The organism is Colwellia maritima, from assembly GCF_022669015.1.
GTDB lineage: Bacteria > Pseudomonadota > Gammaproteobacteria > Enterobacterales > Alteromonadaceae > Colwellia > Colwellia maritima.
Window position 1 is genome coordinate 980,416 of the sequence record NZ_JAKKSL010000002.1, and the last position, 115,343, is coordinate 1,095,758.

Annotated in this window: 102 protein-coding genes and 24 pseudogenes (2 of these 126 only partly in view); 51 read left to right on the forward strand and 75 right to left on the reverse strand. The window is 36.2% G+C overall.

The genetic code is table 11. The features are described 5' to 3' along the window. The 12 genes and pseudogenes from L3081_RS14875 to yceD form a co-directional block, all read right to left on the reverse strand. On the reverse strand, positions 1-354 hold the beginning of the coding sequence (locus tag L3081_RS14875) for a DNA polymerase III subunit delta' (RefSeq protein WP_242286867.1). 615 nt of this gene lie to the left of the window's left edge; the window shows 354 of its 969 coding nt (coding positions 1-354); its start codon is at positions 352-354; the stop codon falls past the left edge of the window. Position 355: 1 nt separating this feature from the next. Continuing rightward, positions 356-1,021 carry a dTMP kinase gene (gene tmk / locus L3081_RS14880; RefSeq protein WP_242286868.1) on the reverse strand — a complete coding sequence of 222 codons (666 nt, stop codon included), beginning with the start codon at positions 1,019-1,021 and terminating at the stop codon, positions 356-358. Positions 1,022-1,231: 210 nt separating this feature from the next. Further along, positions 1,232-1,627 (reverse strand): dienelactone hydrolase family protein, encoded by a 396-nt coding sequence (locus L3081_RS14885; protein WP_242286869.1) that lies wholly within the window; start codon positions 1,625-1,627, stop codon positions 1,232-1,234. Further along, the gene (gene mltG, locus L3081_RS14890; RefSeq protein WP_242286870.1) at positions 1,593-2,786 is read right to left on the reverse strand and encodes an endolytic transglycosylase MltG; all 1,194 of its coding nucleotides are present in this window, start codon (positions 2,784-2,786) and stop codon (positions 1,593-1,595) included. The genes L3081_RS14885 and mltG overlap by 35 nt, the downstream gene beginning before the upstream one ends. 10 nt (positions 2,787-2,796) lie before the next feature. Continuing rightward, a complete protein-coding gene (gene pabC, locus L3081_RS14895) occupies positions 2,797-3,600 on the reverse strand; it encodes an aminodeoxychorismate lyase (protein WP_242286871.1) in 804 nt (267 codons plus the stop codon). A gap of 252 nt (positions 3,601-3,852) precedes the next feature. After that, positions 3,853-5,088, reverse strand: a complete 1,236-nt coding sequence (gene fabF / locus L3081_RS14900; RefSeq protein ID WP_242286872.1) for a beta-ketoacyl-ACP synthase II — start codon at positions 5,086-5,088, stop codon at positions 3,853-3,855. Positions 5,089-5,224: 136 nt separating this feature from the next. Continuing rightward, positions 5,225-5,458 carry an acyl carrier protein gene (gene acpP / locus L3081_RS14905; RefSeq protein WP_159820781.1) on the reverse strand — a complete coding sequence of 78 codons (234 nt, stop codon included), beginning with the start codon at positions 5,456-5,458 and terminating at the stop codon, positions 5,225-5,227. Positions 5,459-5,622: 164 nt separating this feature from the next. Continuing rightward, positions 5,623-6,357, reverse strand: a complete 735-nt coding sequence (fabG, locus tag L3081_RS14910; protein ID WP_242286873.1) for a 3-oxoacyl-ACP reductase FabG — start codon at positions 6,355-6,357, stop codon at positions 5,623-5,625. Between the two features lie 53 nt (positions 6,358-6,410). Beyond that, positions 6,411-7,368: pseudogene (gene fabD / locus L3081_RS14915) on the reverse strand (ACP S-malonyltransferase). A 109-nt stretch (positions 7,369-7,477) separates the two neighbouring features. Continuing rightward, a pseudogene (plsX, locus tag L3081_RS14920) lies at positions 7,478-8,487 on the reverse strand (phosphate acyltransferase PlsX). Positions 8,488-8,577: 90 nt separating this feature from the next. Beyond that, positions 8,578-8,748 carry a 50S ribosomal protein L32 gene (rpmF, locus tag L3081_RS14925; RefSeq protein ID WP_116000475.1) on the reverse strand — a complete coding sequence of 57 codons (171 nt, stop codon included), beginning with the start codon at positions 8,746-8,748 and terminating at the stop codon, positions 8,578-8,580. A gap of 48 nt (positions 8,749-8,796) precedes the next feature. Beyond that, positions 8,797-9,309: a 23S rRNA accumulation protein YceD gene (gene yceD, locus L3081_RS14930; protein WP_242286874.1), complete on the reverse strand. Its 513-nt coding sequence runs from the start codon at positions 9,307-9,309 to the stop codon at positions 8,797-8,799. Positions 9,310-9,478: 169 nt separating this feature from the next. Between yceD and L3081_RS14935 the strand changes: the two genes are divergently transcribed. Together L3081_RS14935 and L3081_RS14940 are read left to right on the forward strand one after the other, a co-directional pair. Beyond that, positions 9,479-10,078, forward strand: a complete 600-nt coding sequence (locus tag L3081_RS14935; RefSeq protein ID WP_242286875.1) for a Maf family protein — start codon at positions 9,479-9,481, stop codon at positions 10,076-10,078. A 157-nt stretch (positions 10,079-10,235) separates the two neighbouring features. Further along, on the forward strand, positions 10,236-10,814 hold the full coding sequence (locus L3081_RS14940) for a YceI family protein (RefSeq protein ID WP_242286876.1): 579 nt from the start codon (positions 10,236-10,238) through the stop codon (positions 10,812-10,814). A 132-nt stretch (positions 10,815-10,946) separates the two neighbouring features. Here the strand turns inward: L3081_RS14940 and L3081_RS28385 are convergent, their stop codons facing one another. The 20 genes from L3081_RS28385 to L3081_RS15040 form a co-directional block, all read right to left on the reverse strand. Further along, on the reverse strand, positions 10,947-11,951 hold the full coding sequence (locus tag L3081_RS28385; protein ID WP_242286877.1) for an AgmX/PglI C-terminal domain-containing protein: 1,005 nt from the start codon (positions 11,949-11,951) through the stop codon (positions 10,947-10,949). Next, positions 11,951-12,259, reverse strand: coding sequence for an ExbD/TolR family protein (locus tag L3081_RS14950; RefSeq protein WP_242286878.1), 309 nt, complete (start codon positions 12,257-12,259; stop codon positions 11,951-11,953). The genes L3081_RS28385 and L3081_RS14950 overlap by 1 nt, the downstream gene beginning before the upstream one ends. Beyond that, on the reverse strand, positions 12,240-12,491 hold the full coding sequence (locus L3081_RS14955; protein WP_242286879.1) for a biopolymer transporter ExbD: 252 nt from the start codon (positions 12,489-12,491) through the stop codon (positions 12,240-12,242). The genes L3081_RS14950 and L3081_RS14955 overlap by 20 nt, the downstream gene beginning before the upstream one ends. Further along, complete coding sequence (locus tag L3081_RS14960) at positions 12,488-13,051, reverse strand: biopolymer transporter ExbD (RefSeq protein WP_242286880.1); 564 nt, start codon at positions 13,049-13,051, stop codon at positions 12,488-12,490. The genes L3081_RS14955 and L3081_RS14960 overlap by 4 nt, the downstream gene beginning before the upstream one ends. Before the next feature lies 1 nt (position 13,052). Continuing rightward, on the reverse strand, positions 13,053-13,706 hold the full coding sequence (locus L3081_RS14965) for a MotA/TolQ/ExbB proton channel family protein (RefSeq protein WP_242286881.1): 654 nt from the start codon (positions 13,704-13,706) through the stop codon (positions 13,053-13,055). A gap of 43 nt (positions 13,707-13,749) precedes the next feature. Then, positions 13,750-14,136 (reverse strand): hypothetical protein, encoded by a 387-nt coding sequence (locus L3081_RS14970; protein ID WP_242286882.1) that lies wholly within the window; start codon positions 14,134-14,136, stop codon positions 13,750-13,752. 1 nt (position 14,137) lies between these two features. After that, complete coding sequence (locus tag L3081_RS14975; RefSeq protein WP_242286883.1) at positions 14,138-14,995, reverse strand: tetratricopeptide repeat protein; 858 nt, start codon at positions 14,993-14,995, stop codon at positions 14,138-14,140. Next, a complete protein-coding gene (locus L3081_RS14980) occupies positions 14,973-18,230 on the reverse strand; it encodes a tetratricopeptide repeat protein (RefSeq protein WP_242286884.1) in 3,258 nt (1,085 codons plus the stop codon). The genes L3081_RS14975 and L3081_RS14980 overlap by 23 nt, the downstream gene beginning before the upstream one ends. Continuing rightward, positions 18,227-18,652 (reverse strand): hypothetical protein, encoded by a 426-nt coding sequence (locus tag L3081_RS14985; RefSeq protein ID WP_242286885.1) that lies wholly within the window; start codon positions 18,650-18,652, stop codon positions 18,227-18,229. Before L3081_RS14985 ends, L3081_RS14980 begins: the two co-directional genes overlap by 4 nt. Before the next feature lie 152 nt (positions 18,653-18,804). Continuing rightward, on the reverse strand, positions 18,805-20,316 hold the full coding sequence (locus L3081_RS14990; protein ID WP_242286886.1) for an outer membrane protein assembly factor BamD: 1,512 nt from the start codon (positions 20,314-20,316) through the stop codon (positions 18,805-18,807). A gap of 92 nt (positions 20,317-20,408) precedes the next feature. After that, positions 20,409-20,684, reverse strand: coding sequence for a hypothetical protein (locus L3081_RS14995; RefSeq protein WP_242286887.1), 276 nt, complete (start codon positions 20,682-20,684; stop codon positions 20,409-20,411). A 39-nt stretch (positions 20,685-20,723) separates the two neighbouring features. Then, positions 20,724-20,972, reverse strand: a complete 249-nt coding sequence (locus L3081_RS15000) for a hypothetical protein (protein WP_242286888.1) — start codon at positions 20,970-20,972, stop codon at positions 20,724-20,726. An 81-nt stretch (positions 20,973-21,053) separates the two neighbouring features. After that, positions 21,054-22,196, reverse strand: a complete 1,143-nt coding sequence (locus L3081_RS15005) for a DUF3570 domain-containing protein (RefSeq protein WP_242286889.1) — start codon at positions 22,194-22,196, stop codon at positions 21,054-21,056. Continuing rightward, complete coding sequence (locus tag L3081_RS15010; RefSeq protein WP_242286890.1) at positions 22,183-22,431, reverse strand: DUF4266 domain-containing protein; 249 nt, start codon at positions 22,429-22,431, stop codon at positions 22,183-22,185. Before L3081_RS15010 ends, L3081_RS15005 begins: the two co-directional genes overlap by 14 nt. A 42-nt stretch (positions 22,432-22,473) precedes the next feature. Continuing rightward, on the reverse strand, positions 22,474-22,998 hold the full coding sequence (locus L3081_RS15015) for a TlpA family protein disulfide reductase (RefSeq protein WP_242286891.1): 525 nt from the start codon (positions 22,996-22,998) through the stop codon (positions 22,474-22,476). Positions 22,999-23,052: 54 nt separating this feature from the next. After that, a complete protein-coding gene (locus L3081_RS15020; RefSeq protein ID WP_242286892.1) occupies positions 23,053-23,697 on the reverse strand; it encodes an outer membrane beta-barrel domain-containing protein in 645 nt (214 codons plus the stop codon). Further along, positions 23,667-24,410, reverse strand: a complete 744-nt coding sequence (locus L3081_RS15025; RefSeq protein ID WP_242286893.1) for an outer membrane beta-barrel protein — start codon at positions 24,408-24,410, stop codon at positions 23,667-23,669. The genes L3081_RS15020 and L3081_RS15025 overlap by 31 nt, the downstream gene beginning before the upstream one ends. Beyond that, positions 24,410-24,748, reverse strand: a complete 339-nt coding sequence (locus L3081_RS15030; protein WP_242286894.1) for a hypothetical protein — start codon at positions 24,746-24,748, stop codon at positions 24,410-24,412. The genes L3081_RS15025 and L3081_RS15030 overlap by 1 nt, the downstream gene beginning before the upstream one ends. Positions 24,749-24,762: 14 nt before the next feature. Next, complete coding sequence (locus tag L3081_RS15035; RefSeq protein WP_242286895.1) at positions 24,763-26,046, reverse strand: HzsA-related protein; 1,284 nt, start codon at positions 26,044-26,046, stop codon at positions 24,763-24,765. 89 nt (positions 26,047-26,135) lie between these two features. Continuing rightward, positions 26,136-27,074 (reverse strand): TolB family protein, encoded by a 939-nt coding sequence (locus L3081_RS15040; RefSeq protein ID WP_242286896.1) that lies wholly within the window; start codon positions 27,072-27,074, stop codon positions 26,136-26,138. Between the two features lie 530 nt (positions 27,075-27,604). Between L3081_RS15040 and L3081_RS15045 the strand changes: the two genes are divergently transcribed. The 8 genes from L3081_RS15045 to L3081_RS15080 all read left to right on the forward strand — a co-directional run bounded on the left by L3081_RS15045 (position 27,605) and on the right by L3081_RS15080 (position 33,029). Then, positions 27,605-28,714, forward strand: coding sequence for a hypothetical protein (locus L3081_RS15045; protein ID WP_242286897.1), 1,110 nt, complete (start codon positions 27,605-27,607; stop codon positions 28,712-28,714). Next, positions 28,678-28,863: a hypothetical protein gene (locus L3081_RS15050; RefSeq protein ID WP_242286898.1), complete on the forward strand. Its 186-nt coding sequence runs from the start codon at positions 28,678-28,680 to the stop codon at positions 28,861-28,863. The genes L3081_RS15045 and L3081_RS15050 overlap by 37 nt, the downstream gene beginning before the upstream one ends. A gap of 132 nt (positions 28,864-28,995) precedes the next feature. Further along, on the forward strand, positions 28,996-29,259 hold the full coding sequence (locus L3081_RS15055; protein WP_242286899.1) for a hypothetical protein: 264 nt from the start codon (positions 28,996-28,998) through the stop codon (positions 29,257-29,259). Positions 29,260-29,285: 26 nt separating this feature from the next. Beyond that, positions 29,286-29,864: a hypothetical protein gene (locus tag L3081_RS15060; protein ID WP_242286900.1), complete on the forward strand. Its 579-nt coding sequence runs from the start codon at positions 29,286-29,288 to the stop codon at positions 29,862-29,864. Then, a complete protein-coding gene (locus tag L3081_RS15065; RefSeq protein ID WP_242286901.1) occupies positions 29,830-30,156 on the forward strand; it encodes a hypothetical protein in 327 nt (108 codons plus the stop codon). The genes L3081_RS15060 and L3081_RS15065 overlap by 35 nt, the downstream gene beginning before the upstream one ends. Continuing rightward, complete coding sequence (locus L3081_RS15070) at positions 30,092-30,643, forward strand: LamG domain-containing protein (protein ID WP_242286902.1); 552 nt, start codon at positions 30,092-30,094, stop codon at positions 30,641-30,643. Before L3081_RS15065 ends, L3081_RS15070 begins: the two co-directional genes overlap by 65 nt. Next, positions 30,609-31,337, forward strand: coding sequence for a hypothetical protein (locus L3081_RS15075; protein WP_242286903.1), 729 nt, complete (start codon positions 30,609-30,611; stop codon positions 31,335-31,337). The genes L3081_RS15070 and L3081_RS15075 overlap by 35 nt, the downstream gene beginning before the upstream one ends. Before the next feature lie 15 nt (positions 31,338-31,352). Next, positions 31,353-33,029 carry a general secretion pathway protein GspF gene (locus tag L3081_RS15080; RefSeq protein ID WP_242286904.1) on the forward strand — a complete coding sequence of 559 codons (1,677 nt, stop codon included), beginning with the start codon at positions 31,353-31,355 and terminating at the stop codon, positions 33,027-33,029. Here the strand turns inward: L3081_RS15080 and L3081_RS15085 are convergent. From L3081_RS15085 to rluC, 3 genes are read right to left on the reverse strand one after another with little or no spacing between them, the layout of a single operon-like run. Continuing rightward, positions 32,980-33,999, reverse strand: a complete 1,020-nt coding sequence (locus tag L3081_RS15085; RefSeq protein ID WP_242286905.1) for an FAD:protein FMN transferase — start codon at positions 33,997-33,999, stop codon at positions 32,980-32,982. The two genes, L3081_RS15080 and L3081_RS15085, sit on opposite strands and share 50 nt — an antisense overlap. A 47-nt stretch (positions 34,000-34,046) precedes the next feature. Continuing rightward, positions 34,047-34,694, reverse strand: a complete 648-nt coding sequence (locus L3081_RS15090) for an HAD-IA family hydrolase (RefSeq protein WP_242286906.1) — start codon at positions 34,692-34,694, stop codon at positions 34,047-34,049. A gap of 47 nt (positions 34,695-34,741) precedes the next feature. After that, positions 34,742-35,752: a 23S rRNA pseudouridine(955/2504/2580) synthase RluC gene (gene rluC, locus L3081_RS15095; RefSeq protein ID WP_242286907.1), complete on the reverse strand. Its 1,011-nt coding sequence runs from the start codon at positions 35,750-35,752 to the stop codon at positions 34,742-34,744. A gap of 763 nt (positions 35,753-36,515) precedes the next feature. Here rluC and rne point away from each other — a divergent pair. Beyond that, a pseudogene (gene rne / locus L3081_RS15100) lies at positions 36,516-38,586 on the forward strand (ribonuclease E); the annotation flags it as partial. 1,573 nt (positions 38,587-40,159) lie between these two features. Here rne and L3081_RS27070 read toward each other — a convergent pair. Both L3081_RS27070 and L3081_RS27075 read right to left on the reverse strand, forming a co-directional pair. Continuing rightward, positions 40,160-40,759, reverse strand: coding sequence for an aminotransferase class I/II-fold pyridoxal phosphate-dependent enzyme (locus tag L3081_RS27070; protein ID WP_274620553.1), 600 nt, complete (start codon positions 40,757-40,759; stop codon positions 40,160-40,162). Further along, the gene (locus L3081_RS27075) at positions 40,743-41,306 is read right to left on the reverse strand and encodes an aminotransferase class I/II-fold pyridoxal phosphate-dependent enzyme (RefSeq protein ID WP_274620554.1); all 564 of its coding nucleotides are present in this window, start codon (positions 41,304-41,306) and stop codon (positions 40,743-40,745) included. Before L3081_RS27075 ends, L3081_RS27070 begins: the two co-directional genes overlap by 17 nt. A 111-nt stretch (positions 41,307-41,417) precedes the next feature. Between L3081_RS27075 and L3081_RS15115 the strand changes: the two genes are divergently transcribed. Both L3081_RS15115 and L3081_RS15120 read left to right on the forward strand, forming a co-directional pair. Continuing rightward, positions 41,418-42,008, forward strand: coding sequence for a helix-turn-helix domain-containing protein (locus L3081_RS15115; protein WP_242286909.1), 591 nt, complete (start codon positions 41,418-41,420; stop codon positions 42,006-42,008). Next, positions 41,950-42,339, forward strand: a complete 390-nt coding sequence (locus L3081_RS15120; RefSeq protein WP_242286910.1) for an AraC family transcriptional regulator — start codon at positions 41,950-41,952, stop codon at positions 42,337-42,339. Before L3081_RS15115 ends, L3081_RS15120 begins: the two co-directional genes overlap by 59 nt. A gap of 27 nt (positions 42,340-42,366) precedes the next feature. Here L3081_RS15120 and L3081_RS15125 read toward each other — a convergent pair whose 3' ends face one another. Beyond that, the gene (locus L3081_RS15125) at positions 42,367-42,990 is read right to left on the reverse strand and encodes a LysE family translocator (protein ID WP_242286911.1); all 624 of its coding nucleotides are present in this window, start codon (positions 42,988-42,990) and stop codon (positions 42,367-42,369) included. A gap of 265 nt (positions 42,991-43,255) precedes the next feature. Between L3081_RS15125 and L3081_RS15130 the strand changes: the two genes are divergently transcribed. Further along, a complete protein-coding gene (locus tag L3081_RS15130; protein ID WP_242286912.1) occupies positions 43,256-44,962 on the forward strand; it encodes a proline--tRNA ligase in 1,707 nt (568 codons plus the stop codon). 236 nt (positions 44,963-45,198) lie between these two features. After that, a pseudogene (locus L3081_RS15135) lies at positions 45,199-46,418 on the forward strand (pyridoxal phosphate-dependent aminotransferase). A gap of 100 nt (positions 46,419-46,518) precedes the next feature. Here L3081_RS15135 and yfbR read toward each other — a convergent pair. Both yfbR and L3081_RS15150 read right to left on the reverse strand, forming a co-directional pair. Next, positions 46,519-47,132 (reverse strand): annotated as a pseudogene (yfbR, locus tag L3081_RS29155) (5'-deoxynucleotidase). Positions 47,133-47,150: 18 nt separating this feature from the next. Further along, on the reverse strand, positions 47,151-47,723 hold the full coding sequence (locus L3081_RS15150) for a DUF4136 domain-containing protein (RefSeq protein WP_242286915.1): 573 nt from the start codon (positions 47,721-47,723) through the stop codon (positions 47,151-47,153). Positions 47,724-48,236: 513 nt separating this feature from the next. Here L3081_RS15150 and L3081_RS15155 point away from each other — a divergent pair. The 4 genes and pseudogenes from L3081_RS15155 to L3081_RS15170 all read left to right on the forward strand — a co-directional run bounded on the left by L3081_RS15155 (position 48,237) and on the right by L3081_RS15170 (position 51,337). Beyond that, positions 48,237-49,965 (forward strand): annotated as a pseudogene (locus tag L3081_RS15155) (acetolactate synthase 3 large subunit). A gap of 100 nt (positions 49,966-50,065) precedes the next feature. Beyond that, a complete protein-coding gene (ilvN, locus tag L3081_RS15160; RefSeq protein ID WP_242286916.1) occupies positions 50,066-50,563 on the forward strand; it encodes an acetolactate synthase small subunit in 498 nt (165 codons plus the stop codon). Positions 50,564-50,692: 129 nt separating this feature from the next. Continuing rightward, positions 50,693-50,950, forward strand: coding sequence for a hypothetical protein (locus tag L3081_RS15165; RefSeq protein WP_242286917.1), 258 nt, complete (start codon positions 50,693-50,695; stop codon positions 50,948-50,950). A 177-nt stretch (positions 50,951-51,127) separates the two neighbouring features. Further along, the gene (locus L3081_RS15170; RefSeq protein WP_242286918.1) at positions 51,128-51,337 is read left to right on the forward strand and encodes a DUF1653 domain-containing protein; all 210 of its coding nucleotides are present in this window, start codon (positions 51,128-51,130) and stop codon (positions 51,335-51,337) included. A gap of 50 nt (positions 51,338-51,387) precedes the next feature. Here the strand turns inward: L3081_RS15170 and L3081_RS15175 are convergent, their stop codons facing one another. From L3081_RS15175 to L3081_RS15190, 4 genes and pseudogenes are all read right to left on the reverse strand, one after another. Continuing rightward, positions 51,388-51,657, reverse strand: a complete 270-nt coding sequence (locus tag L3081_RS15175) for an acylphosphatase (protein WP_242286919.1) — start codon at positions 51,655-51,657, stop codon at positions 51,388-51,390. Positions 51,658-51,777: 120 nt separating this feature from the next. Beyond that, the gene (locus L3081_RS15180; RefSeq protein WP_242286920.1) at positions 51,778-52,617 is read right to left on the reverse strand and encodes a LytR/AlgR family response regulator transcription factor; all 840 of its coding nucleotides are present in this window, start codon (positions 52,615-52,617) and stop codon (positions 51,778-51,780) included. Positions 52,618-52,660: 43 nt separating this feature from the next. Next, a pseudogene (locus L3081_RS15185) lies at positions 52,661-53,726 on the reverse strand (sensor histidine kinase). A 126-nt stretch (positions 53,727-53,852) separates the two neighbouring features. Next, a complete protein-coding gene (locus L3081_RS15190) occupies positions 53,853-54,203 on the reverse strand; it encodes an HIT domain-containing protein (RefSeq protein WP_242286921.1) in 351 nt (116 codons plus the stop codon). 234 nt (positions 54,204-54,437) lie between these two features. Between L3081_RS15190 and L3081_RS15195 the strand changes: the two genes are divergently transcribed. Beyond that, on the forward strand, positions 54,438-55,520 hold the full coding sequence (locus L3081_RS15195) for a M14 family metallopeptidase (protein WP_242286922.1): 1,083 nt from the start codon (positions 54,438-54,440) through the stop codon (positions 55,518-55,520). 100 nt (positions 55,521-55,620) lie between these two features. Here L3081_RS15195 and deoA read toward each other — a convergent pair whose 3' ends face one another. The 4 genes from deoA to L3081_RS15215 all read right to left on the reverse strand — a co-directional run bounded on the left by deoA (position 55,621) and on the right by L3081_RS15215 (position 60,776). Then, positions 55,621-56,925, reverse strand: a complete 1,305-nt coding sequence (deoA, locus tag L3081_RS15200) for a thymidine phosphorylase (protein ID WP_242286923.1) — start codon at positions 56,923-56,925, stop codon at positions 55,621-55,623. Positions 56,926-56,952: 27 nt separating this feature from the next. Next, positions 56,953-57,426, reverse strand: coding sequence for a cytidine deaminase (locus L3081_RS15205; RefSeq protein WP_242286924.1), 474 nt, complete (start codon positions 57,424-57,426; stop codon positions 56,953-56,955). 162 nt (positions 57,427-57,588) lie between these two features. Then, positions 57,589-59,997 (reverse strand): outer membrane beta-barrel protein, encoded by a 2,409-nt coding sequence (locus tag L3081_RS15210; RefSeq protein WP_274620586.1) that lies wholly within the window; start codon positions 59,995-59,997, stop codon positions 57,589-57,591. After that, entirely contained in the window at positions 59,955-60,776 is an 822-nt protein-coding gene (locus L3081_RS15215; RefSeq protein WP_242286925.1) for a TonB-dependent receptor, read from the reverse strand. Before L3081_RS15215 ends, L3081_RS15210 begins: the two co-directional genes overlap by 43 nt. A 455-nt stretch (positions 60,777-61,231) precedes the next feature. On the opposite strand from L3081_RS15215, the gene L3081_RS27080 reads away from it, so the two are divergent. The 4 genes and pseudogenes from L3081_RS27080 to L3081_RS15235 all read left to right on the forward strand — a co-directional run bounded on the left by L3081_RS27080 (position 61,232) and on the right by L3081_RS15235 (position 64,561). Continuing rightward, complete coding sequence (locus L3081_RS27080; RefSeq protein WP_274620555.1) at positions 61,232-61,666, forward strand: TetR family transcriptional regulator C-terminal domain-containing protein; 435 nt, start codon at positions 61,232-61,234, stop codon at positions 61,664-61,666. 19 nt (positions 61,667-61,685) lie between these two features. Next, positions 61,686-61,856, forward strand: coding sequence for a TetR family transcriptional regulator C-terminal domain-containing protein (locus L3081_RS27085; RefSeq protein ID WP_338027343.1), 171 nt, complete (start codon positions 61,686-61,688; stop codon positions 61,854-61,856). A gap of 65 nt (positions 61,857-61,921) precedes the next feature. Next, a pseudogene (locus tag L3081_RS29160) lies at positions 61,922-63,089 on the forward strand (endonuclease/exonuclease/phosphatase family protein). A 24-nt stretch (positions 63,090-63,113) separates the two neighbouring features. Beyond that, positions 63,114-64,561: pseudogene (locus tag L3081_RS15235) on the forward strand (alkaline phosphatase). Between the two features lie 109 nt (positions 64,562-64,670). On the opposite strand, the pseudogene L3081_RS15240 reads toward L3081_RS15235, so the two are convergent. After that, a pseudogene (locus L3081_RS15240) lies at positions 64,671-65,851 on the reverse strand (cystathionine beta-lyase). Between the two features lie 522 nt (positions 65,852-66,373). On the opposite strand from L3081_RS15240, the pseudogene L3081_RS15245 reads away from it, so the two are divergent. After that, positions 66,374-67,355 (forward strand): annotated as a pseudogene (locus tag L3081_RS15245) (transposase). Between the two features lie 462 nt (positions 67,356-67,817). Here the strand turns inward: L3081_RS15245 and L3081_RS15250 are convergent. Together L3081_RS15250 and L3081_RS15255 are read right to left on the reverse strand one after the other, a co-directional pair. Then, complete coding sequence (locus tag L3081_RS15250; RefSeq protein ID WP_242286928.1) at positions 67,818-68,330, reverse strand: helix-turn-helix domain-containing protein; 513 nt, start codon at positions 68,328-68,330, stop codon at positions 67,818-67,820. 80 nt (positions 68,331-68,410) lie between these two features. Next, positions 68,411-68,767 (reverse strand): hypothetical protein, encoded by a 357-nt coding sequence (locus tag L3081_RS15255; RefSeq protein ID WP_242286929.1) that lies wholly within the window; start codon positions 68,765-68,767, stop codon positions 68,411-68,413. Positions 68,768-68,977: 210 nt separating this feature from the next. Here L3081_RS15255 and L3081_RS15260 point away from each other — a divergent pair. Next, positions 68,978-69,285, forward strand: a pseudogene (locus L3081_RS15260) (nuclear transport factor 2 family protein); the annotation flags it as partial. A 441-nt stretch (positions 69,286-69,726) separates the two neighbouring features. Here the strand turns inward: L3081_RS15260 and L3081_RS15265 are convergent. After that, positions 69,727-72,156 carry a DNA polymerase II gene (locus L3081_RS15265; RefSeq protein ID WP_242286930.1) on the reverse strand — a complete coding sequence of 810 codons (2,430 nt, stop codon included), beginning with the start codon at positions 72,154-72,156 and terminating at the stop codon, positions 69,727-69,729. Positions 72,157-72,268: 112 nt separating this feature from the next. Between L3081_RS15265 and dinG the strand changes: the two are divergent. Then, positions 72,269-74,394: pseudogene (gene dinG, locus L3081_RS15270) on the forward strand (ATP-dependent DNA helicase DinG). A 119-nt stretch (positions 74,395-74,513) separates the two neighbouring features. On the opposite strand, the pseudogene L3081_RS15280 reads toward dinG, so the two are convergent. From L3081_RS15280 to L3081_RS15300, 5 genes and pseudogenes are all read right to left on the reverse strand, one after another. Continuing rightward, positions 74,514-75,614: pseudogene (locus tag L3081_RS15280) on the reverse strand (YbfB/YjiJ family MFS transporter); the annotation flags it as partial. 113 nt (positions 75,615-75,727) lie between these two features. Beyond that, entirely contained in the window at positions 75,728-75,895 is a 168-nt protein-coding gene (locus L3081_RS15285; protein ID WP_242286933.1) for a GGDEF domain-containing protein, read from the reverse strand. 73 nt (positions 75,896-75,968) lie between these two features. Further along, positions 75,969-77,180 (reverse strand): sensor domain-containing diguanylate cyclase, encoded by a 1,212-nt coding sequence (locus tag L3081_RS15290; protein ID WP_242286934.1) that lies wholly within the window; start codon positions 77,178-77,180, stop codon positions 75,969-75,971. 602 nt (positions 77,181-77,782) lie between these two features. Continuing rightward, positions 77,783-78,382 (reverse strand): sortase-associated OmpA-like protein PdsO, encoded by a 600-nt coding sequence (gene pdsO, locus L3081_RS15295; protein WP_242286935.1) that lies wholly within the window; start codon positions 78,380-78,382, stop codon positions 77,783-77,785. A gap of 5 nt (positions 78,383-78,387) precedes the next feature. Then, positions 78,388-78,627, reverse strand: a complete 240-nt coding sequence (locus L3081_RS15300; protein ID WP_242286936.1) for a hypothetical protein — start codon at positions 78,625-78,627, stop codon at positions 78,388-78,390. A 284-nt stretch (positions 78,628-78,911) separates the two neighbouring features. Between L3081_RS15300 and pdsR the strand changes: the two genes are divergently transcribed. From pdsR to L3081_RS27090, 8 genes and pseudogenes are all read left to right on the forward strand, one after another. Then, on the forward strand, positions 78,912-79,628 hold the full coding sequence (gene pdsR, locus L3081_RS15305; protein ID WP_242286937.1) for a proteobacterial dedicated sortase system response regulator: 717 nt from the start codon (positions 78,912-78,914) through the stop codon (positions 79,626-79,628). Next, positions 79,621-81,840, forward strand: a pseudogene (gene pdsS / locus L3081_RS15310) (proteobacterial dedicated sortase system histidine kinase). Before pdsR ends, pdsS begins: the two are co-directional and overlap by 8 nt. A gap of 322 nt (positions 81,841-82,162) precedes the next feature. Continuing rightward, positions 82,163-83,046, forward strand: a pseudogene (locus tag L3081_RS15315) (IS982 family transposase). 43 nt (positions 83,047-83,089) lie between these two features. Beyond that, positions 83,090-84,607 carry a hypothetical protein gene (locus L3081_RS15320; protein WP_242286938.1) on the forward strand — a complete coding sequence of 506 codons (1,518 nt, stop codon included), beginning with the start codon at positions 83,090-83,092 and terminating at the stop codon, positions 84,605-84,607. A gap of 522 nt (positions 84,608-85,129) precedes the next feature. Further along, positions 85,130-85,321 (forward strand): hypothetical protein, encoded by a 192-nt coding sequence (locus tag L3081_RS15325; RefSeq protein ID WP_242286939.1) that lies wholly within the window; start codon positions 85,130-85,132, stop codon positions 85,319-85,321. Further along, positions 85,321-85,908 (forward strand): hypothetical protein, encoded by a 588-nt coding sequence (locus L3081_RS15330; RefSeq protein ID WP_242286940.1) that lies wholly within the window; start codon positions 85,321-85,323, stop codon positions 85,906-85,908. Before L3081_RS15325 ends, L3081_RS15330 begins: the two co-directional genes overlap by 1 nt. 59 nt (positions 85,909-85,967) lie before the next feature. Then, positions 85,968-86,924 (forward strand): methyl-accepting chemotaxis protein, encoded by a 957-nt coding sequence (locus L3081_RS15335; protein WP_242286941.1) that lies wholly within the window; start codon positions 85,968-85,970, stop codon positions 86,922-86,924. A 310-nt stretch (positions 86,925-87,234) separates the two neighbouring features. After that, positions 87,235-87,357, forward strand: a pseudogene (locus L3081_RS27090) (IS256 family transposase); the annotation flags it as partial. A gap of 159 nt (positions 87,358-87,516) precedes the next feature. Here the strand turns inward: L3081_RS27090 and L3081_RS15340 are convergent. The 6 genes and pseudogenes from L3081_RS15340 to L3081_RS15365 all read right to left on the reverse strand — a co-directional run. Continuing rightward, positions 87,517-87,615 (reverse strand): annotated as a pseudogene (locus L3081_RS15340) (phenazine biosynthesis protein PhzF); the annotation flags it as partial. Between the two features lie 124 nt (positions 87,616-87,739). Further along, positions 87,740-87,913, reverse strand: a complete 174-nt coding sequence (locus L3081_RS15345; protein WP_242286942.1) for a DUF6622 family protein — start codon at positions 87,911-87,913, stop codon at positions 87,740-87,742. Continuing rightward, on the reverse strand, positions 87,910-88,230 hold the full coding sequence (locus L3081_RS15350) for a DUF6622 family protein (RefSeq protein WP_242286943.1): 321 nt from the start codon (positions 88,228-88,230) through the stop codon (positions 87,910-87,912). Before L3081_RS15350 ends, L3081_RS15345 begins: the two co-directional genes overlap by 4 nt. Positions 88,231-88,389: 159 nt before the next feature. Then, complete coding sequence (locus L3081_RS15355; RefSeq protein ID WP_242286944.1) at positions 88,390-89,148, reverse strand: Nif3-like dinuclear metal center hexameric protein; 759 nt, start codon at positions 89,146-89,148, stop codon at positions 88,390-88,392. A 46-nt stretch (positions 89,149-89,194) separates the two neighbouring features. Continuing rightward, positions 89,195-89,467, reverse strand: coding sequence for a hypothetical protein (locus L3081_RS15360; RefSeq protein ID WP_242286945.1), 273 nt, complete (start codon positions 89,465-89,467; stop codon positions 89,195-89,197). Beyond that, a complete protein-coding gene (locus L3081_RS15365; protein ID WP_242286946.1) occupies positions 89,467-89,982 on the reverse strand; it encodes a class I SAM-dependent methyltransferase in 516 nt (171 codons plus the stop codon). Before L3081_RS15365 ends, L3081_RS15360 begins: the two co-directional genes overlap by 1 nt. An 80-nt stretch (positions 89,983-90,062) precedes the next feature. Here L3081_RS15365 and gloB point away from each other — a divergent pair, with 80 nt between their 5' ends. Both gloB and L3081_RS15375 read left to right on the forward strand, forming a co-directional pair. Then, positions 90,063-90,896 carry a hydroxyacylglutathione hydrolase gene (gloB, locus tag L3081_RS15370; RefSeq protein WP_242286947.1) on the forward strand — a complete coding sequence of 278 codons (834 nt, stop codon included), beginning with the start codon at positions 90,063-90,065 and terminating at the stop codon, positions 90,894-90,896. 92 nt (positions 90,897-90,988) lie between these two features. Further along, positions 90,989-92,635, forward strand: a complete 1,647-nt coding sequence (locus tag L3081_RS15375; protein ID WP_242286948.1) for a lytic transglycosylase — start codon at positions 90,989-90,991, stop codon at positions 92,633-92,635. Between the two features lie 88 nt (positions 92,636-92,723). On the opposite strand, the gene L3081_RS15380 is transcribed toward L3081_RS15375, so the two are convergent. Then, positions 92,724-93,158 carry a hypothetical protein gene (locus tag L3081_RS15380; RefSeq protein ID WP_242286949.1) on the reverse strand — a complete coding sequence of 145 codons (435 nt, stop codon included), beginning with the start codon at positions 93,156-93,158 and terminating at the stop codon, positions 92,724-92,726. Between the two features lie 224 nt (positions 93,159-93,382). Here L3081_RS15380 and L3081_RS15385 point away from each other — a divergent pair, with 224 nt between their 5' ends. From L3081_RS15385 to ttcA, 14 genes and pseudogenes are all read left to right on the forward strand, one after another. Then, positions 93,383-94,105 carry a Crp/Fnr family transcriptional regulator gene (locus tag L3081_RS15385; protein WP_242286950.1) on the forward strand — a complete coding sequence of 241 codons (723 nt, stop codon included), beginning with the start codon at positions 93,383-93,385 and terminating at the stop codon, positions 94,103-94,105. A gap of 404 nt (positions 94,106-94,509) precedes the next feature. Next, positions 94,510-95,934: a cytochrome-c oxidase, cbb3-type subunit I gene (ccoN, locus tag L3081_RS15390; RefSeq protein ID WP_242286951.1), complete on the forward strand. Its 1,425-nt coding sequence runs from the start codon at positions 94,510-94,512 to the stop codon at positions 95,932-95,934. A gap of 11 nt (positions 95,935-95,945) precedes the next feature. Then, positions 95,946-96,590 carry a cytochrome-c oxidase, cbb3-type subunit II gene (ccoO, locus tag L3081_RS15395; protein WP_242286952.1) on the forward strand — a complete coding sequence of 215 codons (645 nt, stop codon included), beginning with the start codon at positions 95,946-95,948 and terminating at the stop codon, positions 96,588-96,590. Positions 96,591-96,600: 10 nt separating this feature from the next. Next, positions 96,601-96,822: a cbb3-type cytochrome oxidase subunit 3 gene (locus L3081_RS15400; protein ID WP_242286953.1), complete on the forward strand. Its 222-nt coding sequence runs from the start codon at positions 96,601-96,603 to the stop codon at positions 96,820-96,822. Next, a pseudogene (ccoP, locus tag L3081_RS15405) lies at positions 96,815-97,782 on the forward strand (cytochrome-c oxidase, cbb3-type subunit III). The gene L3081_RS15400 and the pseudogene ccoP overlap by 8 nt, the downstream one beginning before the upstream one ends. 177 nt (positions 97,783-97,959) lie before the next feature. Next, entirely contained in the window at positions 97,960-98,454 is a 495-nt protein-coding gene (locus L3081_RS15410; RefSeq protein WP_242286954.1) for a FixH family protein, read from the forward strand. 3 nt (positions 98,455-98,457) lie between these two features. Continuing rightward, complete coding sequence (locus L3081_RS15415; RefSeq protein WP_242286955.1) at positions 98,458-98,655, forward strand: heavy metal translocating P-type ATPase metal-binding domain-containing protein; 198 nt, start codon at positions 98,458-98,460, stop codon at positions 98,653-98,655. Positions 98,656-98,690: 35 nt separating this feature from the next. Continuing rightward, complete coding sequence (locus tag L3081_RS15420; protein ID WP_242286956.1) at positions 98,691-99,122, forward strand: cation transporter; 432 nt, start codon at positions 98,691-98,693, stop codon at positions 99,120-99,122. 175 nt (positions 99,123-99,297) lie between these two features. Continuing rightward, positions 99,298-100,920, forward strand: a pseudogene (locus L3081_RS15425) (heavy metal translocating P-type ATPase); the annotation flags it as partial. A gap of 4 nt (positions 100,921-100,924) precedes the next feature. After that, positions 100,925-101,137 carry a cbb3-type cytochrome oxidase assembly protein CcoS gene (gene ccoS / locus L3081_RS15430; protein ID WP_242286958.1) on the forward strand — a complete coding sequence of 71 codons (213 nt, stop codon included), beginning with the start codon at positions 100,925-100,927 and terminating at the stop codon, positions 101,135-101,137. Further along, positions 101,134-101,868, forward strand: coding sequence for a sulfite exporter TauE/SafE family protein (locus tag L3081_RS15435; RefSeq protein WP_242286959.1), 735 nt, complete (start codon positions 101,134-101,136; stop codon positions 101,866-101,868). Before ccoS ends, L3081_RS15435 begins: the two co-directional genes overlap by 4 nt. A gap of 93 nt (positions 101,869-101,961) precedes the next feature. Next, a pseudogene (gene fnr, locus L3081_RS15440) lies at positions 101,962-102,679 on the forward strand (fumarate/nitrate reduction transcriptional regulator Fnr). Between the two features lie 136 nt (positions 102,680-102,815). Then, positions 102,816-103,754 (forward strand): universal stress protein UspE, encoded by a 939-nt coding sequence (uspE, locus tag L3081_RS15445; RefSeq protein ID WP_242286960.1) that lies wholly within the window; start codon positions 102,816-102,818, stop codon positions 103,752-103,754. Positions 103,755-104,032: 278 nt separating this feature from the next. Then, positions 104,033-104,944: a tRNA 2-thiocytidine(32) synthetase TtcA gene (gene ttcA / locus L3081_RS15450; protein WP_242286961.1), complete on the forward strand. Its 912-nt coding sequence runs from the start codon at positions 104,033-104,035 to the stop codon at positions 104,942-104,944. A gap of 35 nt (positions 104,945-104,979) precedes the next feature. Here ttcA and L3081_RS15455 read toward each other — a convergent pair whose 3' ends face one another. The 11 genes and pseudogenes from L3081_RS15455 to ydiJ form a co-directional block, all read right to left on the reverse strand. Then, entirely contained in the window at positions 104,980-105,840 is an 861-nt protein-coding gene (locus L3081_RS15455; protein WP_242286962.1) for a glucosaminidase domain-containing protein, read from the reverse strand. A gap of 23 nt (positions 105,841-105,863) precedes the next feature. Continuing rightward, the gene (locus L3081_RS15460; protein ID WP_242286963.1) at positions 105,864-106,529 is read right to left on the reverse strand and encodes a hypothetical protein; all 666 of its coding nucleotides are present in this window, start codon (positions 106,527-106,529) and stop codon (positions 105,864-105,866) included. Then, positions 106,510-106,698 carry a hypothetical protein gene (locus tag L3081_RS15465; RefSeq protein ID WP_242286964.1) on the reverse strand — a complete coding sequence of 63 codons (189 nt, stop codon included), beginning with the start codon at positions 106,696-106,698 and terminating at the stop codon, positions 106,510-106,512. Before L3081_RS15465 ends, L3081_RS15460 begins: the two co-directional genes overlap by 20 nt. Before the next feature lie 115 nt (positions 106,699-106,813). Next, the gene (locus tag L3081_RS15470; protein ID WP_242286965.1) at positions 106,814-107,503 is read right to left on the reverse strand and encodes a LysE family translocator; all 690 of its coding nucleotides are present in this window, start codon (positions 107,501-107,503) and stop codon (positions 106,814-106,816) included. Between the two features lie 17 nt (positions 107,504-107,520). Further along, positions 107,521-108,108: a DUF1415 domain-containing protein gene (locus L3081_RS15475; protein ID WP_242286966.1), complete on the reverse strand. Its 588-nt coding sequence runs from the start codon at positions 108,106-108,108 to the stop codon at positions 107,521-107,523. A 39-nt stretch (positions 108,109-108,147) separates the two neighbouring features. Then, a pseudogene (locus tag L3081_RS15480) lies at positions 108,148-109,936 on the reverse strand (ABCB family ABC transporter ATP-binding protein/permease). Between the two features lie 146 nt (positions 109,937-110,082). After that, positions 110,083-110,376 (reverse strand): integration host factor subunit alpha, encoded by a 294-nt coding sequence (locus L3081_RS15485; RefSeq protein WP_242286967.1) that lies wholly within the window; start codon positions 110,374-110,376, stop codon positions 110,083-110,085. A gap of 3 nt (positions 110,377-110,379) precedes the next feature. Continuing rightward, positions 110,380-112,819: pseudogene (gene pheT, locus L3081_RS15490) on the reverse strand (phenylalanine--tRNA ligase subunit beta). A gap of 10 nt (positions 112,820-112,829) precedes the next feature. Further along, positions 112,830-113,825, reverse strand: a complete 996-nt coding sequence (gene pheS / locus L3081_RS15495) for a phenylalanine--tRNA ligase subunit alpha (RefSeq protein WP_242286968.1) — start codon at positions 113,823-113,825, stop codon at positions 112,830-112,832. 197 nt (positions 113,826-114,022) lie between these two features. Next, positions 114,023-114,271, reverse strand: a complete 249-nt coding sequence (locus L3081_RS15500) for a hypothetical protein (protein WP_242286969.1) — start codon at positions 114,269-114,271, stop codon at positions 114,023-114,025. A gap of 132 nt (positions 114,272-114,403) precedes the next feature. Continuing rightward, positions 114,404-115,343 (reverse strand): annotated as a pseudogene (ydiJ, locus tag L3081_RS15505) (D-2-hydroxyglutarate dehydrogenase YdiJ) (it continues 2,158 nt past the right edge of the window).

The window sequence follows — 115,343 nt, forward strand, 5'->3', positions numbered from 1 at the left end:
GATCAATACCGTTTTGAATTTACCTAGATGTGCTTTTTTTTGTAAAAAAAGTGTAGCATAACGAATGTCATCGACGCCCAAACTATTCTTTTCTGCTACTAAGTTAAGATGATCGGGATAGGTATTACTATTAATTAATAGACACGTTTTACAGCATCCACAACGTTGCAAATAGGTGACTTGATTATTAACGGCTTGCTGAGGCTGTTGGCAACTGAGTAAATGTAATAACCACTGAGAGAATGCAAGTTTCCCCGAGCCTGTTTCGCCATTAACTAGAATAGCATGAGGTAAAACATCACGGCTAAACTGACTGCTGAATTGCTGTTGGTATGGAAGTAACCAAGGTTGCATATTAACAACCTACATCTGTTGGTGACTGTTCATATTGATGCTCTTCAAGTAAACCATCTATAATTTTTACTACTTCAGCGAGCACTTTTTCTTTAGATTGAGCCGCATCCACTACAGTAAAGTCGTTTGGTGATTGCACAGCTTGTGTTAAGTATCCATTTCTTGCTTTAATTAAAAAGTCGGCCTTTTCATCCTCTAACCGATCAAGCCCTTCACCACGACTTTGTACACGCTTCAATCCTTCTGACGGATCTAAATCTAGAATAATATTCATACGGGGACTGAAGCCATTGAGTGCTAGATTGTTTATTTTTTTTATAGTATCTAGATCGATACCTCTAGCAAAGTGTTGAAAACTAAAGGTAGCAGCGTCAAATCTATCAGAGATTACAATTTTTCCTTTTTCTAATGCAGGTATTATTTTTTCTTGGATATGTTGAGCACGTCCTGCACCAAATAGCATTAATTCAGTCATAAATGTCATTTCTGGTGTTGAGGGATCTAAAATTACTTCTCTAATTTTCTCACCAATAGGCGTTCCACCCGGTTCTCGGGTAAGAACAACATCAAACCCTTTTGAAATAAGGTAATGTTCAACACTTTTAATAACAGTTGTTTTGCCGGCACCATTACTACCATCAAACACAACCATAAAACCTTTTTTCATAATATTCTCATTTAAGTAACATCGGTTTACAAGCATATAATATATAGCTTTATAACGAACAACAACGCTAGGTCAGGAAATAATACCAGTTTCATTAATTAAGTGATCTATTTTCTACATAGAAAAAATTGCCAAATACAAAGCATTTATTTCAATAGCAAATAGAAATGATCAAATAGTTAGTGAGGTGGGTATAACTTCATCCACTAGCTATAAGTTTAGATCTTGACGTAAAAACGCCATATGCGTCTCAAAGCCAATATGATCATAATTATTCGAGTGAGTGTTCATAAAGCCATGTCGATAATTAACTTGCATTGAGGTTACCTTATCCTTCATTTTTATAATATTGTGCAAGATTGACACATCGAAATGAAGTTCACTTCTAGGAAATATACATTTTATCGTAAACTTAGGGGATACGTCTGTGTAATACCTAATTTGAGCGCCATAATAACACACAGCATACTTAATCCGATTAGATAACTCTGTAGGCATATTTCCCGATAACATCCAAATAATAGAAGCCCCAACACTAAAGCCAACTAACGAATATTCATCAGCATAGTTGTTAAGTATTGATTGTAATTTTTTTATAATTATCAATACCAATATTTTCAGTAAAAAAACTATACGCTTGAGCTTCACTGGTAAAATTCATATTTTTACCATCGTAAGGATCAACAATGACATCTGCGTTAATTACGTTAGCGATACTCATTAACGCGGGTGTCTTACCAAAAATATCCGTGACACAAATCTTAATCATTACTTTTTGAGCTTTTAAATAGTCCCTAACTGCTGCGTTATGCTCTTGTAATGTTTGACTAAAAACATGTTTACCATTACCTTCACTAACAAAGTAGTAATAGTCAGTTGTGTCGGGATTTAGAGCAGCTTTTATCGCTGACAAACCAGATAATGCGATTGGCGTTGGCGGTAAACCATTTATTCTATAGGTGTTATAGGCTGTTTTTTCTTTTAGATGAACGCGCTTTATATCTCCCTGATAACGATCCCCTAAACCATAAATTACTGTAGGATCCGTTTGTAATCGCATATTCTTCGCTAAACGATTAATAAACACTGACGCTATCACTGGCTGCTCAGGTATATGACTTGTTTCCTTCTCAATAATTGAAGCCATAATCAACGCTTGATAAGGTGTTTCATAAGGTAAACCAATAGCCCTATTCTGCCATTGATCCATCAACGTGGTTTTCATCTTGTTATAAGCTCTTTTTAAAATAGCAATGTCAACAGTGCCGTTCGTAAATGCATAGGTTTCAGGGAAAAACCATCCTTCAGGATTCGATTGCTCAATACCTAAGCGTTTTGATATTTGTTCAACACTTAACTTTGCTAACGTATGAGTTAACTGTGGTTGATTTTGCAATTGGGTGATTAATTGATTAAATGTTGTTCCTTCAATTATAGTAAGGCTAAATTGATATTCTTTCCCGCTTGTTACTAACGTAAGTAAGTTTTGTAAAGTTATCGAGGGGTTAATTTGATAAGTTCCGGCTTTAATGATGGTTTTATCGGGATGTATACGTGCATAAGCTCTCAACCAAAAACGATTATCTAACCATTTTTTCTCCACTAAAGCCCTAGAAAAAGAGGCAACAGAGGTTCCTTGTTTAACTGTCAGTAATTGCTGTTCGGCAATCAATAATGGCTGATTTACCTTTTTTTCTAATAAAAGAAAAAATATAAGTGATAAAGCCAGTATGCTACTGATACAAAGCAAAAGAAATTTTTTCATTAATAATCCATTATTCTAGATTGTTGTGTATTTCATTACGAATAGCTAAAGGTAAATCTATTGATAATGAGCGTCCATTAATGTTTGCCACTGGTATCACCCCCATAACGCTATTACAAAGAAACATTGCCTGAGCCGTAGCAATATCATTTAATGAAATCGTACGTACAATAGTGGTTGGATATTGTTTCAATATGGCTTGACGCATAATACCATTAACACCACTTTGCGTTAGATCTGGAGTATACATTGCTTCATCTATAATAATAAAAATATTGGCACTTATCGCTTCTATCACTTCATCGTTAATATTTATCACTAACAAATCATCTTCATTTCTTGTTTCAAGCTCTTGCCTTATAAGTACTTGTTCAAGACGATTTAAATGCTTCAATCCTGCTAACATTGGATTTAAGCCAACTTTTTGTTTGCTAATACCTACCGTGATACCCGACAACGCTAAATCTTCATAATGATTAGGATAGTCGTGCACCATGATGATTAAATCATAATGATTAGAGGCCGAACGGGCATAACCACGACCACCAGATGTAGCAGAAATAATAACCTTAAGAACAGCTAAAGAATAGCTTTTTGCGACAGTAGTAAGTTGCTGTGTTAATTGCTCAATTGGCGGGTAATTAATACCAAGCTTTTGACAACCTGAAATTAAACGATCAACGTGTTGTGTTAAATATTGAATATTGCCATCAATAATTTTTGCTGTTGTAAATAACCCATCACCATAAGCTAGACCTCTATTTTCGACATCTATCTCATTTTGTTGTATTCCATTAACTTGACAAATTTTCATAAAGTTATCTCTTTAGCATTTAAAATAAAAAAGTCTGACACCTTTGCAAAAAATGCTAAGTGTTCAGACTTAATTAAGTGATTTAAAATGACTTTATACCAATCTCACTAACTGTTTGATCATTTCTTCTTGCCAAAATCACCAACTACTTCGTTATTTAATAATTAGAACAACTCGTTATTGAAATAAATGCCTTGTATTTTGTAATTTTTTCTACGTATAAAATGGATCTCTTAATTAATGAAACTGGTATTATATCTTTTTAAATATCAATGAACCATTTGTGCCACCAAAACCAAATGAATTACACAACACATAATCTAAATTAATATCACGAGCTGTGTCTTTGATATAATCTAAATCACACCCTTCACCTGGGTTATCTAAATTAATCGTAGGTGGAACAATATTATTTTTCAAGGCTTGTATACTGAAAATGCTCTCTACAGCGCCGGCAGCACCAAGTAAATGCCCGGTCATTGATTTTGTAGACCCCATCAGTACCTTATACGCATCGGCACCAAAAACAGATTTCACAGCATTGGTTTCTGCGATATCACCTGCGGGCGTTGATGTACCATGCGCATTAATATAACCAATTTGATTGGCATTAAGCTTAGCATCATTCAGTGCATTATGCATTGCACGCGCAGCACCAAGACCATCCTCTGGCGGTGACGTCATATGATAAGCATCACCACTCATACCAAATCCAACGAGTTCAGCATACATTTTTGCACCGCGGGCTTTTGCATGTTCATATTCTTCAACAACAACAACCCCAAGACCATCACCTAAAACAAAACCATCTCGGTCTTTATCCCAAGGACGTGAAGCTGCTTGTGGATTATCATTACGTTTAGATAATGCTCTAGCAGCACCAAAACCGCCCATACCAAGTGTCGTAGAGGCTTTCTCAGCACCACCGGCAACCATAACATCAGCATCACCATAAGCTATCATTCGTGCTGCATGACCAATATTATGCACACCACTTGTACAAGCCGTTGTGATTGATATGTTAGGTCCTTGCAAACCAAACATGATGGATAAATGACCTGAGATCATATTTATGATGGTAGAAGGCACAAAAAATGGTGATAGTTTTTTAGGACTGCCAGTTTTAACCATTTTTTCATGGTTTTGTTCAATTAACCCTAAACCGCCTATACCAGAGCCAACAGCAACACCAATTCGTGGGGCATTTTCTTCTGTAATTTCAATCCCTGAATCTTTGATGGCTTGTACGCCTGCAGCGACACCATATTGAATGAAAAGATCCATTTTTCTGGCATCTTTCTTTTCCATGTAGTGTTCTGCGTCAAATCCGTTCACTAAGCCTGCAAATTTAGTGCTAAATTCCGTGGTGTCAAAATGTTCAATATTACGAATACCGCTTTTACCAAGCAGTAAATTTTCCCAAGTAGCCTCAGGTGTATTACCTAATGGGCTAAGCATACCAAATCCGGTAACAACAACACGTCTCATTGTGTTCTACCTCATAAATTTTAAATAGGAGATATAAAAAAAGCGGTCACTTAAATGATAAGTATACCGCTCTTTTTCAATTACATTTTTAAAGTTATGCTTACTATCAACATAACTAATCGTTACTTACCAACAATTATTGATTAGCGTTAACGTAATCGATTGCTGCTTGAACTGTAGTAATTTTTTCAGCTTCTTCGTCAGGAATTTCAGTATCAAATTCTTCTTCTAACGCCATTACTAACTCTACTGTGTCTAATGAATCAGCACCTAAATCATCAACGAAAGATGAATCAGTTTTAACTTCTGCTTCACTAACACCTAGTTGTTCAATAGTGATTTTTTTTACGCGTTCTTCGATAGTACTCATTTTTTTTCCTTTACTTACTGAAAGTATATTTTTTCAAATTGCGTGTAGTGTATTCGCCAAAAGCTTGCCATGCAAGCCTAAGCGTTTATTTTTTTAAGTGGTCTAACCAGTATAGAGCCCTTAAAAAAGTCATATATAACAATGAACCCCTTAATTATAAAGGGTTACACCATATACATACCACCGTTAACATGAATTGTTTCACCCGTGATATATGCAGCTGCATCCGAGGCTAAAAACGCGACAGTGCTCGCTATTTCTTCAGGTTTACCCAAACGATTAGCCGGAACTTGGGAGAAAATACCCTCTTTTTGTTCATCAGTTAATGTTTTTGTCATGTCTGTATCAATAAAACCAGGGGCAATAGTATTAACGGTAATGCCACGAGAAGCTATTTCGCGCGCCGCCGACTTAGTAAAACCTAATAAGCCGACTTTAGCTGTAGCATAATTTACTTGCCCTGCATTCCCCATAGAACCAACCACAGAACCTATATTAATGATTCGACCATTGCGCTTTTTCATCATAGGACGAATTGCAGCTTTACTCACTTTAAAAACAGAAGTGAGATTGGTATCCATTATATCTTGCCATTCATCATCTTTCATACGCATAAACAAGTTATCACGTGTAATACCGGCGTTATTAACTAAAATATCTACGCCCCCATGAGCCTCTTTGATATCAGAAAACATCTGAGCAATAGAGTCATCGCTTGTGACATTTAAAACCAGACCATTACCTGCTCCTAAATATTCAGCAATTTTGTTAGCTCCCTGTGCTGACGTAGCCGTTCCAACAACCGTAGCACCTAATGCCTTTAGTTGTGTTGCAATCGCTTTACCAATGCCACGACTAGCGCCTGTTACAAGGGCTACTTTTCCTGTTAATGAAAACATACTATTTCCTATTGATTTTATTTCTTCGTTATTTACAAATAAACGGATGATTACTAACTTGCTTGTGTTAACTCTTTAGCTTGTTCTAGGGAATCAAGCGTATTAAAAGACACACAGCTAATAGATTTATTAATACGTTTTGCTAACCCCTGTAATACTTTTCCTGGTCCTACTTCAACCATTTGCGTGATACCTTGCTCACCCAATTGGCTTATGGTTTCACTCCAACGTACAGGGCTATATAATTGTTTTACTAAAGCTGTTTTAATTGCCTCACCACTCGTTTCAATGGCAACATCAACATTGTTAACAACATTAATTGTTGGAGTGTTAAAGGTAATGCTTTCCAAATCAGTCGCTAATTTGTCAGCAGCATCACTCATTAAAGCACAATGAGAAGGAACACTAACAGGCAAAGGTAATACTCGTTTTGCTCCTGCCGCTTTACATAATTCACCTGCTCGTTCAACAGCCGCTTTATGACCCGCAATCACGACTTGACCTGGCGAATTAAAATTAACTGCTGATACCACTTCATCGGCTTGCGCTTGAGCACAGGCATCAATAATGGCTTGATCGTCTAAACCTATAACAGCTGCCATCGCACCAACACCTGCAGGAACACATGTTTGCATGTACTTTCCACGTTTTTCTACTAATTTAACACCATCAGTTAGTGATAACACTCCAAAGACAAACCAGTGCAGAATACTCGCCTAGACTGTGACCGCCTAATATAGAAGGAATTACTTCAGATTCAGCTTGCCAAACGCGCCATAACGCCACGCTTGCTGTAAGCAATGCCGGTTGTGTAATATGTGTTTGATTAAGCTGCTCTGCAGGACCCTGAGCAATAAGTTGCCATAGGTCATAACCTAGCGCATCAGATGCTTCTTTAAAAGTTTTTTGAACAATGGTGTTATCACTAAAATCACTTAACATCGCCACAGCTTGAGAGCCTTGACCAGGAAATACGAAGGCTAATTTACCTTGTAAGGATATATTTTGCATTTTTGTTGTTACTCTTTTTATTTATTCAGCTTTTATTAATTACGCTTTAGTTATAAAATAATTTTTTACCAATCAAAATAGACGTCAATATAAACAGCATAGTGAGCTATTATTGAGGTGATAAACCTTGCTCTAGAGAGTTCTTTATTTTTTCAGGTACTTGCCGATCGACTTCTTTAACTGCTTCCATAATAGCAGAGAAAAAGCACTCGAATTTGCATTCCCGTGGCTCTTTACTACAATACCGCGCAATCCTATCAAACTTGCACCATTATACTGGTCGGGGTTCATGGATTTAAACAACTTTTTTAAACTCGGTTTGACAATAAAGGTTAACATTTTCACTAAAAAATTTTGTTTGAATAGCGTTTTAGATTTCTCGAACACCAAACGAGCGACACCCTCACAAGTTTTTAGTGCTACATTTCCCACAAAACCATCACACACAATCACATCAGCTTTATTAGAAAAAATATCACCACCTTCAATAAAACCTATATAGTTGATATCACTATTTTCCGACAACTCAAGCGCTGCCTGTTTGATATGGTCACTGCCCTTAATGGCTTCCTCCCCCATATTTAGTAACGCGATACGTGGACGATCAATACCATCAACTTGTTGTGCCATGACCGACCCCATAACCCCAAATTGATACAGCACATGAGAATCACAAAATACGTTAGCGCCTAAGTCCAACATGAATACATGTTTATCATCGTCATGTGTGGGTAAAGAAGAAATTAAAGCCGGCCTTTCAACACCTGGTAAGGTTTTTAAAACAAAATGCGCCATAGAAAATAAAGCCCCCGTATTACCAAGACTGACACATGCTTGGGCTTGACCTTCTTGAACAAGATCTAATGCTTTACGCATAGATGAATTTTTTTTAGTACGCAGAGCATAAGCGGGCTTTTCATCCATTTCAACAACTTCAGTAGTTGGAAAAATAGAGAGTTGCTTATGTTGATTTAATGTTTGTGGAGAAATATTTAATAATGCAAGCTCTGTCGTAATGATTTTTTCATCACCACAAAGAATCAGGTGCAAATTAGGCAGCTCATTAATTGCCATAATTGCAGAGGGAATTGTTATAGAGGGGCCTTTATCGCCCCCCATAACATCTAACGCTAAGGTTAGTATTTTTTGACTATTCAAGCTTAACTGTAGTAGCTATGAGCTTTAAATAGGGAGTTAAAGTATAATCGCTTATTTAGCGATTACTTTAACGCCTTTGTAAAAGCCATCGGCTGTTACGTGGTGACGACGATGCGTTTCACCAGATACTGGATCTACTGATAAGTTTTCTGCTGTTAAAGCATCATGTGAACGGCGCATGCCACGTCTTGAACGAGACTTCTTGCTTTTTTGAACTGCCATGAGTTACTCCTAAATCGGGTTATTAGTTAAATTGCTCAATGCGTTTAACTATTTAAGTTGTTTTAATACGTCAAATGGGTTCGGCTTCTCAAGCTCTTCTGGCAATTCACCCCAAACACTATCAGCATCAGCTGAACAGTCTTCGATTTCATGCCTTGGAATTAATGGAATTGCGAGTAATAACTCTTCTTCCACTAGCTCTCGCAAGTTTACTTCACCATCTTCATTTAATTCTATTACATCATAATATGATGGAATATTCATCGCGGCTTCTTCATTTTTTGCCGGACTGAAAATAAAATCTACTTTCAATTCAGTATCAAAAAGTTCATTACACCGCTGACAAGTTAATGCAACTAATGCCGATGCCGTACCTGACATTACTGTCAAACCACGTTCATCCACATCAAACTTAACACTAACTTGAACATGCTCGCTTCTCATTTCGCTGACAGCAAGCAGTCGAGTCATTTCCGACACGTTATAAATACCTTCACACACAAGTCTACGTTGTGCACTTCGGGTTGGGCTAATTGTTATCGGAAGCTTAAGATTCTGCATAAGGCGCGCATAATAAAGCCCCTAGAGGCAAGTGTCAAAAGAAAAATAGCATATTTCATTTAAAAACGATAGATTGACCCAATAATAGCAGGTATATAATCATTTTTGTTATGTTTTGTATCAAAAGTGAGCAATTGATTCACTTCTATAATTTATTTTAAGGATCTTCATGAAAACCTTAGTTTTAGGCTCTACCTCTCCTTTTCGTAAAAGTATTTTACAAAAACTTAACCTACCTTTTCAATGTGCGAAACCTAATATTGATGAAAGTTCGTTAGCGGATGAAACTCCACAAGCTTTAGTGGAACGTTTAGCTATTGAAAAATCCCAGGCTGTCGCCAATGAGTTTCCGAATGCTCTTATTATAGGTTCAGACCAAGTAGCCGTTTGTGACGGTGAAATTTTAGGAAAGCCTCACAATTTTGAAAATGGTGTAAAACAACTCACAAAATTCAGTAATAAAAACGTTATTTTTTATACGGGATTATGTGTATTAGACACGTCCAATAATAAAGTACTATCCTTGGTAGAACCCTTTAATGTTCATTTTAATACCTTGTCGCAAGCAGATATTGAAAATTATTTAAAAGCAGAGCAACCTTATAATTGTCTTGGCAGCTTTAAAAGTGAAGGTTTAGGTATTTGTTTATTTGAAAAGCTTGAGGGTGATGATCCCAACACCTTAATTGGCTTACCGCTAATCAAACTAGTCGCTTTGCTTAAACAGCATGGTTTAGACACTTTAAAAGAGCAACACGCTATCACGTAACATCACGTAACATAAAAGAGTTTACACTCACGTAATGCTCTTTTACTCTTATGATCTAAATTATCATTTGTGCGGGTACTTATCATTTATACGGGTATTAAAGCAATTTTCATTTAAACTAATTCGAATCAAATACATTTTAACTTAAGGAAAAATAATGTTTAAAAAATATATATTTATACTTTCAACGCTGCTTATCTCTTCAAACGCTCTAGCGCAGTGGACTCTCGTTAATGATGAATCAACGGTTAATTATATTTCTATAAAATCATCAAAAGTGAGTGAGTTAAATCACTTTAATACGCTTAGCGGAACTTTAAACGATAATGGTTCACTATCTGTAGATATCGACTTAGCAAGTGTTGAAACCAATATTCCAATTCGCAATGAACGTGTTAAAACAATACTTTTTGAAACTAGCTCTTTTACCAAAGCAAATATTCTTGCCAATTTAGACCTTAATAAACTTAATGCACTTAACATTGGTGATACCTACACGACCCCAATTAAATTCAAATTATCTTTGCATGGTGTATCAAAAGAAATCACTGCCGACATACGCGTTGTAAAACTAACAAATGATAAATTACTAGCATTCTCATCAACCCCGATCATTATCGATGCTGAACAATATAATTTAGCTGAAGGTATTAACAAATTACGTGATATTGCGAAGTTACCATCAATAAGTACAACAGTGCCTGTATCATTTAGCTTAATCTTTGATAAAAAATAAACTGAGTTGTAATTGTATTAATTGTATTAATTGTTTTCTTTGAATCAACAAGTGCTTTAGTGGCTTAGCGCAAAAAGTACTTGTTGAATATGCACACCAAATCTAATGCCTAAATGACAAAGCAAAAGCACGCTAACTTGGTAAAAAATCTATAGCCCAAATAGTTTTCACAATACCAACATTTTCAGCGGGAAACGTGATAGAGCGTAGAATTACTAACAACTGCCGCTCTAATTTCGGGTTATTTAATTTGCTCGATTTAATATCAATGTGACTTATTTTACCATTAGCTTGTATTTCAATTTCAAATACCACCTTACCCTGTAAAAAAGGATCTTTTCTTAGTGCGCTATTATAGCGCGCATAAAGACGAGCCTTATGAGACTCTAATGTACGTCGTAATGACAGTTCTGAGCGTTGTTCAGACTTTTGCATTGATAGCTGTTCTTCTACTAACACATCAGTATTAGCGGCTATCTCTGTTTCTGACAATCGTATTTGTTGTGTATTACGGGTGCTTAATTTATCACTATTAACCACAGTTGACGTTTTTGCCGCACTTAAGCTTGATGCTTGTTTGTTTACCTGACTTGTGAGTAATTTCCGTTTAATTTTCACTTCAGATGATTTGGTCGCATTTAATGTTGATTGGTTTGACGGTGTCATAACAAATGCTTCTCGCATGGCAAAAAGCTCATCTTTCATTGCAGCTAAACCTGATGTTTTAGCTTTTTCTTTAGCTAGTTCTCGTCGTTTTTCTATTGTTAACTGTGGTGGTTGTATTGGTGATTCTTGTACTTTTTCTTTTTTTATTTCGGCTACTTTTTCATCTGCTTTTTTGTCAATTGGCTTTTCTTTAATAATAGGTTCTTTTGGTTTTTCAGGTAAAGGTAGCTGTTTTTCTTTTAAGACAATTTTAGCCAGTTGTACCGGTATCTGCTCTTTCACTTCACGGGGTATTTCAACTTGTTCAACAAAAGAAACGATCACCGCAATAATAAAGTACAAGGCAAAGAGAGAGACTAAAATGATGGTAAATTTTTTGTCTTGTTCGTTCGGTTTAAATAAATCATAAAAACGTTGAAAACTTTCGCTGTTTTTAAAGCTTACATGGTCTGGTAAAGTTACAGTTGTCACTATTTCTCCTCCTCCACAGCATTTTTTAACAACTGCTGTACGGCTAAAGAGATATTTCTATAATTACTGTCTGAACAAGCCGACATTATTTGTTTTAATACCTGATATGGCACACTTGCATCACCAATGATGGTGACAGATCTCCCCAAGACTACTTCTGATTTATTCAATTCTGGCCGTTTTCGCGCTAAGTAAGCTAGCTCACTTTTAACTGCCGCGATTAACTGGGAATTATTTTCTTCATCTGATGTTGTATTAGCTAATGAAAACGATTGGCTCCATACTGATCTACCTTGTACCAAAGACACTATTACTTAACACTGTAATCAAAACATTATCGTTGGGCAATTTTTCTGCTACAGATACAGGTAATTTAATTTGGTTGGTTGTTTCTAAAACACGTACTTCAGACTGGTTTACAATAAGAAAAAACACCAGTATGGTAAAGATGTCCATCAAAGACACTAAGTTTAGTTTTGCCGCACTATTGAAACGTTTATGATGCTTAGCGCGCCTTTTTGCTATTGCAGACTGCTTCATAATTTGCCTCCGTTCTCATTTTTCTCTTCAACTACATCCTTTTCGCTTGGTAAATCTAATTCCGGTGCATCACCTAAGGATATTTGAGGAAACAACTCTGCATCAACAAGGTTAGCCGCTACCACTGAAGGAAAAGAGCGAACTATATCCATTGTTGAAACAATGGTTTGGTAATCAACATCCGGGGCTATTAAAATTAATATGTCATTCTTTTTAATATTTTTTTGTTGAAACGTAAACTTCAAATCTTGTAAGTATTTAGACAATAAAGAGTAGTTGTAACCCTGCTCGGTTTTATTAAAGGTTTTTAATAAAATGCCACTCGGATAATTTAACGTAAAGCCGACTTTATTAATCACCAGTTCTAAAATTTTAGCTTCATCCGTTACTTGTTCATTTTCTATTTCGGCACTAATGGGTAATTGTAAATTTAAAATTCGTACTTGCGAAAATACTAAACTTAATAACAATACTGGTACCAGTACAATCATTAAATTCATAAATGACGTAATATCTAACTCTGCTTCTTGTTTGTTCAGGCGACGATAACGTCTCATCATACTAGCCTCGGTTAGAGTCGGTAACTGAGTCAAAAGACAATGAATTGAGTAACTTCATGCCCGCCATTTCTAAAGAGTCGACTATGGTTGAGGTTTTACTCATTAAACTTGAATGAAATAAAATTAACGGAATAGCGGTGATTAAACCAAAGGCAGTTGTATTCATTGCAACTGAAATACTGGCTGATAGTAAATTTGCTTTTTCTGCCGGATCGGCATTGGCAACAGCTGAAAAAGCCGCTATAAGTCCCATGATAGTACCTAATAGTCCTAAGAGTGTTGCTATATTAGCTAATGTTGCTAAATATGGCGTACGTTTTTCTAACCGTAACATATACTCCATTATCGTTTCTTCCATCGCATACTCAACATCTTCACGACGTTTAACATGGGTTAATCGTGCTAAACCAGATGCCAACACATCAAGTACTGGCGCATCACTGTTTTTGACTTGTTTACTGATGGCATCTATATCACCTTTTTTTAGTGAGTCTTGTAATAAAACTAGGGCTTTTTGATTGGTTTTTAAGGTGTTAGTTAAATAGAACCAACGTTCAATGGTAATTGCTAAACCCACAACTAAAACCAAGGCAATGGGATAAATGAATGTCCCACCATTTTGTAAAAATGCAATAATGCTGTCGAAAAAACTCATGTAATTTTCCTTTTCTTGTCGATATAGTATCGTTATTTTGTCGTTATTGGTTTACTGTTTTATTTGTATTTTTTACGGCTAACTTGTAAAAAGTTGTTGTTTGTTTTTTAAATTCTTTGGGATTAATGGGTTTAAAATTTGGCATCGTAATTTTTGAATTATTTCCTTCAATAATCACCGGTTTTTCAGTACCCTGCCAAGGCATAATATAAATAACATTGGGTTGTTCTTGTGAGCCTTTTACTTGCGTTTCAATAATCACTGGAGTTTTCTTTGAAAAAGGCGTGGTTGCTGCCGGCACTTCTTCAATTTCTGTCTCGGCAACTTCCTGAGTTTGGCCCCTTGGAATATATGAAGACAGAATTAAGCAAGCACACGGCAATATTGCCTTTCGACTATAAGTACTCAATTGATGATAAAAAGAGTTCATTCTATCCTCCTTGGTGCACAGGTAATGATAAACCAAGACGCTTTATTTTTATTGCTAATGCGGCTTGCCAACGTTTGACTTGTTGATCTTCTGGTTCATTTAATAAATAAGCACTATAGTACTGATTTGCTTCAATAAATTTCCCTCGATATAGCTCAAGCAAAACAGCCATACTTAATTGTGCCTGCGTGAAGTTTGGCCATATCGTCAACGCTGTCCTATAACTTGCTTCTGCTTGGCTAAATGCTCCGCTCGTTTCTAATAGTTTTCCCTTTAAGTAATGAGCGTAAGGATTGATGGGGTTAATTTTAATGGCTTTAGCTAGTAATAATTCACTTTTATTCAGGTCTGTTTTTTGTTTTGTTTTATCGCTTTCTTGCTCACTTAACCTATGCCAAATAAGCGCTTGATTTACATAACTACCAGATAAGTTTTTCTGTTTAACAATCACCTCATCAAATAAAACTAACGCGGCTTGCCATTGTTGTTGTTTCATTAACTCAACGGCTTGTTTATAGGTAGTGATAACGCTTTGAGGAACATTATTCATTAGCCGTTTTTCTTGCGCTAAATAGTCGTTTTTTCTACTATCATCGAGTGGCTTGGTTATCTCATTGCTGTTGTCTTCAACTTTATTTACATCCTTTTCCGACATGCTCATTAAATCGACGATACGCTGACCAATGCTTTTTATCCCCTCTGATTCCTTGCTGATATTGCTATCTTCAGGGGTAACACTACAACCTGATAACAGCAAAATAACTATAAAAAGCCCACTAGACAAAGACTTGTTTACATATTGAGAACAAAAATGTCGATTCATGTAATTCATATTCTTAATGTAAGGTGAGAACAACATCGATATTTTCCTCCTTTTTATTTAGCTTATTAGCTTGATGAATTCTGTGATATAAAGCGGGTTCTAATGCTGCCAACGCCGCAAAACTTTTCATTACCCACTCATCATAAGTATTATTCCAGGCACGTTTAATATTACTGGTATGAATCTCTATTGCCTTTTCCTCAAACGGATAAATCATTTCTTCTAACAATAAGTTATATTCTTCTAAAGCAAATTCATCGAGATCTTGTGGTCGTTGTGACGCCATCACATCATGACTTAATTGCCGGTACATTTGCCCTAAATTGTAGGTTCCATGCGGTACAAATTCAGCTAACTCGAATGAGAGAAGTTTTTTATAATAGTCGATGGCTGTTTTCATCGCTTTTTGTTTACGTGCTAAACTTTTATTTAGTGGCAGCGTCAGTTTAATATGTGTAAAGGTTGCTTGATGTGCTTGTCCTAATGCTAAAGCAGCAACTGAAGCTAAATATTTGTCTCGTGAGTTAGCAACGTTTGACGTTGTTTGTGCGTTAAACTGTTTGTCGTAGAAGGAAATGATTTTACGATGCCAATAATAAGCTTTATTTAGCGCTTTGGTTTTATTATAAAAGTTAGTCATTTTAAAGCGTACTTCTTGCGCTACATCAAACGGTTCAGGATACGTATGAGCATAGGTTCTAAAAGTACTAATGGCTTTATCTATATTATCTGCTTTTAAATACAGCTCTGCTGCATTATACAAGGCTTCTTGCTGTAATTCCGATGAATCTGATTCTGTATCAGCCATGTTAACTATAGCTAAATATTGTTCAGCGGCCTTTTGCCATTGTGCTAAGCTCTCATAAGACTCAGCAAGTTTTGCAGGTATTGAACGGCTATATTCATTTTTTGGATAGTTTTGTTGAAAAGCCAAATATGTCTCTATCGCGGCTTGCCACTGCTGTTGAGAAAATAATAAATTAGCTGCCTCAAAATGCGCATTCAACCGGTAAGTTGACTCTGGGATTTTTTTCCCTAAACGCAAATAATGCTCCACGGCTATCAGTGGTTGGGTTAATGCAACCCCTTGACCTTGAAAATAAATACTTGCCGCAAGTAGTTCTCGCATTTTTGTCCAAGCTTTACTGTTCTCGCTAACATATTTAAGTGCCAAATTATAAGCAGTCTCAGCTTGAATATATTCATCTTGTTGATACCAATAATTTGCTTGTAATTGACTCGCGATTTGTATCTGATTGATCGCGTTATGATCAAGTTTTGCTATGATTTCATGATGATTAATATCATCAATCAGATTTGCACTGCTCGTTGACTTAATTACATCCATATTAGTTACACCGTTGTCAGCAATAACACCATAGGTTTGTAGGATAAAATCACAGTATTCTTGCATCACATGATAATCTTTATTAGCCCAACTATATTGCGCTTGTTGTAAAGCTAAACTCAGTGAGCGTTCATCATTAGGGTATTGTTCAATAAATGCTTTATCGAGTTGATCACGCACCCTTAATAGGGATAATTCGTCTTTGTTGTCTCCTGTTTCTTCGTTTTCTTTTCGATGACTTGCTAATATCTCACGCGTGGTTAAGGTAGAGGCGTATGCCGCTTCTTTTCGCATCTGCTCAGAATTATCTGACGTCATAGTAGCTTGGTATGCAATATATTGATAACTCGTTAATGCTTGCTCATAAAGTTGCGCTTCAAAACTAGCATCAGCAAAAAGCAATTCATCCGCCAACAAGCCTTGACTTAATGCTATTTCACTCACAAATTCTACTGATTCTGGTTGTTTTGCTAAGGCTAAATAAATACCTAACCACTGAGCTGTTTGAGTAAAGGCTTTTACTTTATTCTGCGGATTTGTTTCCGATTGTGCCTGAGCATATAAATATCGACTGTGCTGATAACTAAATGACAATAAATTGGGTAACACTTCATCCATTAATTGTGCTTTATGAACATAGCCTCTAGCATTTTCGGTTATATATTGTTGCCAAAACTCGCTTTCCATACCAAATTGTTTAACATAGTCAATTTTCAACGCACTGATTGCCTGATGCTTACCTTGCGTACGGTATAATTCCATCAATACTAGCATATACCTTGCGGACCACAGGCTGTTAGGTGCCATGGTTACGTATGACTGATAGGTCAATTCAGCGTCGTAAGTTAAACCATTTTCGAGTAGAAAATCAGCTAAGTTTTTAAATAATAGGTGACGATACAGATATAAATAATTGTCATTAAATTCATTTCCTTGATAGTTGTTAACTAGGGCGACTAACGAAGCTGATTGATCTTGCTGACTTAATGAAATACTAAGAACTCGTTGAATATCATTCACTAAATCACTATAACGGTTATCTATAGCGGAAAAACTAAAATCATTTTCATTCGGTTGAACTTTTTCTTGCGCAATAATAAAATCTAGTAATGACAAAAAGGTTTGATCTGATTCGGCTAAACGATTCAATTTGAATAGTGCCCATCCTGACATATAAACACTATTCACATAGTAATTAGTGCTATTTTTTGACTGCAATACAGCTTGATATTCTTGCAATGCTTTTGTGTAATGTTGCAAATTATAATAGATATCACCCCGTCTAAAGTGCAACTCTGCTTGATATTTACTCTCAGGGTATTTTGTTAGTATCAATTCAATTTGCAACAAACTCTGATCTAACTGCCCTTGTCGATCCAAAGCCTTAGCTAGTTGATAGTGCACTTCTTCATTTTCTGGTCGATTAGGGTAACGTGATATTAAGCTACGATAAGATGCCACAAGGGCTGATAATGCATGAGCATTTTTTTCTGCTTGTTTTGAATTATCCTCTCCTACCTCTTCTACTTCTTGTAATTCATATGCTTGGCTATCTATTTGTGCTAATCGGTAAAATATTTGCGTTCTAACTTCGTCATTAGGTTCAGTTGTTAAAATATTTTGATATAAAGAGGCAAGTATTGTTGTACGTTGGCTTTTACTCAAAGTTAATAATTCATCGGTATTACTAATTTCAGTGATAGGGGTGGTTTCAGTGATGGTGTTGAAATCACTTTGAGTATTGTTGGCAATATCATCGGCATTTCTCGCTTTAGCTAAATCATCGAGTGTTCCTCTTTTGTCCAAAGCATTATTTTCTGATGGATTTGATTCAACTCGACTTTGACAAGCAGAGAGTACAAGGATACAAACCCCAAGTACTGCAATCAACATTAATGAACGTGAGCTAATAGGAGCGTTCATCGTTCTTTTTTCCTGTCATTTAGACGTTCTTGGTTAAGTTGCTTTTCAATTTTTTTGTCGTTAATCGACATATTTTCTAACACAACAGCCATAGCCTTACGCGTAGTGAGTAAATGCTGTGCTAACAATGTTCGTTTTTCATTACAATACTCTGTTATTTCATCTCGAATCTTTAAAGATATTTTTTCTTTTAACTCAGTTAAACTACTAATAATTGGACTGATTTTTGTTTTTATAAACATTTGACGATTGATAAATGGAACTAACGACGATTCACTTTGTTCATGTGATGAAGAGGCTAATAATGTGGATACATTTTGTTGTAAATCACTCAACTGCCCCATACTATTATCTAGCTCAATAAGTTGCTGCTTATGTTGCCAAGATCGTTGAGGAAACGCTTCAGATAAACGCCAAGCCAAAACAGAACTTAACCGATTTAATCGTTGTTGATACTTGATGTTAGTAACTTGATCCTCTTCATGACTGAGTTTAACAATAGACGATAAGTATTGGTTACTCCTATTTAAACGATCTAACCATGCTTGCTCTTCTTCATTTGCAAAGGCAACACCTAACTGCGGGGATCATTCACTGCCTTTAAAAGTATTGAGGCTATATTCTCTCGTTTTGCTAATAATTTATTATAGACATCTTGTTTGGCTAATGTTTGTTGTGAGGCTGATATACGCTGTTTTCGTGTTGTATTTAAACTAATAATATCGAGAATTTCATCACTTTTATCTTGTAACAACTGACTATGCTGTATTAATTCAGTAACGTCAGATAACTGTTGATAAAAATGACTCAGCGTTGGTTCATACAGGGCTTGTTGCAACCAAATTGATTCCGGTTCATAAGCTTTGGTTGTAGCAAAAAGGTTAGTTTGAATAGCTGTTTTAAGGTGTTTATTAGAAAATAATACTGTCGGGGTCTCTGCTGTTGAAAAAGACAGTAAATCCGAGTGATTGGCAAATGCACGTTCAAAGATATTAAGCTGTTCTATTGTATTTAAATAAAATTCTTCAATATTTTGATATGCCTGCCACCCTTTGGTTAACCCTTGTTGTTCTGTAATTTGTTTTGCCATAAGAAGACTGGCTTGCCAACCTAAAGAGGAATATGGATATTGTTCATGTAGTAAAGTGAGTAAAGACAAAGCTGTGGTATGTTGTTTACTTTGTTGTGCAGAAAAAGCATATAAAAATAACGCAGATTCGGTGTAAGGGCTTTGTTGAGGAAAAGTTTTTAATTCAACATAGGCTTTTTCATAGCTTTCTTGTTGTGTATATAAATACGCTAAGAGTAATTTTGCGTAATCATTAATCCCTTGATATTGTATTTTTTCTTCTTCCAGAGTTTCTTGTGATGATGGACTTGAATCAGAAAATAGTAATTGAAAGAAAGACGGTTCATGCGCATGCCACGTTCCTTTTTTAATCCGTGTTAATAGCGTAATAGCTTGCTCAAAATTTCCATTTTCAATAAAGCGTAACGCTTGATTCAGTTGAATATAGGGCGTGTATTTTTCAACCTTATTCATATCAGAATCATCACGTTGAACCGCCTTATCTTTTTTGGATATAGTCGGTTGTAACAAAACAGGTTTATCGGGCCAATAGGCGAGCTGATTTAACACCTGATATTGTTGATAGTAAGATTGAGGTATCGAATTAATTTTAGCTAAAGTTTCTCGGGCTTGATTAAGATCACCTTGTTCAATGTATTGCTCGGACAGTGATAGAAAAACTAAAACTAACAAGTGATCTATTTCAATTTGGTAAGGTTTACTCTGTAACTCTGTTGCATTTTTTACAGTATTATCTAATGACTTTTCATGATCAGGCTGTTTGCTACTAAGTAAACGCAAATTTTGTTTAGCTTCTTCTTGTAAGCCAATTTTGACTTGTAACCCTGCTTCAAAAAGCTGAACGGATGGTTCGATTGAATTTAACCGCGATTTACTTTGATTTATTATCGCTAACGCCCCCGAATAATTACCCTGAAAATAGTAATATAAAGCTTGTTGATAGTATTTTTCATGGATGTTAGTTTTTACCAAGTCGCTATCATCTACTTCGCTCATGGCCTGTGCCGAGGTAGGTAGTAAAGTACTTACAAATATACTTAAATAAAACCCCAAAGAATTTTTTAACACCTAGTATGTTACTCACTAAACTATAACACCCATTGCTCAACAACCACTTGGGTTCGATAGTTACTGGTGTTATCTACCGGCTTTAACTCAAGCATTACCGCATCATCTTCTTTTTCAAAGGTATATTGTGTCGCTCTCTTTATCGAACGACCTTCATTGTCTAAACCAATAAAAATTGCGGTTAACTCATGAGTGCCTGATTTTATGTTGCCTAAAAATAGTTTTTGAATACCGCCTTGTTCAAGTGCAAATCGTTGTCTTTGAGTGTATAAAAATCCAAAGAACATCTTGTTCATCAATCTTCACTTCAACACTGTCTATTTTAAAAAATCGACCTATATCAACTGACACAAAAAGTGCGACTTGCGTACTGGCGGAAAAAGCAAATCTTCTTCAAGAATAAAAAGATCGCGGTTCAACTGTAATACTTGCGATTTTAGTTGTTGTAATGATTTATCGAGATCACTTTCTGTTTGTGGTACCAATGTAGTTGCATCGTGAGTTCCATTATTTTGTGCGTTGCTTTTATGCATAAATAAAACAAGAATACTTACTGTAAGTAATGCCATTATCATTGTTTTCATATTTATCCTAAAATTCATATTATTCATCATTATTACCTACAGGTTTCACTTACATCTTCACATACATGTTTATATTCATGGCTAAAAATAGACACTAAAAAAGGCTCTAATTACATGAGCTGAAAAACCATATAGTGGCTCTTCACCTAAGATTCCCTCAGCGGTTGGATCTCTAAAATCATTGTAATTAAAGCTTATATAATCCCATTGTAGTGATGCTTCAGAACGCCAATTATTTATCAAAAACTGACTGGGGATTGAATAGGTCACACTAAACCCCGGCGTTAAATCATCAAAATCGCTTAATTCCTTATCTCGAGCTAAAAAATTTTGGGCATTTTGGTAAGGGAATAAATCACTATAAAAACTTGCTTTGGTTTGTTGATAATATCGTGCCTTAAATTCTAATTCGATAGATTGACCAATAGGATGACGGTAACTTAATTCAATATCAGCCGAGTCTATCTTCCGGCTATCTGAAAAATAACGATAATGAAAAAACAAAGCAGCCCTATAAGGTAGGTAATAACTTGCGGATAATTTAGTTGAAAATGAATTACGTGTTTGGGGGTATATTTCTGATTGATAACCAACACCTGAGGGTAATGAAGGGTCAACATAACGCACTGTTCGGTAAGGGTTATTTAAATACCCTTCATCCGCAACAGATTCAATCGCTAAAGCAACGGATAAATTTCTGGTGAGTATTTGATTGATACCCGCGCGAATACGGTATTGTTGACTTTCTTCTTCAAATAAATCATCACCATTACGCCCTATTTCATTATCACTAAAAGCAAAACCTAAACTTAAATTAGTTAAATCGCCAAAGGTATCATGTGACACGGTAAAATTAACTGACTGTGCTAAATAATCATCTTCATCACTTTGCCTGACATTAAAAAGCATGGTTGTTTTATCGTGAAGATATTCAATACCTAGCTGTCCTTCCAAGCGTTTTTCTGAATAAGGACTAGCAGTACTCATTACATCAACCGATGCTGAAGAAATAGTATCAACATAATAATAAGCAGATAAGGCGACAGACTCACTGGTTTTTTTCCTTAGTAAAATAGCCGGACCATCAATTTTCATACCGCCGCCATCATAGCTATGATAAAGCACATCAACTCTATCCTCTTCCAATACCGCGCCATTGCCAACAGAAGAAAAATACACATTGATAAGTATAACCAATAAAAATGTAGATTTAGTTACAGCCACAACCGCCCCCTCCTGTACCATCAGCCCCTCTTGCCGACTCGCGGCCTTCATACACATGCGCGATATGCATATTCGCGATAGGATGACGATTTGTTCGCATGATCGGGTCAGCCAAGTTTTGTCTTTCATAAGGCTTAACCCAAGGTTCAATCGGTTGAGCACAGCCCGTAACACCAACTAAAGTTAGAGAAAAAATAATTATTAACGGTTGTCTAACATAGTTTCTTAACATCATTATTCCCAAATTATTCTCGAATTAAACTATTCTCGAATTAAATTACTCTCGAATTAATTGTTTAATAGCGTTTACATATTTTTGTTCGTAACCGTCTTTATACCCTTTAAAAATAAACCTAACCTTACCGCCTCGATCCACGATAACTGTGGTTGGCATGGCTTCTACTTGATAAGAAGCTGCAATGGTATTACTGGCATCGAAAAAGATTGGAAAGTTTAAGTTTAAATCAGCAAGAAAATCTCGCCCTGCTTGGTTTTCTTGCTCTACATTAATACCCCAAACAGAAACACCTAAATTTTTGTAGCGGTTATAAAAAGATTCCAACATCGGCATTTCTTTTCTGCAAGGACCACACCACGAAGCCCAGAAGTTTATAACAATGATCTGTCCACGTTGCTCAACCAAATTTAAGTTTTCCCCTTGTGTACTTTTCAAGGTGAAATTAGGAGCTAGATTGCCTATATCAAGTGCATTCACAGACAAACTACTACTCAGTAAAATCAAAGTGATCACCTTAACTAACACACGACTAACACTTACCTTTATCCACGATATATAATTCATTTTGATACATATTCCTCGTTCATATTTTTCAACAAGTTAACTAAAGCAAAGTACCTAAAAATAAAAGGCTATTCCTGTAGTGAAGTTTAAATTATGAGTTGTTTTGTTTTCTCCGGTTACGCTCGTGTCAAAAATATAATCACTCATCGCAATATCCCATGTTAGCCAGTCAGTTAAAAACAGTCGGTAATTGGCTGTAAGGTTTATGGTAAATTGATTATTGCCTGCAAATTCAGTACTCCCGCCACCTAATTCAATTGAAAACATACTATTTAAAGCGATGTCTTTACTTAAAAATACCTCACCAGGCAAAAGGTTATAACCAATATTTAAACCATAATATTTTAGTTTTCGTTGTTCGTTTGTTAGTAACGGCGGTACATTCACCAACTTTTCAAAACTCGATGTTCCTGCTTTTGAAAAGCCATATAATGCTTTAGCATAAAAATACTCATTAATGTGATAAGCAAAATGTCCACTAACCCAAAGATTACTCTCAAAATCTTCGATTGACAGTAAACCTATTTGGGCACCTAACTCAAAATTTTCGCTATCTAAAATATTCTCTAAGACATCACGGCGTTCTATTTCTGTTGGCACCATATCATCCACATTAAATGCTAAAACCGTTGCGCTAAATGTAGGCAATATTCCTAGCATTAATGAAACTAAAAAAACACGCTGAAACCTAGTTTCCATGTTTGAACCTCTTCATTGTCATTTCGATCTGTTAACACGATTGAATATTTATATTCGGCACGTAATATAAAATTTCGCGCTAGGTGATATTTTATTCCGATGGCGCTAGCTATATACGTATCTTGTCTTTTTTCTGAATCAGCCAATACACTATGTGGTTTGGTTGTTATTATGCCGCCTCCAACCCCTACATAAGGAATGACTAATAGCCCGGGTAATGGCCGGCTTATTAACATTGCATCATAAAGGTTATTATCTGAAATATCTCCGAGGGCTTTACCAACGGAAACCTCTGCACTAAAAACGGATGATAAGCTATAGCCAAAATAAACATTATAGAAATCTGAACCTTCAAAATCGCCGTACATTACACCCGTTTCATAACTTCTTCTTTGAAAATCCGTTATGGTTAATTCTGAATGTAATATTTTATGACCTTGATTAGTTAAACCAACCAGATCATCTTGACTTAACCAACCAATATTCTTTCGTTGGTCTATAACTTTAAGCCAATTAGTACGCTTGACTAATAGTTCAACCAACTCCCCTTTTTCAATGACATTGATAATTGGGTAACCAACGCCAGGACCTGAATGTAATTCTATATAGGTAACATCAATGGTTAATTTTACCGGTTCATTATCTGCCAAAACACTAGGTAGGTATAAAAGGCAGCTACACATAAACAATACACTAAAGAACAGTTTACTCATTACTCTTCCTCCTGATGAAAAGGAGTATTGTAATATTGACCACCAATATCTAACCATTCACTGATAAGTTTCAACTCGTGTATTGAAAGCCGACCTTGATGACTGCCTTGTTGAAATAGTTCAAAAAAATCACCACTGGGTTTTGCACCATTAGTAGATAAAGCCGATGCGACTGGAATAGTGGTTAACACGGGGATGGGGTTATCTTCGGCATCAAGTATCAACTCGCCTTCCGCATCAATTTGATAAACGATATTACCGCTTTCATCGAGCAGTTCAATCCGCTTATCAACTAGGATACCATCAATAACCTCTTGTTCCACATCATTAAAAAACAACTCACGATAACTGGTTAAATGTCCGGCTCATCACTGGAATTTGTTGCAGAAAGATCCAATTGCCCTGCAGGAACTCTCGCTAGATTATCGTTGTCATAAACACTGTGACATTGAGTACACGTATTATCTTCAATTAGTTCTGCCGAATCTTCATCAATCACCGTCCTTGATAACTCCCACAAGGGTTGAATATGCTCAATATAGTTAATTTGAATGCGACAATAGGCAGTCCAGTTATCAAAACATTCACTACCCGTTGGAATTGGAGTTTCAAGTAACTGATAAGCATAATGAATATTTGAATTAATTGTTGAGATATTCGGATTTGTCCAAATATCCTTATACTTAATATCTGCTGACAATTGAGCTAAACCATTTACCATGGCGTCTGCTTCTGCCATAGTTTGGCCTTGCATTGGCATAATATTTACCGTTGCATGAGTAAAAGCCTCTCCTCCATTTGCTCCAACATTTATCGAGGGGGCCTGAGCATCAATTCGTCCATGCGGTTGTTGACTATTTCCTTCATGACAACCATGGCATTCAAGGCTTTCACCTGCTTTCAACGTTAACCACTGTCTATGTCTTCCGCCAATCCGCTGCCCATTAATATCTAAAATGCTCAAGGCAAAAGGTATATTAGCAGGTATTTTTACCTTGACTGATCCATCTGGTTGAATAGGAGTATAACCAAGAATTTCTCGCATTAATTGGTTTCTACTACGTCCAAAATCTGTGTTAGGTATGTTTTTTACTTCAGCCGGAGGCATTGGCACACCCCGTACAATTCGCAAAAATCGCGCCGGTAATTTATCCGCGGGGGTTAAGCTAGGATCACTTAAATTTGCAATACCATCACTTATATCTTCCCCATCAAAATCATAAACACTACGAATATGTACAGAAGCCGCTTGGTCATTCGCAAGCTCCACATCCAAACCTGTTGAAAATGTTTTGTTGGCAATATACTGGTGAGGTTGTAACGATTCTTGCATTACAACCGCTTCAGTAACCATGTTCCCTTCTGGTGTTTTAGCAACTAACTGCTGTGTATTGTCTTTGGCATTATATAGCCATAACTCATACCACGGTGAAGCCGATGTAACATTTTCCTGTGCTAATTCTTCAGACGATAATTGACCACAAGCTTTCAATATATCGTCAACCATAACACGGCATAAATCTAAACTAAGTAAAAACCGTTCGCTATTATCAGGTAAGGGATATAAATAATTTAATTTGCCTGAAGTAGAGACTTTTTCAGATAAATTGAAATCATAGACTTGTGCACTAAACAAATCAGTTTGTGCTGTATTGTCGGAAATAGGGCTATCGATAGCCTGTGGATCGATAGTTTGTTGATTATCAACAAACTCCTTGATATTTATTATGATAGGTTTCTTTTGATAAATTTGACCGTTGTCGCCTTGACTAATAATAACAAGATATCCCCATTAGGCATTTGCTGTGGTTTTATAAACTCAATATTTTCTTGTTCATCATTTATCTCAACTTGATGAGAATGCCAACCATATATCAATTGATTCTCTGTACCGTCTGGGTTCATCATATATAAGTTAATTTTATCATTTCCCCCCATAGCGTCCCAACGGCTATATAAAATGTGACCGTCATGCAACACTAAAGGGTAAAAGTCATGACTCATATTAAAAGTAAGTTGCTCAATATTGGTACCGTCAGCATTCATAACGTGTAAATTTAATACAGCATTAGTTCCTCTTTCATTAAGTGCCGTGTATTGAGGTTTGCCTTCATCGAGTAGAATTGCACGAGATAAACGTTGCCGTGTGGAAGCAAAAATAATACGACCATCAGGTAAAAACGATGCCATTAGGTCATCACCTTGTTCTGCAATATTATCACTGACAATTACTCTCTCTAATTGTTTAGTGTTTAACTGATAATGCCATAAGTTCCACGTAGGCTGTTCGTCATCATCAGCATCTTCTATTTGGGGTGCCCGGATAGAAACGAGAAATTGTTGACCATCCTCCGACACTGATAAATCACGAATATCTATTCGTTCATCTGGTGCTAACTCGGTCGTTTGTTCAGAAGAAAATAATTGCGCGGTAAGATTAGTGCGAGGTGAATCAGGAAAAGCATTACTTTTAATAATCAGCTGTGCACCTGGATTAAACAATGTGGGGTTACGTGCAGAAAAATAAACAGGCTCAACACTGTTGTCTTCAATACTTGTGTTTACCGTTCGTTCAATAAACACAACAGGATACTCTACCAATACAGGATCAGTTTTTTCATCGGATTTCACCGCATCGGTACCGCAACCGGAAAGCAATAGCAAAATGGCAATCTTATTAATTGATAGCAATTTTAAATAATTAAATCTGATTAGCGAAAACACTTCAAAAAATCCTTATCATTAGTTCAACGCCTTTTTTATGCTATTTTAAACGTAAACACAATAATGTCTCTAAATGGAGACAAATAACGTTTTTTAAAATTCTATATATTACTCATTGATATTAATATCTTTTTATCTTTGAGTAAGTATTAATTCATTCGAATTTATTTTCATTTAAATAACCTGTTGCTAAATAGCGACACCCAATACCATCTTGATCATACTAATCAACCAAAAAACAGATACTTACAGTATTGGCATAAAGTGTGCTTTAACGGACTTACCACGACTTACCATATAATTCAGTACCACGGTTGAACGTGAACGTTACACGCAAATGCTGAACATAATTTAACCGTTATATAGTTTATAGTAATTACCATCAAGTTTATTTACTGCTATATTAGAGTCTGTTGCTAAGAAACTCATTATACTATTTTGATTTCTATTCACATTTTCAAGGAGGCTGTATGAGTGAGGCTTGCCGACCTAATACAAGAAAATATATTGCAAATAAAATCACATTTTCTTTTAAGTTATTTTTGTCTTTTATTTTAACCATAGTGTTTATTTGCACTACAACACAAGCCTCTTCTCTTGAACAAGCGAAACAATTACATGACCGTATTGTAGGTGCACCCGCTTCGGCCGACACACTCATTGAAATGGCGGCATTAATAGATGAAGGACAAACTATTGAAGCAGCTTACAAAGCAATGGAGTCACCTTATTTTTACTCTACAACCTTAAAATTACTAGCCACCCCATGGACAAATGAAGAGCAAGATATATTTGCCCCGTTAAATGACTATAGCGCGACAATTATAGGTGTTGTGAGAGACGATGTTGATTTCAGGCAAATTTTACAAGGAGATATTACTTATGTCGGTAAACAGGCTCTTGGTTTACCGGCTTATAACAAAAACAATAATAACCATTATCAAGCGCTAGAAGATAATTTTACTAATCTAGCAGATGCGCTAGTAAGTATGTCACAGTCTAACTTAAATAATTTACCTAGCTCAGCAACTGCAGGCGTGCTCACAAGTAGAGCATCTGCCAAAGCTTTTTTTAAACTCGGTACTAATAGAGCCATGTTACGTTTTACATTAATCAATCACCTTTGTACGGATCTAGAGCCCTTAAAAGATAATACTTTACCCGCAGATCGTGTCAGGCAGGATGTAAGCAGAAGCCCAGGTGGTGATAGTCGAATATTTCTCAATAATTGCTTAGGTTGCCATAGCGGTATGGATCCACTTGCCCAAGCATTTGCCTATTACGACTTCCAGTTTGATGTTAATTCCGACCCTGAAGCAAACAATGGATCAATAATTTATAACGGAATTGGTAATATTGATCCCATAACAAATTCACGCGTAAATGCAAAATATCATATTAATGCCACCACGTTTCCTTTTGGTTTTATTACCGAGAATGATCAATGGCAAAACTATTGGCGTGAAGGAATAAACCAAAAGCTTGGTTGGGATCCAAAGCACTTCCAGGTAAAGGCGCCGGCATTAAGTCATTGGGACAAGAAATGGCTAATAGCCAAGCATTTGCTCAATGCCAAGTGAAAAAAGTATTTAAAGCCGTTTGTCTCCGTGAAGCGGAAAGCCAATCAGATTTAACTCAAATCAATAATACTACCGCATCGTTTAAACAAAATAGTTATCAACTAAAGCGCGTTTTTGCCGAAGTTGGTGAATATTGCATGGGAGATTAATGATGTTCAACTCAACTTCACTATCCCGAACTATCTCATGTAAACACACTTTTATAACTACTTTCGTTGTAATTACTTTATTAATAAGTGGTTGCGGCGATACAGAAGTGAAAACCCGACCCCCTGCTTCGGTTGATAATAACAGCCAAGAATACACAGGACCAAAGACCGCAAACAGAGGATATTCAAAAGTACAAAACTGCACTTTGGGATAATATATCAAGTGCAGATAAATGTGGTGCTTGTCATATTGAAGGTAATCAAGCCCCCTACTTTGCTAGTATAAATAATGTTAATGATGCTTATGCAGCAACAAGTACGTTAGTAGACCTAGCTAGCCCGCAAGATTCACGATTAGTTGAAAAAGTAAGTGGTGGACACAACTGCTTTGGTTAAATAGCAACCAAGCTTGTGGCGAAACAATGCAGCAGTGGATAAAATTATGGGCAGATGACAGAGTAAGTGTTGCTAATACTATTGAATTAAAAGCACCAATAATTCGTGAACCAGGCAATAGTAAAAACTTCCCCATAGAAAATTCATTATTTACCCAAACACTATACCCATTACTCAGTAATCATTGTTCGAACTGTCATAATGAAACCGCTATTACTGCACAATCACCTTTTTTTGCTGATGACAATCCGAACAAAGCTTATCAAGCAGCTAAAGGGGTTATCAATTTGAATGATCCCGAAAATTCTCGGCTTGTGGTGCGCCTAGGTAGTGAATTTCATAACTGTTGGGGTAATTGTCAATCAAATAGCCAATCAATGCTGAATGCCATTCAATTGTTTAGTAATGATATAACGGTAGATGTTTTACCGCCAGAAATGGTTGTTTCTAAATCCTTGTTACTAGCGGATGGTTTAGCGGCTTCAAGTGGCGGTCGATTCGAATCAGATATTATTGCCCTTTATCAATTTAAAACGGGCGAAGGCAATATAGCTTACGACACTTCAGGTATTGCTCCAAACAGCAAACTTAAACTTAACGGGTAATATTGATTGGCTTGGTAGTTGGGGCTTGTCGTTCACCAATGGTAAAGCACAAGCCAGTACAGCTACGAGTAAAAAAATACATGATCTTATTACTTCTACAGGTGAATTCTCTGTGGAAACTTGGGTTACACCAAATAATGTCGTACAAGAAGGACCGGCAAGAATAGTGACTTATTCTCTTGGTGATAATGATCGTAACTTCACCCTTGGGCAAAGCCAATACAATTATGATTTCATGCTCAGAAACGAACAAACATCTAGTAACGGGGAGCCGACCAATAAGTACACCTGATAATTCAGAAGTGTTACAAGCGACATTACAACATGTAGTAATAACTTTTACAGCAAATGAAGGAAGAAAGATTTATGTTAATGGAAAATTAATTAATGTTGCAGATGAAAATATTGCCCCCCTTGCTACATGGGACGATAGCTTTGCTTTAATCCTGGGCAAAGAAGCATCAAACAACCACGTTTGGCAAGGTAACATTCGTTTACTTGCAATTTATAATCGCGCTTTAACTGAATCGCAAATAACACAAAATTACGACGTAGGTGTAGGTGAAAAATTCTTTTTACTATTTTCTATCAGTGAGTTAGTTAATTTAAGTAACACATATATACTATTTGAAGTTAGCCAGTATGATAATTATAGTTACCTATTTAGTAATGCTAATATTGTTAATTTAGATAACAAAACATTTGATCAAAAGCTCATTTTAAAGAAAATGCGTATTGGTATAAATGGTAAAGAAAGCTCTTGGTCAAGCTTACGTTAATTTGGACTTTGCAGTTGATAACGGACAAAATATCTCAGAGCCTGTGCCTATCTCTCCTTTGGGTACTATTATTGCCCAAGAAAAAGGTCCAAATAATGATGAGTTTTTCTTAACCTTTGAACAACTTGGGCAGCATACAAACGTGATAGTTCCAAGTACTTTTATTCCTTCAGTTGATACAGCCGCAACTACAGATAGTGCTAAAATCGGTATTAGAAATTTTGCTGAAATAAATGCGAGCATGAGCTTTCTAACAGGTATCGCACAAAATAATGCTAAAGTATTTGATACTTACCGCCTAGTAAAACAACAGTTGCCGACGCTTGAAAACATAGAAACATTTATTTCTGCACAGCAAATGGGCATAACTCAACTGGCTATTGCTTATTGTGATCAATCAATTGAAACCGAAACGATACGTAGCACCTGGTTTCCAAACATAAACTTTAATCAAGCACCTAATAAGGCATTTGATGAAACAGGTAGAACGAATTTTTTAAGTCCATTACTCGCTCAATTAATGCCGTTGAATCTAACTACTCAACCCAATGATGTATTAGTAAAACAAGAGTTAAATAGTTTAATAACTAAGCTTTCAGTGTGTAGTGAACAGTGTGACGTCGAGAGAACTAACGCTATTGCAAAGTCAACTTGTGCTGCCGTACTTGCTAGCGCAGTTGTACTTATACAATAAAGTAAGGAAAGGATTATGAGTCGATTTTTTAACAAAAGAAAACATTTTCACCCCGATAGTCCTTTATTATTTGGCGATCATAGAAAACCGATGACACGTCGTGATTTCATTTCAGTTTGGGTTGCGCACTGGTGGTCATGTCATTTCGGTGCTTCTGTGCTCAGCTTGTTTTCCAGTCCAAACAAAGCGCATGCAACACTTTCAGCAGATTTAGAAGCCCTAAGAAATAGTTGTGGTATTGATGTTCAAGGCGCGGGGAAAATTCCCTTCATTAGTTTTGATCTTCTTGGTGGCGCTAATATTGCCGGTTCAAATGTATTAGTGGGAGGTGTTGGTGGTCAACAAGACTTCCTTTCAACAACGGGTTATAACAAACTTGGCTTACCTGGTGATATGTCACCCGCAATTGCTAGTCCAAACTTACAACAATCGAATTTCATTAATACGGATTTAGGATTAGCTTTTCATTCAGATTCAGCATTTTTACGTGGAATATTAGAAAAAGTATCGCCACAAACCGCTGAAAAAATCAATGGTGCAGTACTACCAAACCGCTCTGACAATGATACAGCCAATAACCCACACAATCCTATGTATGCCATCGCAGCCTATGGTGCAAATGGCTCTTTAATGCCTTTGATCGGTTCTAGAAACACTGATTCAGGGGGCAATTCAATGTCACCTTCGCGCTTTATTGATTTAAGTAAACGACCTACAAAAATAGACCGCCCAACTGATGTTACCGGTTTAGTTGATGTAGGAGACTTATTCAATTTACTTTCGCAAAGCGACGCGGTTGCCGTAATGGAAAGCATTCAGCGTATCAGCGCACAAAAACTGTTACAGGTCGATAGCCAAGTAACCCGTGATGATGTTATTAAAGACATGATCAACTGTGGTTACGTAAAAAGTGCTGATTTAGCTGACCGATTTGGTAACCCTGCTACGTTAGATCCGTTACTCGATGTTGATATCGTGGGGCCTGGTGGCATTTTTTCTTTAGCTGAGTTTGATAGCGAACAAGAATTTCAAAAAACAGCCTCTATTATGAAGTTGGTAGTTAATGGCTTCTCTGGTCTTGGCACAGTTACCATGGGAGGGTTTGATTATCACACAGGAGATAGAGCCACTGGTGAATTAAGAGATTTAAGAGCAGGACGCTGTATGGGGGCCTGTTTAGAATATGCGGCAAGACGTAATCAACCACTGATGATGTATGTTTTTAGTGACGGTTCGGTGGCAAGTAATGGACGTATTGATGAGTCAGAAAATGGCCGTGGTAAAGGCGAATGGACAGGCGATAATTCATCAACAGGTGCCTCATTTTTTCTCGTTTATAACCCAACAGGTAAACCACAATTAATGGGGGCAACTACAGAACAAAATGCCATGCATCAACAAATTGGCTATATGCGCCCTGACGCCTCAGTTGAAACGGCATCAGCGCCATCAGCAAACAACGTAAATTTATTGGTTGAAACCATCTTGTTAAATTATATGGCATTACATGGTGAGCAAAATAATTTTTCCGCCCTAGTACCAGGACAAGGCTTAGGTAATACAAGCATGCTAGACACATTAACAGCGTTCCGAGCCCATATTAACCGACTAAACCATCATTACCAGTTAAACAATCAAATTACTACTGCTGCAGGCCTTTGGAATAATGCATACGCTGCTCATTATCAATAATAATGACTTCAAAGTCAGGTAGCTTTTCAATTAAGGCTAAACCGTCTGATAAACCTTTAACAAAAATAGTTGTTGATAGTGCATCAACATAGGTGGGATCTTTACCAATAACAGAAACACTCATCACTTTTCGCGATGAATCTCCTGTTTTAGGGTTAATGATATGATGGTAGCGAACACCATCTTCGATAAAATAACGCTCGTAATCTCCTGACGTAGAAATAGCTTCATTCTCAAGAGGAATATTAACAGCAGTTTTATACTCAGCTCTTGGATGTTTAATGCCAACTAACCATGGACGGCCATGCCTATCCCCTAACAAACCGGTGTCTCCACCTGCACTTACCAAAGCATGCTTAATACCTGCTTTTGCTAATAAGCTTAAACAACGTTTTACCGCATAGCCCTTAGCAATTCCCCCCAAATCAATTTTCACGGCATCATTAGTAAAGTAAACAGTGTTATCTTTATCATTTAATATAACTGAAGTGTAATTAATAGCAGGTAAAGTTTGATTAATATCGGTCTGATTAGGGCGTTTCTTTTCTCGAAAATCATATTGATAGCCGACTGAGGCATAAGTGATATCAAACGAACCATCACTCAATATTGAAATATCTTGAGCAACGTTAAGTAAATCAAACAATTCTACAGATATTGGAACAGCTTTGTGTGGCGCTTCGCGATTTATTTTGCTGAGTTCACTTTTTTCTTTATATGGACTCATTTTTTGGTCTATTCGTATCATTTCCTGTTTAACCAACTGGATCAAAGCTAAGGCACGGTTATCATTGCCTATTGTTCCCAGTTGAGGAGTACGTCCTTGCGTTGTTTTCGGATCATCTAACCAAAACTCAACCTGTGACAAGGTGCCCATGACTTCAAAACTATGTTTCACCCATTGTGCATTGGCAGAAAAAGAAAAAAACAAAAAAATGTATAAAAATCTTATATTGATTATTTTTTCCATTAGACTGACTCCTATCCGTTAATTTATGCTAATAATTAACCAAATTCTTATACAAGCAAAACATGCAACTCACTGATAGAATCAACAACAGCCTTAGGTTTGAATTGCTGAAGTATTTGATTATTGTGCACACCAAACGTTACCCCTATGCTATCAATACCTGCATTTTGGGCCATTTCTAAATCATGACTTGTATCACCAATCATGATTGCTTGATGGGGAGCAATATCTAATTCAGTTAAAATACTATGCAACATTTGAGGATCTGGCTTCGATGCCATTTCACTAGCACAACGTGTTGTATTGAAAAAATGGTCGGTGTCACTTATTTTCAATACTCTATTTAAACCTTCTCTGCCTTTACCAGTGGCTACTGCCAATAATGTATTCTTTTGTTTTAATGCTACCAACAGCGAATACGCATCATCAAATAATGGTGTTGGTGTGTTATCACCTTCAAGATATTGATATTTATATTCCACTAACATAGCGTCAATTTGTTCAGAGGTTATGTTTAGAAAAAGTTTTTTTAGCCCAACATCCAAACTTAATCCTATAATTTGTTTTACATCTTCATTCGCAGGAATAGCTAAACCAACGGTTTTTGCTGCCGATCGCATAGAAGAAACAATACGATCAACAGAATCCATCAAGGTGCCATCCCAATCAAAAATAACTAATTTATAACTATGCATACTGCCCTTCTACATTGAGATGAATTTATATTGCGATAAATTATTCATTACTCTCTAACTAATTTAGTGAGTAATTTTTCCAAATTCGGTTCTAATGGTGCTTCAATCTTTATACGTTCTTCCGTTTTTGGATGAGTGAATTCAATACTTGCCGCATGTAGAAACAAGCGTTTAAGCCCTTTACTTTTCATCTCAACATCAAAATCTTCATTGCCATATTTAGCATCCATAGCAATAGGATGACCACTGACTTGACAATGAACACGTATTTGATGTGTTCTCCCCGTGACGGGAAAAGCACGTACTAAGGTAGCACCGCGATAGCGCTCTAATACTTTAAAACGTGTTTCAGACTCTTTACCGTCAATATTGTCTACTATCACCACGCGTTCTCCTGATTTAAGATCATTCTTTCTTAAGCCTTCAGTAACACGCGTCAATTTAGTTGGCCAATGTCCTTTAACCAATGCCTGATAAAACTTTTGTACATTTTTACTACGTAATTGTTCATGTAAATGACGAAGTGCTGACCGTTTTTTAGCAACAACTAAGCAACCAGATGTGTCTCGGTCTAGTCGATGTACCAATTCCAACATACGTGCATCAGGACGCAATGCTCGTAGCGCTTCAATTAAACCAAAACTAAGCCCGCTTCCGCCATGCACTGCCATACCTGACGGTTTATTAATAACGATTAACCTATCATCTTCAAACAATATCTGTTTTTCAAGATTAGCTACAATATTTAATCCGGTTGAGACTGGTTCAGTTTTTTCTGACACCCTAATCGGCGCAATACGTAAAATATCATTCAGTGCAAGTTTGTAAACGGGTTTAATACGTTTTTTGTTAACCCGAATTTCTCCTTTGCGCATTAAACGATATAGATGACTTTTGGGCACGCCTTTTAACGTTCTTAATAAAAAATTATCAATACGCTGACCGGCATCTTCAGTATCAATAGTGATAAATCGTACTTGAGGTTTATCATGACTGTGATCACTTACTGTGTTTGATTTTTGACTATCGGGCTTCTTTACTTGTGGTTTTTGTGACATGGCTTGCGTTTAATTGACATAGATTCATTAATGAAATGCAGTTTACCATACTTTTTTTAGTGCATTTTAACATTTAAGCTGTTTTTTTATTGGCTTATCTAACTTTATAAGGGATAATAGATGAGTTAATGCTTGATAAACATTATTTATTGGAAAAAAATTTACAACACAGTAAGTAAATAAGCATTAAATTTTAGAAGTTTTAAAGAGAGACGTAAGAGGCAAACTGCGGCCACATTAGTATGCATACCTGACTGATATGAATAATATAAGTTAATAGGAAATCGACACACTAATAGTACGGCCTATTGTAATACTAACGCGTGTAACTTGTTAGAAAAAGCATAAACAGTTTTTATCCCTTAAAAGGTACTAGCCCTGCTCCATAAAGCAATTTATTTAATTAATTTACTTTGCAAAAATAGTTTTCATATAACAATAAAACAAGCCAAAAAGAAAGTGTAAAACATCACTAGGCAACATTGTATTGTTAACTAACTTACCTGCAAACTTATAACTTGCAAAGTAAATACGCACAGCACATTAGCTGAGCACATAAAGAAACAATAACGCTATGATTTTTCTAAACATCATGTCATAGCGGATTAGAAACAATCAAATTATATAACAGCTTAACGTGGTTTAATGACACGTTAAAGTTGACACCCGTGAGGTTGACAAAATGCTGTTACATCGCTTTAGATTGCACTACTTTGTGTACTAAGCACTAGTGTGTTGTGACTAAAAAAGAGTCACATAACCTATGAAACGTATGTTAATCAACGCTACCCAATCTGAAGAATTGCGCGTAGCGCTTGTTGATGGTCAAAAACTTTACGATTTAGATATCGAAAGCCCTGGTCATGAACAAAAAAAATCGAATATATACAAAGCAAAAATCACCCGTATTGAACCTTCATTAGAAGCAGCTTTTGTTGACTATGGTGCTGATCGCCATGGTTTCTTACCAATGAAAGAAATTGCCCGAGAATACTTCCCTAAAGGCTATACCTTTCAAGGTCGCCCTAGCATTAAAGACGTATTGCATGAAGGACAAGAAGTCATTGTTCAAATTGACAAAGAAGAGCGTGGTCAAAAAGGTGCAGCGTTAACAACCTTTATTAGCCTTGCCGGTAGCTATTTAGTCTTAATGCCAAATAACCCTCGTCTTGGTGGTATTTCTCGCCGTATTGAAGGTGATGAACGTACTGACTTAAAAGCGTCATTAAGTAAATTAGATTTACCTAAAGGCATGGGATTAATCGTTCGTACTGCGGGTGTTGGTAAAGCCTATGAAGAATTAGAATGGGATTTAAGTGTTTTAATACACCACTGGAAAGCGATAAGTGAAGCAGCCCAAAGTAGAAAAGCTCCTTTTTTAATTCATCAAGAAACAAACCTCATATTACGCGCCATTCGCGATTATTTACGTCGTGATATAGGCGAAGTTTTGATTGATCGCCCAAAAACATTTGAAAGCGTTAAAAAACATATTGAAGTTGTACGTCCTGATTTTTTAAGTAAAATCAAATTATATACTAGTGATGTCCCTTTATTTACGCATTATCAAATAGAAACACAAATTGAAACGGCCTTTCAACGTGAGGTACGTTTACCTTCTGGTGGTTCAATCGTTATTGACCCAACAGAAGCAATGACTTCAATCGATATTAACTCTGCTCGTGCAACTAAAGGCCATGATATTGAAGAAACAGCATTCAATACTAATTTAGAAGCGGCTGAAGAAATAGCACGTCAATTACGTTTACGTGATTTAGGTGGTCTTGTTGTCATTGATTTCATTGACATGACTCCTGTACGTCATCAGCGTGAAGTAGAAAATCGCATGCGCGATTCTGTACGTCAAGATCGAGCTCGTATTCAGTTAGGTCGTATTTCTCGTTTTGGTTTATTAGAAATGTCACGTCAACGTTTACGCCCTTCAATTGGTGAAACTAGTCAAGGGGTTTGTCCTCGTTGTTGCGGTACCGGCCAAATTCGTGGTGTTGAATCACTTGCTTTATCTATTCTTCGTTTAATGGAAGAAGAAGCTATTAAAGAAAACACACAACATGTACAAGCACAAGTGCCTGTGCCCGTAGCAACTTATTTACTGAATGAAAAACGTCGCTCAGTAATGCACATTGAAAAACATCATAGTGTACGTGTATTGATTATTCCTAATCCTCATATGGATACACCGCAATACGAAGTCTTACGTGTTAAAAAAGATGAAACAGTAGCAGAGGCAAGCTACGAGATTTCAATTAAACAAGCAGAGCTTGAAGAAGCTAAAATGCCTAAGTTTGATAAAGAACCGGTAAAACGTGATGAGCCATTAATTCAAGCAATGGGACAAGGAATGGCGGCTCCGAAAGTTGCCCCTAGTGAACCTGTTAACACCGTTACTGCAAGTAAACCAGAACCAAGCAACAAGTAAGCCAACAGGTTTCTTTGGTTGGTTAAAAGGCTTGTTTTCTTCAGAAGAAATCCCAGAAAAAACACCTGAAATCACACCTAAACCTGAAAAACGTGAACCACAACGTAGCCGTCAAGGCCAACGCCGCGGTAACACACGTAACAACCGTGGTGGCAACCGAACTGATGAGCGTAATGAAGATCGCAAAACTGAAAAACCAAATAATCGCAATACGAAGGTTGCAGATAAAAACCGTAATCCGCGAGATGATCGTAATAACACGAATAAACCGGGAGTTAAAGCGAAGGGGCAAAATCAAAAGTCTGACTTTGATAAAAATACACCAATAAAAGAAGAAGTTGCCACAGAACGCCGTCAACGAAGAAATAACCGCAAAAAGGTACGTGTTAATAAAGCTAAAGTAGAACAAGAGGCTGTGACTAACACGCCAATTGAAAAAACAATCGCTAAAGCAGAGCCTATAGCCAAAAGTACTATTGCTGAAGATGAAATTACAGCACAAATCATCAATGATGACGAACAAGTCAATACACAAAATAATGTAGAGTCTAACACTGAGAAGAAAGAAGAACGTTCTCGCAATAGACGTTCACCAAGACATTTACGCTCAAATGGACAACGTAAACGTCGCGAGAAAAAACCTGAAGATGCAGAAGGAAATAACGAAGCGATTAAAGCACGTTATCCAGAAATAGATGCATCTAATAAAGAAGATACTGTTACAGACATGACCGTTGCTGAACCTGCAGTTACTGAAGCAGTGGTTGCTGAGCCTGCAGTTACTGAAACAGCGGTTGCTGAGCCTGCAGTTACTGAAACAGCGGTTGCTAAACCTGCAGTTACTGAAGCAGTGGTTGCTAAGCCTGCAGTTACTGAATCAGCGGTTGCTAAGCCTGCAGTTACTGAAACAGCCGTTGCTAAGCCTGCAGTTACTGAAACAGCCGTTGCTGAGCCTGCAGTTACTGAAACAGCCGTTGCTGAGCCTGCAGTTACTGAAACAGCCGTTGCTAAGCCTGCAGTTACTGAAACAGCCGTTGCTGAGCCTGCAGTTACTGAAACAGCCGTTGCTGAGCCTGCAGTTACTGAAGCAGTTGTTGCTGAGCCTGCAGTTACTGAGGTTGTTACTGAGGTTGTTACTGAGCCTGTAGTTACTGAAACAGCGGTTGCTAAGCCTGCAGTTACTGAGCCGGCGGTTGCTAATGAAGTGGTTTCTCAAGAAGTGCAACAAGATCTTCCTTTAACCGATAATAACGTTATTGAGAAAACAGTTGAAGAATCTGCTGAAGATGGTGCTAGTAAAATTCCTGATGCGCTAAGTTCTAATAAAGAACCGGCGTTAGAAGTATCAGAAGATGAGACTAATTCAAATGAAAAAGTGAAAAAAGTTGAATCAAAAACAACGAAAAAATCACCACCTAAAGATAAAAAGTTAGCACGACAAGTGAAAAAGACTAACCGTTTAAATGGTCGAGCTTCTTCTCCGATGACAAAAACAGAAACAATCACCACTATCAACGAGATTCCAACTAGCTTTATGGCTAATGAAGATCGTATGGTGCATCAAGTTTCAGGTCGTACAGCCATCGCTGCTGATGTAAAAAGCAGAAGCTCTGCTGCCGCGACAAAACCCACTTTATAAGCGCTAAAGCGCTTATAAAGTAAAGCCAGTTGTTAGTAATAACAACTGGCTTTTTAATATGCGAAAGAAAGTTTTGCCAAATACAAGGCATTTATTTCAATAACGAGTACGTCTAATTATTAAATAACCTCAGCTTAATAAATCTTTCTAAAATGGCTATTTTTACTAACTTCTTCGTTAAATTCACTTGCACTAGACCACTATTGACGCGTAAATTTGCCTTGCTTATTTTGCGGACTAAAGTAGAAAAATCATCTCATTATAGTGATAACAGGGAAATTAAACACTAATTTTCAATCAGTTAAGAACTTCTTAACCCGAGTTGAGGTTAATTATTTATCACAGCAGCTAAACGCTCAACGGCAACACCTAACGACTCTGTATTAGCATTCGTAAAATTCAAACGAAGTGCAGACGTTTGACATGTTCGGTCATGATAAAATACTGAACTTGGAACAACGGCAACACCATTTTCCAATGCCGACTTAGCTAACGCATCTACATCACATTCAGGTAATGTCAGCCAAACAAACATTCCTCCATCAACAGTATTTATATGGCACTGAGGTTGTAAATAAATGGATAATTGTTGAATTAATGCCTTATATCGCACGTAATAAACCTGTCGTAACTTAGCCAAATGTTGATCAAACTCATTGTGTTGTAGCAAATCTAACAATACAGCTTGCATTGGAATACTAGAATGCAAATCAGATACTTGTTTCACAGTATTAAGTTGTGCTATCCATTTAGCTTTCGCCGTAACCAAACCTAACCTTATACCCGGTGTTGCAATTTTAGAGTATGATCGTAATACCATTGAATGCTCAGGACAAAAGCTTGATACTAGCGGTAACGAACTGCCATTAAAGCGCAACTCTCTATAAGGAACATCTTCGATTAAAGTGACATTATATCTCTGACACAAGAAAGCGACCTGTTGGCGTACTGCTAAAGACCAAAGATACGCCTGTTGGGTTATGAAAATCAGGTACGGCATAAAATAATGTAACATCACTCGTAGCAAAACATGTCTCTAATTCGTCTAAATCTGGACCATCACAACGTTGAGAAATACTCTCAATGTTGGCTTGCGCAAGACTAAATACCTGAATTGCGCCTAAATAGCTTGGTGCTTCCATGACTATTGTATCGCCCGGATTAATAAATGAGCGAGCGATAAGATCTAAGCCTTGTTGTGAGCCAGTACAAACAATACCCTCATGTGACGACAGCAATTGATAATGTTCTCTAAAATGCGCAAGTAGCGGAGCATACCCTGCCGTATTTCCATATTGGAATAACTCAGGCCTATTGGGTAAATCTTTTAATGATTTAGCCATTAGTTCAAGGGGAAATTTATCGTTAGCAGGTAATCCTCCGACCAAAGATATAACGCCCGGTGCGCATGCAGCATCTAAAATTTCTCGGATATAAGATGGTTGAATATTTTGTAACGATTTAGCTAAGTTCATGGTGGATACACTCTGTTAATATTAGCTAAGAGAGTACATTAGCTTGAGTTATTTTACTTGTCCGTTTATGCTCTATTACATATCCAATTATGCTCGAAATAATAATACATCATGCTAACTCACCAACAAATATCACGCATCAATGATGTATTATATTTTATTCATATGAATATAAGTGAAAAGTTGTTAGCAAGTGATTTAGCGACTATTGCAGCCTATTCAGAACAGCATTTTCATCGCCTTTTTAAAGCGGTTGTAGGAGAGGCTGTTCATCATTATATCCGTAGAATTAGAATGGAATTTGCAGCCAATCAATTAATGTTCGATCTTGGTACATCAGTATTAGATATCGGCATAAAATCAGGATATTTGTCAGTATCATCTTTTAGTCGTGCCTTTAAAACCATCTTTAAAATGTCACCGGGTGAGTGGCGTAACAGTGATCGTCAACATCAACCCAAACCTTTTCTAGCTGATAAACAAGTTGCTACTTATTATCAAAGTCTTAATAGCATTACCCTGCCTAAATGCGAGTTAATTGAATTACCTCAACGACATGTCGCTTATGTGCGGCATCAAGGATATGATCGTTCGATAGCAAATGCTTGGCAAACTTTAAAAGTGTGGGCTAATATGCACAATCGTGACTTTTCCGGCAATTTGGTTTACATCATTCAAACTGACTTGGGTAGAGTTAAATAAATGTCGTTATGTCGCTTGTATCGGAATTGATCATCCAATACTACAAAGAGGATTAATCAATAGCATGACAATTCCAGGGGGCTTGCATGCGGTATTTAAATTGCAGGGAAGTTATGGCGAGCTATTACCCCAATTAAATAATATTTTAGAACATTGGTTACCAACTTCAGGGTTTAAAATGTTATCAACACCTGCTTATGTGCATTATCAAAAAAATCAATTTTTAGCCGAAGATGAAAAATTTCAATTAGATTTTGTTTACCCATATCACCATTTCACTAAGTTAACAAAACGTATTAAAGACACCGAAGGATTAAATCTACTTTCATAAAGACATCTGAAATACCTCGTGAAAAAACTAACTTAGTGCTAACCATAAAGCAACAAGGATCATTAACGTACCTGATATCCTATTTAAACGTTTTACATTATTATGATGAGATAATATTTTCCCCAAGGTTTTACCTCCTGTGGCGTATAACATCATACAAGTAAACTCTGAAATCAAGATGACTGTTACTAAAATAGAGAGTTGTGGCATAAGCAAATATTCTTTATTTATAAAAGGGGGTAGTAACGAAATCATAAATGCCCAACCTTTTGGATTAGCGATTGCCGTTATTAATCCTTGATTAAATAAGCCACCCTTACTAATTTGTCGCGGAGCATGGCCGTTTAGGGATAATGCTAATTTTCCTTTTGAACGCCACATATTAAAGCCAATATAAAATAAATAACCAAGACCAATGAGTTTTAATACATTAAAAATCTGTGGAAATTGTAGCATGATAGCTGAAACGCCAATGACTGATGCTGTTGCCACAATAGCAACACCAATTAATTCTCCCCACATCATCCATAAAGTATTTCGAATGCCAATTGACATTCCCAAGGTCATAGCCAACGTCATACACATACCCGGTGTAATCGACACAATAAAGAAAGTCGGTATAAAGAGGCTTAGTAATGCAAAGTCTATCACCAGAGAATGCTCAAATTCAGAAAAATGGACACCGACTTTAGCAAGAAATATTGCCTTAAACAATCAACACAGGTAGCGAATAAAAGTAAAAAAAAAATAGGGATATAATAAGCTTGAATGAAAGTAACCTACCATTTAAAAATAAATTATAATTTAATACTGTTTCAACGCTGATCACCCTGATAGAATAGCGAAAATTTTATTTGTCTTCATGTAGCTTCAATATATACTTTAGTTTGCATGAGTTTTTCGGAAATATTTAGTCATGCGTACCAGTCAATATTTACTGTCTACTTTAAAAGAAACACCTGCAAACGCAGAGGTGATAAGTCACCAATTAATGCTACGTGCAGGGCTTGTAAGAAACCTTGCTTCTGGTTTATACACATGGTTGCCTACTGGTTTACGTGTATTAAAAAAAGTTGAAAACATTGTTCGTGAAGAAATGCAACGCGCCGGTGTTAACGAAATTTTAATGCCAATGGTTCAACCTGCTGATTTATGGCAAGAGTCTGGACGTTGGGATGATTATGGTCCAGAATTATTACGCCTTAATGATCGACATAAACGCCCGTTCGTTTTAGGTCCAACTCATGAGGAAGTAATAACAAAACTTATAGCCAACGAACTTAGTAGCTATAAACAATTGCCCTTATCATTATTTCAAATTCAAACAAAATTCCGTGATGAAATTCGCCCTCGTTTTGGTGTTATGCGAGGTCGTGAGTTTTTAATGAAAGATGCTTATTCTTTCCATATAGAACCCTCGTGTCTAGAAAAAACCTATCAAGTTATGTTCGATGCTTACTGTCGTATTTTTGATCGCTTAGGTTTAAATTACCGCCCTGTGCTTGCTGACACTGGCTCTATTGGTGGTGATGCTAGCCATGAGTTTCACGTACTAGCAGATTCAGGCGAAGATGATATTGCTTTTAGTGATGTAAGTGATTTTGCTGCAAACGTTGAAAAAGCTGAAGCACTAGCACCAACGGTTGCACGTGCTGAGCCAAGCCAAGCGCTAACTGAAATTTCAACACCCAATGTAAAAACAATTGATGATGTTGCTGAGTTCTTAAATGTGGATGTTAAACAAACAGTTAAAACATTACTTGTATGCGGTATTGAAAATGAACAAGGTGAAACACCGGTTGTAGCTTTAGTATTACGTGGTGATCATCAACTTAACGAAGTTAAAGTTGAACATTTATCTCAAATTGCCGCCCCATTGACTTTTGCTACTGATGAGCAAATATTTGCCGCGGTTAATTGTAATGCCGGTTCTATTGGACCTGTTGGTGTATCAATGACAGTTATTGTTGATAGATCCGCTGCACAGTTGAGTGATTTTGTCTGTGGTGCCAATAAAAATGACGTACATTATACCGGTGTAAACTGGGATAGAGATTGTTCTGCAATTGAAATCGCTGACTTACGTAATGTAGTTGAAGGCGATCCTAGCCCTTGTGGTCAAGGTAATATAGTAATAAAACGTGGTATAGAAGTTGGTCATATCTTCCGACTAGGCACTAAATATGCTGAAGCAATGAAGTGTTCTGTATTAAATGAAGCAGGTAAAAACCAAACCTTAACGATGGGTTGTTATGGTATTGGCGTATCGCGTATTGTTGCTGCAGCGATAGAACAAAACCATGATCAATATGGGATTAAATGGCCTGCTGCTATTGCACCTTTTCAAGTTGCCATTGTGCCAATGAATATGGCTAAATCTGCACGTGTTAAAGAAACAGCTGAAGGTTTATATGAGAAGTTAAATAACGGTATTGAGGTATTATTTGACGACAGAAAAGAACGACCTGGTGTTATGTTTGCTGATCATGAATTAATGGGGACACCATTATTATTGGTTATTGGAGAACGTAATTTAGATGAAAATCAAGTTGAAGTGAAAAACAGGATCACTGGCGAAAAATCACTTCTGGCAATTGATGATGTTATGTCGCTTTTTAGCTAAATTTCCTATTTTCTTTCGCGACTAACTTATTGCGCAAAGTAAATATATCAGCATAAAAGAGGAGCTTCGGCTCCTTTTTTGCTTAATAAAATATAAAAAAACCGCTTTTATGCTGTTTTATAAAAAAAAATGATAAATTATCATTAAAAACTGATCTTTAGCTATTTCAATATGCATGATTATTAGCAACAATGATACCTCATCCCTTAATCGCATATATAAGAAGTACACTCACCATGAAAGCTATCAAAAAGTCATCTAAATTAGACAATGTTTGTTATGAAATTAGAGGACAAATTGCAGCTGAAGCACGTCGTTTAGAAGATGAAGGACATAAAATCCTTAAACTAAATATAGGTAACCCTGCCCCATTTGGATTTGAGGCACCTGACGACATATTAAAAGACGTTATTTATAATTTGCCCCGCTCTCAAGGTTATACTGAATCTAAGGGTATTTATTCTGCCCGGGTTGCCGTAATGCAATATTTCCAACAACAAGGTATTAAAGATGTTGGTGTTGAAGATATATATATTGGCAATGGTGTTAGTGAACTTATTGTCATGGCAATGCAAGGTTTGTTAAATAATGGTGATGAAGTATTGATTCCTGCGCCTGATTATCCATTATGGACTGCAGCCGTGGCTTTATCTGGTGGTACAGCGAAACATTACATTTGTGATGATGAAAATTATTGGTATCCCGACCTTGAAGATATGGCGAGTAAAATTACCGATAAAACAAAAGCCATTGTCTTAATAAATCCTAATAACCCTACAGGGGCTGTATACCCTGAAGAAATCCTTCAAGGCATTATTGCATTAGCGCGTAAGCATAGCTTAATCATCTTTAGTGATGAAATTTATGACAAGATCTTATACGATCAAGCGAAACATATTCCAACGGCATCGCTTGCACAAGATGTGCTAATAATAACAATGGGTGGCTTATCTAAAAATTATCGAATTCTTTGGGTTTAGAGCGGGTTGGATGGTGATCTCCGGTCCTAAAATTCATGCTGAAGATTATTTAGAAGGCTTAAATATATTAGCATCAATGCGATTGTGTGCAAACGTACCTTGCCAACACGCTATTCAAACCGCTTTAGGTGGTTATCAAAGTATTAATGAATTAATTACAGGTAACGGACGTTTACTAAAGCAACGTAATGTTGCGGCTAAAATGATTAACGATATCGATGGATTATCATGCCACCCTGCCGATGGGTGCATTATATCTATTTGTAAAAGTTGATGCCGAAAAATTCAATATCACAAATGATGAAAAAATGGTGCTCGATTTACTTAAACAAGAAAAAATCTTACTTGCTCATGGTAGTGCTTTTAACATGGAAGCAAAAAATTACTTTAGACTCGTATTTTTGCCTCACGTAGATGAGTTAATACCCGCACTAGAAAAACTTAAGAATTTCTTTCTCACTTATCAACAAGAATAAAATACACACGAAATGAAATTACGCTCTACTAAAAACTATACCCAGTTATTAGTAGAACGTAATGATCTGTTAAAACTAATGGTTGATTTGGTATACGCTTTTAATCTGGGCGTGAAAGCTCGTCTAATGTTTGCATACAGGCAGGAAATTGAGATGTAAAATACTCATTTACTTCTGGCCATTGTTCACAATGCTTACTTACCCTTTTTGCTAATAATGCCGTGGCATCAATAAACTCTCTGTTGCCAACATTAATTTCTGACAAGCTGTAATGATAAGCAGCTAAGTCATCTGCAGCTTTAACAATAGCTTTAGTTTCTTTATCCACTTTAGCTTGTATGACTAAAGGAGCCATGGCTTCATGTAAATAATCGGGCAAGCCCTGGTAGACCATAGAATGCTCTACCTCACTTTCAATTTTTTTATTTGTTCAGTAAGCTCAGGATTATAATATTTTAATGGACTAGGAATATCCCCTACCCCACCTGATTCAGAGGCTTCATGGTAAAGTGCTGCTAGAGTGATCAATGAAGGATCATAGCTTCGCTTGAATTTTATTTTGCCAATCAAAGCAATTTGATGACTGATTAACGCAACTTCAAATGAGTGTTGAGCACAAGTTTCCGGTTCCCTAGCAGTCATCAAAGGCCAACGGATTATCTTCCTCAGCCTAAGCATCCATGCACTAAAACTGCCTTTTTTATGATGAAACATCAGCTTGTTCCCATTTAATTAATGAAATTGTGATACAACTTCTTTAACAATATCTTTAATAACTGCTGAAGGAGTTTCTTGATCACGAGAATTCAAACGTTTAGTAGCTTGACCATGCCAAGCAGGTTGATGTGACTTAACATCAAACACATCAATAGCCAGTTTTCCTTCAGTATATTGACGTAGCTCTGTATCATTAGACATCATGGCACCAAACATTCCATTATAGTAACCACGTCCCCAACCAAAACGACCACGATAAGAAAAAGGATAATGGCTAATAGTTACCTTATCTCGACTTCCTACCGTATAAGAAATAGTAAAATCTGCTTCTTCAGCATTTTCTATTAATTTATATCCTTGAGAGTTAAAAGCTTGCTCTATCTCTTTGTCTACACGTAATTTCATTACCGGATTAAAATCTTCCGTGGCTGCCATTATTTTAGTATCTGTTAACCATGCAAATGTCTTATAGTTTTCGGTATTAATTTCTGTGTTTTTATCGAAATAAACCTTTGTTTTATAGTTTGCTGCACAACTGGCAACAAAGATAACAAGTGTCATCACTAGTACTTTTTTTAGATGATACATAATTCTATCCTTTAACTTCATTATTTCTTCGATGTTTTCAAACAGTGTTTTCAAATAATAAAATGATATTTTTATTCACTATTACGGTGTGTTGTTACTATAGGTCATAATATAAAGCTAAAATAGTAAAAACCAATAAATAACTGGATTTTTTGATACTTTTCTTAAATCACATAAATTATCTCAATTAATTGTATAAAATCATCTTCATTTTGTATTTAAAGGTTGACAGTTATTGTTAAACCCTTTAAAAATAGAACCAAGTTTTATCTTCTTATTATTAACGATAAGATCTTAACAATATAAATTGTATTTTAAAGACTATGCATTCAAACATTTTAAACAATAACGTCGTCCTCATGGTCGTAGTGGTTCTCAAATCACTGCGAGGATTAGGTTGTTTGAAAAATTAGCTTTTAGATAAACAGGTAAGCAATAAAATAACCAAACCCTCGCTCTAATTTAGACCGGGGGTTTTTTGTATATTAATCATCAACATTAATAGGTATCGATATGACAACAGAGCTTTTTACTGGTGCAGAAATGGTAGTTAAAGCATTATCAGCACTTAAGGTTAAGTATATTTTTGGCTACCCTGGCGGGTCAGTTTTAGATCTATACGATGCAATTTTCCAAAGAAGATGAAATAGAACATATTCTAGTTCGCCATGAGCAAGCAGCAACGCATATGGCAGATGGATACACAAGAGCTACAGGTGAAGTTGGCGTTGTTTTAGCTACCTCAGGTCCTGGTGCAACAAACTGTGTTACTGGTATAGCTACTGCGTATATGGACTCAATTCCAATGGTTGTTTTAGCAGGACAAGTACCGACAACCTTAATTGGTAATGATGCCTTTCAAGAAACTGATATTGTTGGTTGTACACGCCCTATTATTAAACATAGTTTTAACTGTCGTGATTTAGCAGAAATTCCAAATATAATTGCTAAAGCTTTTTACATTGCCAAGACAGGCAGACCGGGTCCTGTTGTTGTTGAATTACCTAAAGACTTACTTATTCCACAAAATAAAGCGCCCTTTAAAATAGAAACTAACGTAAAAATGCGTTCATATAATCCAAACGTTAAAGGGCATCCAAAACAAATACGTAAAGCTGTCAAAACAATAGCAGCAGCTAAAAAATTAGTTGTTTACTCAGGTGGTGGCATCGTACTGGCTGATGCCTCTGAGCTATTAACAACCTTAGTAGAAACATTAAAAGCCCCTATTACCAATACACTAATGGGCCTAGGTGGTATTTCTGGTACCCATGAAAACTTTATTGGTATGTTAGGTATGCATGGCAGTATAGAAGCCAATAAAACGATGGCAAATGCTGATGTTATTCTTGCGCTTGGTGCTCGGTTTGACGATAGAGTTACTAATAATGTTGAAAAATTTTGCCCTAATGCAACCATTATTCATGTAGATATTGATCCTACCTCAATTTCTAAAACGATTAGTGCTCATATCCCTGTCGTTGGTTTAGTAGATATTGTTATTCAACAATTGCTTGATGAACTTAAAGCCACTAATTACAAACCAAACGAAGAAGCACTAAGTGCCTGGTGGCAGCAAATTCACCTTTGGCGAGACATGAGAAGTTTTAGTTATAAACAAGTTGATGGTGAAAAAATCAAACCTCAACGTGTAGTTGAAGCAATGTATAAAATTACCAAGGGTGAAGCTTATGTTGCCTCTGATGTAGGTCAACATCAAATGTTTGCTGCACAATATTATCCTTTTGCGAAACCTCGTCAGTGGATTAACTCTGGTGGGGCAGGCACCATGGGCTTTGGTTTACCTGCAGCGATGGGTGTAAAACTTGCTTTTCCAGATAAACATGTCATTTGTATTACTGGGGATGGCTCAATTCAAATGAATATTCAAGAACTTTCAACGTGTAAACAATATAACTTACCTGTTGTGATCATAACGCTGAATAACCGTTCTCTTGGCATGGTTCGACAATGGCAAGATATGGTGTATGACGGCAGACATGCGTCTTCTTACATGGAGTCATTACCCGACTTTATCAAAGTTGCCGAAGCTTACGGACATGTAGGGATTCAAATTGACACCTTAGATGAACTGGATTCAAAATTAGAAGAAGCTTTCAGTATTAAAGATAAACTTGTTTTTGTTGATGTGCTTGTTGATGAAAAAGAACATGTTTACCCTATGCATATTCGTCAAGGCGGTATTGATGATATGTGGATTGCTAAGGGGGTAAAAGCTTAATGCATTTTAATACACAGAATTCAAACGCGACAAATACAACCTTGTTCAACATTATTGATGAACTATGTACTGCAATACACAATAAAGGAGTTAAAGCATAATGCGTCATATTTTAGCAATTTTACTGGAAAATGAACCTGGCGCACTTTCGCGTATCGTTGGTCTATTTTCACAGCGTGCTTACAACATAGAAAGCTTAACCGTTGCGCCAACCGATGATAACAGTTTATCGCGCATCACCATTGCTACCTCTGGTGACGATAAAGTGTTAGAACAAATTGTAAAACAGGTAAATAAATTAGTGGATGTCATCAAAATATCTGAATTAACCGATCGAAAACACGTAGAACGCGAGCTTTTGCTAGTAAAAGTTACTGCAATGAATAATACATCACGTACTGAAGTTAAACGAATTACAGATATTTTCAGAGGTGCTATTATCGACATTGGTAAACAAGTTTACACAATTGAATTAACGGGTAATAGTGATAAATTAAATGCCTTTATTGAAGCCCTAAGTAATGAAACTGAGATAATAGAATCAGCTCGTTCAGGCTGCGTAGGCATGGTTCGTGGTGAAAAAGCCCTAAGAGTTTAAAATGTAAACTTTGTATTGAAGCTTATCACTTATCTATGCTTTTTAATTTGGGGGTATTATTTACTTTTATTATCAATATAATTTAAGTAATATTTACCCCTTATAAAATGTATTAGATTAAGGATATTCATGAAACATTATAGATTAGGATTTTTTATTTATTTGGTTGCAGTACTATCTGCATGTACTTCAACTTCAGAAGAAGCCAAAAAGACAACAGCCAAAAACTCAAGTGAGTCAGAGTTAATATGTCAAACATTCACACCAACTGGCAGCCACATTAAAAAAAGAGTATGTAAAACACCTGAACAGGTTGAAATGGAAAAGTTAAAAAACGACGAATCAGTTAGAGCATTAACCGTTGATAGAAATAATAATCGTATGTAATGTTCACTTATACTATGGAGTGAACTCATAATTAATATTTCGCATCATATGCTTAAATTTTAATATTCTCTCAGCTAATAAATAGATATAAGACAAAAAGAAAATCCCTTATGTCTATGTAATTATTAAACTAAGAGAACACATCAGATATTTTCTTGCTATTTTATTGAGGTTTTAATGACGAAGTTAGGTAAATACCAACACTTTAAAGGTAGTTATTATCAAGTACTACACATTGCTAGACACAGTGAAACAGAAGAATATTTTGTTGTCTATCATCCTTTTGAAAATAAAGATGATATTTGGGTACGCCCGTTATCTATGTTTAATGAGATTATTTTAAGAGATGGTAAAAATGTTCAACGCTTTAAATATGTTGGTGAATAGTTTTCTCAACACTCACGTTCAAAGCGTTATCACGATTCGTTACCTTAGTGTTAGCTGATGGAAAAAAATCGATGTTCTTGCCATTCTACTTGCTTTTGTTGCATTTTAGTCACCTCAGCTCGCTTAGGACCGTCTTTTAACCAAGCTAACATTATTTTTACATTCTCCTCTTCCCCCGAAAGAAAAACTTCAACATCACCATCTGCTAAATTTCTAGCATAACCACTGAGCCCCAATTCAATTGCTTTTTGCTGACTGGATACGCGAAAATAAACACCTTGCACTTTTCCTGTCACATGAGCTATATAGCTAACATTCATAATGTATATTCATTCCATTTGTTATTAATATTATTAAACAAAGCTTTTACTACAAAGCTTATATTACAATATAAAGTATAGACGTTTTTCTTAAATACAGGGATATTATTCGCAGCTAAATTAACTATTAATGGCGTGCTTTACTTTTTCTTTATAACTTCGACTAACTTTTAACTCTTTACCATTTTTCAACACTAACAAATATTCTCCATTAGCTTGGCTACAGAATTTATCAATATAAACTTTATTAACAATAGTGGAACGGTGGTTTCTAATAAAATACTTAGGATCAAGCGATGTTTCTAGCTGTTTCATTGTCTTGCGTAAAATATGTGTACTTTGTTGATTATTACTTAATAAATCACTTGTATGCACACACATATAATCACCTGCAGCATCAATCCAAATAATATCTTTAACTGGTATTCGACTCACTTCACCTGCATCTTTGATGGCCAAAATATCAGAATACTGAGATAAACTGACCGGTTGATCATTAGTGAGTTCGGTTAAAATTTGATGATAATCATTGCCGGTAACATTACTTACTAATCTAATAAGTTTAGACTTATGTTCAGCATCCGTACTTGATTTAAAATGTTGCCTAACCTTATCAATAGTTTGAGAAAGTCGTGCTTCATCCGTAGGCTTTAGAATATAATCCAATGCGTGAACCTCAAACGCTTTTATTGCATATTGATCAAAAGCTGTTGCAAAAACTACCATGGGCATTGTTAGTCCCAGATTTAGTATCTCATCAACGACTTGAAAACCATTCAGTCCAGGCATTTCAATATCAAGAAACATTAAATCGACGTTATCCGTTTGTATTGCTTCTAGCGCTTCCCTACCATTACAACATTGTTTAATTATTTCAACATCATCAAAGTGTTGAAGACGAATAGCCAAGCCCTTTCGAGCAAGGGGTTCATCATCAACAATAATAGTGCGAAAAGACATAGCTAATTTCCTACAAGTTTGCGCTAAATTATATCAATTAAATTCATTTTGATAATTCGTAGGGCATACGAATACTGACTTTAACACCGGTTGGTATATTATTTGCTACCACAAGTGAAAATTTGTTTGGGTACAAAGCATTCAAACGTTCTCGGGTATTCACCAAACCGACACCATTTTCTCGATATAAATTTCCATCAATAATTTCCGCTCCCGGTCCATTATCGGCAACTTCTATCATCAAATCATTAGCAAAATGACTAACAGTAACCGTTATATTACCACCTTCTTCTTGTTTTGCTATGGCATGTTTAATTGCATTTTCAGCTATAGGCTGAAGTATCATGCTCGGTACTAATGCATTTTCACAATTTTTACTAATACAAAAGTTCACTTGTAAACGCTCTTCAAAACGGACTTTTTCAATAGCTAAGTATAATTCTAAAGCTTGAATCTCACTATTTAATGTCACTTTTTTCATCGGATCTTTATCCAGTGAATAACGTAAAAAATCACTCAATTTTGTGACCATTCCATTAGCCGTATGAGTATCCTTTAGTAAAATTAACGTAGAGATTGCATTTAACGTATTGAATAAAAAATGAGGATTAAGCTGATAACGAAGCATTTTTAATTGCGCTTGGTGTGCAACAGCATTCGCTTTTAACACATTTTGCTTTTCAATTTGCAACATTTGATAATACTTAGTACCAAAATATAAAACACTCCGACTTAAAATGATATAAAACGACCAAACACTTGATTGCGTATACATTAAAATAAAGTCAGGATGATAACCGTGTTTATATATTTCCCAATAATTAATATTCTTCACTATCTGCCAAAGAACGCCCGTGAAATAAGAAAAAAATAACAACAAGGGCAATTTTAATCGGCGGAAAATTCCATACTCGGCGGTATAAGTACCGCAGTGGCACGGTAAATAACCATCCAAGATAGGCATTTAGAAAAATAATTACGACAAAAATATCTCGTAGGTCATGAAGTAAAGACCCAAGATAATGCACTAAAGCAAAACCAAACCGACCTGCTGAATGAACAAGCCAGAATAAACGGTTTCTATTTTCAAGCAATTCTTTCCAATTCACATAAAATCCTAGCAGTTGCAAATTTTATTTTATACTTTAATTATGCGTTAGCTAAGTATTAAGCGCACTGTCTTTAATCTTAAGTTTAGCGCCATTTATCGCTTTTATTTTCTAAATTATTATCCATTACACAGATAACATTGCACCTAATCGCTGACCACCTAATAAATGCATATGAATATGAAAGACTTCTTGCCCGCCATCTTCATTACAATTAATAATTAAACGATACCCCTTCTCATCAATACCTTCTTGTTTAGCCAGTTTTTTCGCAACTGAAATCATTCTACCCATCGTCAGTTCATCAGCATCAGTAACATCGTTAATGGTTGGAATATGTTTATTAGGTACAATCAAAATATGAGTACTAACGCGTGGTGCAATATCTCTGAAAGCACTGACTAATTCGTCTTGATATAAAAGAGGGGTTGGAATTTCTTGTCTAATAATTTTAGAAAAAATAGTTTCGTCTGTCATAAAGTTCTCGCAATAGAATAGATAAAATAAAAAATTTACATTCTAGTTTACGTTAAAAAAAGTAGAGGTAAACAATTAAATTCCCAATAGAACAATCAATTTCATTCAATATAAATTTATACTGCCTGACCACTTTTATTGACCTTAATCAACACGGCCTACCTTAAAAGTATGACATGCTAATACATTGGCGTATTTGGCGCTTTATTCAGCTTAATAATTGTAGGTTCTAACATGGAAATAGACTTCAGCGAGATCAACTATCTACAAAATCCAACAATAAAAGAATTGCATGCGGGTTATGAACAGTTTCTTTTATCAATGTCTGGTCCTACCGTGATTGACATCACAGGAATAGATTCAAAAAAATATCGGGTAATTAATACCTTGCTACAAGGCAATGAACCATCGGGACTCATTGCTTTACATCGGTGGTTAACTACTCGTGACCCTAGCCAATTACCACAAACGAATATACGCTTTATTATTGGTTCTGTTGAGGCCGCATCTAAAAGCCCTTTATTTACAAGACGTTTTATTCCAGGACATTATGACTTGAATCGTTGTTTTGGCGAGGCGAAAATAGAGCAAATCACCAACCTATTTAGTCATGACACAAACTATCAAGGTTGCTGTCAAAGAGCAAAATTAATAGAGCAAGCAATACGTGAAGTAAATCCTGACATGATTGTTGATCTGCATAATGCAGCTAGCCCTAGTCCAACATTTTCAATTAGTTCAGTGGTTACAACCGAAACGCTGTCTTTAGCTTCGTTCTTTTGCCAAACATTAATATTATCAGATTTACATTTAGGCTCTTTAATGGAGCAAAAATTCTCTTGTCCCTTTATCACCATAGAATGTGGTTACAGTTTAGATGAGCAAGCCCACGAAGTTGCTTTCGCCGGTATTAATCATATTGCCAACTGTGAAAATATAGGTTACATACATCAAGAAAAAAATGTAGAAGTTATTTATCGACCACTCAGGTTAAGAGTGAAAGACAATGTAAACCTTGCTTATGCTAAACATGATGAAGGCTATAGCGGTGTTACACTAAAAACTGATATCGAATATTTTAATTTTGGGGGTACACACCAAGAAGAGTTAATTGGTTGGTTAGATGGAAATGGTATTGACAACCTGCAACTATTCGATAAGCACGGAAAAGACGTTATTGATGACTATTTTTATGCCCGTGATAATCAATTAGTTTGTCGACATAATTTGCGTGTATTCAAAGCAACCACAAATAAACAAGTTGCTTTGAATGATTGCTTATTCTACGTGGTAAGACACTCAAATAATGAATCTTAATATTTAATCTCAGGTCGGCTTAATAAATCTTTCTATAGCGGTTAATTTTCAATAAGTTAAAAGCTTCTTAACCCGAGCCGAGGTAATATAATAACTTAGTTTATGAATAAATAAGTTGTGGTTCCGCAACGGGGTTTTCTGCGAAGCTTATAGCACTAATATATTGCTTACTAGCATGTTCTGCATTTTCGAGTGAACTTGCATGCACACGAGCTAGAACATCACCTCGATTAACGCGAGTTCCAATAGGCAAAATACGATCAAACCCAACACTGTGATCAATTTTTTGCTCATTACTAATCCGTCCCCCACCTAAGCCAACAACAGAAAAACCTATATCTCGGGTTTGCATCCCTTTTATATAACCATTATCAGGGGATAAAATTTCAATAATATGCTCAGCTTTATTCATTGATCGCCAAGGGTTTTCTAACAAATCATTTGGCCCTCCTAATGCACTGATCATTTTACTAAAAATTTCAGCGGCTTTGCCTGACGCTAACGCTTGTTCTACTTTTGTTTGCGCCTCTACATCATTGTTAGCTAGCTTACTATTAACCAACATCGCTTTTGCTAGCGTAACAACCACTTGATGTAAACGGGGTTCACGTAATTTACCTGTTAAATACTTTACTGTTTCATACATTTCTAATGCATTACCCGCTGTACTCCCAAGTACTTGATTCATGTCCGTAATAATTGCTTGAGTGTTTACCCCCGCATCATTAGCAACATCGGTAATGCTTTGTGCTAATGCTTTTGCTTGGCTTAAATCTTCCATTTGGGCGCCATTACCCATTTTAATATCCATAACTAATACATCTAGGCCTGCAGCAAGTTTTTTTGATAAAATAGACGCTGTTATTAACGGGATAGAAGGCACTGTAGCAGTCACATCACGAATAGCATATAAACGCCTATCTGCAGGTGCCAGATCAGGTGTTTGAGCAATAATAGCCACCCCAAGATCTGCTACAATTTTCTTAAATTTTCTTAGCTCTGGTTGAACATTAAAGCCTTCTATACTTTCAAGTTTGTCTGCTGTACCACCGGTATGACCAAGCCCTCTACCTGAAATCATGGGAACATATCCACCACAAGCTGCAATGATTGCAGCTAGCATAAAGCTCACTTTATCCCCTACACCACCCGTAGAATGTTTATCAATCACAGGACCATCTAAATGCTGCCAAGATAAAACTTCACCAGAATGCATCATTGCTTTGGTTAATTGTACTGTTTCTTGCGAGGTCAATCCTTGTTGAAAAATGGCCATTGCCATCGCGCCAACTTGCGCATCATTAAAATTATTTGAGACTAAGCCACTAACAAAAAAATCAATCTCATCATTTTTAAGTACTTTGTTATCACGCTTTTTAGCGATAATTTCTTGAGGTAACAACATTAACTAAGATTCCTTTAACGGTTATATTTACAACGGTTCGTTGTCTAATTTTTCTGTCTTGTTTGATAAATTATAAGGCGTAAATGCATCAGGAAGTAATTCTTCAACAGACCATATTTGCTTTTGATCAAGATGATTCACAGCCATTATTTGTGCTGATTGTGGAAAAAACTCACTAATTACTTGCCTGCAAGCGCCACAAGGTGGCGTTAACTGTTCTTGTTCGGTATAAACAACTAAGCCAACAAATTCAACGGCACCAGTATCTTCATGACTAATGACACCTTGCGCAATACAGTTACGTTCTGCACAAACCGTCAAACCATAAGAGGCATTTTCTACATTACAGCCCTGTACTATTTTGTTGGTTGTTGTTAAAGCTGCCGAGCCAACATGGAATTTGCTATAAGGTGCATAAGCCTTTTTATAAGCCTGTTTTGCTTGCTTTGTAAGTTCAAACCAATTGTTTGAATCAATGAGTTTATTGTTTGCTTCTTTCATTAGTATTTAACCACTCAAAATAAAACTGACCATACGGTCAAGTATTTAACTATAGTAACATTATTTTAAATTTATAGTAGTAAAATTATTTTAAATAATTATTAAATTTTAAATATAAAAAAACCGCGCATAAAGCACGGTTTTTTAAGTAAATTTTATATATTAAAAGATATATTTAACACCAATTTTTAAACTCCAAGTAGATTCTCTATCTAAGAAATCTACAGGACGATCACTTGATGTTGCACTTGCATCCGAATACACATATTGACTGACATCGTTGATACTATATCCAACAATTGCAGATGAACTGGTACCAAATTTATTACGATAAATTCGTGCTGAATCTTTATCGAAAATAGCCAATGCATTTTGTACATCAACATAGAAAATACCTTTGTGACCTTCTAACAATCCTGGTATTTCTTGTTCGAAACGCATGTTAACACTCGTTGTCCATGGGCTAACTGACGAGTTTTTCTCAATATAACCACCAGAGGTAGAAAGACCGATTTCGTCTAATTGTGTCATTAACTGTTCATAACTATAGCCATTATCATAAACAACAGCGCTATCATCAGCACCTGTTGGAATATACGCTAAGAAATCACCCGTTAAATCCAAATCACCTGATAGACCGTCATCAGCATTGTAGTCAAGTAACCAAGTATAAGGTGTACCTGATTTACGTTCCCAAAATAGGTGGAAACCAGAGTTATAACCCTCAAATAATTCTGCATTATATGAAAGGTTAAGGGTAAATCTATGTTTAGTTTCAAATGATGAACGCCCTACACCCGGATTTTCTGGGTCAAAAACTGGATTATGTTCATAGGCGGTATTCGTTGACGTACCCGTTGCTGAAATACGGTCACGAATTTTTGAGTGAGCATAAGAGAAATTAGCCGATAAACCATTATCCCATTTTTTTGCTATGCTCAATGTTTCGATTAATGAATGACCACCTGAACTATTACCTAATAATACATCGCGATTGCCACGATTTTCATCTGCATGGGTGTAAATTGGACGACCATCTACAGTCAAGCCGTTATTCCCTTTAGAAGTATCTAATACTCTTGATAAATCAGACCAAATCAAATCTTTTTCTATATGTTTATATAGTACTTCAGCACTGATAAACCAATCGTCACCTAAACCAAAATCAGTTAAATCTGCTCGATAGTCACTTGCGATACTATACTGCCATGTTGTTGGTATTTCAAAATCAGGGGCAATAGCATCAATATTTGAGTTAGGGCCACCTAAAACTGAAGCAGCAACTTGGTCTTGAGCACGTTGTGGAATACCACTTGGATCGGCATTATCTAAATAGCCTCTTTCACTAGATGAGTCTTTCCAACTTTGATATAACGCGATTCTTGAACCGTCGTTGGTAAAAGCATTAGAGATAAAAACATTAGGTCGACCACCACTAAAGCGCCCTGCACCACCTCGAATAACTAAATCTTCAGCTGCATCCCAAGTAAAGCCAATACGAGGTAAAAACAGATCAAGACCATCAAGATTTTCTGTATTTTCAAAACCATAACGCTCAACAAAACTTGAGTTTAAGTTAGGTGTGTCATCATTAAATGTACGTTCATAACGAAGTCCGTAAGTAACATTTAACTCACCATTTACATCCCAGGCATCTTCAACATATAACGTATTAGTACCTAAACTGAACGCAGCAGCTGCATCATCACGATTTAAACTTGGATTATTTTGATATTCAAAAGAGCCCGCTACGCCGTTTTCAAAGTCTTCGATACTGTCAAAATACCATGAACCTAAATAATGTTGCATGAATACATTGAAAACATCAACTTTTTCATATTCCCAACCAAACGAAATCGCATGATCTTCATATAAGTATTCACCACTTAAGCGCATTTGAAGTGTTTCATTACTTAATTGGTTAGCGTGTCTACTATCATCGGAACCTAAATTGATTAAGCCTTTACCTTTACTATCCGTTGCAGGGACAGTAATTTTAACCTCACCGAAATCATAACCACCTAAAGAAACCTGGCCATTAACACTTTCTTTGTAAGATATTTTTGCTTCAGTTGAAAAATCATCATTCCAGTATGAAAATAATTGTGCAACATATGTATCATATTCATTCGCACGATTATACCAATGTGAAGACAGATATAGCTCACCTGAACGACCCGTTGTATTACCCGCACTATTACTAGAAGCATGATTATAGGCAAAAGACGCACGATGATCGTCATTAATATTCCAATCAAGTTTTAATGAATATTTCTCATCTTCTAGAGGAACAGAATCATTCCAATTACCGGCATTATAGTTATATCGTGATTGAGCAGCACTAATAACTCGGTCAACTTCTGATTGTGTAACCTGACTTACTTTGTTTGCAACACTTGAGTCAGCAGGCCCCGTATTTACAGAGCTAGGCGCTTCAAATGTTTCGTATGATGCAAAAAAGAAAAGTTTATCTTTTATGATAGGGCCACCAAAAGTGGCTCCCCAAGTTTCTTCATCAAAAAGTAAATCTATATCATCACCAGAATCAGGATCTTCTGGTGTACCGGCCAGCTGTCTTTCGCTTGCTCAATAAACATTGAACCATGAAACTCGTTTGTACCCGATTTTGTAACTACACTAATTTTACCGCCAGAGAAACCGCCTTCTTTTGCCGTAAATGGTGCAATTGCCACACTAATTTGATCAATTGAATCAAACGAAATAGGTGAGCGCTCCGTAGGATAACCGTTACCAGCTAAACCAAAGTCATCATTTAAGTTTACGCCATCAACAGACAAACTATTGTATCGAGGATTACTACCAGCAAGGGATAGTGTATTGCCATCATTACCTACTACAGCAAGCGGGTTTTGCTTAACTATATCTTTTAAGTCACGGTTAAATGAAGAAGATTTTGTTAAAGCATCACCACTAAACGTACTACTAGAGCCTTTAGACGGATCAAACAAAGCTGATGAACCTGTAACAGAAATACGTTCAATATCTTCCATTGGTTCAAGTTGCGTACTTAAACGAAAAGTATCACCTAATGTTAAATAAATATCATGGTGGATACTAAAACCATTTTTTCCGGTAATTTTTATAGTATAAGGGCCACCAACACGAAGGCCTTTACTTGAAAAAGCACCTGATTCGTTAGTTGTTGCCATTGTACGAGTACCGGAAGGTTCATGTAAAATTTCTACTTTTGCATTGGCAGAAACATCACCTTTTGGTGTTAAGATACTACCTCTAATTGAAGAAGAAGTATCATCAGCCATAACCGATGTTGATAAACCAAGCGCAACAATAAGCGCGCCCGCTATACGTGATATAGAGTGGGTTTTCATCTTAGTTTTTCCTATGTGTTTTATGTATAAATTATTATTTTCTTTTATAGCCTTTTGACAGTATTCATTCAAAAGTCTGTTTTTCGTTAAATTTCAATCAAACCAATTTAAGCCATATTTCTTACACTTTTATTACATACACACATAAATTAACTCAATTTTGCAAAAAAAAACAGTGTATTTATAAAAAACACACCAAAAGGTCAAGTTTTTGCTTTTTATAATCAATAACTATAGGATTAGGAGCCTAGATAAATATAAAAAATAGACCATCAGGACAAGACCGGCTCAAGTTATGCTAAATTTGATGGTTAATAAACAAATTATTATAACCATGACATAACCATTGTCATAAAAAAGAATCACTGTAAACTAGTCACAAAATGATTAATAATCACCGCTTAATTTTACGCGGATTGTGAATAATAATAATCAACTTATAATTATAAATAAAAATGAAAATAAACAAAAAAACACAAACAATAAGAATGCTCAGTGTAGATAAAATACTTATTGCCGCCCAAGATGAATTTATCCTGCAAGGATATAAAGGTGCTACGGTACAATCAATTGCCGACAATGCGGGATTACCAAAGGCGAATGTATTGTATTATTTTAAAAACAAAGAAAACATTTACCAAGCGGTATTAGAAAAAACACTGGATATGTGGGATGAGGGCATCGGTGATATTGTAGCCGAAGATGGCCCTAAACTTGCCATTGAAAAATTTATCAGGGCTAAAGTAACCATGTCATTTAAAAATCCAAAAGCCTCTAAAATTTATGCCATGGAAATTATTCAAGGAGCTCAGCACTTAAAAGACTTTGCACGAACCTACCTCCGCCAATGGGTAAGAGACAAAGCCAAAATATTTCAATCTTTGGATTGATAATGGAGAAATGCACGCGGTGGATCCAGTCAATTTAATCTTTCTCATTTGGTCATCTACACAGCATTATGCCGATTTTGATAATCAAATATTAACCATCATGAATCGGGCTGATTATGAAAAGGATGATATTGAACATGTCACCTCTTTTTTAACCGACATGATTTTACGAGGTTGTAAATTAAAATAATGGCATATTTCTTCAAATCGTTACGAATAACCTTCTTAAATGTTGTAGTTTTAGGTGTGATCTTTATGACAAATGCAATAGCTACACAAATACCCACAAAGGCTTTAACATCTACCAAGCTCCGTGTAGCGACGTTTAATGTGAGTATGGAGGCATTAAACTACGTTGAGCGAATCCCCAACAAAGCACCACAAGTGTCGGGTAAGGAACTAACGCAAGCATTAAAACAAAACAGCTTACAAATAAGAAATATTGCCGAAATAATTCAACGGATTAGACCTGATATTATTTTGCTTAATGAATTTGACAGAGTAAATAACAAACATGACAATATCCGTTATTTTATTGATCACTATTTAGGTAAAAAACAAAATGGCCAAGAGAGTATTACTTATCCTTATTTTTACCAAGGTCCAGTTAACACAGGTGTTAAAATTAATAGTGACCTAAATAAAGATGGTATTGTTAACCAACAACCAAGTGATACCCACGGTTTTGGTTATTTTGAAGGTCATTTTGGTATGGTTTTACTATCTAAATACCCTATTGATGAAAAAGCGATTCGAACCTTCCAACATTTTAAATGGCATGATATGCCAAATGCGTTAATGCCTATAGACCCATCAACCCGGACGACCTTGGTTTAGTGACAAAGTATGGCGCGAATTAAGACTCTCATCAAAGTCACACTGGGATGTGCCTATCAATGTAAATGGTAGAAAAATTCACATTTTAGCTAGTCACCCTACACCACCTGTATTTGATGGCCCTGAAAATAGGAATGGCAAACGCAATCATGATGAAATCCGTTTTTGGAAAGATTATATTCATGGTAAACAAAGCGATTATATTTATGACGACAATGGATTAAAAGGTGGATTAGCATCAAACAAACCTTTCATCATTTTAGGCGATCAAAATGCATCAAGTGTCGAAGGCGATGCCATAAACGCTAGTATCAAAGCATTAATAACAAATGAAAAGCTTCAAGACCCAATGCCAACAAGTGTTGGTGGAAAATTACACAACGAAAACAATGACAATGCCCAATATCACACTGCTTATTGGGGTATGAGAGCTGATTACGTGCTACCTTCAACTCTTGATTTCACCATTAAAAATTCCGGTGTTTTTTGGCCGAAAAAAGATGATGACACCTATCGCTTAATAAAAGACAGAGCTGCATCGTCTGATCATAGGTTAGTTTGGGTTGACCTTGAATTACCACAATAATTTTTTGAAAAGGAATAATAGAAAATGAAATTTGTTTTATCAGCGTTAACCATATCATTGCTTTGTGTATCTTGCGCAAAGAATACTGACTTCAACAAAGATGTCAAAACAGAGGTAAGTGTTGCACAAGCAGTAGCCAAGCCAGTTAATTTCACAACCTCTTTACCAAAAAATGTCATTATGGTGGTTGGTGATGGCATGGGACCGGCCTATACTTCAGCGTATCGCTATTACCGTGATGACCCAAAAACTGTTGAAATAGAAGAAACTGTTTTCGATAGACACCTTAAAGGTATGTCTAGCACTTACCAGCGCCTATTTCAGGCGTCGTCACAGATTCAGCAGCTTCTGCCACAGCATTAGCAACAGGTATTAAAAGTTATAATGGCGCTATTGGTGTTGATGTTAATAAAGAGTCAATTCAAACTGTATTAGAATGGGCAAAACTGCAAGGAAAAAAAACAGGTATAGTGGTAACCTCACAAATTAACCACGCGACCCCTGCTTCTTATTTAGCTCACAATGAAAGCCGTAAAAATTATAACGAAATCGCTGACAGTTATGTTGATAATGGTATAAAAGCTGATTTATATTTTGGTGGTGGTTGGAAGTACTTTATTCGTGAAGATCGCAATTTAGTTGAAGAATTTAAACAAGCAGGCTTCCACTATCTTGATAATTATCAAGGTTTAATGAATTTACCAAACGACAAGCCTGTATTAGGACTTTTTGCAGACGCCGGCTTACCGTGGGCATTAGATGACAGTAATAAATACCGATTATCAACAATGACTAAAGCGGGTATTCATCACCTTATCGATTTACAAGATACCGATAACGATGAAGACAAAGGTTTCTTCATGCTTATTGAAGGCAGTCAAATTGACTGGGCTGCTCATGGCAACGATATCAGTGATGCTATGGCTGAAATGGACGACTTAGCTAAAACATTAGAATACTTAGAACATTTTGTTGAGCACCACCCTGACACTTTAGTTGTAGTGACTGCCGATCATAGTACCGGTGGTTTTACTGTTGCAGCCAACGGAAAATACGAATGGCACGCAGAAAATTTACGGACGATGAAGCATTCAGTTAATTATATTGCTAAAGAATTAGCAAAGAATGCAATCAATACGATCACAACCAGAACTTTATTTAATTTTGAATTATCTCAAGATGAAATAGATCTTCTCAATGACAGTAAAGACAATGCAACTGCCGAAAAGACAAAGAATATGTATCAAAGCAAAAAAACATCTGCAAGCGAGTTGGCATTAATTAAAACAGTAAAAAACATTATAGACAATCGTACTAATAGCGGTTGGACTTCAGGCGGTCATACCGCGATTGATGTTCCTGTGTTCGCCTTTGGGAAACAAAGTGAAATGTTTAAAGGTTTACAAGACAACACTGACATTGCCAAAAAAATATTTACCTTATTAGGTAAACAACCTGCTTTAATAAAGTAACTTTAATATTTTAGCTAGTAAAACGCATAAAAACTGAATAATAAAATTATACTCATTCTATTATTCAGTTTTTTATTTAACATTTATATATTAGCTAAAATCAATGAAATTAGCGCTGCGTAAGCACCTGATTAAAACGTTGAAAGCCTTGTTCTAGATCTTCTATTAAATCATCAACATCTTCTAAACCAATATGTAAACGGATCAGTGGAAACTCTGCAGTCCATTTTGTTGCACTACGTATAGAATCAACACTAGTAATACCCAAAATAAGTGATTCAAATCCGCCCCAAGAATACCCCATTTTAAAATGTGATAAACCATCAAGAAAAGCGGTTAGCGCCGCTCTGTTGCCACAATTCAACGTAAACGAAAACAAGCCATTCGAACCCGTAAAATCACGTTTAAAAAACTCATGTCCAGGACACGATTCAAAAGCAGGATGCAAAATAGTGTCGACTTCTGGTCGTTTTTTTAACCATTTAGCTACTTTTAAAGCACTGGTTTGATGCTGTCTCAAACGTACACCAATCGTACGAATACCACGTAGAGCAAGATATAAGTCATCCGGAGAGGTACACTGCCCCATTAAATAACTGTTATCACGTAACTGAGGCCAATACTTTTCAGTTGCTGTTGCGGTGCCTAACATTACGTCTGAATGACCAACAATATATTTGGTAGCCGCTTGCACACTGATATCAACACCATAATCAAACGGCTTAAAGTTAATCCCCACACCCCAGGTATTATCAAGCATCACAATACAGTCATGTTGATGTGCTATCTTCGCAATAGTGGGAACATCTTGTACTTCCATGGTGATTGAACCGGGAGATTCTAAAAATACAATACGAGTATTCGGCTGAATTAAGGCTTCAATGCCTGCACCAATTAAAGGATCGTAATATGTTGTTTCAACCCCCATGTTAGCTAGAATTTTATCGCAATAGTCACGGGTTGGTTCATATACACTATCAACCATTAAAATGTGATCGCCACTTTTAACAAAAGACAATATCGCGTTAGTGATCGCTGCGGTACCTGATGGGTATAGCGCACAGCCTGCCCCCCTTCAAGTTCGGTCATTGCATCACTAAAAGCAAAAGACGTTGTTGTACCTCGTCTACCATAAACCATGGTTTGATTATGCTTATTCTTTAAGGCGTTGTTCATTTCTTTAACGTTATTAAACACTACTGTTGATGCGCGGGTAACACTTGGGTTTACTACACCATTAGTCCATTTTGCTTTGCGCCCTGCTGTGACAATTTTAGTATCTTGTTTCATCTATCTTAAACACCTAGGTTAAAAATGTGCATTTGTATAAATAGCTATCTAGCCATCTAAAACTCAATTGTATTTATACCTTGAATTGAAGTGTTTTTCACCTGTTATCTCAATTTAATTGAGAAGAAATTAATCTAACTAGTTACCGTTAGCGCAATTAATACTCGTTCATTGAATTTATTCCTAACTAAAACTTAATCAGGCCAACTTAATCAACTTAATCAGGCCACCCATAATCAACTTAATCAGGCCACCCATAATAACTTTTACAACTTTCCCAAAGATAAACTACACTGACCTTACCTCAATCAAGTACGGACACTATGATGCCTAAACCCCGCTCACAACAAATTAGTTTACTCAATACCCCTTATTAATAACTTTTAGTTAATCAGGCCACCCATAATAACTTTTGCAACTTTCCCAAAGATAAACTAGTTAATCAGGCCACCCATAATAACTTTTGCAACTTTCCCAGCATAAACTACACTTACCTTACCTCAATCAAGTATGGAAACTATGATGCCTAAACCACGCTCACAACAAATTAGTTTACTCAATACCCCTTATTACCACATTTGTAGCCGCACTGTACGCAAAGCCTTTTTATGCGGGGTCGATAAAGAAACTGGCACTAGCTTTGAACACAGACGCGGTTGGATTGAAAAACGCCTGTTTCAATTATCCCAATCTTTTGCTATTGATATTTGTGCCCATGCTATCATGCACAATCATTTACATTTAGTGCTGCATGTGGATTGTGAGCAAATAAAACAATGGACCACAGAAGATATTCTTCAACGTTGGCATCAACTTTTTAAGGGCACGCTCCTCACACGACAATATCTAAATAAACAACCACTGGCTGACTATCAACTCACCATGGTTGAACAAACCGCTAAAGTATACAAAGAGCGTTTAATGGATATTAGTGGTTTATGCGCTCCTTAAATGAGCCTATCGCAAGGCAAGCCAATCAAGAAGATAAATGCACAGGCCATTTCTGGGAAGGACGGTTTAAATCTCAAGCCTTGCTTGATGAAGGTGCCTTATTATCATGTATGGCTTATGTTGATTTAAACCCAGTACGTGCCGCTATCGCGCCTACACCCGAGCAATCAAGTTTCACCAAAGCATTCAATTACGTATTAAAGCGGCTATTAACGGTGAGCAACCCAAGCAGTTACTCCCTTTTACTGGCAACGAACATCAACACAAAACACAAGGAATTACTTTCAGCTTGAAAGACTATTTAACCCTCGTTGATGAAACGGGGAAAATAATTCGAAACGATAAACGTGGCGCGATTAACCCAAAAGCGTCTAACATTTTAGCCAGGCTACACATCAGTGATGAAAGTTGGTTAAAACTCACCACACAATTTGAATGTATTTTCACGGGCGCTGTCGGAACAGCTGAGCACTTAAGTGAATTTAGTGAACATGTAGGCTTAAAGCGAACACATGGCATAGCCAATGCCCAAGCTTGTTTGAATAGTGCTTAATTTTATTTAACAGTAAAGTAATTAAACATCTAAACGACAAGACAAAAACAAGTGGTTTCGCTAACACCACGGTACCCACTCACCTAAGATTCAGAAAAAGTGACGTTACATGTAATAAAACGGGTAATAGAGGCATTTACCTGCACATGATATGGATTATTTTAATAAGAAAATAATATAACTAACGTGCTTAACGTGCTGTTATTACCTAGATTTATCGTGGGTGGCCTGATTAGCCACTCTCACCTAAAATTCAGAAAAAGTGACGTTACATGTAATAAAACGGGTAATAGAGGCATTTACCTGCACATGATATGGATTATTTTAATAAGAAAATAATATAACTAACGTGCTTAACGTGCTGTTATTACCTAGATTTATCGTGGGTGGCCTGATTAGCCGACCTGATTAGCTTGACCTTATTAGCCCTTTATAGCCCTTTTAATAACACTCATAAGAAGGTCAAACCTCAATAAATTGCGACCGATAGCGCAATGGGCTTAATTGATAATGCCGTTTAAAATGGTGCCTTAATAACTCTGGTGAGATAAAGCCACTGGCATTTGCAATTTGGTTTAGGTTTAACTTAGTTGTTTCTAACAATTCTCGGACTAAGGCCAAGCGCTCCATTGTTATCCACGTTAAAGGGCTCTCTCCTGTTGTGTCCTTGAATCTTCGTAATAAGGTTCTCGATGATATTGCTGCTTTGTCGGTCATACGTTTTACCGACCAGTCTTCATTCAATGTTGACCTTATTTCATCTAGCAAATGTGAAAACAAATCATTATTTTTTATTATTGGACGTGGTACGAATTGCGCTTGCCCTCCTTCTCTATGCGCCGGTAACACCAATCTTCTAGCGACCATATTTGCAACTTTATGACCAAAGTCATTACGCACAATGTGCAAGCACAAATCTAATCCGGCAGCAGAGCCTGCGGAAGTTAACATTAGCCCTTCATCGATATACAACACATCAGGATTTACCTTTATGTCGGGGTACTGTTGCTGAAGTTTTTGGGCATACCGCCAATGTGTTGTAGCTTGCTTGCCGCTTAATAGGCCACAGGCGGTGGTAGAAATACCCCTGAACAGATAGTCGCGATACGTACTCCATTAGCATGAGCATTGGTTAGCGCTACTCTTAACGCATCACTCACCTCACCACTCCAACCTGGTACAACGATCAATGTTGCTTGTGCTAATAAAGATAAGTCATGGCTAGCGTCGATACTAACGCCCCCCATACCATTAATTTCACCAGATTTTGTCGCAATCACTTTATAGTCATACCATTGTGACAATTCTGGACGCGGTAAAGCAAATACCTCTAAAGCGATACCAAACTCAAACATACATAAATTGTTGTAAGTCAAAATACACACTAAAGGTGGATTAGCATTATCAATCACCTATTTGTCACCTCATTCGTTAAGTAGCAGTTTGGCGTAATATTACCGAAACCTGTCAATTACGCCAGTTTTTTTATTTAAAATCCTTTGTTATCGTATGTCTCAACCATTCACTGAAAAACACCAGACAAGGAATACACCATGAAAAACCAAGAACTACTAAAAGCAATAGAGCTATACTTAGATATGATTTATTACTGTGACGTAGAAAAATTAGATACTATTTTTCACCCGACCTCGACCTATTTGATGCGGATGAAGGTAAAATATTTGTCGACCCAATTGCTAACTTTAGACATGATGTCGCAAACCGACCATCACCCGCAAGCGTGAATCAAAAACGTGAAGATGAAATAATACTCATCGATTACCTCTCTTCTTTAAGTGCAATGGTAAAACTAAGGCTTAGAGCGCATGACAATATTTTTGTTGACCACTTAAGCTTTATAAAAGATGAAAATCAGGAGTGGAAAATTGTCGCAAAAGTATGGCACTTAGAGAGTATTTCAAAGGCATAACGAAAATGTGATGATTGACTCTCAAGTCGCATTACTGACTTAGATGAAAAGCACTCAAGATTTATCGTGGGTGGCCTGATTAGCCGCCCTTAGCTTTGTAAAAGATGAAAATCAGGAGTGGAAAATTGTCGCAAAAGCAAGATTTATCGTGGGTGGCCTGATTAGCCGCCCTTAGCTTTGTAAAAGATGAAAATCAGGAGTGGAAAATTGTCGCAAAAGCAAGATTTATCGTGGGTGGCCTGATTAGCCTTGCCTGATTAGCCTTATAATGATTGACTCTCAAATCGCATTACTGACTTAGATGAAAAGCACCCAAGATTTATCGTGGGTGGCCTGATTAGCCCTCGGTGGCCTGATTAGCCTTGATTAGCCTAGCCTGATTAGCCTAGCCTGATTAGCCTTCTATTTAAAAAATATTTTCTACATAGAAGATACAACAAATTAGAACAACCCTAGCTGTTTACCTGCAATCGATTCAAAATCCTTAGCAATAAAAGGTAAAATATCGTTAGCTATTGGTTTGAGTTGTTTCTCTATATAAAAATCATAATCAAGGGTATTTTCATTGAATTCTAAAGGCTGTACACCATCAAGTGTCATAACATATCGAATGGTTTTTCTATGCTCGTATTCTGGTTTTTTACCTTTTTTTATAAGTTTACTGTTTGCAATTAAAGCGGCCTTAATATGGGGAGGTGTATTAACATAGTCCGCTAATTTTCGTCTGATTTTTTTCTTATATATCAATTTGCTATCATGTAATCCGTTCCTTAGTTCCTCAATAATATTATTAATATAATCCTCAATAGGTTGTTCACTAAAAATCAACCGATATAACTCTTGTTGAAAATCTTTACTTAACTCTGTCCAATCACTCCTGACAGTCTCTAACCCTTTAAACAATAATTTGCCATTTTTAATGCCTGCATAACGTTTTTTTGTGCCAATATTTTTTTGTCCTTTAACCGTTTCTTGACCACGAATCGCAGGCATTAAAAACTTTGTAAAATGGGTTTCAAATTCAATTTCCAATTCACAAGGTAAATTAAATTTATCGGCGATATGTTGTTGCCATTTTTTATTGATTAAATCCTGTAGTTCTTTACCTAAAGCTATACATTGAGCAGCAGACTGCTTATTAGCGACATGCACAAAAATAGAATCGGTATCGCCATAGATCACACGAAAGCCTTTTTCTTCAATCCATTTGCTCGTCGTTTTTAATATTTCATGACTACGTTTAGTAATTGAACCAGACAAGCGTGGATCGAAAAATCGACAACCTGTAGAGCCTAAAACCCCATAAAAACTATTCATAATAATTTTTATGGCTTGTGATAAAGCCGCATTTTTTTGTAACTTGGCTTTATCTCGTTCGGACCAAAGCGATGTAATAATATCAGGTAGGAAATGTTTCGTTCGTGAAAAATAAGCGCCATCAAACCCCTTTATCACCTTTTTATCTTGCTTGTTTACTAACATCTCTGCTTTTTCAGCTTGTTGTTCTCTTTCAAGAAACCCTTCAACTAACCCCATAGGATCTATTTTAAATGTTCTAATAATACTTGGATAAAGTGATTTAAAATCAAGCACTAGCACATTATCATAAAGGCCAGGGATCGAATCCATAACATAACCACCAGGCGAAACTAAATCAGAAACACCATCCCCCATATTTGGCGCAACATAACCACTACGATGCAGTTTAGGTAAATAAAGATTAGTAAACGCCGCTACCGACCCGCCTATTCGGTCAATTGCAAGGCCGGTAAGTTGTGCTCTTAGTTGCGCAAATTCTAACAGTTGTGTTTTTTCAAAAATGAGCCATACCAATCGACAATCTTCTAAATTATAAGCAGCTAAAGCCTGTTTATTGTGTAAAAAATTTTCAGTGATTTCATCAACTCTATTCTCAACATCATTAACCTTTTTACCCATTCCCAATAAAGTATTCGCAACATTATCAAGTGAAAAGCTTGGAAAGCTATACGTGGCCGTTTTGAGTAAATCAATACCGTCAAGTACTACCCTACCCGCTATCTCAATAAATTGTTGATCGGTATTATTGTTATTAGTTCGCCAACGTGGAACGCTACCATCACGCCCTATCGCAAATTTTAGTTGATGAAGATCACAACGCTTTTGAAGTAAACTAAAATCAAAATTAATAACATTCCAACCAATAAAAATATCGGCATCAATGAGGGTTATTTGATTAATCAGTTCAATCAACAACTGCCTTTCATCATCAACCCAAATAATATAGGAAGCAGCATTTTCTTGAGATTCACCTATCATCATTACGCAGGTAAACTCGATACTATTTTTTGCGTAAAGGCCAATAGAATACAGCTCACCTGACATAGAGCATTCAATATCAATAGATAACATCGTTAATCTGATGTCTAACGGTTGAGAAGATTTTTTACATTTCACCTCAGTATGTTTCATGGGCAAACTGTTGCTTTGGCTACTCATAAAATCTATATCTGCGGTAATAAAACGCTCCATCAAATAACGATCATCAGGGCGTATGTCATCTTCGTAGCATTTAATTTTATTTGTTTTAAGACAGTCCCTTGCTCGGTAAAATTGCGATAAATTGGTAAAATAAAACCCATGTACAGGTGATTGTTCAAAGGTTTTCAGTGTCAATTTTTTTTGCTTATTCAGTGAGATATTTTGTTGTATTAACAAATCAACAGCTTTACAGACCTGATTCTCTGCAACAAAAAAAACGGCCTGTTCATTATCAATCACCAGTTTTTGCGCGCCCGTGACCGTTTTTATCCATAAAATGATTTGCAGGGTATGCCCTTTGTCTTGCACTTGGCGACTGAGCAGAAAACCTTGTTGAATTGGTTGTAACAAGTTTATTAGCCTATTGGTTAAACAATTTAAAAATTTTAAGGAGAAACACTCAAAACCTGTTATTATATACAGCATTGTACTGTATAATTTTACCTTTGGAAACTGCCACTAGATGTTAACTGATAAGTTAAAACAACTCATTCGCCAATCTTATAAAGCCATTGGTGAAAATTTAAGTCATTTCAATCCAAGAAAACAACAAACTTTTTTGATCGCTGAAATTGCTAAAACGTTGGCAGGTGAATATAGCAAAGACAGAAAAATTATCACGATTGAAGCAGGCACAGGCACAGGTAAATCGCTAGCCTATAGCCTAGGCGCTATTCCCTTGGCATTATCACGTGATAAAAAAGTATGTATTTCCACTGCAACTGTTGCATTACAAGAGCAATTGGTAGATAAAGATTTACCTTTTTTGAAAAAACACGCCGGCTTAAAATTTGACTTTGCCTTAGTGAAAGGTCGTCAACGTTATGTTTGCAGACAAAAACTCACCCAAGCTGTTGCCACCGATTCTCCGCAAGCGGGGTTTACTTTTGCCGAAAAACCTAAAGCTAGTGATATTAGAATCTTAAATGCGATGCACAAAGCATTAACTGATGGTTCATGGCTCGGCGATATTGACTCATGGAAAACACCAATTCCACATAACATTTGGTCGCAAGTTCAAAGTGATAAACACAGTTGCTTAAAAACCCTGTCTGATCACCATCATTGTCCTTTTCATAAAGCCCGAGAAACAATGGAACAAGCCCATGTATTAGTAGTAAACCATAGCTTGCTACTGGCTGATCTTGAATTAGGTGGAGGTAGGATACTTTCACCACCAGATGAAACTTTTTATATTATAGATGAAGCTCATCATTTACCTAAAGTAACACGTGATCATTCAAGTGCAAGCGTCACCTTACGGGGCGCAGTTGAATGGTTAACGAAGCTGAGGGAAACAGGTGATAAGATGGCGAAGCTGATCAAGTCTCAACGCGCTATTTCTCCGGCTCTTAAGCTCAGTGATGATTGTCAGGATTTACTGATAGAAATGCAAAAAGTGCTCACTTTTGTAGAAAACAATGCCAACGTTTATTTTTTAGAAAATACGGAGAATAAAAATAAGGCAAATTTTAATCAAAAAGATGAGCAAGTTTACCGTTTTGATAATGGCATCATCCCTAAAACTCTTAAAAATTGGGCTGAAGATTGTAACGAACTCAGTAAAAAGTCATTGAGTCATTTAAACAAACTTTATAATGCCTTAATTGAAGCCGTAAAAGATGGTGATTGTAAAATGTTTATTGCTGAGCCTATTTTAGCCGAAGCGGCTTTATGTTACAACGGTTAGAAAACTTACAGGCACTATGGTACATGTATGCTAAAACTGACAGTGATAAAGCCGCCCCCATGGCACGGTGGATTCAAAAACATGCCCCAGTGAAAGCCAGTGCTCGTCAAGACTATTTACTCTGTGCCTCGCCGATAGAAGTAGGTTTTACCTTGGAAGAAAAATTATGGAGCCAATGTGAAGGTGCAGTTTTGTGTTCAGCTACATTGCTCGCGTTAAATTCATTTGATCATTTTCGTTTTCAAGCGGGTTTAAAGAATAATGATGGTAGTCAATACCAACACGTTACCTCGCCATTTGATTACCAAAACAATGCGCAACTTGTGGTTGCTAGCATGGTTAACGAGCCAAGTGCTTTAAAATTTACTGATGAATTAATAGAGAAATTGCCTAAATATATAGAACAAGGCAGCGCTACATTAGTGTTGTTTTCATCTTATTGGCAAATGGAAAAAGTCGCTCAAGCACTCCGCGAGAAACATAAAATGACGATTGCAGTACAAGGTGAACACGCTCGGCAATATATTATAGAACATCACAAAAAGCAGTGTGATAATAATAAAACCACTATTATTTTTGGTACACAAAGCTTTTCTGAAGGTTTAGATTTACCTGGTAATTATTTAAATAACTTAATTATAACCAAACTGCCTTTTTCAGTGCCTACTTCGCCCGTAGAACAAGCACAAGCTGAATATATAACAGCCAAAGGGGGTAATCCATTTATGACCTTATCTGTACCTGAAACGTCTAAAAAACTTGTACAAGCATGTGGTAGATTATTACGTAATGAAATGGATGAAGGTGTGATCACTTTAATGGATAAGCGTGTAGTGACTAAACGTTATGGTAAGCAATTACTCGATTCATTACCCCCTTTTGCACGCGTAATTGAATAATCATAAATGCAGAGACTAGAGAGTATATCCGGCTTACTGCATAGTTTGTTTTGCTTCTTTGTACGTAAACTTAGCGTAAGTTAACATCAAAATACCGCAAGCAACAATACTTGCTGTTACATATAAAGCGTAATGATAAGTGGCAAATTGCTTGATTAGAGCGACACAATACAAAGGTGCAATAATTTGCCCCACACCATAAGCGGATGTTATTGCCCCCATAATAAAGACAGGATTTTTATGAGACAGTTGCCCACCAAAATTCATAAATAATGCAACTAACCCGATAAACGTAGCGCCAAACAGCAGCCCACTTATAAGATTCATAATAATATTACTTGAGAATGTGGGAATTAAAATACCGACAATCTGCAATAACATTGCTACTATCATAATATTAATACTGCCAAAACGATGTGCTAAACGCATCCAAATAACACAGGTGGAATACCGGCAATTCCGACAACTAACCATACATAACCACCCGCACCACTTAAACCTTCTAACGAGTTAACAATGTCAGGTAAAAAAGTCGCTTGTACAACCATACCGACACCTTCAGTAAAATACGCCAAAATGAGAATAATAACCATCGGGGAAAAAAGTGATTTATCAAAGGTATGTTTAACTATTTCATTTTTTGGTTGTTTATCAAATCGTAATATATAAGCAGAATAGCTAGATAAAATAGCCCCCACTATTGCCAGTATAAGCCATGCATCTCTCCAATCGCCGCCATAATAGAATACGCCACGCATAACTAGATCAGTAATAACAATTGAAAACCCTAAACCACTAAAGTGTATTCCCATTGCTTTCGTTTTATTAGTCGCTTTTAACTTAAGCATTACCACTGAAGAACCGACAACTAAAGCCATAGCAGCACCAAATCCTGCAACTAATCGAGCAATCATCCAAACGAGGCTATTTTCTGTAATTCCTAAAAGAAAGGAAGAAACAACACAAACAAACAACCCTACTCTAAAATATTTTACCTTTGAATGTATGTCTTTAATAAAAATAGAAAACACTGATCCCGACAAATAACCAACATAATTGATTGAAGCAAGGATTCCTGCATCAGCAATACTGAGTGTATCCTCCAACATTGCGGGTAAAAGAGAGGTAAACACAAAACGTGCTACACCAACACCAACAATTAAAGCGAAGATACCGACCAACAAAATAGCAAAATTATTTTCTCGTTTAAATCGGTTCATGTGCTTCCATATATTTTAATTTCGTATACTTTCAAGCGTAACACTCACTGGATCAAACAGGTTAATCATCAATACTGATAATTAATATTGGTATCACTCAAATAATACAGAGGTTAAAGATTTTCTATTGGTGGCTCAGAGATAACAACACAGTTTTTTCCTTTGCTTTTTGCTTGGTATAAAGCATCGTCAACTCGTTTAAATAAGGAATCGGCATCATCATTGTCATTCGCCTGGGTCAGACCTAAGCTAATGGTTACTGGCTGCTTTGATTGTGGCAATAAACAATGATTAGTTTCTATTTTTTTCTTAATTCTTCTGCAATTAATTGCGCACTTGCCAGAGGGGTGTCAATTAACAGCACAATGAATTCTTCACCGCCCGGCGGGCAATAAAGTCTGTTTTTCTTAAAGCATTCTTTAACGTTGCAGCAACGTGTACTAGTACTTTATCCCCAACTTCGTGACCCAACGTATCGTTAATTACTTTAAAATTATCAACATCAATAAATATAAGGGACACATCTTGTTGACGTCGTGCTTTAAGAGAAATTAAATACGCTAGTTGATTATGAAAGGTCCGTCTATTTGGCAAGCCAGTTAAAGTGTCATTACTTGCAAGCTTATGTAATTTACGGTGAATATTTCTAACATACAAGATCACAATAAAAGTAATAAGCAGAGTGATAATGACCGAAATAAACATATTAAAATAGAAGGCATCTTTCACAGATTGGGTAAAATTTTCTACTTTTGCCCCCACTATTAAATACAAATCTAACTCATCAATATACTTGGTTGTGAATAAATGTGACTCACCCTGATGAGTATATTCAAATAATTGTTGTTCGGTATTGGTTATTTCAGGAATTAATTTTTTTAATTCAGCATGTTGATTCAATTGCCCAATGGCGTTTCCACCTTGTTCTGAAATTAGTACCCTACCCTGCCTATCGATAAAAAAAACACTAAAATTAAAGCGTTCGCGAAAATACTTTAACATGTCATTTATATATGAGGTTTTTAAGCCTATCCCTGTCGCCCCCATCATGTGCGAATCATCGTCATATATTTTATGATTCATGAACATGATTAACGATTGCCCCATAAAGTTATTATAATCAATATTAATTTCATTACTTTCAGGCTTGTTTTTAAAATTAAAATACCAAGCGTTATTTTCATTATCGACTGAAATTTTTTCTAATAAACCACTGTTGGTATAATAATTTTGACTCTTCTGTGAAACTAAAAACGCGGTAAACATTTCATATTTATTGGTAATGGTTTGTAGATACTCAGTTATTTTGTCAACGTTATCTTCTTCATGAACAAGCCAATCTTTCATAAAAGTGTCATGCGACATCATCGAAGCAATTAAATTAGGCTCTATAATTTGTTTTTGAATTTTTGTGTAAATATTATCAACCGTTAACGGCAATGAGCTGTTTTTTAATTGCTTGCGCGTTGACTCAATAGAATCTACATAATTAATAACGGTTAAACTCGTCGATAACGTAAACAATAATGCAGTAATAATAAAAACAATTCGATAATCAAAGCGCATGGGGGAGTAAGTTCTTTTAAAATATTTAATCTTCTAAGCTATTTTAACAAAAAATTGCATTTTAGGGGGAATTTCCTTCAGGCATTCTTTTAATAAGATAAAAGCAATGATGATGAACCTGCATGCTGCACGTTGCTTTTATAGGAATGTATATTATTTGAAGGAAAATATTGTATGTTATTAGCATAATCGTCAATTGGTTTTAAATAGGTTATTCTGATTTATTGAAACGTCACTAACTAACGTACTATAAGAATGGTTTAAACACAGCGCCATATCGCCAGATGGAAAATCTGTCTTATTTAGCTATCAAGGTGATATTTATAAAGTGTCATCTAAAGGCGGTACTGCTTGACACTTAACTGTTCATAGTGCTTGGGAAGGTAACCCAGTATGGTCACATGATGGAAACAACATAATGTTGAAACAATTAGAGGGATACAATTAACCCTCAACAATATTGATTTTCTGCAAGTAGCACTATTTTTCTGCATACAATATGATACTTGTCGCCATTGCTATATAAACTCTAGCGACAAGTATTATCAACGAGTGGTTCCGGTAGCATTACACAAACGTCAATACAGGCTCAAAATTTAATATTACTGAATATTCGCCACACGATTATTTTCAGCCGTCAATGTTTTATGTAACTTTAATACCACACGACGATCATAAAAACTTACTTTACGCGTATCATTTGCCACTACCGGCGCATTATCACCAAAAGCAAACGTGGCAATTTGCTCCTCATCAACCCCGTACGTCATTAACATCGTTTTGACTGACTCAACTCTAGCTTTCGATAAGGTTTGATTAAGTGCAGACCCACCGGTTAAATCGGTATAACCTGATAAATCAATTTTCATTGTTGGTGAACTCACGAGTATTTGCGCAAGCGCTGTTACTTGATCCTGATAATGGGGTGCTATATCACTTGACCCCGTAGAAAACTGTAAACTCATTAATAAATTATCCGCTTGTATTTGTCCTGTATTTTGCTGTTGCTTTTCAAGCGCTGCTAATTGTTGTTGATAGGCATTTTGTAAACGTTGTAATTCAGCTTGATACTGCTTTTCAGTCTGTTCATTATTACGTTTATATAAGTGTTTTTCTTCTATTAAAGCCGTGCTTAACACCTCATTATCATCTTTTACATTGATAAATTTTGCAATCAAGGTGCCGCCGATACCCGCAACCATTGCACCTAGTGGGCCAAAGCAATAACCCCCCCAATAATTGCACCCGTTCCAAACCCCATATTTTCATTATTAATTTTTTCTTGGTGTCTTTCTATTGCTGTTTGTTTGTCAGCAAATATATTTTCACTGGCAAAAACTGACGTACTCGCCATAACAGACGTAAAAACTGTCACGAGTAGTATTTTTTTTGATACTGTGTTTATAACGGTTTGGTTTAAATTGGTCGGTGCGGTAAGTGCTTTCATGATATGCCTCATTCATTTGAAGTAGTTGGTTTAAATTATGCAATTAACAATATTGTTAAGGTGTGTTTTATTGAACACCACTATTAAACCCCTATAAAAAGGCAGAGATGTGGGTAAAAAAAGCCAAACCGCTGAGCAATTATGGCAATAATATGGCAATTTCAAAAATAAGGCGCACTCACGGTAAAATTTAGATATAGTCAAACGCAAGAGTTAAATAGACAATGTATTTTATTTCTCGTCACTCGATATTATTTTCCTAACCCTATATTAAGTATGTATAAATGACTAAACGAATTGCTATTGTTGAAGATGAAGCAGCCATACGAGAAAACTACGCTGATGTGCTGCGAACCCAAGGCTACCAAGTGCAAACCTATGCTGATAGAGAATCTGCCACACAGGCATTTAACTTGCGCTTACCTCACTTAGTGATATTAGATATAGGTTTAAACGAAGAATATGAAGGTGGATTTGTGCTATGTCAGCAATTACGTGCCAAATCAGCCAGTTTACCCATCATATTTTTAACTGCTCGTGACAATGATTTTGATACGGTTTCAGGACTTCGTATTGGCGCTGATGACTATTTAACAAAAGATATTAGCTTACCCCATTTAACTGCACGCATATCAGCCTTATTTCGCCGACAAGAAGCATTTAAACAGCCGGTAAACAATGAACATATCACGCAAACTGGTTCATTAACCATTGATAGCCAACGCATGACAATTACCTGGCAAAATAATCCCATTGATTTAACTATTACCGAATTTTGGTTAGTGCATGCATTAGCGAAACACCCAGGACACGTAAAGAATCGTAACCAATTAATGACCGACTCTAAAATATATGTGGACGACAGTACAATAACCTCACATATAAAACGTATTCGCAAAAAGTTTATTAACACTGATGATAGTTTTGACTGCATAGAAACAGTTTATGGCATGGGTTACCGTTGGTTAAGCGAAATCAATAATACTACTACACATGACTAATAACGTTTTGAGTAACACAAAAAAACGCTTTCAACTACGCTTTGGCTTAAGAGCAAAGTTATTACTACTGTCTAGCTTTCTTTTTGTCATTCCTTGGTTCGGTTATCAATACGTATGGGAAATGGAAAAATATTTGCGTTTTGGCCAAGAGCAAACCTTAGTTGGTACGGCGAGAGCCTTAGCAACCGCATTACACGAACGTGAAAATTTATTTAATAATCAAGCCAGTTTTTTACCGGCGTTGAACAAGGGAAAGATCTATATGGTTATCAACTAACCGAAGCTATTCAACTTGATGGTTTGCATACTGACTGGCCAAATTTTTCTCAACGTGCACATTTTTATAACCAACAGCAGCAACTCTTTTCTAATGAACCGTTAAGTATTAATTTTAAAGCGAGCGTGGGTAAATACGATAAATACTTGTATTTGTTTTTTCAGGTTGTTGATAATCAAGTGATCTTTCGTGGTAAAAATAGTCGTAGCATCACCCATAACGACCATTTAGCCTTATCGTTTACTGATCACGCAAACAACTTAAATCGGTTTATTATCAGTAATAAACAACCAGGGTGGATATCCGCATTTAGCATCACTGAAAACCCCGAGGATATCCCTCAACCGGCGTCTCATATCCAGGGGCATTGGCTGTTAACTCCCCAAGGCTATAATATTGAATTACGTGTTCCTTTAAAAACACTTGGCGATAAAATTGCTTTTGCTTTTTTTGATGTAGACAATACAGCCGGTACCCTTGTTTCAGCCATTGGCTCAGCAGATCCTAGCAAGTTGGATAGTTTAGGTACGATATTGGTACCATCACCTGAAATTGAACGTATTGTCAAAGGCATGCGTTATACCAATTCAAGTATATGGGTTGTTGACCAAGACCATAGAGTACTTGCCAGTGCGGGATCACTTAAGTCTGCTAGTGGTGTTTGGCATGATACTGAAAAACAAGTGAGTGATACTGAGAAGCAAAGCCTTTGGTATCGGTTTGAGCAACAACTATTATTGCCTTTATATTACAAAATACTCACCAAACCACCCACTGACTTTATTGACAAATTATACGATGCAGGACACTTAAGTGGGGAGCATATTGTTAGTGCATTGTCAGGTTTTGAAAAATCACAATGGCGATTAACTACTGATAAACAAGCTTTAGTTTTATCCGCAGCTTACCCTATATTTATAAATAAAAAAGTACAAGGTGCTGTTATTGTTGAAGAAACTACTAATGGCATTCGCACGTTAAGAAACCGTGCCTTAGAGAAACTATTCACTGTTATTTTAGCTATTATGGTGTTAGGCGCATTAACTTTTATTACATTCGCTACCCGTATCTCTTCTCGCATTCGACATTTATCAAACCAAGCAGAGCGAGCAATCGATCCCCAAGGGCGAATCATTGGGGCAATATCGGCTTCAACCGGACCGTGATGAAATTGGTGATTTATCTCGTAGCTTCACTACAGCGGTTAATAGACTAAGTGAATATAACCACTATTTAGAAAACATGTCTTCTCGTCTTTCTCACGAATTAAGAACCCCTATCGCAGTCGTCAAAACCTCATTAGAAAACCTAGCCTTACAAACACAAAAAAATACTTCATCAGATGGCTCTACAGAAAACAATGCCTATATTGAACGAGCCCAAACTGGCATTAATACTTTAAACTTAATTTTAACTAACATGAGTGAAGCAACTCGTCTAGAACAAATGCTGTCAAGCACTGACAAAATAGATTTTGACCTTTGCGCAGTTGTCTCTGGCTGCGTGGCCGGTTATCAGCAAGTTTATGGTGAATATACCTTTCAGTTAACTACTCAACTATCAACCTTAACACTACATGGTTCACCTGAACACATAGTGCAGCTACTAGATAAAGTTATTCATAATGCGGTTGAATTTAGCCAAGATAAGATGATCGCAATCGAATTAAACCATGATGATAATCACGCTGAATTATTGATCCACAACAATGGTATTTTATTACCTAAATTACTGAGCGAAAACTTGTTTGACTCCATGGTATCGCTACGTAATCATGCCTCTGCACATAAAGCGAAACAAGAGCAACCCCATCTTGGTTTAGGCTTATATATTGCTAGATTAATTTGCCAATTTCACCAAGGAAAAATTAGTGCGAAAAATCATTATTTACCCGATGGAGTGACGATTCATATTTCTCTACCGTGTAAAACCTAATACCGTGTTAAATATATAAAACACTTTGCTTTGTAAGGTTAAGTAAAGAAATGTAAAGCCGCATGTGCAAACTGAACTTACCAAATACAATACAATCTATATATATGTGAAACAGTAACTTAGAAAACAGTAACTTAAATAACTTAACAATCAGCTTAAAACTTTATATATTAGCAATAATATTAAGATATACTTTCGCCTTAATTTTCAAGTTATTAATTAACCTCAGCTCGGGATAAGAATAAATTAAATTGAACTAAGTGCCCGTTCCACGATCCGATCTTTCGACCAAGAAAAAACAGAAAGATAATAAGGAACGGGCATGAACAAACTAGTTGAAATATTCTGTGATGTCGATGATTTTTGTCGCGTATTTATTCCACAATGGGAAAAACAATTAATTGCTGATGGTAATATAAAGCGAAATCGCCCCTGTCGTATGACGATGAGCGAGGTGATCACTATCCTTATTGCTTTTCATACATCAAATCATCGCGACTTTAAAAATTATTATAAAGGTTATATCGCTAAATTTTATCGTTCTCACTTCCCTAGTTTATTGAGCTACACTCGATTTTTAGAGGTAATGCCTAAAGCTATCGTTCCTCTTTCTAGCTATTTTTCCATACTCAAGGGTGAATCTACAGGTATTGAATTCATTGACTCTACGAGCATAAAAGTATGCCATAACCTACGAATACCTAGACACAAAACATTTGACGGTATAGCCGAGCGAGGCAAAGGAACAATGGGTTGGTTTTATGGGTTCAAACTGCATTTAGTCACCAACTTTAGGGGGAAATAGTTGATGCTAAATTAACGACTGGCAATGTGCATGACACCAAGCCTGTGTTTGCGTTAGCTAAAAACCTCAAAGGAAAGTTATATGCTGACAAAGGTTACATCAGCAAAAAATTAACCGCCGATTTAAAGGAAACGGGTGTTGACTTGATAACAACTGTTCGCAGTAATATGAAAGCAAAAGCGATGTCGTTATGGGATAGAGCCATGCTATCTAGACGGTTTATTATCGAGACGATAAATGATCAATTAAAGAATATTTCTCAAATAGAGCATTCTCGTCATCGCAGTCCTAATGGTTTTATGTTGAATTTACTTGCGGGGTTAGTGGCTTATTGCCTTAAAGAAAATAAGCCAACCCTTAATATTAATGACGTAGAGAAGAATGCTATGGTTAGGGCTTAACCCGATCTGAGGTTAATTAAGATAATTACCCAAAGGAAAACAAATGACACAGAAAAGCCTTCTTTTTTCTCACCGAAAAAGTTTAATACCATTATGGTTAAGCATGATTTTTTCATTAACGTTATATGGCTGCGGCGGTAGTGACGATTCAAATACTGGCTATATTCAACTATACAACCTTTCATCAAACTCACCTGGCATATACCTAACAGTAGATCAATATGACGATGATGATTATAGCGAACAAACTTATTCAGCTATATCATTCACTAAGATAGGTAGCCGTTTTGCTTATGATCCTGACACATACGATATTGAATTAGCGTGGCAAAATGAATATAACAATCAATATGATTTAGAAACGATTTATGAAAATCCGTTAAAAGTTAACAGTGACACTACCGAATTTATTGTTATCGGTGATATTAAAGAACCAAGCATATTAATTTATGATATTCCTGTTAGAGATGACGATGAAATTGACGATGATAACGACGATGAAGTGTTCAATATTAGAGTGCTTAATATGTATAACGACTCTGAAGCTGTTGATATTTATTATTCAGAATCAGATGAAACGTTCAATGAAGCTAAATTGCTAAATCAAGCCACTTATAGTGTGATGTCTGATAATCAGAAACTGACACAAGATGAATACATCTTTTATATCACTTTGGCAGGCAGTAATGACATTTTATTTACCTCACCTGATATAACGTTTCCATATGCTGCAGAATATATTCTCGTAAACAGAGCAAACACTGGTGTAGGCTCTTCTCCTTACATGATAGATATCGTATCAACCTCTTCTGTTCAAGCCTTCTCAGATACTAACTCTGAAGCAAGCTACCGAGTATACAACGGTATTGTAGAAAACCCTTTATTACCTGAATATACAAATACGTTTGACTTTTACATTAATACCATTGATGAATCACCTGAAATTTCAGCCCTTAACTATGGTGAATTTAGTTCAACAACCCTAATCACTTCTGGTGATTATGGTATGAGTTTAGTAACACCAGGTGACCAAAGTATCATCATCAATAATCATTTATTAGCGTTAAATGAAAATACTGATAAAACAATATTTTTCTACCTTTTAGAAGAAGCGGTTGATGAAGATAGCGATGGTGATATTGATGAAGATGGCGATGGTCATATTGATGAAATAGAAATAACGGTAAATTCACTTATTGTAGAAAATAGTAAAACAGAAAGTATCTACAGTCATGAGATGACGGTTGTTAACTTAATTGATCAAGATGAAATTATTGACGACTTTACAAATGTTAAAGTGTACTTTGTTCGTAATGATGAAATTATTGAAACAGCTGATCAATATGTCACAGCAATATTTGCAACCCCGAGCACAGTTGGTTTACTTAATAATACCTATTCTGTATATGTTATTGGTAAACTTGACAGTAGTAATATAGTGCTTGCATCTACAGAACTTACGCTAAATGAAGAAAGTAAAAATCAATTTGTTATCCTAGAAAAAGATGCTAATACAGCAACCGGTTATAAAATGACTTTTGCTAATCAGAGTGATGATTAATCAATTTAAAACGATTACACTCTTTTGAGGTAATCGTTAAACAGGCTTAGATGAGCCTTGTTCAAAAATTCAAATAGGTGTCGACTACTCGGCACCTATTTTTATTTCTAGGTTTCTATAACCCCTGCTAACTATGCGATCATTTCTACTCACTAAAGTCACCAATCTCATCATTATTTATTTAATAATTAGAACAATAAGTTATTTAAATAAATGCCTTGTATTTGGCAATTATTTCTACGTAAGAAAAGATAATAAAAAAGTAATTAAAGAATACACATATCTGGCCGACTCTAGTTGAGCTTCTATTTTTAATTTCTTACTAATGTTGTTAGTTAAATAGCACAATAGAAATTATACAAAGTTCTATAAATCATTTGGTTATACATATAAAATAAGTATTTATGACTATACTTAATTAATGCACGCTAATTTTACTTGTTTAAGGCCACCTATAGATGTTAATAAAACACAAACTTATCACAAATACAGGGATCCTAGTATTATCGCTGATGTTTATCTTTGGGATTGTTTTCCTACTCAGTTAAATCATTAGAGAAAAGTTTAGAAACAGCTCATATTATAAGCACTGTTGAGGCTGATGTTTTACAGTTAAGGCGAGATGAAAAAGACTTTCTTGCTCGTAAAGAACTTAAATACAAAGATAGTTTTATGAAAAAGCAGGGTGAAGTAATTCCGGAATTAAAAAGTTAATGGAAGTATTTGCTGATAACCCCAAGCAATCAACTGACTTAATAGCGCTTTCAAAAGTGATTAAAGACTATAGTGATGCTTTTGATAACATTGTAGAAATGCAAAAAACTATCGGCCTTAATCCAAAAGATGCAATGTATGGCGAACTGAGATCAGCAGTGCATGCGGTAGAAGAATTATTAAAAGGAAATGATTACAAGTTATTAAGTAATATGTTGCAATTAAGACGAAATGAAAAAGATTTTATGTTGCGTTTAGATAACAAGTATTGGCAAAAATGGGAACAAAACTCTGCTTTGTTTATTGATGCAATCCATCTCAGTGATTTAACTGATGAGATTAAATCTCAAGTAATTTCAAATATTAAAGTCTACGGTTCCGCCTTTGGAAAATTGGTAGAGGCTCAACGGAAACAAGGGTTTAAGCCAGATCGAGGCTTTAAAGGTGAAATGCGTAGTACGGTTCATCAGGTTGATGAACTACTTGATCGTATTTTAATCTCTAGCCGTAAAACTGTAGAAGAATATATTAGTTCAGTTGAAACTGTAGCCTATTTAGCGTTTTTTATAGTCCGGCTATTGCAATAACATTTGCAATTTCTGTTAGTCGTAGTATTTTATCAGGTATTACAGGGCTTCAAAATAGAATGAATGAAGTTGCTAATACTAAAGATTTATCAATCGTTGCTGAATCCTCTTCAAATGATGAAATCGCTAATATGGCTGATGTATTTAACCGCATGATAGCCAGTTTTAGAAACTTAATTATTGAGGTGAATCATTCTGTTGATACAGTGAATGTAGCTACTCAAAATCTATCTGAGAATATTCACAAAGCTAATAAAGGCGTTGATTCACAAATTCAACAAACTGATTTGGTTGCAACAGCAGTAACCGAAATGGTCGCTACGGTTGATGAAATTGCTCAGAACACCCAAGCGGCTGCTGATAAAGCGGATATAACCAATCAAAATTCCCTTAAAGGTAAAGGGGGTGTCGATGCAACGGTTGGGAAAATTGCTGAATTATCAGCAAACTTACTAGATTCTGAAAATGTTGTTCACGAATTAGAAAAAGATTCAGATACTATTGGCACTGTGTTAGATGTTATCCGTGCCATTGCTGATCAAACTAACTTATTGGCGCTAAACGCTGCTATTGAAGCTGCACGAGCAGGTGAACAAGGACGAGGTTTTGCCGTTGTCGCTGATGAAGTACGTACACTAGCAAGTAGAACGCAAGAGTCTACCCGAGAAATAGAAACGATCATTAGCTCTTTACAATCACGGACTAAAGAGATTGTAGCACATATAGCTACTTGTCGGACTCAAGGACAAGATAGTGCAGACCAAGCCGCAACAGCCGGCTCAATGCTTGAAGAAATAACTCAAGATGTCTCAACAATCATGGACATGAATACAACAATTGCTACTGCGATTCAAGAACAAAGCACAGTTGCTTCTGAAGTGAATAAGTATGTTATTATGATACGAGATGTTGCGGAAGAAGCAGGCCAAGCAGCAAAACAAAACGCCCAGATGAGTAAGGAACTTTCACAACAAGCCGAAGTGCTTAATAAAGAAGTTAATCAATTTAAGGTGTAGCTTGTTGCACCCATTAACGCAACGGATTACGTTATGTAGTGATAGTATAACTGTGCATAAAAAGGTAATGTTACTTATTTAGTGCTGTGCTTTTAATTTTAGTTAATTTAAGCTTAACTAAAAAGAGCTATACAAATTAATATGTTAGTATCAAATGTCAATAATTGAAAAATGATGGCTAGCTAGATTAAAGCGTTCTCTTAAGTAAAACCTATGCGCGGGAAACCTTGCAATGCCTGAATCTAAATGTTATCGGTAGTGTTCAAAAATCTGTATCATTTCAGTAAACTGGTAAAAACAGAAATGACGCATGACAAATCAATTCAACTTCGAAGGTACAGTTAAAGCACTTCAATCAGGTAAAAAGCTTAATGGTAAAGATGGTGTACTTACATCACTTATCAAACAACTAACCGACTTAGTGCTCCAAGCCGGAGGGAGTTAAAAAACTCTGTGTCAGCTTAAATGTTTAAATATCGAGTACGCTATATAAACACCCTTCAAAATAAATGGCTACCTGAGATAAACACTAGCTCCAATTGTGGATGGACATTGTCCATTTCTCAGTGGCATTTAATATGCCAAAGATAAGTTCATCAGCAAGCCAGTCGTTTGTGATAATCACCGCTGCTGAATTTCCTTTAAATGCAACCTCTGTAAATGCGTCGATAATGTTAATTTCTAATTCCATCAGGGATTTAGCTCCATAGCGTTGTTTACTTTATTTCGACAATTAAAGGCAGAATATTGTCGGTTTAAGAGAGTCATGAGGGAGCAAAACGCTCGGTTCATTCCTTTTAATTTCATAATGATTTTTACGCAGATACTTTACTTGCTTTAAACATAATAAAACTACGTGATAAAAATACACCACTAAACATGCCATAAAGCGTACTTATTGAAACAATAAATATAACTTCTTTAATTAAAGGTAATTCTCTAGCAGCAGCAAAGCCTACAAAATATTTTGTAAAGAAAATCGCCATCATAAAAAAAGGGGAGCCCAACTACCTGGAACCGTTAACTTATTATCTGGCTTCGAAAAAAGCACTAACTTCGGATACGCTAACTTTACCCCTAAAATGAAGGTTATAATTAAACCAATTATCCACAGACCCATCGTTAAAGTAGTAACACCGAAAACTGAGTAGACACCAAAAAATGAAAATATAATCATCGCGATAGGTAAAATAAAAACGGTTCTAACTTTTATATTTCGTTCTTTCGTTTGAACATAGCCTAATACAAGTAAAGTAAAAAAAACAACAAAAACCCATGTGGGTGTATGACTAATTAATTGTGACAATGATTTGCTCCTTATAATAGATTTTTATAGCCTAAATTATCGTAATAAATCTCATATTGCTTGTAGAAAGAATGGCATAAAAAAACATATATTTAATTGAATGTAAAAAATACACGCTTTACTCCTAAGCCTAGTGTAGTGTTTTCCTTAATTCAGCGTTTACACTGGATTATCTATGTCGACAAAAACAACGTCAATCCCCTGCTCTTTTGCTATGAATTCGCCTAACGCTTTAACGCCATAGCGCTCAGTAGCATGGTGACCTGCTGCAAAAAAGTGAATGTTCATTTCATGAGCAATGTGTGTCGTTTTCTCAGACACTTCCCCTGAAATAAAAGCATCTATACCTTGCTCGGCGGCTAATTCAATATAGTCTTGACCACCACCTGTACACCAAGCAATGGTTTTAATCTTTTTATTCGACGGTGGAGTAATATGCAAACAAGCACGGTTAAGCTTCTCACTTATTATATTTGACAATGCTTCACCGGTAATAGAGCTAGCTAACTTACCTTGTATTGCCACACTGAGTTCATTACCTAATTCCAGTGGTCCTGTTATTTCTATGTTTAGCAATTTTGCTAACTGCGCGTTATTTCCTAAAGTCGGATGAATATCAAGGGGTAAGTGATACGCAAACAAGTTGATGTTATGATCAAGCAGAGACTTAATACGTTTATACTTCATACCACGTATAACATACGACTCATTTTTCCAAAAGTAACCATGGTGTACAAGTATCGCATCGGCTTTTTCATCAATAGCTCGGTTAATTAATGCTTGTGACGCGGTTACACCGGTTACTATTTTTTGTATTTCGTCTTTGCCTTGTATTTGTAACCCGTTAGGGGCGTAATCTTTAATACGTTCAGGAGATAACAAGGTATTCAAGTAGTGTTCTAAGCTATTTCTGTTCATTGTGTTTTATCTTTATTTAATAGTCTATTGATCAAACATAGTGGTTTTATGATACTGTTTTACTTCTATTTTTACGGTTGGAATGCACATTCATCGTAGGTACTTTTACCGGATTAAATCTCGCTCTAATTTGCCATGTTGGTTTGATTGGTGTAAGGGGCAGCACTCTTTTTTTAGCAATAATAACATACACAGATCCTAAGCTAGAAAAGTAATTACTAGCAAATTTACGCCAATACTTAGCCAGGCTATGTTCGCTCATTTTGCCAGTTAAAGTGCTATGTAAACAACGTTCATCTGTTAAAATTTCAAACCCCATTAAATGTAACCAGTCTTTAACTCGCATAGGTGAAAAAAAATGTTCATTCCACGGGCTTTGTCTTTTTCTATAAGGGATAGCGCGATTGAGACCACTAAAGATAAAGGATTAAAACCAGTAATAATAAGGTAACCATTAGGAATAAGTGCCCTATTGGCTTCGCGAATAACATGATGTGGGTCGAGGGAAAATTCTAATACATGGCTCAACAAACAAACATCCACACTGTGCTCAAGTAGGGGTAAATCATCTAAATCTCCCACAATGTCAGTTTTATATTGTTTTGGAGAACCAGAAACTAACGAATTAAAGCAACTAACCTGATGTTTAATCGGACTTGATTCACAAGATATTTCATGGCTCAACGCTCCAATTTTGAGTAAGTGATAGCCAAAAAATCGTTGCCACCAAGGTTGTAATATTTCCTCAATTGCCGACAAAATAATATTGCCATTAGGTAGTTCCTCCCATGATTGAGGATAATTGGGTTGTCTAAATGCTAAAGCCGGCTTCATATCACGAATATATTTCAATTGGTATTATTGATAATCTCAGTATAATTAAGTCTAGATCTTAAGCAAGGTGGAAATGGTAAATGAGTATGATTAACGCAGTTAATTCAACCAGTAATGCACAGTCATTAAACGTTAGGGCTTTAAATGCTTTTTCAGATAATTATATTTGGGCAATCGAAAATAACGGCCAAGTTGCCTTGGTAGACCCCGGCGATGCTGATGTGTGTATTCATTATTTAGACAAAGAGCAAAGACAACTTAATGCTATATTAATAACTCATCATCACGCAGATCATATTGGTGGCATTCAAAAATTAGTAGAATATTGTCATAAAAAACAGTGGCCTATTACCATATTTGGTCCCGCGCATGAAAACATCCCCTGTTGTGATATTAAGTTAGTTGAAAATGATCAGGTTAGTTTACCCGCGCTAGGGCTTACTTTTCAGGTTATCGATATTCCTGGCCACACGTTAGGCCATATAGCCTATTTTTCAAATGATGAGAATGAACCCTTGTTATTTTGTGGTGATACACTGTTTTCAGGCGGATGCGGTCGAATTTTCGAAGGAACTGCCAAGCAAATGCTCACGTCGTTAACTAAGTTAGCAAATTTACCAGAACAGACTACCGTTTATTGTGCTCATGAATACACACAGGCTAATTTGCATTTTGCCTTAACGGTAGAGCCAAACAATCAAGACTTAATCCATTACAGTGAGAAAGTACGTCAATTACGTGAGGATAAAAAAGCCACTATTCCCACGTCTATTAAAATTGAAAAAATCATCAACCCTTTTTTGAGAAGCCACGTGCATGCAATTCAAAGTAGTGCCATGGCCTTTGATAAAAACATACAAGCGAATAATCTTGACACGTTTAGCGCTATTAGACGCCGGAAAGACCAATTTTAACATGGTAACCTTAGGCTTCTTCGTATAATCCTCAGCGTACCAAAGAACGCATAATAAGATTATTTACCCTGACAAATTATCATTGGTTATTCATGAAATATTTTTTATTCCCCGCTTTTATTCTACTCACTGGCTGTCAAAGTACTCTAGTATCACAAAATAGCGAGACTAAAGCGCCTTACAACCAAACAGAATATTTAGCCTCTGTGGCAGATATTAATCACGCATTACTTATTGATGAAAACATCGATGTTATACATCCTGTTGATGATGTTTCCTTTTCATTAGCATCAAAAGATACGTCTCTGCAAAATAATAATGATGTTTGGCAGCGTATTAGAACAAAGTTAACATTTGATATACCCGAGAATAACCGTATTACCCTTCAACGTAATTGGTTCGTGAAACACCCTAATTACCTTGATAGAGTCGCTAAACGGGCTGAACCTTTCTTATATTATATTGTTGAACAATTAGAGAAAAACAAGGTACCAGTAGAGTTAGCTTTATTGCCCATCGTTGAAAGCGCTTTTGACCCCTTTGCCTACTCTCATGGTAGGGCATCTGGCATGTGGCAATTTGTTCCTGATACAGGTACGCGATTTGGTATGAAGCAAAATTGGTGGTATGACGGTCGCCGTGATGTTATTGCCTCCACAGAAGGTGCAATCAAGTATATGAAATATTTGCACAAGTTTTTTGATGGTGATTGGTTACTGGCTTTGGCCGCCTATAACTCTGGTGAAGGTCGAGTACAACGCGCCGTTAGAAAAAATAAAAAACTGGGAAGAAACACTGATTTTTGGGCATTAGATTTACCACGTGAAACAAGAGCCTATGTCCCGAAATTACTCGCCCTTGCAGATATTATAAAACGTCCAGAACACTTCAATTTATCTATTTATGAAATTGCCAATAAAGAAGTTATTAGCCAAGTAGATATTCATTCACAGCTCGATTTAGCCAAAGCAGCTAGTTTGGCTGACTTATCGTTAACAGAATTACAACGCTTAAACCCAGGTTTCAACCGTTGGTCAACAGACCCTGCAGGCCCTCATCGCTTAGTTTTACCTAAACATAAAGTAGCAAGCTTTGAGGCAAACTTAGCAAAATTAGACAAAAACGAGCGATTAGCTTGGCAACGATATAAAATTAAAAATGGTGATAATTTGGGTCATATTGCCAATAAATTTCATACCAGTATTGATTTAATTCGCCAAGTAAATAGCATCAAGGGTAACCAAATAAGGGCCGGAAAACATTTACTTATTCCTGTGGCTGCAAAATCGTTAGATAGCTATATTCTTTCACAAGATCAACGTATTGCTAAAAAACAAACCACGTCACACCAAGGCGTAAAAATAATGCATACCGTCGTTTCAGGTGATAACCTATGGGATATAGGGCAACGTTATAAAGTTAATTGGAAAACCATTGCAAAATGGAATGGTTTCGCTCCGCGAGACACATTAAAACTTGGTCAAAAATTAGTTATTTGGCAAAAGCCTTCTTCGTCAACAAAACATGCTGAAACTGCAAAAATAAACTCAGGGGTTGAACAAGCCATAATGCGTAATATCACTTATAAGGTTCGCAGTGGCGATTCATTTGCCCGCATTGCCAATAAGTTCAACGTGAGTATAGGTGACATAGAACGCCGGAATAGTTTGAGTAGAGCAAAATATTTACAGCCTGGTCAAAAATTAAAATTGTCCGTAGATATAACTAATAATATATAAGCGATATTATCAATTTACGAATCAGTAGTAACCTGTGGTGACATGGCACAGAAGCTTGTCACCACAGGTTACTAACTACTCGCCTGTTTTATAATCGCTCACTGTCAAATTCAATTAAAAAGTCTTGCTGTTGAACAATACCATCAACAAGTATTTCTACTTTAAACCAAAATAACCACGTCATTATTTCTTCAGAGCAACTAGCAAGTAAACTTTCTGCGACTCTAGTGTTACTTTCTTGGTTTTCACTAGGTTCAAAAAAAACAGGTATTTTCCCCATAAACATGCTTTTACCTTCAAGGTAACTCGATACACTTTTCAACATATACGTCTCATTAGTTGCATCAAACGTTAATTGTGCATGAAAGGGTAATTCGGTTTTAATATACGTTTGATTGGCGTCACCTGAAAATTGAATAGTAAACTTGCCATAAACGGTTTCTACATCACACTGACTTTGACTTTTTATACACACGAATGAATGCTTCGTTTCAGCCTTATTCATCTGCGTTGTTGGCGACATTGGTTCACATGCTAATACATTGAAAAGAATTATAATTACGACAATAGCTTTAATCATTTTAAATTTTATAAGTGCAAGTAATTGTTATTACTACCTGACTCCCTTAAACTATACGGGTGAATACACAATGTTAAACGTCAATAAATATAAATACAGGTAAACAATATCTGTTAACTTAACTTGTGTATATTGATGCTTTCTATGCTACCAAAGAAGTAATAACTGTGCCTAGTCTACCTAAGTCAAAAAATAGTCAAACCAATTATGTTCAATGTGACGACTGCTCCATGAATACAATATGTCAGCCTGTGACAACAGTAAATCAGTCGATAGATTTATCTGATAGTTATCTTCACAAAAGAATTGTTAAAAAAACACTTTTTCAGCAATTCGAACCACTAACTGATATTTATGCGGTTACTTCTGGTGCTTACAAATTAAGTCAAAAAACCGATGATGATGAAGAAAACATCATTGGCTTACGGTTTCCAGGAGAGCTTGTAGGAGAAGATGCACTATACCTTAAAGAATATAATTACACGGCCGTCGCTGTGGGCGAAAGCTCTGTTTGTAAAGTTTCTGTAGAACAAGTCAACTCTTGCGGAAAACTAATCCCTGAAATTAAACAAAATTTTATCGAATTACTCAGTCGACAAAGTTATGTTAGACAAAAAAACTTTCAAGCCTATATCGGTAAGAAATCCGCCGATAGTTTACTTGCTTCATTCTTAATAAATATAGTCGAAAGAAATGCAAGTTATACAGGTGAGATTGACTGTATAGATTTACCCATTAGCCGAAATGATATTGCTAACTTCTTAGGCTTACGAAGAGAAACCCTAAGTCGCGTTTTTTCTAAGTTTCAAAAAGAACAATTAATAAGAGTAGAAAACAAGAAAATTCATCTACTTGAACGAGAAAAACTCAATAAACTCGCCGTTAATTAAACACTAATCTTTCTAGTTAAGTAATTATATTTATATAATTTTTGCTTTTTTCCTCTGTTAATTACAATTTTAATCTACACTTATATTTCTGATCTTATACTCACATGTCCTTACACTTTTTATGGTTAAGTGAGTAAAGTTTGACATAGAACAAATTTAACTAGCCGATTCAGTTGATTTATATCATCGGCAAGAGGTAAAATTACCTTGCAAACAATGCATTTAGCTGCATTTTGTGACATATATCAACACTATTTTGACAGCTGAAAAAAAACCGTACAAAAATAGTATAAATATCGTTCGCTTTTTTGTTATTTACTCTTATAAATACGCTCAAATAAATATTTATAAAAGTAAATCAATAAAGCTATTCTCATTAATAATAACACTGCGGAATACAAAACATGACTCAAAGTAATACGTCAGCAGTAGACTACAACTTTAATGTTGTTCGTCAATTTACTGTAATGACTGTAATCTGGGGGATCGTAGGTACACTTGTAGGTGTACTTATCGCGGCACAATTAATTTGGCCGGCGTTAAACTTTGATACACCTTGGTTAACCTACTCCCGTCTTCGCCCACTTCATACCAATGCGGTAATATTCGCCTTTGGTACAAGTGCTCTATTTGCTACCTCTTATTACGTTGTGCAACGTACTTGTCAAACCCGGTTATTTGGTGGCAAATTAGCTGCTTTTACTTTTTGGGGTCGGCAAGCAGTTATTTTATCTGCGGCAATATCTTTGCCTTTGGGTTATACCTCAACCAAAGAATATGCAGAATTAGAGTGGCCAATCGATATTCTTATTACCATTGTATGGGTTTGTTATGCCATTGTATTTTTTGGTACACTCATTAAACGTAAAGTATCTCACATCTATGTTGCCAACTGGTTTTTCGGTGGCTTTATAGTTACCATTGCTGTGTTACATATTGGTAATTCAATGGTCGTTCCAGTGTCATTTATGAAATCATATTCCATTTATCCTGGCGCCATTGATGCGATGATGCAGTGGTGGTATGGACACAATGCCGTTGGTTTCTTACTAACTGCCGGTTTCTTAGGGATGATGTATTACTTTGTACCTAAACAAGCTGACCGTCCGGTTTATTCATACCGTTTGTCTATTGTTCATTTTTGGGCATTAATTTCTTTATATATTTGGGCCGGTCCTCACCATTTACATTACACAGCTTTACCTGACTGGGCTCAATCAGTTGGTATGGTGATGTCTGTTGTATTATTCCTTCCTTCATGGGGTGGGATGATTAACGGTATTATGACGCTTTCTGGCGCTTGGCATAAACTACGTACCGATCCTATTTTACGTTTCCTAATTGTTTCACTTTCTTTCTACGGTATGTCTACCTTTGAAGGACCGATGATGGCAATCAAATCAGTAAATGCTTTATCCCATTACACTGATTGGACGGTTGGTCATGTACATTCAGGTGCTTTAGGTTGGGTTGCTATGGTTTCAATCGGTGCTATGTATCACTTAATTCCAGTATTATTTAACCAAGGTCGTATGTTTAGCGTACGTTTAATTAACGTTCATTTCTGGATGCATACCACAGGTATAGTACTCTATATTGTCGCTATGTGGATTTCAGGTGTAATGCAAGGGTTGATGTGGCGTGCTGTAAATACTGACGGTACGCTAACGTATAGCTTTGTAGAAAGCTTAACTGCATCATACCCGTTCTATTTTATTCGCTTCTTAGGTGGCGTTCTCGTTGTATCAGGCTTTATTTTAATGGCTTACAACATGTTTAAAACTATTGGTGCTAAAGATGGAAGTCTTAAGCCTATTGAAGCAGTTTAAGGAGAACAACCATGCAAAATAAACATGAAAAAGTAGAAAAGAATGTCGGTTTGTTTTTCCTTTTTGCAGTATTAGCGATTAGTGTTGGTGGCTTAGTAGAGATCACACCATTATTTTTCCAAAAAGAAATGACAACCCCAGTTGATAATTTAAAACCTTATACGGCACTACAAATGGAAGGTCGCGATATTTATATTCGCGAAGGTTGTAGTAACTGTCATAGTCAAATGATTCGTCCGTTTAGAGCTGAAACTGAACGTTATGGTCATTACAGTGTTCTTGGTGAACATGTTTGGGAACACCCATTTTTATGGGGTTCTAAACGTACAGGTCCTGATTTAGCACGTGTAGGTGGACGTTATAGTGATGATTGGCATATTGCCCATTTAACTGATCCTCGTTCAGTTGTACCAGAATCAAACATGCCTGCATTCAAGTGGTTAAATACTAATACTCTTGATGGTGAATTAACAGGTAAAAAGCTTGAAACCTTTAACTGGTTAACACGTAATCGTAGTCATAAAGATGAAAATGGTAAAGCCATTCCACTTTATACTCAGGCAGAAATCGATGGTGCTAGCGAAGCAGTAAAAGGTAAAACTGAAATGGAAGCCTTGGTTGCTTATTTGCAATCACTTGGCCACGCATTGAAGTAAGCTGATTATTATGGATTACGGAACGCTTAGAGGGCTTTTTGCCCTCCTAATATTGGCTTTATTTATTATCATTGTAGTTTGGTCCTATTCAAAAAAACGTAAGTCTTCCTTTGATGAAGTTGCTAACTCTATTTTTGAAGAAGACAAAGTGTTAAAAGAACAAGCTACTAAAGAAAATAAAAATAACCATCTTGAAACAGATAGCAAACAGGAGACTAATAAAAATGTCTAGCTTCTGGAATATATGGGTTTGGGTTCTTTCCCTTGGCACATTGGTAGGTATGTATTTATTACTACGTTGGTGCTTAAAGAACTTTACAGGTGTAGAAGAAGGTGAATCATTAGGTCACTCTTTTGATGGAATTGAAGAATTAAACCACCCTTTACCTAAATGGTGGAGCACGTTTTTCTTATTAACTATTATTTGGGCTTTTGGCTATATTGCCATGTACGGTTTAGGCAACTGGACAGGTTTATTAGGCCGGAAAAGTTCAAACCAAGGCATTTTAAATTTAGCTGAATCAAAAGCAAAAACGGCAGAGTATTTAGCCGCTGATTCTGGTGTATTAGTTCAGTATGACCGTGAAGTTGCTCAAGCTGATGAAAAATACGGACCTATCTTTGACGCTTATGCTGCTCGTACTATCGAAGATTTATCAACGGATAGTGAAGCATTAAAAGTAGGCCAACGTTTATTTATTCAAAACTGTGCACAATGTCATGGCTCTGATGCTCATGGTACAACTGGGTTTCCTAACTTATCAGATAAAGATTGGTTATACGGCGGAACACCAGAAAAAATCAAAGAAACTATTTTGCATGGTCGTAAAGCGGTCGGCATGATGGCATGGGGGTGCTATTGGTGGTGAAGAAGGTGTTAAAGAAGTTGCTGCTTATGTTATTAGTTTAAGTGGTCGTTCTGTTAATGCTGATCTTGCCAAAGCAGGTAAAGCAAAATTTGGCCTTTGTCTTGGTTGTCATGGTCCTGAAGGTCAAGGTAGCTTGGCGCTTGGTTTACCTATGGGTGCACCAAACTTATCAGATAACACATGGTTATATGGTGGTTCACAACGTGCAATTGAAGAATCAATTCGTAACGGTCGTCCGAGTAATGCCTGCATGGAAAGATATTCTAGGTGAAGAAAAAGTACATGTAATAAGTGCATATATTTATTCTCTTTCTCTAGATTAAAAGTTCAGTGTAGTTAAAACCTTGTAACATTATTCAGTAAATAACTAAAAAAACCCTAGCTAACACATTGTTAACTAGGGTTTTTTATTATTTAAATATATTAAAGAATACTAGCTCAAAAATTAAAAAAAGTTATAATATGGTATAATTTTCTACTGCTGAATATTGTCATACACTATGAAAACATCTTGGTATCGTGAACCGTGGGCTTGGTTAGTCTTTATTCTTCCTTTTACTGCCGTTGTTGCAGGAATAGCTACTTATATAATCGCAAATACTAACGCAGATAGCTTAGTTGTAGGTGATTATTACAAAACAGGTAAAGCGATTAATTTGCAAGTAGCAAAAGTAAAACAAGCACAAAAGTTAGGTATGCGTTTCGGCTTAAAACTTCATAACAATGAACTTGTAATTAAGCCAACAGGTATTGAAAAAAGCTTTCCAGTACTTAATATTACTTTTTTTCATCCTACCCTTGAAAACAAAGATTTTAATTTAACGTTAACACCTGATGGTAATGGTTACTTCAGACATCAATTTGATCATGACTTGTCTGGTAAATGGAAAATAACCATCACACCATTTGAAAAAACATGGAAAATACAAGACACGATTAGCCTTCCTCAACGTGATTATATTGATATAATTCCAGATCCAACAAAAGCACAGTAAACCATGCCTAACACTTGTTTTCATTGTGATGAGCCTATTCCAAAAGGTATAAACCTTTTTGTAACCATTGACAAAAAAAAACAACCTATGTGCTGCATTGGTTGCCAAGCTGTTGCTCAAACAATTGTTGATAATAACCTGACACAATATTATCAATTTAGAACCGAACCTGACTCAAAAAGGTGCAGATTTAATCCCTGAAGAACTCAAAATCCAAAGACCGTAAAAAAAACAAGTTGCTTGATGAAGAAATACTGCAAAGTGAGTTTATTTATCAAAATAAAGAGTCCAAAGAAGCTATTTTAACCATTGAAGGGATAAGTTGCGCCGCTTGTGCGTGGTTAATCGAAATGCAATTGACCAAGCTCAAAGGCATTGACAAAATCAGTGTTAATGCAACAACACAGCGAGCAACGGTAACCTGGCATGATAATATTTTACAACTTAGCGATATTCTTAATGCAATTGAGCATATTGGCTATCAAGCGCTTCCTTTTAAAGCTAACGAAGTAGAACAACGTAACAAATCAATCAGTAAGGTATTTATAAAACGCTTAGGCATAAGCGGCATTTTAATGATGCAAATTATGATGATTGCTATTGGCTTATACTTTGGTGCTTTTTCCGATATGGCGGAGCACAATAAAATTTATATGCGTTCGGGTTAGTTTTTTCTTAGCTATCCCCATTGTTACCTATGGTGCTTTCCCATTTTATATTGGTGCGATAAACGCATTAAAAATGAAACGCTTATCGATGGATGTACCCGTCTCTATTGCAATTATATTGGCGTTTTGTGCGCCGCTTGGGCAACCATAACCCAAACAAGGTGAAGTTTATTTTGAATCTGTTTCAATGTTTACCTTCTTATTACTTATTGGTAAGTTTTTAGAGTTTCGTGCCCGATCATATGCCGCCCAAGTTTCAGCTAATCTTTTAAAACTTATGCCTATGACGGCGACGAGAATCACCCAAAATACATTATCAGCAAGTAGCGAAGAACTTGTAGCAGCTAAACAATTGGTGAAAGGCGACATTGTATTAATAAAACCTGGGGAAGTTATTCCTGCTGATGGTGTTATTATCAATGGTAATAGTCAAATTAATGAAGCCATGTTATCAGGAGAACAATTACCGGTAACAAAAATAGTTAATGACCATGTTTTTGCCGGAACAGTTAATAGCGACGGCAACCTGATGGTGCGAGTAGAACAAGCGAGTAACGAATCTTTTTTAAGTCAATTAATTCGCTTAAGTGAGCAGTCTCAAGCTCATAAACCTAAACTAGCGCGTTTTTCTGATAAAGTAGCGCAATACTTTGTCGCTATTATTTTGCTTACCGCCATTGGTACGGCTTTTTATTGGCAACAACATTTACCTGAAGAGGCCTTTTGGATCACTTTATCAGTATTGGTTGCTACTTGCCCATGTGCTTTATCCTTAGCTACACCTACTGCGTTAACCTGTGCAACTACTCGCTTAAATCGTGATGGCATTATGATTAAATCAGCCCATGTGATGGAAACTTTACCTAACATTGACTGCTTTGCTTTTGATAAAACAGGCACACTAACAACCGGTGAATTTGCAATTGATAACGTTATTATTGAAAACAGCCTGTATTCAGAAAAAGACGTATTAGCCATTGCTGCAGCGTTAGAATCTCATTCCGAGCACCCTCTCGCTAAACCTTTTGCTCAATACAGAGATTACGCTATCCATACAAACGACATCAACGTAATTTCAGGGCAAGGAGTTAGTGGTGTTGTAAATGGCGAAACATATCATATAGGTAAGTGCAGTTGGCTTTTAGCTGAACTTAAACATGAAAATAATGATTTTTACAAACATGCATCCTGTGTATTAGTCACTAACAATAAACTTATCGCCGCCTTTTATCTTAAAGATAAAATAAGAGATGATGCAAAAGCCTTAATTAACACCTTAAATGTAAACCATGAAACACTGATGCTTTCTGGTGATAATCAAGCTGCTTGTGATCAGGTAGGACAAGTTTTATCAATTTCAGAATGTTTTGGCAACTTAAGTGCTACAGACAAAATGACGATTATTAAACGGCGAGAAGATAACAATATTAATATTGCCATGATTGGTGATGGAGTCAATGACTCTCCTGTATTTGGTGCTGCGCATGTTTCTATGGCAATGGGATGTGGAACAGATATAGCAAAAAGTGGTGCTGATGTAATTTTGTTAAACAATAAACTCTCAAGTATTAACATATTAAATCATGTATCACTTAAAACAAAACGTATTATATTTCAAAATTATTTATGGGCTTTTGGTTATAATGCAATTGTTTTACCACTTGCTGTAAGCGGCTTTATCACACCTTATATGGCTGTTATCGGCATGTCAGTCAGTTCAATTTTAGTGATTAGTAATTCGCTACGATTACTTAAAAAAAGCCCCTTAACTTTCGAAACAAAGAACCTTCAAGGGTAAACATATGAATATCATTTACGTACTAATCCCAATAGCAATTTTACTTACCGCACTTGGAATTTATTTGTTTTTTTGGGCCGTCAAAACAGAACAATTTGATGATCTAGAAAAACAAGGTATGAGTATTCTGTTTGATGAAAACAAAAAAAATGATCCCTTACAAACAACAAATACTGAAGAGCAGAACAAAATAGATAGGCAGAAAACGAACAAATGAGCCTCGATTTATTATCCGCTTTTATCATAGGATTACTCGGTTCAGGCCATTGTATTGCCATGTGTGGCGGTATTACATCTATGTTAACCTCAGCCCTTCCTTCATCTTCTAAAAGCAAACATAAATATAGCGCTCAACAAATCTCCACCAACAATCAAAAGACCTATACAAAGCATAGCAACAAAGTTATTTTAGTGGTTTGTTATAATCTAGGTCGAATTACATCTTACGCCTTTATAGGCGCGATTGTAGGTTTTACCGGCTCTATTGCCGCAAAAAATCTTGGTGCTCCCCTTGCTACCCTACGCATTATTTCATCAATTTTCATGATCTTACTTGGATTGTACCTTGGACAATGGCTAATGTGGCTGAACCGCATTGAAGCGATAGGAAAATACTTATGGCAATATATTTCGCCCTTAGCAAGTAAGGCAATTCCAGTAAATTCTCCCGTTAAAGCCTTAACACTTGGTGCCGTTTGGGGCCGGTTGCCATGTGGATTAGTCTATTCAACATTAACATGGGCCTTGGCAAGCGGAAGCATGATTACAGGTGCAAGTATTATGCTTTGTTTTGGTTTAGGAACCTTACCAAGATTATTAACCCTATCCATAGGCATGACCAAGATAAAAAACTGTCTAGTCAACCCAACTATAAGACGTACAATGGCTTTAATCCTGATATCCTATGGTATTTATAGTTTAATAGTTGCATATCAACAAATGTTCTAATACCATAGCATTGTCTAAGGAATTAGAGTAAATACGCTTAGTAATACTTGTGTATTTTGAGTGTCTCTTTCTCTAACATTAATTGAGTAATCTATGCCAAAGAATAGTTGCCCAGGTACACAACATATTAAGTGTCAAAACTGTAGTATTAGTGAACTTTGTCTACCTTTTACGTTAAATAGTCAAGAACTTGAAACGCTTGATGACATTATCGATCGCAAACGTCCTTTTCATAAAGGAGATAAAGTTTTTACCGATGGTCAAGAAATGCATGCGCTTTATGCCATTCGTTCTGGTACATTTAAAACCTTCACAGTAAACGAACAAGGTGAAGAACAAATTACAGGTTTTCACCTAGGCGGTGATTTACTTGGTTTTGACGGTATTGCTGATTCAGAACATAAAAGTTTTGCCCAAGCACTCGAAACATCGATGATCTGTGAAATTCCGTACAATAATTTAGACAAATTATCAAACACTATGCCTAAACTTAAAAAACAAGTTTTGCGCTTAATGAGTAATGAAATCCGTACTGATCAAGAAATGCTAACCTTGTTGAACCGAAAAAATGCAGAACAACGTTGCTACTTTTCTAGTTGGTTTGAGCAATAGATACCATGCTAGAGGTTTATCCTCAACAGAATTCCGTTTAACAATGACCCGTAGCGATATTGGTAATTATATCGGTTTAACGGTTGAAACAATTAGCCGGCTATTAAATCGTTTTCATAAAAATGGATTGATCAAAGTTGATGGCAAACTTATTACAATACTCAATATTGATGAATTAGTTGATTGCTCTGAGATTTAACCTAATTTCACAACCATTATCTTCATTAAAAACTCAAAAAAATTGATTTAAAACAAGCATTAATTCTACATTTTTGCTATATATAAATTAGGCTTTATTAACGTCTAATTAATTTATAGCAAAGGTGAGAGTTATCATGAAAACTTATCAAAATATTTTGGTTGTTATTGACCCAACAACTAACGACCAAAAAGCATTAAAAAGAGCAATAGATCTAGCAGCAAACATCAATTCGAGTGGTGGCAAGGTTAACGTCACAGCTTTTTTAAGTATTTTTGATTTCTCTTATGAAATGACCACAATTCTTTCTAGCGACGAACGTGATGTTATGCGTCAATCGGTTATAAAAGATAAAGAACTCTGGTTAACTGACATCATAAATGGCTTAAATCCAGAAATTCAAATTAAAAACCAAGTTGTTTGGCATAACCGTCCTTTTGAAGCAATTGTTGAGCGCGTTATTCAAGAAAACTATGAGCTTGTCATTAAAGGTACTCACCAACACGACAAATTCAAATCCGTCGTTTTCACACCAACTGATTGGCATATCTTACGTAAATGCCCCTGCCCTGTATTACTCGTAAAAGAGCATGAGTGGCCAGTTAATGGTAATATACTTGCCGCTGTTAATGTGGGAAGTGATGAAGCTGAACATCAATCGCTTAACGTTAAAATCACACAAGAAGCTAAGTTATTAGCACAACTTATCAAAGGACATGTACATTTAGTCAACTCTTTTCCTGGTACCCCCGTGAATATTGCGATTGAAATTCCTGAGTTCAATTCAACTGAATACAATGACACCATGCTTAAGCATCATGAGAAAGCGATGATTGCTCATGCAAACCAATTTGATATTAGTGTTGCCAATACGCATGTTGAAGAAGGCCTCCCTGAAACAGTCATAGAGCAAGTAGCAGAAAAAATAGATGCTGAACTTGTGATACTTGGTACCATAGGTAGAACAGGTATTTCTGCAGCTTTAATCGGTAACACAGCAGAACACGTCATTGATCAACTGAAATGTGATGTACTCGCACTTAAACCCGATGGTTACGTATCCCCGCTTGAATAATTTTTTTACTCTACCTCATCGCCTAACTTTAATTGAGACAATCAAATTAGGCGTGTTTAATTTCAATATGGACGCTACATAGACCTAGATTGTTAGTGGATGTAAAACACATCCACTTAACTAAACATTCCAACCACACTATATCACCGATAAACGTACGCGGAATTATTACACGGGATACAACTGGCTTTAAACGAATAAAAGCCCTATAATGCGCCGCAAAACTACGGATACTAATCCTACCAATTTCCGCTTGTCATCACAAAGAACTCTGCAATATGAACTCTACTGCCTTAACTGATATACAAAAAACTCAATTATCAAAATTAGAAAAGCGCCTACGACATAATGTTGGTCAAGCAATCGCTGAGTACAACATGATTGAAGATGGTGATAAGATAATGGTGTGCTTATCTGGCGGAAAGGACAGCTATGCGCTGCTAAGCATATTGATGAAGTTAAAAGAATCGGCTCCAATCAATTTTGAATTAATCGCTGTCAATTTAGATCAAAAGCAACCCGGCTTCCCAGAGCACATACTGCCACAATACTTAGACACTTTAGGCATTGAATACCATATTGTAGAAGAAGATACTTATGCCATTGTGAAAGACAAAATTCCTGAAGGAAAAACCACCTGTAGTTTATGCTCAAGACTACGCCGTGCTGTGCTTTATAAAACGGCTAAAAACCTAGGGGCAACTAAAATAGCCTTAGGACATCATCGTGATGACATGATTGAAACGTTAATGCTAAACATGTTTTACGGTGGAAAAATGAAGGCAATGCCCGCAAAACTGGTTTCAGATAATGGTGAGCATGTGGTTATTCGCCCATTAGCGTTCTGTAAAGAAAGTGAATTAATTTACTACGGTGAACTTAAACAGTTTCCAATTATTCCGTGTAACTTATGTGGTTCTCAACCCAATATGCAACGTCAAAATATTAAACGCATGTTAAATGACTGGAACGAACAATCACCAGGTAGAATAGAGTCGATGTTTACGGCTATGCGAAATATTGTTCCTTCTCATCTTTGCGATAGTAATTTATTCGACTTTAAGAGTATTGATAGCTCTTCAGGCGTTATCAATGGTGGTGATGTTGCATTTGATGAAAGTGAAATAAATAATAGTTTCAATAATTCAACCAAACACAATAATGAGTTAAATGTGATTGAAGTGAAATAATAATGACACTTCAATTATTCTCTGTCCTCTTTTTGTTAAAAATACTTTTGATTATGTCGAAGCATATTAGTGATTTCATTGACGTAATCTACGCCTCGTTCAGAATAGGGTAATAACCCTGTAGCAAGCACTGCAGGGTTCAGTTTTTGCTCTTGTAAACGTAATTCGGCCCGTATAGTTCTAAAAACACTGTAAGCATTATTCGTGTTAATGTTGTCAAAGTATCGAGTAACCGCTTCCTCTAATGAACTAAACGCTTCAACTTCATGTTTTTCGCCTATGATTCTGCCACCCGGCACCATGCCACAACCCTCTTCATAGCACCAAATACCAAAAAAATTCAAGCCAACACGAGAAAAACGAGAGGTTCCCCAAGCAGACTCATTTGCTGCTTGTACTAAAACTAAAGGCAGAGGGATAATGTCAACACGTAATAGTAAAGCATTTAATTTTGTCAGTAATGAAGCGTTTCTATTCACCTCATACTTTTTAACTAACTGTGTTAACTCACTACGTTCTTGTTTGTTTAATGGTAATTCTAACGTGACTTTTTCCATCCAACTATTAAGTTTTGCTCTAATAGTGAGTAGTTTTTTATTCTGATTTACGATAACCGGTTTTATAAAATTAAAAAATAATTTCTTTTTAGCATTTATATTTTCAATAGCAGAAAAATCAGGCAAGTTTACATTATGCAAAGGCTTCTCTAATTTTCGCTTAACAGTTTTTTTTGGGTTTGTCGCTGCAGTAACGTTGGTTTTTATTTTTTCTACTTTTTCAATAGGTAATGGATCAATCGCTTGAACGATACCTGCGGGTTTTAAAAAGGTAAATGGGGCAATTAAAAAAATGGCAAACAAAAACAATCCAACCTTAATTAGTATTGAGTTTTTCATAAAATATCCTTAAATAAGCATTTTTACGCTGAAAAGGTATCATCGGTATCCGATGATTGCTTATCTACATTCGAGTGGTCTGATCCAGAAGTGCCCGTTATGGGCTTATTGGTTGCTAAACTAATACCAAAGATTTCACGATATAAAATACCTTTAACGTTGTAAAATAATGGCGCAAGAAACGACACACCAAAGATTAAAACGATAATTCCTAGCGGAGCAAAACCTGATTCTAATAGAAAAGCCAGTGGCATGAACAAAACCACAAGTGATAACAATAAAACGAAGTATAAATAAAAAATAGGAAAAAATTTAAAACGAAGTGTTTGAATAGATAAAACAATCGCTTTCATCGGAGACATTTTTTTTTCAATAACTAGAGGAACAGTCAAAGACAATGTCACGGCTAAAAAGATGCCCGGCAATACATATAATTTAAAGCCAATACTAATTAAAACAGAAGTGAATAAAGCGCATAATACAACCCAACTTGCTCGAGATAAAAAAGAAAATGTCATTTTAATATCTGTTTTTATCCCAACAGCATGTTGCACCCCCATCATTTCAACCCCACCAATGAAAGGCCAAACAGCAACAGTAACAATAAGATTTAATAACATGCTCGCTTGAGGATCAGCCATTACAGCTTCAATGCCACCAAGATAACTACTAACGATGAAAGATACCAAAGATACCCAGTAATAAAGAAAAAAACAGCCCTATATTAATACTTAATCTTGACTTTAATGTTTGTTGCCAAGCTTCAGACAAAATGGCTTTTACATCAATGTGGTAGTCTCCCTTAAGGGCATTTTCAATATTACCCCCCACTTGTACTATCGTTATTTTTTCTGGCAAAACGGTTATCCTTATAGGTCTCTTTAGATGAGTCAAAATAGTAAATCAGGCAAGAGGCATAAAATAATCGGGCATTATACCCGAATATTTAATAAAGTGTTGTTGTGAGTATAATCTAATTCAAATCACTGAGTACTAATTGTACTGCTAATAGCAATAAAACAGCGCCCATTACTCTGTCGAGTATGTAGCCTTTAATTTGTAAGAATTCACTGATTTTGGGATGTGTTAATAAATAGGATAGGCACACGAACCAAATCCCCGTTGCTATTGTCATATAAAGACCATAACCGAGTTTTATCGAAAATGGTGTATCTGGTGCAATGACCATAGAAAATAAGCTAACAAAAAACAGCGTTGCTTTCACATTTAATCCATTGATTAAAAAGCCCGTAAAAAATGCTTTTTTAGCTGAAGGAATAGCCTCTTTATATGCTTTTGTTACTGGGGTTAACAAAACTTCATTTTCTTCACTATGTTCTTTACTAGTATTTTGAAACTCGTCCACCGTTGTGGGTTTTTTCGCTCGTAAACCATGCCATGCAATGTAGCAAAAATAACTGGCTGCTATATATTTTAATGCCGTGAATAAGCGTTCATCACTGGCAATAATTAACCCGACTCCCACTAAAGAATATGTAACATGTAATAGAATACCTGTTGCTATCCCAAAACTTGTAAAAATGGCTGTTCGGCGGTCATAACGAATACTTTGCTTTAATACGATCGCAAAATCAGGGCCTGGGCTTGCAACAGCGAGTAAATGAACAGTTGCAATTAAAAAAAATTGTTCTATATATGACATAAGGTATTCTATTGTTATTAACGTAAAGGAAAATTATGGTGAATTTTGGCCAATATTTGCTGAAAATAGTTAGCACCTTTCTTATTTGCTAAAATAATATTATTCTCAGGAATTTTTTCGGGTTCATTATACACAGATAATACTTTAGCTAAACTTGCCTCACGAATAATATGTATAATTGGGTAAGGAGAGCGATTGGTAAAGTTACTACTATCTTCATAATCTTCACCGTCAAAACAATACTCGGGGTGCATACTTGCAAGCTGAAATATCCCTTCAAAGCCAGAATTAACCAGTAGATCATTACCATAATCAACTAAATCTAGATAGCGTTCAAAACCTCTAAAACCATCTCTATAAATGATCAGGGTTGTTTCTAGGTCATCATGGGCTTGTAAATAACGGCATTGTTCTATTAATTCATGCAATGCGGGTTTTACTTGATCAGTTACAGATTCATGAAAACAAATAGTATTGTTAACAAATTCCTTTTTTGCAAAAGGACAAAAATTAAGACCAATAATCACCTCTTCAAGCCACTGTTTGGTGGCCGAAATAACACTACTTCTCTCTCTACTTTCGTCTCTATTGTCATTACTATTCATTATTATTTACACCATTAACCATGGTTTTTTTCCTTATTTTTATTCTGCCGACTGTTGTAACTGCCACATTTTACTGTATTTACCATGCAAGGCTAATAATGCTTGGTGATTGCCTTGCTCAACTATTTCTCCATCATTCATCACGATAATATTATCACTATTTGTGATAGTCGATAATCTGTGAGCAATCACTAAACTGGTTCTATTTTTTGCTATGTCATTTATTGCAGTTAAAATCGCCTGTTCTGAATGACTATCTAATGAGGATGTTGCTTCGTCAAACACCAAGATTTTAGGGTTTTTTAATATTGTTCTCGCGATCGCAACACGTTGCTTTTCACCCCCTGAAAGTTTTAACCCACGCTCGCCTACCATAGTCTCGACACCATCAGGTAAACTATTTACAAATTTTGTTAGGTGCGCTTGACTCAATGGCTTGCATCACTTGTTGAGCATTGGCTTCTGGATTACCGTAGTTAACATTGGCAAACAACGTATCATTAAAAAGCACTGTATCTTGAGGGACTATGCCTATATGTTGTCTCAGTGAATCTTGTGTTACTTGATTTATATTCTGATCATCAATGCAAATAGAGCCATCATTAACATCATAAAAACGAAATAACAATTTAACCAAGGTAGATTTACCAGAGCCACTTTCACCAACCACGGCCACTTTTTCACCCCCTCTAACCTTAAATGAAATACCTTTAATAATGGGTCGCTTTTTACCATACGAAAAATGTACATTCTGGAAACTAATTTCTGCTTGTTTAATCGATAATTCACTCGCATTAGGGCAATCTTGCACGGTTGGCGTTTTGTCTAATAAACCAAATAAATTTTCAATATTTGCTAATGAACCTTTAATTTCTCGATAGACAAACCCTAAAAAATTTAGTGGCATAAACAACTGCATCATAAAGGCATTAATCAACACAAAATCACCTAATGTCATTTTGCCTTCACTAACATTCACAGCAGCAAGGGCTAACATTGACGTCATTGCTATGGCTATAATAAGTGCTTGACCGCCGTTTAATGCAAACAAAGATAAACGATTTTTTATTTTTGCTTGCTCCCACTTACTAAGCTGTTTGTCGTATGCTTGTGCTTCATAATCTTCATTAGTAAAGTATTTAACCGTCTCGTAATTAAGTAAGCTATCAATTGCCCGAGTATTGCTTGAAGAATCAGCTCGATTGGCTTCTCGAACATAACGTGTTCTAAGGTCGGTAGCGTATACAGAATATGCTATATAAGTAAGAATTGATCCTAAAGTAATTAAAGCAAACCATATACCATAGTTTACGAATAAAATCGTAACGACCATGACTATTTCAAATAAAGTAGGCACAATATTAAACACCATAAAGCGCATTAAAAAACTAATACCCGAAGTACCTCGGTCAATATCTCGTGATAGACCACCAGTTTGTCTATTTAAATGAAAATCTAAATCAAGTTGATGTAAATGACGAAAAACTTTCAGCCCTATTCGGCGAATGGCTCTTTCAGTTACCCGCCCAAATAACGTATCACGAATTTCAGCAAACACCACAATCGATAATCGCACTGCACCGTATGCCAACACTAATCCCAAAGGCACCACCATTGGTTGTAGAGTGTCAGGTGTTTTAGCATCTAACGTATCAACAATGTCTTTTAAGATAAAAGGTAAATACACACTGGCTATTTTGGTTAAAATTAAGCAGAAAAAAGCAAAGGCTATGCGTTTTTTAAATTCAAATAGGTAGGGTAGAATAAGTTTGAAAGCTTGCCAGTTTATCGTGGTAACTTCATGCTCAGGATAGCTTGAACGGCGCATATTTTCCTTATTTCAAGATAAATCATACCAAGATGATGAAATTAGTATAAGTAAAGAAGCTCATTGTAAATCAAAAAACCACATTAGCATTTAAGTTAATGTGGTTTTTTATCGTGCGGATAAAGAGATTAAAATAATACTCTTAATTAATCGCTATTACCGTTTTCAACACGGCTTTTTAATTTTTGACCTGGTCTAAAAGTTACCACTTTACGGGCTGAAATTGGAATATCTTCGCCTGTTTTAGGATTGCGACCCGGACGTTCGCTTTTCTGACGTAAATCGAAATTACCAAAACCAGAAAGTTTTACTTGTTCGCCACTTTCAAGGGTTTCTCGAATATCTTCAAAAAAGATTTCAACCATTTCTTTTGCGTCGCGTTTGCTAAGCCCGACTTTTTCAAATAAATGTTCTGCTACTTCTGCTTTAGTAAGCGCCATTGCTTAGTCCCTCAGTGATGCGTTCAACTCTGTTTTTAAGGATTCAACGACTCGATCGATAACATCGGTGATGTCTTTTTCTTCAAGCGTTTTGTTCGTATCTTGTAATACTAAGGCTATGGCAAGACTCTTAAAACCGTCTTCAATACCTTGACCTTGGTATACATCAAACAAGTTTAGATCAATTAAATAATTTCCGCCAACCTTTTCAATAAGTTGTAACACTTTTTTTGCATCAATTTCTTCTTTCACAACGACAGCTAAGTCTCTTCTGTTCGCAGGAAAGCGAGATATGTCGCAGGCTTCAGGTATTTTTTGATCTGTAATTTCAGCTAACAATAGTTCAAAAATTAATGTTCTACCATTTAATCCTAATTTTCTTTCTAATTCAGGATGTAAGGCACCAACATACCCCACTAATTGACCATCTTTGGTAATTTTTGCTGTTTGCCCGGGGTGTAAAGCCGCTACTTGTGTTGCTGAAAACTCATATGCACTGGCATTTGCTGTTAATGATAAAAGGGCTTCAACATCACCTTTCATGTCATAAAAGTCTGTTGGCGCTTTTTCAACACTCCAATGTTCATCCGCACGGTTACCGCTAACAACCCCGGACAATCATATTTTGTTGGCGCACACCATTTTCGGCATTTTCATCAGGTACAAAACGTAAACCTGTTTCAAACAAACGAACTCTGCTTTGTTGACGGTTTTGATTATAAACAACAGATTGTAATAATCCAGTCCATAAACTTAAACGCATCACTGACATTTCAGATGAAATAGGATGAGGCAACGTCATCACGTCTTGGTTAGGATGAATAAGTGATTGTATTTTTGGATCAACAAAACTATAAGTAATGGCTTCTTGGTATTCACGATCAACCAATGTGCGTTTTACTTTAACCAAATCAATTTTTGCTTCTTTTTTGTTAACCATTGTTAAGTTGGCTTTAGGCGAAATATTAGGAATATTGTTATATCCATATATACGCGCCACTTCTTCAATTAAATCCACTTCAATTTTAATATCAAAACGATAAGCCGGAACAATTACTTGCCAAGTTTTATCGCTACCCTCACCTTGCTCATTTACATCAAAACCAAGACGAGTCAAAATTTCGGTCACTTGCGCATCTTTAATATGATGACCAATACGACTGTCTAGTTTTTCACGTCGTAAACTAACATTTTTAGGTTGAGGGATATTGTTTTCAGATTTAGCTTCAACAATAGGTCCGACTTTACCACCAACTATAGACAATAACAATTCAGTAGCACGTTCCATCGCTTGCTGTTGTAATGTTGGGTCAATACCACGTTCATAACGATGTGAAGCATCAGTATGCAATCCATATTGACGCGCTTTCCCCAAAATAGCTAATGGTGCGAAAAAGGCGCTTTCTAAGAAAATATCTGTTGATTGAGTAGTTACTCCTGAATCAAGTCCACCGAAAATACCCGCAATAGCTAGCGCTTTGCCTTCGCCATTAGCAGGAGCATCCGCAATTACTAATGTTTTTTCTTTAAGCGTTACTTCATTTTCATCTAATAAAGTTAATTTTTCATCTTTATTAGCGAATCGTACGTTAATTCCGCCGTCAATTTTTGCTAAATCAAAAGCATGCATGGGGTGACCTAGCTCTAACAACACATAGTTAGTCACATCAACAACAGGATCAATAGATCTTGTTCCACAACGGCGTAGTTTTTCTACCATCCATAATGGTGTTTGTGCATTAAGGTTAATGCCTTTAATCACACGACCTAAATAACGAGGACAAGCTTCGCCCGCTTCTATGTTAATTTCACGCACTTCATCTATTGTTGGCGTTACAGCATTAATCGCTACTTCTGTTACCGATAATAAGTTAAGTACCCCGACTTCACGGGCTAAGCCTTTAATGCCAAGACAATCGCCTCGGTTAGCGGTTAAATCAACATCGATGGTCACATCATCTAAGTCTAAATATTCTCGTAAACATGTCCCTAAAGGCGCATCAGGCGCAAGTTCCATAATACCGTCTGAACTATCGCTTAAACCTATTTCAGATTCACTACATAGCATACCGTTGGAAACAACACCGCGTAATTTGGCTTTTTTAATTTTAAAATCACCTGGTAGCACAGCACCAACCGTAGCGACCGCTACTTTTAAGCCTAAACGACAGTTTTTAGCTCCACAGACAATATCAACCAACTCACCTTTTTCAACATGAGCTGAACTGTAATCGCCAAGGCTAATTTTTGTTACTTGTAATTTATCTGCGTCTGGATGCGGACCACATTCAACGACTTCACCAATAATCACATTGGTAAATTCGCCGCCAACTGGTTCTACGCCGTCTACTTCCAGGCCTGCCATTGTAATTTGATGAGCTAATTCATCTGATGAAAGTGTAGGGTTTACCCACTCACGTAACCAAGATTCACTAAATTTCATTTGGGGTTTCCTACTTGAACTGTTTTAAGAAGCGAAGATCGTTTTCAAAGAATGCACGTAAATCATTTACGCCGTAACGGAGCATAGTTAAACGCTCTACCCCCATACCGAAAGCAAAGCCAGTGTATATTTCAGGATCGATACCTACACCTTTTAGTACATTTGGGTGAACCATACCGCACCCCAAAACTTCTAACCATTTACCATTTTTACCCATAATATCCACTTCAGCAGAAGGTTCAGTGAATGGGAAATATGATGGACGGAAACGTATTTCAACTTCTTCTTCAAAAAAGTGATGTAAAAAGTCATGCAATATCCCTTTAAGATGAGTAAAGCTAACGTCTTTATCTACCATCAAACCTTCTACCTGATGGAACATAGGTGTATGGGTTTGATCATAATCATTACGATACACTTTACCGGGCGAAATAATACGTAACGGCGGTTTTTCAAGTTCCATCGTACGAATTTGTACACCTGATGTTTGTGTTCGTAACACTAATTTAGGATTGAAGTAAAATGTATCGTGATCCTGACGTGCAGGATGGTGTTCAGGAATATTTAATGCGTCAAAATTGTGATAGTCATCTTCAACTTCAGGTCCTGCTTTAACTTCAAAACCTAAATCACCAAAGAAGCTCTCAATACGTTCAATTGTACGAGATACTGGGTGTAAACCGCCAATTTTCGTGCCTCGCCCTGGTAAGGTTACATCAATAGATTCCGCTGCAAGTTTTTGTGCAATTTCTTCAGAGCGCAATAACTCACCACGTGCGGTTAATAATTTTTGTACTGCTTGCTTGGCAATATTGATTACTTGACCCATTTTAGGTTTTTCTTCTTTAGATAATTTACCTAAGCCTTTCATTTGCTCAGTAAATAATCCTTTTTTTCCTAAAAAGTTAACGCGTACTTGATCAAGTGCATTGGGATCGCTTGCTTCACTAATTGCAGTTTCTGCCTGAACGACAATGTCATCTATGGTGGTGGTGTCTAAACTCATGATTTCCTCTAAAACGGGACTAAAAACAGCCTTTATTTGTACAAAGGCAAATACAAGACAAAATTGCCGTTCAATAAATAGACTTAAAAAATAGGGGTGATTTTACATGAAAATCAATATTTATGTAGGGTAAATAACGATTTTATAACAAAAAATCATTATTTTGCTGTTAATTCACTCGTGTGGTGAATTATGTGTTATTTTTTTTGATCATTCACTGAATTTTTATCAGTTTCACGCTTTACCAACAAAAAAGTTAAATACATTTTTGTGGGTAAAGAAAAAATCAAACCAAAGGCGATGCAAACCGCACTGATAATAATACCAGTCACACCTAATGAATGCATATATTCACTAAAATTATGAAGGTATATGCCTAATATCAGCAAACATAAACCTATGCCAATAGATACTTTCAATAAAAGAATTAACCGCTGCTCTGACATCACCAACCCCCTTTACAGTTAACGAAGAACAGCAAACTAAGCTCAGTAAGCTAAGCTCAGTAGGCTAAGCAAAGTAGACTGATGTAATAACTATAAAGGGTTTTCTTGGTTGTGCTCTGATCTAAATCAATATTAATTTAATGAAGTAAGCAACGCCTCAACAGGATGTCTTGCGTTTAGCTCAGTTAAACGTTTTACTTGAGAGCGACATGAAAATCCAGTTGCTAATATTTTTTCAGGGATGGATTCAGCTAGTTTAGGCTGCCAACTTAACTCAAATAACCCTTTTGAGTTATCTAAATTAGTTTTTTCGTGCCCATAAGTACCCGCCATACCACAACAACCTACGCTTACCTTTTCTATGGTTAGACCAAAATGATTAAAAATAGCAGTCCATTCGTTTTCACTATTCACTAAGGCTGTTTTTTCAGTGCAATGTGAAAACAATTTAAATGCTTGCTGACTTTCATGAGGTTCACTTTTAAACTGTTTATCTTGTTTGATAAATGACAATAGCCACTCATGCGCTAATAACACGTTAAATTCACCACGCTTGTTAGCTAATGTTTTTGTATATTCATCGCGATAACAAAGCACCATAGAAGCATCCATTCCTAACATAGGAATATTTAATTGGGCTAATTGATTTAGAAACTCGCTTGATGATTTAGCGGTTTTGGCAAATTTCGTTAAAAAGCCTTTTACATGTTGCGCTTTTCCATTAGGTTTAAAGGGTAACAATATGGGTTCTAAGCCTAGTTTTTTAATGAGTGCCATCATACTTTCTACAGTTTTAGCATCATAAAATGACGTAAAGGGATCTTGCACAATGAGCACATAGCCTTTACGTTGCAAATCCGTTAAACCTTGCAGTTTCGTTAAATCAAAGCCTGAATAACCTGCTTTTTTCACTTGTTTTTTTAACGTTGGAACACTCAACAATGGCGTATTTACGTAGCCAATTGTTTTTTCAGATAATTTTTCATATGCTTTTAAACTTAAAATACTATTAACCAATGTCGGCGCTTTTGCCATTAGCGGTGCTAATATTTCTACATTCGCCACAAGGTGA

Bases quoted from the DNA above. Each gene is read 5' to 3' on its own strand.
- tmk (WP_242286868.1), bottom strand. From the start codon at position 1,021: ATGAAAAAAGGTTTTATGGTTGTGTTTGATGGTAGTAATGGTGCCGGC.
- mltG (WP_242286870.1), bottom strand. From the start codon at position 2,786: ATGAAAAAATTTCTTTTGCTTTGTATCAGTAGCATACTGGCTTTATCA.
- pabC (WP_242286871.1), bottom strand. From the start codon at position 3,600: ATGAAAATTTGTCAAGTTAATGGAATACAACAAAATGAGATAGATGTC.
- fabF (WP_242286872.1), bottom strand. From the start codon at position 5,088: ATGAGACGTGTTGTTGTTACCGGATTTGGTATGCTTAGCCCATTAGGT.
- acpP (WP_159820781.1), bottom strand. From the start codon at position 5,458: ATGAGTACTATCGAAGAACGCGTAAAAAAAATCACTATTGAACAACTA.
- fabG (WP_242286873.1), bottom strand. From the start codon at position 6,357: ATGTTTTCATTAACAGGAAAAGTAGCCCTTGTAACAGGCGCTAGTCGT.
- rpmF (WP_116000475.1), bottom strand. From the start codon at position 8,748: ATGGCAGTTCAAAAAAGCAAGAAGTCTCGTTCAAGACGTGGCATGCGC.
- yceD (WP_242286874.1), bottom strand. From the start codon at position 9,309: ATGCAGAATCTTAAGCTTCCGATAACAATTAGCCCAACCCGAAGTGCA.
- L3081_RS14935 (WP_242286875.1), top strand. From the start codon at position 9,479: ATGAAAACCTTAGTTTTAGGCTCTACCTCTCCTTTTCGTAAAAGTATT.
- L3081_RS14940 (WP_242286876.1), top strand. From the start codon at position 10,236: ATGTTTAAAAAATATATATTTATACTTTCAACGCTGCTTATCTCTTCA.
- L3081_RS14955 (WP_242286879.1), bottom strand. From the start codon at position 12,491: ATGAAGCAGTCTGCAATAGCAAAAAGGCGCGCTAAGCATCATAAACGT.
- L3081_RS14960 (WP_242286880.1), bottom strand. From the start codon at position 13,051: ATGATGAGACGTTATCGTCGCCTGAACAAACAAGAAGCAGAGTTAGAT.
- L3081_RS14965 (WP_242286881.1), bottom strand. From the start codon at position 13,706: ATGAGTTTTTTCGACAGCATTATTGCATTTTTACAAAATGGTGGGACA.
- L3081_RS14970 (WP_242286882.1), bottom strand. From the start codon at position 14,136: ATGAACTCTTTTTATCATCAATTGAGTACTTATAGTCGAAAGGCAATA.
- L3081_RS14975 (WP_242286883.1), bottom strand. From the start codon at position 14,995: ATGTTGTTCTCACCTTACATTAAGAATATGAATTACATGAATCGACAT.
- L3081_RS14980 (WP_242286884.1), bottom strand. From the start codon at position 18,230: ATGAACGCTCCTATTAGCTCACGTTCATTAATGTTGATTGCAGTACTT.
- L3081_RS14990 (WP_242286886.1), bottom strand. From the start codon at position 20,316: ATGAGCGAAGTAGATGATAGCGACTTGGTAAAAACTAACATCCATGAA.
- L3081_RS14995 (WP_242286887.1), bottom strand. From the start codon at position 20,684: ATGAACAAGATGTTCTTTGGATTTTTATACACTCAAAGACAACGATTT.
- L3081_RS15000 (WP_242286888.1), bottom strand. From the start codon at position 20,972: ATGAAAACAATGATAATGGCATTACTTACAGTAAGTATTCTTGTTTTA.
- L3081_RS15010 (WP_242286890.1), bottom strand. From the start codon at position 22,431: ATGATGTTAAGAAACTATGTTAGACAACCGTTAATAATTATTTTTTCT.
- L3081_RS15015 (WP_242286891.1), bottom strand. From the start codon at position 22,998: ATGAATTATATATCGTGGATAAAGGTAAGTGTTAGTCGTGTGTTAGTT.
- L3081_RS15020 (WP_242286892.1), bottom strand. From the start codon at position 23,697: ATGGAAACTAGGTTTCAGCGTGTTTTTTTAGTTTCATTAATGCTAGGA.
- L3081_RS15025 (WP_242286893.1), bottom strand. From the start codon at position 24,410: ATGAGTAAACTGTTCTTTAGTGTATTGTTTATGTGTAGCTGCCTTTTA.
- L3081_RS15045 (WP_242286897.1), top strand. From the start codon at position 27,605: ATGAGTGAGGCTTGCCGACCTAATACAAGAAAATATATTGCAAATAAA.
- L3081_RS15050 (WP_242286898.1), top strand. From the start codon at position 28,678: ATGGCTAATAGCCAAGCATTTGCTCAATGCCAAGTGAAAAAAGTATTT.
- L3081_RS15060 (WP_242286900.1), top strand. From the start codon at position 29,286: ATGCAGCAGTGGATAAAATTATGGGCAGATGACAGAGTAAGTGTTGCT.
- L3081_RS15070 (WP_242286902.1), top strand. From the start codon at position 30,092: ATGATTTCATGCTCAGAAACGAACAAACATCTAGTAACGGGGAGCCGA.
- L3081_RS15075 (WP_242286903.1), top strand. From the start codon at position 30,609: ATGGTAAAGAAAGCTCTTGGTCAAGCTTACGTTAATTTGGACTTTGCA.
- L3081_RS15080 (WP_242286904.1), top strand. From the start codon at position 31,353: ATGAGTCGATTTTTTAACAAAAGAAAACATTTTCACCCCGATAGTCCT.
- L3081_RS15085 (WP_242286905.1), bottom strand. From the start codon at position 33,999: ATGGAAAAAATAATCAATATAAGATTTTTATACATTTTTTTGTTTTTT.
- L3081_RS15090 (WP_242286906.1), bottom strand. From the start codon at position 34,694: ATGCATAGTTATAAATTAGTTATTTTTGATTGGGATGGCACCTTGATG.
- rluC (WP_242286907.1), bottom strand. From the start codon at position 35,752: ATGTCACAAAAACCACAAGTAAAGAAGCCCGATAGTCAAAAATCAAAC.
- L3081_RS27075 (WP_274620554.1), bottom strand. From the start codon at position 41,306: ATGAACTTAGCTAAATCGTTACAAAATATTCAACCATCTTATATCCGA.
- L3081_RS15115 (WP_242286909.1), top strand. From the start codon at position 41,418: ATGCTAACTCACCAACAAATATCACGCATCAATGATGTATTATATTTT.
- L3081_RS15130 (WP_242286912.1), top strand. From the start codon at position 43,256: ATGCGTACCAGTCAATATTTACTGTCTACTTTAAAAGAAACACCTGCA.
- L3081_RS15150 (WP_242286915.1), bottom strand. From the start codon at position 47,723: ATGTATCATCTAAAAAAAGTACTAGTGATGACACTTGTTATCTTTGTT.
- ilvN (WP_242286916.1), top strand. From the start codon at position 50,066: ATGCGTCATATTTTAGCAATTTTACTGGAAAATGAACCTGGCGCACTT.
- L3081_RS15165 (WP_242286917.1), top strand. From the start codon at position 50,693: ATGAAACATTATAGATTAGGATTTTTTATTTATTTGGTTGCAGTACTA.
- L3081_RS15170 (WP_242286918.1), top strand. From the start codon at position 51,128: ATGACGAAGTTAGGTAAATACCAACACTTTAAAGGTAGTTATTATCAA.
- L3081_RS15175 (WP_242286919.1), bottom strand. From the start codon at position 51,657: ATGAATGTTAGCTATATAGCTCATGTGACAGGAAAAGTGCAAGGTGTT.
- L3081_RS15180 (WP_242286920.1), bottom strand. From the start codon at position 52,617: ATGTCTTTTCGCACTATTATTGTTGATGATGAACCCCTTGCTCGAAAG.
- L3081_RS15190 (WP_242286921.1), bottom strand. From the start codon at position 54,203: ATGACAGACGAAACTATTTTTTCTAAAATTATTAGACAAGAAATTCCA.
- L3081_RS15195 (WP_242286922.1), top strand. From the start codon at position 54,438: ATGGAAATAGACTTCAGCGAGATCAACTATCTACAAAATCCAACAATA.
- deoA (WP_242286923.1), bottom strand. From the start codon at position 56,925: ATGTTGTTACCTCAAGAAATTATCGCTAAAAAGCGTGATAACAAAGTA.
- L3081_RS15205 (WP_242286924.1), bottom strand. From the start codon at position 57,426: ATGAAAGAAGCAAACAATAAACTCATTGATTCAAACAATTGGTTTGAA.
- L3081_RS15215 (WP_242286925.1), bottom strand. From the start codon at position 60,776: ATGAAAACCCACTCTATATCACGTATAGCGGGCGCGCTTATTGTTGCG.
- L3081_RS27080 (WP_274620555.1), top strand. From the start codon at position 61,232: ATGAAAATAAACAAAAAAACACAAACAATAAGAATGCTCAGTGTAGAT.
- L3081_RS15290 (WP_242286934.1), bottom strand. From the start codon at position 77,180: ATGCGCTTTGATTATCGAATTGTTTTTATTATTACTGCATTATTGTTT.
- pdsO (WP_242286935.1), bottom strand. From the start codon at position 78,382: ATGGTTGCGGGTATCGGCGGCACCTTGATTGCAAAATTTATCAATGTA.
- L3081_RS15300 (WP_242286936.1), bottom strand. From the start codon at position 78,627: ATGAAAGCACTTACCGCACCGACCAATTTAAACCAAACCGTTATAAAC.
- pdsR (WP_242286937.1), top strand. From the start codon at position 78,912: ATGACTAAACGAATTGCTATTGTTGAAGATGAAGCAGCCATACGAGAA.
- L3081_RS15320 (WP_242286938.1), top strand. From the start codon at position 83,090: ATGACACAGAAAAGCCTTCTTTTTTCTCACCGAAAAAGTTTAATACCA.
- L3081_RS15330 (WP_242286940.1), top strand. From the start codon at position 85,321: ATGGAAGTATTTGCTGATAACCCCAAGCAATCAACTGACTTAATAGCG.
- L3081_RS15335 (WP_242286941.1), top strand. From the start codon at position 85,968: ATGAATGAAGTTGCTAATACTAAAGATTTATCAATCGTTGCTGAATCC.
- L3081_RS15345 (WP_242286942.1), bottom strand. From the start codon at position 87,913: ATGATGGCGATTTTCTTTACAAAATATTTTGTAGGCTTTGCTGCTGCT.
- L3081_RS15355 (WP_242286944.1), bottom strand. From the start codon at position 89,148: ATGAACAGAAATAGCTTAGAACACTACTTGAATACCTTGTTATCTCCT.
- L3081_RS15360 (WP_242286945.1), bottom strand. From the start codon at position 89,467: ATGGGGTTTGAAATTTTAACAGATGAACGTTGTTTACATAGCACTTTA.
- L3081_RS15365 (WP_242286946.1), bottom strand. From the start codon at position 89,982: ATGAAGCCGGCTTTAGCATTTAGACAACCCAATTATCCTCAATCATGG.
- gloB (WP_242286947.1), top strand. From the start codon at position 90,063: ATGAGTATGATTAACGCAGTTAATTCAACCAGTAATGCACAGTCATTA.
- L3081_RS15375 (WP_242286948.1), top strand. From the start codon at position 90,989: ATGAAATATTTTTTATTCCCCGCTTTTATTCTACTCACTGGCTGTCAA.
- L3081_RS15380 (WP_242286949.1), bottom strand. From the start codon at position 93,158: ATGTCGCCAACAACGCAGATGAATAAGGCTGAAACGAAGCATTCATTC.
- ccoN (WP_242286951.1), top strand. From the start codon at position 94,510: ATGACTCAAAGTAATACGTCAGCAGTAGACTACAACTTTAATGTTGTT.
- ccoO (WP_242286952.1), top strand. From the start codon at position 95,946: ATGCAAAATAAACATGAAAAAGTAGAAAAGAATGTCGGTTTGTTTTTC.
- L3081_RS15400 (WP_242286953.1), top strand. From the start codon at position 96,601: ATGGATTACGGAACGCTTAGAGGGCTTTTTGCCCTCCTAATATTGGCT.
- L3081_RS15410 (WP_242286954.1), top strand. From the start codon at position 97,960: ATGAAAACATCTTGGTATCGTGAACCGTGGGCTTGGTTAGTCTTTATT.
- L3081_RS15415 (WP_242286955.1), top strand. From the start codon at position 98,458: ATGCCTAACACTTGTTTTCATTGTGATGAGCCTATTCCAAAAGGTATA.
- ccoS (WP_242286958.1), top strand. From the start codon at position 100,925: ATGAATATCATTTACGTACTAATCCCAATAGCAATTTTACTTACCGCA.
- L3081_RS15435 (WP_242286959.1), top strand. From the start codon at position 101,134: ATGAGCCTCGATTTATTATCCGCTTTTATCATAGGATTACTCGGTTCA.
- uspE (WP_242286960.1), top strand. From the start codon at position 102,816: ATGAAAACTTATCAAAATATTTTGGTTGTTATTGACCCAACAACTAAC.
- ttcA (WP_242286961.1), top strand. From the start codon at position 104,033: ATGAACTCTACTGCCTTAACTGATATACAAAAAACTCAATTATCAAAA.
- L3081_RS15455 (WP_242286962.1), bottom strand. From the start codon at position 105,840: ATGAAAAACTCAATACTAATTAAGGTTGGATTGTTTTTGTTTGCCATT.
- L3081_RS15470 (WP_242286965.1), bottom strand. From the start codon at position 107,503: ATGTCATATATAGAACAATTTTTTTTAATTGCAACTGTTCATTTACTC.
- L3081_RS15475 (WP_242286966.1), bottom strand. From the start codon at position 108,108: ATGAATAGTAATGACAATAGAGACGAAAGTAGAGAGAGAAGTAGTGTT.
- L3081_RS15485 (WP_242286967.1), bottom strand. From the start codon at position 110,376: ATGGCGCTTACTAAAGCAGAAGTAGCAGAACATTTATTTGAAAAAGTC.
- pheS (WP_242286968.1), bottom strand. From the start codon at position 113,825: ATGAGTTTAGACACCACCACCATAGATGACATTGTCGTTCAGGCAGAA.
- L3081_RS15500 (WP_242286969.1), bottom strand. From the start codon at position 114,271: ATGTCAGAGCAGCGGTTAATTCTTTTATTGAAAGTATCTATTGGCATA.